At 64.5% G+C, this 115343-nt stretch carries 100 protein-coding genes and 2 pseudogenes (2 of these 102 running past the window's edge); 64 read left to right on the top strand and 38 right to left on the bottom strand.

All coding sequences use genetic code 11. The annotated features are described in order from the left end of the window. Both PSO31014_RS01395 and PSO31014_RS01390 read right to left on the bottom strand, forming a co-directional pair. On the bottom strand, positions 1-653 hold the 5' portion of the coding sequence (locus PSO31014_RS01395) for an efflux RND transporter permease subunit (protein ID WP_246176184.1). It extends 2548 nt beyond the left edge of the window; 653 of the gene's 3201 nt are visible here — the first part of the coding sequence; it begins with the start codon at positions 651-653; its stop codon lies off the left edge, out of view. Next, positions 650-1861 (bottom strand): efflux RND transporter periplasmic adaptor subunit, encoded by a 1212-nt coding sequence (locus tag PSO31014_RS01390; protein ID WP_150549963.1) that lies wholly within the window; start codon positions 1859-1861, stop codon positions 650-652. Before PSO31014_RS01390 ends, PSO31014_RS01395 begins: the two co-directional genes overlap by 4 nt. Positions 1862-2250: 389 nt before the next feature. Between PSO31014_RS01390 and phbB the strand changes: the two genes are divergently transcribed. Together phbB and PSO31014_RS01380 are read left to right on the top strand one after the other, a co-directional pair. Then, positions 2251-2994, top strand: a complete 744-nt coding sequence (gene phbB / locus PSO31014_RS01385) for an acetoacetyl-CoA reductase (protein ID WP_150549962.1) — start codon at positions 2251-2253, stop codon at positions 2992-2994. A 41-nt stretch (positions 2995-3035) separates the two neighbouring features. Beyond that, positions 3036-3626, top strand: a complete 591-nt coding sequence (locus PSO31014_RS01380) for a hypothetical protein (protein WP_150549961.1) — start codon at positions 3036-3038, stop codon at positions 3624-3626. Here the strand turns inward: PSO31014_RS01380 and PSO31014_RS01375 are convergent. Next, positions 3608-5605 carry a PHA/PHB synthase family protein gene (locus tag PSO31014_RS01375; protein ID WP_246176183.1) on the bottom strand — a complete coding sequence of 666 codons (1998 nt, stop codon included), beginning with the start codon at positions 5603-5605 and terminating at the stop codon, positions 3608-3610. The two genes, PSO31014_RS01380 and PSO31014_RS01375, sit on opposite strands and share 19 nt — an antisense overlap. 203 nt (positions 5606-5808) lie before the next feature. Further along, a complete protein-coding gene (locus PSO31014_RS01370) occupies positions 5809-6516 on the bottom strand; it encodes a phosphatase PAP2 family protein (protein WP_246176182.1) in 708 nt (235 codons plus the stop codon). 393 nt (positions 6517-6909) lie between these two features. On the opposite strand from PSO31014_RS01370, the gene PSO31014_RS01365 reads away from it, so the two are divergent. The 5 genes and pseudogenes from PSO31014_RS01365 to PSO31014_RS22545 all read left to right on the top strand — a co-directional run. Then, positions 6910-7626 (top strand): M23 family metallopeptidase, encoded by a 717-nt coding sequence (locus tag PSO31014_RS01365; RefSeq protein ID WP_174976336.1) that lies wholly within the window; start codon positions 6910-6912, stop codon positions 7624-7626. Between the two features lie 329 nt (positions 7627-7955). Next, on the top strand, positions 7956-8153 hold the full coding sequence (locus PSO31014_RS22555; RefSeq protein WP_246176181.1) for a hypothetical protein: 198 nt from the start codon (positions 7956-7958) through the stop codon (positions 8151-8153). After that, entirely contained in the window at positions 8140-8943 is an 804-nt protein-coding gene (locus PSO31014_RS22550) for an anti-sigma factor family protein (RefSeq protein WP_246176180.1), read from the top strand. The genes PSO31014_RS22555 and PSO31014_RS22550 overlap by 14 nt, the downstream gene beginning before the upstream one ends. 39 nt (positions 8944-8982) lie before the next feature. Beyond that, positions 8983-9789 (top strand): trans-aconitate 2-methyltransferase, encoded by an 807-nt coding sequence (gene tam, locus PSO31014_RS01350; RefSeq protein ID WP_174976335.1) that lies wholly within the window; start codon positions 8983-8985, stop codon positions 9787-9789. A gap of 97 nt (positions 9790-9886) precedes the next feature. Continuing rightward, positions 9887-10738: pseudogene (locus PSO31014_RS22545) on the top strand (helix-turn-helix transcriptional regulator); the annotation flags it as partial. Here the strand turns inward: PSO31014_RS22545 and PSO31014_RS01340 are convergent. Continuing rightward, positions 10699-11940, bottom strand: a complete 1242-nt coding sequence (locus PSO31014_RS01340; RefSeq protein ID WP_150549956.1) for a YbfB/YjiJ family MFS transporter — start codon at positions 11938-11940, stop codon at positions 10699-10701. The pseudogene PSO31014_RS22545 and the gene PSO31014_RS01340 overlap by 40 nt on opposite strands. A gap of 203 nt (positions 11941-12143) precedes the next feature. Beyond that, positions 12144-13070, bottom strand: a complete 927-nt coding sequence (locus PSO31014_RS01335; protein ID WP_150549955.1) for a LysR family transcriptional regulator — start codon at positions 13068-13070, stop codon at positions 12144-12146. A 122-nt stretch (positions 13071-13192) separates the two neighbouring features. Between PSO31014_RS01335 and PSO31014_RS01330 the strand changes: the two genes are divergently transcribed. Then, positions 13193-13864 (top strand): glutathione S-transferase, encoded by a 672-nt coding sequence (locus PSO31014_RS01330; RefSeq protein ID WP_150549954.1) that lies wholly within the window; start codon positions 13193-13195, stop codon positions 13862-13864. 229 nt (positions 13865-14093) lie between these two features. After that, entirely contained in the window at positions 14094-15755 is a 1662-nt protein-coding gene (locus tag PSO31014_RS01325) for a methyl-accepting chemotaxis protein (protein ID WP_150549953.1), read from the top strand. 36 nt (positions 15756-15791) lie between these two features. On the opposite strand, the gene dapA is transcribed toward PSO31014_RS01325, so the two are convergent. Beyond that, entirely contained in the window at positions 15792-16745 is a 954-nt protein-coding gene (gene dapA, locus PSO31014_RS01320; RefSeq protein WP_150549952.1) for a 4-hydroxy-tetrahydrodipicolinate synthase, read from the bottom strand. Positions 16746-17372: 627 nt separating this feature from the next. Between dapA and PSO31014_RS01315 the strand changes: the two genes are divergently transcribed. Beyond that, on the top strand, positions 17373-17621 hold the full coding sequence (locus PSO31014_RS01315; RefSeq protein WP_150549951.1) for a hypothetical protein: 249 nt from the start codon (positions 17373-17375) through the stop codon (positions 17619-17621). 122 nt (positions 17622-17743) lie between these two features. Beyond that, positions 17744-19144 (top strand): sensor domain-containing protein, encoded by a 1401-nt coding sequence (locus PSO31014_RS01310; protein WP_150549950.1) that lies wholly within the window; start codon positions 17744-17746, stop codon positions 19142-19144. A 36-nt stretch (positions 19145-19180) separates the two neighbouring features. Here PSO31014_RS01310 and PSO31014_RS01305 read toward each other — a convergent pair whose 3' ends face one another. Both PSO31014_RS01305 and PSO31014_RS01300 read right to left on the bottom strand, forming a co-directional pair. Next, positions 19181-19966, bottom strand: a complete 786-nt coding sequence (locus PSO31014_RS01305) for an FRG domain-containing protein (protein WP_150549949.1) — start codon at positions 19964-19966, stop codon at positions 19181-19183. 161 nt (positions 19967-20127) lie between these two features. Next, a complete protein-coding gene (locus PSO31014_RS01300; RefSeq protein WP_246176179.1) occupies positions 20128-21045 on the bottom strand; it encodes a helix-turn-helix transcriptional regulator in 918 nt (305 codons plus the stop codon). A gap of 220 nt (positions 21046-21265) precedes the next feature. Here PSO31014_RS01300 and PSO31014_RS01295 point away from each other — a divergent pair, with 220 nt between their 5' ends. The 5 genes from PSO31014_RS01295 to PSO31014_RS01275 all read left to right on the top strand — a co-directional run bounded on the left by PSO31014_RS01295 (position 21266) and on the right by PSO31014_RS01275 (position 27085). Next, a complete protein-coding gene (locus PSO31014_RS01295) occupies positions 21266-22024 on the top strand; it encodes a crotonase/enoyl-CoA hydratase family protein (RefSeq protein ID WP_150549948.1) in 759 nt (252 codons plus the stop codon). Positions 22025-22044: 20 nt separating this feature from the next. After that, on the top strand, positions 22045-22983 hold the full coding sequence (locus PSO31014_RS01290; RefSeq protein ID WP_174976334.1) for a 3-hydroxyacyl-CoA dehydrogenase NAD-binding domain-containing protein: 939 nt from the start codon (positions 22045-22047) through the stop codon (positions 22981-22983). Between the two features lie 99 nt (positions 22984-23082). Continuing rightward, positions 23083-24003, top strand: a complete 921-nt coding sequence (locus PSO31014_RS01285; protein ID WP_150549946.1) for a beta-keto acid cleavage family enzyme — start codon at positions 23083-23085, stop codon at positions 24001-24003. A 62-nt stretch (positions 24004-24065) separates the two neighbouring features. Then, positions 24066-25247 carry an ABC transporter substrate-binding protein gene (locus PSO31014_RS01280; protein ID WP_150549945.1) on the top strand — a complete coding sequence of 394 codons (1182 nt, stop codon included), beginning with the start codon at positions 24066-24068 and terminating at the stop codon, positions 25245-25247. Next, a complete protein-coding gene (locus PSO31014_RS01275; protein ID WP_150549944.1) occupies positions 25232-27085 on the top strand; it encodes a feruloyl-CoA synthase in 1854 nt (617 codons plus the stop codon). The genes PSO31014_RS01280 and PSO31014_RS01275 overlap by 16 nt, the downstream gene beginning before the upstream one ends. 12 nt (positions 27086-27097) lie before the next feature. On the opposite strand, the gene PSO31014_RS01270 is transcribed toward PSO31014_RS01275, so the two are convergent. After that, complete coding sequence (locus PSO31014_RS01270) at positions 27098-28135, bottom strand: NAD-dependent epimerase/dehydratase family protein (RefSeq protein WP_150549943.1); 1038 nt, start codon at positions 28133-28135, stop codon at positions 27098-27100. A gap of 96 nt (positions 28136-28231) precedes the next feature. Here PSO31014_RS01270 and PSO31014_RS01265 point away from each other — a divergent pair, with 96 nt between their 5' ends. From PSO31014_RS01265 to PSO31014_RS01225, 9 genes are all read left to right on the top strand, one after another. Beyond that, complete coding sequence (locus PSO31014_RS01265) at positions 28232-29122, top strand: LysR family transcriptional regulator (RefSeq protein ID WP_150549942.1); 891 nt, start codon at positions 28232-28234, stop codon at positions 29120-29122. A gap of 95 nt (positions 29123-29217) precedes the next feature. Then, positions 29218-29949 (top strand): alpha/beta hydrolase, encoded by a 732-nt coding sequence (locus PSO31014_RS01260; protein WP_150549941.1) that lies wholly within the window; start codon positions 29218-29220, stop codon positions 29947-29949. A 61-nt stretch (positions 29950-30010) separates the two neighbouring features. Further along, on the top strand, positions 30011-31636 hold the full coding sequence (locus PSO31014_RS01255) for an AAA family ATPase (protein ID WP_150549940.1): 1626 nt from the start codon (positions 30011-30013) through the stop codon (positions 31634-31636). Positions 31637-31833: 197 nt separating this feature from the next. Then, a complete protein-coding gene (locus PSO31014_RS01250) occupies positions 31834-32991 on the top strand; it encodes a sensor histidine kinase (protein WP_150549939.1) in 1158 nt (385 codons plus the stop codon). Beyond that, positions 32988-33635, top strand: coding sequence for a response regulator transcription factor (locus tag PSO31014_RS01245; protein WP_150550396.1), 648 nt, complete (start codon positions 32988-32990; stop codon positions 33633-33635). Before PSO31014_RS01250 ends, PSO31014_RS01245 begins: the two co-directional genes overlap by 4 nt. A 256-nt stretch (positions 33636-33891) precedes the next feature. Continuing rightward, on the top strand, positions 33892-35160 hold the full coding sequence (locus tag PSO31014_RS01240; RefSeq protein ID WP_150549938.1) for an amidohydrolase family protein: 1269 nt from the start codon (positions 33892-33894) through the stop codon (positions 35158-35160). A 31-nt stretch (positions 35161-35191) separates the two neighbouring features. Next, positions 35192-35728, top strand: a complete 537-nt coding sequence (locus PSO31014_RS01235) for a DUF1097 domain-containing protein (RefSeq protein ID WP_150549937.1) — start codon at positions 35192-35194, stop codon at positions 35726-35728. 368 nt (positions 35729-36096) lie between these two features. Then, positions 36097-37647 (top strand): gamma-glutamyltransferase family protein, encoded by a 1551-nt coding sequence (locus PSO31014_RS01230; RefSeq protein WP_425494838.1) that lies wholly within the window; start codon positions 36097-36099, stop codon positions 37645-37647. A 59-nt stretch (positions 37648-37706) separates the two neighbouring features. Then, entirely contained in the window at positions 37707-38594 is an 888-nt protein-coding gene (locus PSO31014_RS01225) for a LysR substrate-binding domain-containing protein (protein WP_150549936.1), read from the top strand. 124 nt (positions 38595-38718) lie between these two features. Here the strand turns inward: PSO31014_RS01225 and PSO31014_RS01220 are convergent, their stop codons facing one another. Beyond that, positions 38719-39558, bottom strand: coding sequence for a bifunctional allantoicase/(S)-ureidoglycine aminohydrolase (locus tag PSO31014_RS01220; protein ID WP_150549935.1), 840 nt, complete (start codon positions 39556-39558; stop codon positions 38719-38721). On the opposite strand from PSO31014_RS01220, the gene PSO31014_RS22285 reads away from it, so the two are divergent. Beyond that, a complete protein-coding gene (locus PSO31014_RS22285) occupies positions 39557-39694 on the top strand; it encodes a hypothetical protein (protein WP_174976333.1) in 138 nt (45 codons plus the stop codon). The two genes, PSO31014_RS01220 and PSO31014_RS22285, sit on opposite strands and share 2 nt — an antisense overlap. An 11-nt stretch (positions 39695-39705) precedes the next feature. Here the strand turns inward: PSO31014_RS22285 and PSO31014_RS01215 are convergent, their stop codons facing one another. The 3 genes from PSO31014_RS01215 to PSO31014_RS01205 form a co-directional block, all read right to left on the bottom strand. Continuing rightward, positions 39706-40230, bottom strand: a complete 525-nt coding sequence (locus PSO31014_RS01215) for an AidA/PixA family protein (protein WP_150549934.1) — start codon at positions 40228-40230, stop codon at positions 39706-39708. Positions 40231-40309: 79 nt separating this feature from the next. After that, positions 40310-40813, bottom strand: a complete 504-nt coding sequence (locus PSO31014_RS01210) for an inclusion body family protein (RefSeq protein ID WP_150549933.1) — start codon at positions 40811-40813, stop codon at positions 40310-40312. A gap of 347 nt (positions 40814-41160) precedes the next feature. Then, on the bottom strand, positions 41161-41814 hold the full coding sequence (locus PSO31014_RS01205) for a GntR family transcriptional regulator (RefSeq protein WP_150549932.1): 654 nt from the start codon (positions 41812-41814) through the stop codon (positions 41161-41163). Between the two features lie 252 nt (positions 41815-42066). On the opposite strand from PSO31014_RS01205, the gene PSO31014_RS01200 reads away from it, so the two are divergent. The 3 genes from PSO31014_RS01200 to PSO31014_RS01190 all read left to right on the top strand — a co-directional run bounded on the left by PSO31014_RS01200 (position 42067) and on the right by PSO31014_RS01190 (position 45750). After that, positions 42067-42534, top strand: a complete 468-nt coding sequence (locus tag PSO31014_RS01200) for a VOC family protein (RefSeq protein WP_246176178.1) — start codon at positions 42067-42069, stop codon at positions 42532-42534. Between the two features lie 276 nt (positions 42535-42810). Then, positions 42811-43860 (top strand): porin, encoded by a 1050-nt coding sequence (locus PSO31014_RS01195; protein ID WP_150549930.1) that lies wholly within the window; start codon positions 42811-42813, stop codon positions 43858-43860. Between the two features lie 87 nt (positions 43861-43947). Further along, complete coding sequence (locus PSO31014_RS01190) at positions 43948-45750, top strand: LVIVD repeat-containing protein (RefSeq protein ID WP_150549929.1); 1803 nt, start codon at positions 43948-43950, stop codon at positions 45748-45750. A gap of 135 nt (positions 45751-45885) precedes the next feature. Here PSO31014_RS01190 and PSO31014_RS01185 read toward each other — a convergent pair whose 3' ends face one another. Beyond that, a complete protein-coding gene (locus PSO31014_RS01185) occupies positions 45886-46881 on the bottom strand; it encodes a 2-hydroxyacid dehydrogenase (RefSeq protein WP_150549928.1) in 996 nt (331 codons plus the stop codon). Positions 46882-47028: 147 nt separating this feature from the next. On the opposite strand from PSO31014_RS01185, the gene PSO31014_RS01180 reads away from it, so the two are divergent. The 9 genes from PSO31014_RS01180 (at position 47029) to PSO31014_RS01140 (ending at position 56098) form a co-directional block, all read left to right on the top strand. Beyond that, positions 47029-47985: a fumarylacetoacetate hydrolase family protein gene (locus tag PSO31014_RS01180; protein WP_150549927.1), complete on the top strand. Its 957-nt coding sequence runs from the start codon at positions 47029-47031 to the stop codon at positions 47983-47985. 37 nt (positions 47986-48022) lie between these two features. Further along, the gene (locus PSO31014_RS01175) at positions 48023-49084 is read left to right on the top strand and encodes an ABC transporter substrate-binding protein (protein ID WP_150549926.1); all 1062 of its coding nucleotides are present in this window, start codon (positions 48023-48025) and stop codon (positions 49082-49084) included. A 34-nt stretch (positions 49085-49118) separates the two neighbouring features. Next, complete coding sequence (locus PSO31014_RS01170) at positions 49119-49676, top strand: VOC family protein (protein ID WP_150549925.1); 558 nt, start codon at positions 49119-49121, stop codon at positions 49674-49676. Between the two features lie 28 nt (positions 49677-49704). After that, positions 49705-50448 (top strand): ABC transporter permease, encoded by a 744-nt coding sequence (locus PSO31014_RS01165; protein ID WP_150549924.1) that lies wholly within the window; start codon positions 49705-49707, stop codon positions 50446-50448. Beyond that, positions 50445-51308: an ABC transporter ATP-binding protein gene (locus PSO31014_RS01160; protein ID WP_150549923.1), complete on the top strand. Its 864-nt coding sequence runs from the start codon at positions 50445-50447 to the stop codon at positions 51306-51308. The genes PSO31014_RS01165 and PSO31014_RS01160 overlap by 4 nt, the downstream gene beginning before the upstream one ends. Next, the gene (locus tag PSO31014_RS01155) at positions 51308-52252 is read left to right on the top strand and encodes an alpha/beta hydrolase (RefSeq protein WP_150549922.1); all 945 of its coding nucleotides are present in this window, start codon (positions 51308-51310) and stop codon (positions 52250-52252) included. Before PSO31014_RS01160 ends, PSO31014_RS01155 begins: the two co-directional genes overlap by 1 nt. A 144-nt stretch (positions 52253-52396) precedes the next feature. Continuing rightward, positions 52397-53302 carry a dihydrodipicolinate synthase family protein gene (locus PSO31014_RS01150; protein WP_150549921.1) on the top strand — a complete coding sequence of 302 codons (906 nt, stop codon included), beginning with the start codon at positions 52397-52399 and terminating at the stop codon, positions 53300-53302. Between the two features lie 81 nt (positions 53303-53383). Next, a complete protein-coding gene (locus tag PSO31014_RS01145) occupies positions 53384-54670 on the top strand; it encodes a porin (RefSeq protein ID WP_174976332.1) in 1287 nt (428 codons plus the stop codon). A 30-nt stretch (positions 54671-54700) separates the two neighbouring features. Further along, complete coding sequence (locus PSO31014_RS01140) at positions 54701-56098, top strand: amino acid permease (RefSeq protein WP_150549919.1); 1398 nt, start codon at positions 54701-54703, stop codon at positions 56096-56098. A 25-nt stretch (positions 56099-56123) separates the two neighbouring features. Here PSO31014_RS01140 and PSO31014_RS01135 read toward each other — a convergent pair whose 3' ends face one another. From PSO31014_RS01135 to PSO31014_RS01070, 14 genes are all read right to left on the bottom strand, one after another. Beyond that, complete coding sequence (locus tag PSO31014_RS01135) at positions 56124-57452, bottom strand: NAD(P)/FAD-dependent oxidoreductase (protein ID WP_150549918.1); 1329 nt, start codon at positions 57450-57452, stop codon at positions 56124-56126. 32 nt (positions 57453-57484) lie between these two features. Continuing rightward, positions 57485-58252: an ABC transporter ATP-binding protein gene (locus PSO31014_RS01130; protein ID WP_150550394.1), complete on the bottom strand. Its 768-nt coding sequence runs from the start codon at positions 58250-58252 to the stop codon at positions 57485-57487. A 71-nt stretch (positions 58253-58323) separates the two neighbouring features. Further along, positions 58324-59091 carry an ABC transporter permease gene (locus PSO31014_RS01125; protein WP_425494831.1) on the bottom strand — a complete coding sequence of 256 codons (768 nt, stop codon included), beginning with the start codon at positions 59089-59091 and terminating at the stop codon, positions 58324-58326. Between the two features lie 71 nt (positions 59092-59162). Next, entirely contained in the window at positions 59163-60167 is a 1005-nt protein-coding gene (locus PSO31014_RS01120; protein WP_150549916.1) for an ABC transporter substrate-binding protein, read from the bottom strand. A gap of 111 nt (positions 60168-60278) precedes the next feature. Next, the gene (locus PSO31014_RS01115) at positions 60279-61241 is read right to left on the bottom strand and encodes a LysR family transcriptional regulator (RefSeq protein WP_150549915.1); all 963 of its coding nucleotides are present in this window, start codon (positions 61239-61241) and stop codon (positions 60279-60281) included. Between the two features lie 469 nt (positions 61242-61710). Next, complete coding sequence (hutG, locus tag PSO31014_RS01110; protein WP_150549914.1) at positions 61711-62673, bottom strand: formimidoylglutamase; 963 nt, start codon at positions 62671-62673, stop codon at positions 61711-61713. 26 nt (positions 62674-62699) lie between these two features. Then, the gene (gene hutI / locus PSO31014_RS01105; RefSeq protein ID WP_150549913.1) at positions 62700-63917 is read right to left on the bottom strand and encodes an imidazolonepropionase; all 1218 of its coding nucleotides are present in this window, start codon (positions 63915-63917) and stop codon (positions 62700-62702) included. A 7-nt stretch (positions 63918-63924) separates the two neighbouring features. After that, positions 63925-65304, bottom strand: coding sequence for an amino acid permease (locus PSO31014_RS01100; RefSeq protein WP_150549912.1), 1380 nt, complete (start codon positions 65302-65304; stop codon positions 63925-63927). Between the two features lie 141 nt (positions 65305-65445). After that, positions 65446-66987, bottom strand: coding sequence for a histidine ammonia-lyase (gene hutH / locus PSO31014_RS01095; protein ID WP_150549911.1), 1542 nt, complete (start codon positions 66985-66987; stop codon positions 65446-65448). A 42-nt stretch (positions 66988-67029) separates the two neighbouring features. Further along, positions 67030-68709 (bottom strand): urocanate hydratase, encoded by a 1680-nt coding sequence (gene hutU / locus PSO31014_RS01090; protein WP_150549910.1) that lies wholly within the window; start codon positions 68707-68709, stop codon positions 67030-67032. 162 nt (positions 68710-68871) lie between these two features. Continuing rightward, the gene (gene hutC, locus PSO31014_RS01085) at positions 68872-69627 is read right to left on the bottom strand and encodes a histidine utilization transcriptional repressor HutC (protein WP_150549909.1); all 756 of its coding nucleotides are present in this window, start codon (positions 69625-69627) and stop codon (positions 68872-68874) included. Positions 69628-69792: 165 nt separating this feature from the next. After that, on the bottom strand, positions 69793-70956 hold the full coding sequence (locus PSO31014_RS01080; RefSeq protein WP_425494830.1) for a DSD1 family PLP-dependent enzyme: 1164 nt from the start codon (positions 70954-70956) through the stop codon (positions 69793-69795). Positions 70957-71164: 208 nt separating this feature from the next. Next, positions 71165-72442, bottom strand: a complete 1278-nt coding sequence (locus tag PSO31014_RS01075) for an MFS transporter (protein WP_150550392.1) — start codon at positions 72440-72442, stop codon at positions 71165-71167. Positions 72443-72521: 79 nt separating this feature from the next. Then, positions 72522-73496: a LysR family transcriptional regulator gene (locus tag PSO31014_RS01070; RefSeq protein WP_150549908.1), complete on the bottom strand. Its 975-nt coding sequence runs from the start codon at positions 73494-73496 to the stop codon at positions 72522-72524. Between the two features lie 145 nt (positions 73497-73641). On the opposite strand from PSO31014_RS01070, the gene PSO31014_RS01065 reads away from it, so the two are divergent. Together PSO31014_RS01065 and PSO31014_RS01060 are read left to right on the top strand one after the other, a co-directional pair. Beyond that, positions 73642-74376 (top strand): SDR family NAD(P)-dependent oxidoreductase, encoded by a 735-nt coding sequence (locus PSO31014_RS01065; RefSeq protein ID WP_150549907.1) that lies wholly within the window; start codon positions 73642-73644, stop codon positions 74374-74376. A gap of 81 nt (positions 74377-74457) precedes the next feature. Next, the gene (locus tag PSO31014_RS01060) at positions 74458-74667 is read left to right on the top strand and encodes a tautomerase family protein (RefSeq protein ID WP_150549906.1); all 210 of its coding nucleotides are present in this window, start codon (positions 74458-74460) and stop codon (positions 74665-74667) included. A 69-nt stretch (positions 74668-74736) separates the two neighbouring features. On the opposite strand, the gene PSO31014_RS01055 is transcribed toward PSO31014_RS01060, so the two are convergent. Next, positions 74737-76929, bottom strand: a complete 2193-nt coding sequence (locus PSO31014_RS01055) for a TonB-dependent receptor (protein WP_150549905.1) — start codon at positions 76927-76929, stop codon at positions 74737-74739. Between the two features lie 307 nt (positions 76930-77236). Continuing rightward, entirely contained in the window at positions 77237-78538 is a 1302-nt protein-coding gene (locus tag PSO31014_RS01050; RefSeq protein ID WP_150549904.1) for an aspartate aminotransferase family protein, read from the bottom strand. A gap of 93 nt (positions 78539-78631) precedes the next feature. Here PSO31014_RS01050 and PSO31014_RS01045 point away from each other — a divergent pair, with 93 nt between their 5' ends. After that, positions 78632-79522 (top strand): LysR family transcriptional regulator, encoded by an 891-nt coding sequence (locus tag PSO31014_RS01045; RefSeq protein WP_150549903.1) that lies wholly within the window; start codon positions 78632-78634, stop codon positions 79520-79522. Between the two features lie 185 nt (positions 79523-79707). Continuing rightward, on the top strand, positions 79708-79836 hold the full coding sequence (locus PSO31014_RS22800) for a hypothetical protein (protein WP_017232138.1): 129 nt from the start codon (positions 79708-79710) through the stop codon (positions 79834-79836). Here PSO31014_RS22800 and PSO31014_RS01040 read toward each other — a convergent pair. After that, positions 79820-80494, bottom strand: a complete 675-nt coding sequence (locus PSO31014_RS01040) for a C39 family peptidase (protein WP_174976330.1) — start codon at positions 80492-80494, stop codon at positions 79820-79822. The two genes, PSO31014_RS22800 and PSO31014_RS01040, sit on opposite strands and share 17 nt — an antisense overlap. Positions 80495-80864: 370 nt before the next feature. Between PSO31014_RS01040 and epsC the strand changes: the two genes are divergently transcribed. Further along, the gene (epsC, locus tag PSO31014_RS01035) at positions 80865-81806 is read left to right on the top strand and encodes a serine O-acetyltransferase EpsC (protein WP_150550391.1); all 942 of its coding nucleotides are present in this window, start codon (positions 80865-80867) and stop codon (positions 81804-81806) included. Positions 81807-81868: 62 nt separating this feature from the next. Here epsC and chrA read toward each other — a convergent pair whose 3' ends face one another. Further along, the gene (gene chrA / locus PSO31014_RS01030; protein ID WP_174976364.1) at positions 81869-83104 is read right to left on the bottom strand and encodes a chromate efflux transporter; all 1236 of its coding nucleotides are present in this window, start codon (positions 83102-83104) and stop codon (positions 81869-81871) included. Between the two features lie 358 nt (positions 83105-83462). Between chrA and PSO31014_RS01025 the strand changes: the two genes are divergently transcribed. The 13 genes from PSO31014_RS01025 to PSO31014_RS00965 all read left to right on the top strand — a co-directional run bounded on the left by PSO31014_RS01025 (position 83463) and on the right by PSO31014_RS00965 (position 103404). Beyond that, positions 83463-86768, top strand: a complete 3306-nt coding sequence (locus PSO31014_RS01025; protein WP_150549901.1) for a deaminase domain-containing protein — start codon at positions 83463-83465, stop codon at positions 86766-86768. 166 nt (positions 86769-86934) lie between these two features. Then, positions 86935-88674 carry an ATP-binding cassette domain-containing protein gene (locus tag PSO31014_RS01020; protein ID WP_150549900.1) on the top strand — a complete coding sequence of 580 codons (1740 nt, stop codon included), beginning with the start codon at positions 86935-86937 and terminating at the stop codon, positions 88672-88674. Positions 88675-88992: 318 nt separating this feature from the next. Further along, positions 88993-92754 (top strand): nitrate reductase subunit alpha, encoded by a 3762-nt coding sequence (locus PSO31014_RS01015; RefSeq protein ID WP_150549899.1) that lies wholly within the window; start codon positions 88993-88995, stop codon positions 92752-92754. After that, positions 92751-94277 carry a nitrate reductase subunit beta gene (gene narH, locus PSO31014_RS01010; protein WP_150549898.1) on the top strand — a complete coding sequence of 509 codons (1527 nt, stop codon included), beginning with the start codon at positions 92751-92753 and terminating at the stop codon, positions 94275-94277. Before PSO31014_RS01015 ends, narH begins: the two co-directional genes overlap by 4 nt. A gap of 1 nt (position 94278) precedes the next feature. Then, positions 94279-95004, top strand: a complete 726-nt coding sequence (gene narJ, locus PSO31014_RS01005; protein WP_150549897.1) for a nitrate reductase molybdenum cofactor assembly chaperone — start codon at positions 94279-94281, stop codon at positions 95002-95004. A 24-nt stretch (positions 95005-95028) separates the two neighbouring features. Next, complete coding sequence (gene narI, locus PSO31014_RS01000; RefSeq protein ID WP_150549896.1) at positions 95029-95712, top strand: respiratory nitrate reductase subunit gamma; 684 nt, start codon at positions 95029-95031, stop codon at positions 95710-95712. An 83-nt stretch (positions 95713-95795) separates the two neighbouring features. Then, entirely contained in the window at positions 95796-96599 is an 804-nt protein-coding gene (locus PSO31014_RS00995) for a peptidylprolyl isomerase (RefSeq protein ID WP_150549895.1), read from the top strand. 10 nt (positions 96600-96609) lie between these two features. After that, positions 96610-97878: an MFS transporter gene (locus PSO31014_RS00990; protein WP_246176177.1), complete on the top strand. Its 1269-nt coding sequence runs from the start codon at positions 96610-96612 to the stop codon at positions 97876-97878. 82 nt (positions 97879-97960) lie between these two features. Next, positions 97961-98872: a LysR family transcriptional regulator gene (locus PSO31014_RS00985; protein ID WP_150549894.1), complete on the top strand. Its 912-nt coding sequence runs from the start codon at positions 97961-97963 to the stop codon at positions 98870-98872. Between the two features lie 187 nt (positions 98873-99059). Beyond that, on the top strand, positions 99060-100202 hold the full coding sequence (locus tag PSO31014_RS00980) for a porin (protein WP_174976329.1): 1143 nt from the start codon (positions 99060-99062) through the stop codon (positions 100200-100202). A 25-nt stretch (positions 100203-100227) separates the two neighbouring features. Next, positions 100228-101598, top strand: a complete 1371-nt coding sequence (locus tag PSO31014_RS00975; RefSeq protein ID WP_150549892.1) for an MFS transporter — start codon at positions 100228-100230, stop codon at positions 101596-101598. Between the two features lie 38 nt (positions 101599-101636). After that, the gene (locus PSO31014_RS00970; protein ID WP_150549891.1) at positions 101637-102317 is read left to right on the top strand and encodes a DUF4286 family protein; all 681 of its coding nucleotides are present in this window, start codon (positions 101637-101639) and stop codon (positions 102315-102317) included. 58 nt (positions 102318-102375) lie between these two features. Beyond that, positions 102376-103404: a zinc-dependent alcohol dehydrogenase gene (locus PSO31014_RS00965; protein WP_150549890.1), complete on the top strand. Its 1029-nt coding sequence runs from the start codon at positions 102376-102378 to the stop codon at positions 103402-103404. Positions 103405-103460: 56 nt separating this feature from the next. On the opposite strand, the gene PSO31014_RS00960 is transcribed toward PSO31014_RS00965, so the two are convergent. Together PSO31014_RS00960 and PSO31014_RS00955 are read right to left on the bottom strand one after the other, a co-directional pair. Further along, a complete protein-coding gene (locus PSO31014_RS00960) occupies positions 103461-103760 on the bottom strand; it encodes a DUF1488 family protein (protein WP_017234428.1) in 300 nt (99 codons plus the stop codon). Beyond that, positions 103750-105204 (bottom strand): MBL fold metallo-hydrolase RNA specificity domain-containing protein, encoded by a 1455-nt coding sequence (locus PSO31014_RS00955; protein ID WP_150549889.1) that lies wholly within the window; start codon positions 105202-105204, stop codon positions 103750-103752. The genes PSO31014_RS00960 and PSO31014_RS00955 overlap by 11 nt, the downstream gene beginning before the upstream one ends. Before the next feature lie 285 nt (positions 105205-105489). Here PSO31014_RS00955 and PSO31014_RS00950 point away from each other — a divergent pair, with 285 nt between their 5' ends. The 6 genes and pseudogenes from PSO31014_RS00950 to PSO31014_RS00930 all read left to right on the top strand — a co-directional run bounded on the left by PSO31014_RS00950 (position 105490) and on the right by PSO31014_RS00930 (position 109240). Further along, positions 105490-105993, top strand: coding sequence for a universal stress protein (locus PSO31014_RS00950; RefSeq protein ID WP_150549888.1), 504 nt, complete (start codon positions 105490-105492; stop codon positions 105991-105993). A gap of 4 nt (positions 105994-105997) precedes the next feature. Beyond that, positions 105998-106465, top strand: a complete 468-nt coding sequence (locus PSO31014_RS00945; protein WP_150549887.1) for a universal stress protein — start codon at positions 105998-106000, stop codon at positions 106463-106465. 161 nt (positions 106466-106626) lie between these two features. Beyond that, the gene (locus PSO31014_RS00940; protein WP_150549886.1) at positions 106627-107271 is read left to right on the top strand and encodes a response regulator; all 645 of its coding nucleotides are present in this window, start codon (positions 106627-106629) and stop codon (positions 107269-107271) included. A 31-nt stretch (positions 107272-107302) separates the two neighbouring features. Next, positions 107303-107803, top strand: a pseudogene (locus PSO31014_RS22900) (cyclic nucleotide-binding domain-containing protein); the annotation flags it as partial. Between the two features lie 75 nt (positions 107804-107878). Then, on the top strand, positions 107879-108211 hold the full coding sequence (locus PSO31014_RS22895; protein WP_425494837.1) for a helix-turn-helix domain-containing protein: 333 nt from the start codon (positions 107879-107881) through the stop codon (positions 108209-108211). 36 nt (positions 108212-108247) lie between these two features. Next, positions 108248-109240, top strand: a complete 993-nt coding sequence (locus PSO31014_RS00930; protein ID WP_150549884.1) for a zinc-dependent alcohol dehydrogenase family protein — start codon at positions 108248-108250, stop codon at positions 109238-109240. A 6-nt stretch (positions 109241-109246) separates the two neighbouring features. Here PSO31014_RS00930 and PSO31014_RS00925 read toward each other — a convergent pair whose 3' ends face one another. Beyond that, entirely contained in the window at positions 109247-110908 is a 1662-nt protein-coding gene (locus tag PSO31014_RS00925) for a PAS domain-containing sensor histidine kinase (RefSeq protein ID WP_174976328.1), read from the bottom strand. Between the two features lie 551 nt (positions 110909-111459). On the opposite strand from PSO31014_RS00925, the gene PSO31014_RS00920 reads away from it, so the two are divergent. Both PSO31014_RS00920 and PSO31014_RS00915 read left to right on the top strand, forming a co-directional pair. Next, entirely contained in the window at positions 111460-112302 is an 843-nt protein-coding gene (locus PSO31014_RS00920) for a universal stress protein (protein WP_150549882.1), read from the top strand. A gap of 24 nt (positions 112303-112326) precedes the next feature. Then, a complete protein-coding gene (locus PSO31014_RS00915) occupies positions 112327-113361 on the top strand; it encodes a zinc-dependent alcohol dehydrogenase family protein (protein WP_150549881.1) in 1035 nt (344 codons plus the stop codon). A gap of 55 nt (positions 113362-113416) precedes the next feature. On the opposite strand, the gene PSO31014_RS00910 is transcribed toward PSO31014_RS00915, so the two are convergent. Together PSO31014_RS00910 and PSO31014_RS00905 are read right to left on the bottom strand one after the other, a co-directional pair. Next, entirely contained in the window at positions 113417-114325 is a 909-nt protein-coding gene (locus PSO31014_RS00910; protein ID WP_150549880.1) for a ribose-phosphate diphosphokinase, read from the bottom strand. Then, a protein-coding gene (locus PSO31014_RS00905) for a thymidine phosphorylase family protein (RefSeq protein WP_150549879.1) crosses the window boundary here: on the bottom strand, positions 114322-115343 show its 3' portion. It continues 583 nt past the right edge of the window; 1022 of the gene's 1605 nt are visible here — the last part of the coding sequence; the start codon falls outside the window, past its right edge — the gene reads right to left on this strand; its stop codon occupies positions 114322-114324. The genes PSO31014_RS00910 and PSO31014_RS00905 overlap by 4 nt, the downstream gene beginning before the upstream one ends.

Raw genomic sequence — 115343 nt, 5'->3', positions numbered from 1 at the left:
ACATAGATGCGCTGCTCCTGGTCGCCGAAGTAGTCGACCTTCGCCACGCCAGGCACGCGCAGCAGCACGGTGCGTAACGAGTCGGCGTAATCGCGCAACTGGGCGGGACCGAAGCCGTCGCCCTGGAGCGTGAAGATGTGCGTGTAGACGTCGCCGAATTCATCGTTGAAAAACGGTCCTTGCACGCCCTGCGGCAAGGTGTATGCGATGTCACCGACTTTCTTGCGCACCTGGTACCACTCTTCCGGCACGTCGCTCGCGGGCGCCGAATCCTTCATCGAAAAAAACAGCAGCGACTCGCCAGGGCGTGAATAGCTGCGTTGGAAGTCGATCGCCGGCATCTCCTGGAGCTTGCGCGCGATCCGGTCGGTGACCTGCTCCTGCACCTGTTTGGCGGTCGCGCCCGGCCAGTACGTGCGGATGACCATCACGCGGAACGTGAAGGGCGGATCTTCCGATTGCGCGAGGCGCGAGTAGGCCAGAATGCCGAAGATCGTGGCCATCGCGATCAGGAAGATCACGAGTGCGCGATGCCGCAGGGCCCACGCGGAGAGGTTGAAGCGGCCCTCCTCGTGACGATAGTCCTTGGGTGCGGAGGGCGGCGTGGCAGAGGATGCCACGGGCGCGGGCGGCTTACCGTCCTGCGGGCTCATGACGCGAAGTCCTCGGGGTGCAGCGGCGCAATCACGCGAACCTTCTCGCCGGCGGTGACGGTGTGCGCGCCTTGCCAGACGATGCGCTCGCCGGGTTGAATGCCGCCCGCGACGGTGACGGTGCGCTCGCCGTAGCGAACGATCTTCACACGCCGCAGCACCAATGTGTCGTCGGCCTTGACGACCCACACCGCGGGTTGATCGCCCTCGTGGAAGAGCGCGGTCGACGGCAGTGTGATGGGCGGGCCGTCCGCGAGCGGGGTGGCGGCAGGCACGCCGGACGCCATTGCGACGGGCGTGGCCGATGTCGTCGACGATGCCACGGGTGGGGCGGCCGGCGGCGCGAAGGGTTGTGCGAACGCAACGTTGGCCGTCATGCCGAGTTTGACGTCCGGGCCAGGCGCGAGCAGCGAGAGCTTGGCGCGGTATGTGCGACTCATGGGATCGGCCGCCGGCGCGATTTCACGCACACGCGCCTGCCATGTCTTGCCCGGCACGGCGGGCAGCGAGACGGTCGTCATCTGCCCGACGCGCAGCGCGCCGAGCGCGACTTCGGGCACGTCGGTAATCACGTCGACCTCGCCGGTCCATGCCAACTGGTACACCGGCTGACCGGCGCTGACGTTCTGCCCCGTATCGGCCTGCTCGGCGGTGATGACGCCGTCGCGATCGGCCTTGAGGCTGCCGTAGTTCAACTGATCGCCGGCCAGTGCGGCCTGCTGCGTCGCCTGATTGCGCTGAGCGAGCGCGCTTGCGTAGGCATTCTCTGATTGTTCCAACTGCGCCGGAGCGATGAGGTTCTCGCGGGCTTGCGCGCGGTCACGGGTGACGGTTTGCGTCGCGTAATCGAGTTGGTGCTGCGCGGCGTCGAGCTGAGCACGAGCACTGGCGGCCTGCTTCGAGAGATCGCCCGGATCGAGCCGGGCGACGATCTGGCCCGCCTTGACGGCGTCGCCGAGTCGCACGTTGCGCTCGATGATCTGGCCCGCGACACGGAACGAGAGCGGCGTGACGTAGCGCGCCTCGATTTGTGCCGGTAACGACACGACGGGTGCGTGCTCGGCGACCTTGGCCGCCACGGCCACGACCGGGCGCGGGGGGGCCTCCGGGGGGGCTTTGCGCGAACAGGCGCTCAAAATCGCGGCAATGGCCGTGATGGCGACGGCCAGGGCAAGGCGGCGTGGTGCGATGTCGGACAGAAGGGGCATCGTGCGCTCGTAACTCACAAAGTGAGACATCGGGATTAAATCTACGGGCGATGATATATGGATTGCCGACGGGGTGCAACGGCGTTGCGCACGACTTTCTGCCGCCCCGTGACTATCGACGGGGAGCGTGTCATTGGATTGTTGTCGGCAAGCCGGGAAAGGCCAACCGCCGAATTAATTTGGAGTACGATGCCTAGCGAGTACGCGCTGCAACCACCGCGGACATCGGTGATGTCTTCGCGCGCACGGCGCCGCACGGGCGTCCGACTTTGACCAAGGTCAAGCGAAGGGCACGCGCGGGCATCGCGCGCGGCGGCAAGCTGGGGGTTCGCGGCTATGCTGGAGGTATCTGACGTTTCGCGATTGATGCTCACCGGAGATGGATAGCCATGACAACACGCATCGCTTTGGTTACAGGCGGTATGGGCGGTTTGGGTGAGGCCATCAGCCTGCGCCTGGCCGATGCCGGGTATCGGGTTGCGGTCACTTGTTCGCCCCAGAATCACGATTGCGAAGGGTGGGTCGAGCGCATGCGCGCCGCTGGCCGCGAGTTCGCCGCCTACCGTGTCGACGTCGCCGATTTTGCGTCGTGCGAGGCGTGCGCGAAAGCCGTCGAATCCGATACCGGTCCGGTGGACATCCTGATCAATAACGCGGGAATCACGCGCGACGCGACGATGCGCAAGATGACGTCCGAAAACTGGCAATTGGTATTGCGCACGAATCTGGATAGCGTATTCAACATGACCCGGCCGGTCTTCGGTGGCATGGTCGCGCGCGGCTGGGGCCGCATTATCAACATCTCGTCGGTCAATGGCAGCCGTGGGGCGTTTGGACAAGCGAACTACGCGGCGGCGAAGGCCGGCATGCATGGGTTCACCAAGTCGCTGGCGCTGGAGGTCGCCAAGGCCGGGGTGACCGTCAACACGATCTCGCCGGGATATCTCGCCACGAAGATGGTCACGGCCGTTCCGGCCGATGTGCTCGAATCGCGCATCATTCCGCAGATTCCGGTCGGCCGACTGGGGCGGCCCGATGAGGTGGCCGCCCTGGTGGCCTTCCTTGCCTCGGACGACGCGGGCTTCATCACCGGCAGCAACCTTGCCATCAACGGTGGCATGCATATGGAGTGACTTGCAGCGACGCTGCCTACTACATACTCAGGAGAGTCACGATGTCAAAGGAAACGAATCCGGCACTCACGATGGTCAAACTCGGCACCGCGAGCGCGCTGGGCGCCTACGGCATTCTGCTGGAAGCGGCGCAACACATGCACCAATTGCAGGCAGAGCGCGACACCGAATTGCTCAAGGCCCATGCCGACGCCGCGAAGTCGCTCGGCGGCGCCAAGGACTTCAATGGGCTCTTGACCGCGCACTTGCAGATGCTCAACGGTCAGCTCGCGCAACAGAACGAATTCTGGCGCGAGTGGCTGGCGGTGTGCGCGAACAATCAACTGCTCTGGACCGAGCATTTGCGCAAGACGGGCGAAGAATTGCAGCACGGCATGGCGGGTGCGATGACGCTGCCCGATTTGATGGGGGCGGGCACCATGCCCGGAGACGCCGCCAAGGCCGCCGAAGTGCCGTTGCAGAAGTGGTTCCAGGCATTCAACGACGCCACACTGGGCACGATGGACGCCTGGCGGCGCTTGTCGACGCAGGCGGCACAGGCCACCGAGGCGGCCGTCTCCCAACAGTCGCCGCTCAACGGCCGCGTACCGCCCAAGCGCGGCGGGGCTCCGGCTCAACGCTCGAGCACGTAAGCGCCGGGCGCATCACATAGCGAGTGCGCCGGTGGCCAGGCGGCGGCGACGGATTTTTCGCTGCCGTGGGCCAGCAGCCACGCCTGCCATGCTGGCCACCAGGAGCTTGGCTTGGCGGGCGTAGTGCCGAACCATTCGTCGGGATCGCGATACGCGGCGCCCGCCGTGCGCGTGGCGACGCGATGGTGACTGGTCGGATGTCCCGGCTCACAAACGATACCCACGTTGTGCCCGCCCGAGACGAGCGCAAACGTCAGATCGCCGTTGTAGAGCAGATGCATCTTGTAGACCGAGCGCCACGGGGAAATGTGATCGCGTTCGGTCGCCACCACGAACATCGGCACGCGAATATCCGATAGCGCGACCGGTAGTCCGCCCACCTTCAGTGTGCCCGTCGCCAGCGCATTGTTCAGATACAGCTCGCGCAGGCACTGACTGTGCAGCCGCGCGGGTATCCGTGTGGTGTCGGCATTCCACACCGTGAAGTCGGTCGTTTGCGCCGGTTTACCGAGCAGGTAGTCGTGCATGAGTCGCGACCAGATCAGATCGCGCGAATTGAGCAACTGAAACGTCCCCGCGAGCTGCTCGCCGCTGATGAATCCCTGGCGCCACATCATCGCTTCAAGATACGCCACCTGGCTGGCGTCGATAAATAGTCCCAGTTCGCCTGGCTCGCTGAAGTCGGATTGCGCGGCCAGCAGCGTCACGCTGGCGAGCAGGTCGCTTCCTGCCGCACCGCCTTTCGAACGTCCGTCGCCGCCTCGGTTATCGCGACTGATCTCGCTTCCGTCTTCACCGCCGGTCGGGTTTCCGCGCGCAAGCGTGGCCGCCGCGATGGCGAGCAGCGTGCCGCCCAGGCAGTAGCCGCAGGCATGCACGGGCACGTTGTCCGTCAGGCGATGCACCTCCCGCAGGGCGGTCAGCAGTCCGGCGTTCAGGTAGTCGTCCAGCCCACGGTCATGAGCCTTCGACCCGGCGTTGTGCCACGACATCATGAAGACGTTATGGCCTTGCGCCACCAAATAGCGCACAAGCGAATGCTGCGCTTCCAAGTCGAGGATGTAGTACTTCAGCAGCCACGACGGCACGATAAGAATCGGTTCGCGCCACGTCTGCGCCTGCGCCGGGGCGTAGTGAAGCAACTCGAAATACGCGTTGCGAAAGACGACCTTGCCGGGCGTCGCGGCGATATCGTGGCCGACGCAGAATGCTTTGCACGCCTCTGGCCCCGCCCCCGGCGCATGGCCCGCCGCCATATCGCGCAGGTCGGACCACCAGCGTTGCGCACCACTGACAAGGTTTTGCCCATGCGTGTCGCGCACGGCGTTGATGACTTCCGGATTCAGGAACCAGACGTTGCTTGGCGCGAACACGTCGAGCCATTGCCTCGCCATGAAGCGCACCACGTCGCGGTGATGCCGGTCGACACCCGGAATTTCGCCCGTCATCGTGTCGACGAAATCCTGCGTTCGCAGGAAACGTTCACGCCACCAGGCAAACGGGAGCTGACCCCACAGTGGGTCGCGAAAGCGCCGGTCGGCGACGGGCGGGCCGCCGGCCTTCGCCCGATCACTGGCCGTCGGCTTGTCGATGGCGGCGAAAGCCTTGAAGACGTTGAGCTGATGCCCGGGCGCCGTCACGGCGTGCATGGCCCAGTCGGCCCAGGCGAGCGCCACCGCTGCGGGCGAGACATTGCCGGTAAACCGCGCGGTCGCCGCCATCGCGGCGCGGTCGAGGCTGTCTGTAAACGAGGCGGCTGGCGACGGAAATGCCACCTCGGGCGTATCCGCGGGCGCAGACGAGCTTCCCGCCGTGGTCGAGACAGGGCTCGCTGCGGCGGCGGGCACCGGGCCCGGTGGCGTCGCACGGCGCGTCGGCGGGTTCGCGGCTTTGGGCGCGCCGCGCGAGCGCGATGCGGAGGACGACTGGGACGATGGGGACACCGGCGCGTCGGAGGTCTTGGCAGTGCGAGCGGGCATGACGGACTCCGTTCTACCTCGCCACGCTCGTGCGAACGCGCGCCGCAGACGACGAAGCGAGGAGGATGCAATGGGCAACGCCCCCGGTGCCGCGACGTCAATACGTCACGGGGCGTTTCAGCAAATATATCGCAGACGTCGTACCCCTACCGTGATCTGCGACAAATTGCGCGCAGACACTGGCGCCGCGCCCGTGAGGCGGTTCATCGCGCCTGGGCTGGCGTCGGCGTATCGGGCGAGGTGGCGGGTATCGCCGGCAAGGGTCGCGAGGGCCGCAGGGTCGACGGCGGCGTGGGCTTTCGTGCGTGCCAGCTGATGCGACGGAACGGGTGCTCGCGACCGGACAGCGTGAGCGCAACGTGAGTGATCCAGCGCTGCGTCGGCACGCGCTCGCCGTGCAGCCACATCACGAGAATGAACAGGCTGGCCGCCATCGGCAGGGTTTTGAGATTGGGCGTGGCGTCGCGACGCGTGTGCCAGGCAAAGGCTGCGCAAATGGCGAAGCCCACGACACAGCCGGCCACCGTCTCCGAAATCGAGTGCGCCGACAGGGCGACGCGCGACGCCCCGACGGCCACGCTACCCGCCGTGGCGGCGGCCATGCCGAGCACGCGCCACGGCCACTTGAAGTGACGCACAAGCAACCATGCAATGACCGGGTACACGGTGGCGGCAAGCATCGTATGGCCGCTCACGCCGGTGAAATCGAGTTCGCGGACCCCGAGCCCCCAGCCGAGGAACATGACCTTGGAGGCCGCGACGACAAGCGCACCGGCCGCAAACAGCGCGACCCAGGTGAATGCCATACGCCACGCACGGGCCGAGAGCAACCAGAGGGTGAGGGCGGCGGCGGCGGGCACCGTCACGGCGGCACCGCCGAAATTGGTAATCGTGATCCAGAAGCTAGACATGACTGGCAAATGAAGGCCCGAGGGCGGAGGGCCTCGGGCGAAAGCGCTATCTTACGCGCGCGACGCTGGGGAGAACAAATGCTGGCCCGGCATTGCACGGATGCAAGGCGCGGAACGGGGGCTTGCGTTGGGCATGCCCCCAAATGACGCCATTTAACGGGGGTTTGATGGATGTTTTGCGTATTTTCCCGTCAATTATCGCCGTGATGCCCCGTAGACTGCGTCGTTTTCGAACAGGTTTCTCGAGCGATGTCTTTCTCTTCTCCTTCCTCCAAGCGCAGGTGCGCCGCGTTGGACGGCGGCGCGCAAGGCCTGCGGGGGCAAGGCGAAGGCCGCCGCTCTCGCTGGCGCGCGGCGTGCGTCTGGCTGTGCATGGCGGTGCCGGCGGCTGCCATGGCCGAAACTGGCGGCATGGCCGACACATTGCGCCTGCACCCGCGTCTGACCCCGTCGTTTTCCTTCTCGCCGACGACGCCGAGCGCGTCGGCCGACGCATCGTCGCCGCACTTGAGCGTGGCGTTGCCGCAATCCGTCTGCGGCAAGGTAACGCCGCTGTATGCCATGCCCCTGACGGTGCAGGCGTCGAAGCCGCTCGTCATGCCGGTGACCTATTCGCGCGTTTCGTCGGATTTCGGCACGCGCTCCCACCCGGTGCGGCGCGTGAAGCATCGGCACAACGGCATCGATCTCGTGGCGCCTTCGGGCACGCCGGTGCGCGCGGTGGCGCACGGCGTGGTGAAGTCCATCGGCTTCGAGCGCCGGGGGTTCGGGCGTTACATCGTGATCGCGCATCGGCACGATAGCGAGACGATCTACGCCCACTTGTCCGCCACGGCGCGCGGGCTGCGCGTCGGCGAGACGGTGGCGGCGGGCCGCGTCATCGGTGCGGTCGGCAAGACGGGTATGGTCACGGGCCCGCACCTGCATTTCGAACTGCGCCGCCAAGGTGTGCCAGCCGATCCGCGTCCGTTGCTGCGTCGCACGGCCAAGATGAGCGAATCGCCGGCGGGCACAGGCCGCCCTTGCCAGAGTGTGCTCAATGGCGTGCCATCGTGGCATCTCCATGGGGGGGCCGGGGTGGCCACTCGATGGCAGTACTCGCCGCTCTGAAGGGGCGCGTCATAATCGACTGCCCAGGGCGACCCGTCGCGGCGCATGTCGCGTCGCCGGGCCCTCGCAGGCGACGTTAATCATCTCGCGTGCGTTTGCGTTGGGCGCGCTCGATACCAACGGCACGTTCTCATTCATGTTCGACAAACCGGTGACGTATCCCTACTACTGCGCGATTCATCCGCATATGACCGGAGTGATCCTCGTGAAGTCATCGCGAAATCATCGTGGGGAAAGGCAGATGTGATTCAATGAGGCCATTGACGTCGTATTGGCGACAACAGACCGATTCACCCGGGCACCGCGTTGCCCGCACTGGGGAGACTCCTGTGGCCGACGCTGAAAAAGCCGGCGCGCCTGCGTCGGAACGATTCGATGTACTGGCCTTGCCGCACCTCGATGCGACGTACACCCTCGCGCGCTGGCTGACGGAGTGGCGTCGCCGCGACGGTGCGGCGCAGATCGCACGTCTGACACGTCTGCCGCTCGAGGGCACCATGCGGGGAGGGCTCGATGAACAAGCCTGACGACCCCAACGATAGGACGCCGGGGACGAGTGCCGGCGAAACGCCTGTCGCTGGCGAAGCCACTCCGCTCGGCAAGCCGTTGCGCGACGACGTGGTGCTCGCCGAACGTCAAGTGCGCTTGGCGGCGGAGCCTGCCACGGCAGCGCCTGCGCAGGCAGCGAAGCCCGGGGCGGACCCGACGAATCCAGTCCATCCGGGCCTGCCTCCGACGCCGCCGCCGGATCGACCGGCGGAACTGGCGTGGGGGCCGAGCCTTGCGCCTTGGTTGTTCGGCGGCGCCGGTGGCGCGATCCTCGGCGGGCTCGCGGTTGCGATGGCGCTGCTGGTGGCGCGTCCGCCCGCGACGCCGCAGGGGATCGAGGAACCGGCTGTCATGGGCCTGCAACCGCAGGAGATCGTGGCAAGCCATGTGCGTGCGCTGCTCTCGCAACATCCGATTGACGTGGTCTCAACCGATCAGCACACCGTCAAGCCGTGGTTCAACGGACGCATCGATTACGCGCCGCCCGTCACCGATCTGTCGGCCAAGGGGTTCCCGCTGGAAGGCGGACGCGTCGACTACGTTGGCGGACGCACGGTGGCCGTGCTCGTCTACCGCACGGACAAGCATCCGATCGATGTCTACGTGTTTCCGGCGCGCGACATGGGCGCGGCGGCGCCGACGATCACGGGGTCCGATGGCTATGCCATCGCGCGCTGGCGGCGCGGCGGCATGACGTACTGGGCGATCACCGATGCCGAGCCGCCACATCTGCGCGTGTTTGTGGAGGCGTTGCAGGCGGCGACCTGATATCGTAAGACGCTTGCCCGATTCCCCATGGAGAGCGTCATGTCGAAAGCCCCCTCGTCGAATGCCCCGGTGAATCTTGCGTGGCAGGCCGAACAATACGTCAAGTTCGAAGACGAGCGCACGCGTCCCGTGCGCGAGCTCGTGGCGGCCATTCCGCCCCTTGCGAATCGCGGGGTGGCACGCGTCGTCGATATCGGCTGCGGCCCCGGCAACTCGACCGAGGTGCTCGCCGCCCGTTACGTTCGCGCCGACGTGCTCGGGCTCGATAGTTCGCAGGACATGGTCGACGCGGCGCGTGCGCGACTGCCGCAATACCGCTTTGACTTGGCCGACATCGCGACATGGACCGATGGTCCGTTCGACGTGATTCTCGCCAACGCCGTGCTGCAATGGTTGCCGGATCATGAGGCGCTGTATCCGCGCCTGGTCGGTTGTCTTGCGCCCGGTGGTTCGCTGGCCGTGCAGATGCCTGACAATCTCGACGAGCCCGCGCACCGGCTGATGCGGGAAGTGGCGGCCGATCCGCGTTGGGCCGCAACGCTCAGAGGGGTGGAGCGTACGGCGCGCCACACGGCGACGTTCTACTACCTGCTGCTTCGCGCGCTGTGCTCGCGCGTCGACATCTGGCGCACGACGTACTACCACCCGCTCGCGGGCGGGGCACCGGCGGTCGTCGAGTGGTTCAAGGGCAGTGCGTTGCGGCCGTTCCTCGCGAAGCTCGACGATGCTTCGCGAGCGGCGTTTCTGACGCGCTACACCGACGAGATCGCCAAGGCGTATCCGGCGCTGGCCGACGGTACGGTATTGCTGCCGTTTCCAAGGCTCTTCGTGGTGGCGACGCGTTGATGGACGGGATAGGCTGAGGTCGCCGCGCGCAGGGGGGCGCGGGCAGGCGAGATGCGCGCTCGGCAAACGGTTTGACGACCAGTGTAAAGTGACGTAAATGAACGTCCTGTCCCCGCCGATTCAGCCGTTTCGCAACGCCCCCCACTACTGGCGCTCGTCGCTGGTTCCTGGTGGCGATATGGTCACCGCTGAGTACAACGACCATACCTTCGCACCCCATTGGCACGATGCATATACGTTCGCGTGCATCGTGGAAGGGGCCGAGCGCTACGCTTACCGGGGCGGCGAGCATGTGGCGGACGCCGGATCCGTGGCCGTCATCCACCCAGGCGAAGTGCATACCGGCGCGCGCGAAACCGATTTCGGGTGGCGTTATCGCGTGTTTTACCTGCCGGTCGGCTTCGTGCAAGGCGTACAGCGTCAGGTGACGCGTCCGTTGGCGGGGCTGACGACGCCGGGCGACGCGCATCCCTGGTTTGGCGAGCAGGTCATCCGCGACACGCAGGCGATGCATCGGCTGACGGCGGCGCACCGTCTGCTTCAGGCCGGCGCCGACCCGTTGCTGGCGGAAAGTGTACTGATCGAGGCCGTGTCGTTCATGCTGGCGCGCCATGCGCAGGCGCGGGTGCCGGACACGCCGTTATATCGCGATGCGGTGCGCGTCGAGACCATGAAGGCGCGGCTCTCGGCCGATCTCACCGAGCCGTTGTCGCTGACGGCGTTGGCCGAAGCGGTCGACCTGTCGCCGTTTCACGCCGCGCGGCTATTCTCGCGGGAAACTGGCCTGGCGCCGCATGCCTGGCGCAATCAGTTGCGTCTGGTGCGGGCCTTGCCCGCGTTGCGCGCCGGCGCGCCAGCGACCGACGTTGCCGTCGCGCAAGGCTTCAACGATCTGTCCCACTTCACCCGCTACTTCCGGCGAGCGTTCGGCGTGTCGCCCGGAAAGTGGAGCGCCAGGCGAGCGGAGGCCACGTTGACGAGCAGCCCGATCGCCATCGCGGCGCCGCCTACCATGAACAGCAGCAAATAGTTGCCCGACGTGGCGGCGAACAGGAACGATAGGCCGTAGGCGGCACCTGCCTGCAACGTCGCGAAGCTGGTCGTGGCAGTGCTCCAGGCGGCTTTTTGTCCGCCAGGATGATGGACGAGTAGTTCGTTCACGCGTCCGAGCACCAGCGGCACGATGCCCGGGGTGAAGGCGCCCATGACCACGCTGGAGACCATCAGGGCGGGCAAGCCGAGGCCGAGCACCGGCAGCAGCACCGCACACAACTGCGCAACGTAAGCGACACGCAAGGCCCGCGCAAAGCCGATCCGGTCGGCGAGGTGCCCTGCAAAAAGCGGACCGACGATCGCCCCGAGTCCGTACAACACCCAATAGTTTGCTCCGGCGTCTAGTCCCTTGCCCAGCCCGCGCGCGACATAGTCGACGAGGAAAATCATGTGCGGCACCAACGCGACGGCATTTAGCGCGTATTCGATGTAGAGCGAGCGCAGCGCCACCGGACTGGTGGGTGGGCGCCTGATATGAGCGGGGGCGCTGGCGGCCGTTGCCATGGGGGCGCCGTCGGGCCAACCGCGCCACGCCACCGCCGTGAGCACGAGCGAAAGTACGCCGAGGCCGCTCCACGTTTCGGCGAGGCCGTCGCGCAACAAGAGCGGCACGAGCGTGCCCGACGCGGCGATGCCCAGTCCGAGGCCGGCGAAGATTGCGCCGCTCACGATGCCGCGCCGTGAGGGGGGCACGTGCGCCAGCACCGACGGTGCTGCCGTCACCATCAGTACGCCACCCGCAAACCCCGAGGCGAAGCGCCATCCGAAAAACCAGACGAACGAGAGGGGCCACGCGCAAGCAAAGAAGGCGAATACGGCGACCAGCATCATCGTTCGCACGAGGGTCACGCTCGACGCGTGGCGCGCCAGCACGCGGGCGCCCAAGGCGCCGGCCAGATAGCCGCCGAGATTGGCCGCGCCAAGATAGGCGGCGGTCGCGGGCGCGAACCAGTGCGCACCGATGATCGCGGGCAAGAGCGCGGTGTAGGCGAAACGGGCAAAGCCAATGCCGATGAGACTGGCGCAGGCGGCCGACAGCGTGGCGCGCCAGGCGTTGAAGGTGGCGGTGGTTGGGCTGCCAAGGGCGGCGTGGGACATGAGGACTCCGGAAGCACCGGCTTCGCCCCGACGTCGGTCGGTGCGAGGCGTCACGGCAACGGACTCAGTCTAGGCGGTGGCGGCGCGCCGGGGAACGGTCATGTCTTGGAAGTCATTCTTCCGCGCGGCGTAACAATGTTGGAATGGCGGAATGGCGGAATGGCGGGGCGGCAGGACGCCGCTTCATCGGCACTGCCCATCCCTTATGCCTGGCTCGCCAGCTTGTGTACCCGTGCGAAATGCTTGCGCAGACGCGGCACCGCGAAGTCGACGAAGGCGCGCACCTTGGGCACGGCCAACCGTCCTTGCGGTGTGATGACGTGAACCGGCATGGGCGGGTGTTCGTAGTCCTGCAAGACGATGTGCAGCGTGCCGTGCGCCAATTCGTCGACGATGTGATAGGTCAACATTCGCGCCACGCCGTGTCCTGCGACGACCGAGGCAATCGCGGCCCGGATCGAATTGACGACCAGTCGCGGCGTGAACTGTACGACCTGTGGCACGGAACCGCGTCCCGTGGCGGGGAAGCGCCACGAGTCGATGCCGAAGTACGTCATGGACACGATTTGCTGCTTCGACAGATCGGCGAGGGACTCGATAGGATCGTGGGACGCCAGATAGGCGGGAGCGGCGGCAATGATTCGCCGAACCTCGCCCACGTGCGTGGCCACGAGCGAGGAGTCGGGCAGGTGGGCCACGCGCATCGCGACGTCGATGCCCTCGTCGATCAGGCTCACGGGCAGGTCGCTCAATTGCAGGCGGACGACGACTTCCGGATAGCGTTCGATGAAGGCGTCCACGATCTCGCGCATGAATGTTTCTCCGGCGGCGAGCGGCGCGGAGACGGTGAGCAGGCCGCGTGGCGCCGAGCGTTCGCCGGCGGCGATCACGTCGGCTTCGTCCAGATCGAGCAGGATGCGTCGGCAGGCAGCGGCATAGCGCTCGCCTGCAACGCTCAGCTTGACCGCACGTGTCGTGCGATGGAGCAGGGCCGTACCCGTATGCGCTTCGAGATAGCCGATGGCACGACTTACCGCCGCGGCAGAGCGCCCGAGGCGCCGGGCTGCACCGGCGAGGCTTCCTTCGTCGACGATCGCGACGAAGACTTTCATGGCATCGATTCGGTCCATGAGGGATGAAAGAGAGGGAGAGGGCGCAGGGTCGATTCCGGATCGGCCGATGGACAAGATTACCCTTAAACCCGGCGTTGCGGCGACAATGGCGAGCGGACGTCCCGCCGGAGCCAGACCCTATGCTGACGGTTCACCATTTGAACAACTCGCGCTCGCAGCGCGTGCTGTGGATGCTCGAAGAGCTGGGCATTCCCTACGACCTGCGTCGATATGCGCGCGACCCGAAGACGATGCTCGCGCCGCCGGCACTGCGCGAGGTGCATCCGCTCGGCAAGTCGCCGGTCGTGACCGACGGCGAACTGACGCTCGCCGAGTCGGGCGCCATCATCGAGTATCTCGCCGATCGCGACGAACTCGGGCGACTGGCCCCGCCGCGAGGCACACCGGAGCGGCTGCGTTGGACCTACTGGTTGCACTACGCCGAGGGGTCGGCCATGCCGCCTTTGCTGCTCAAGCTCGTCGCCCTGCGCATCGCGAGCGCGCCCATGCCGTTCTTCGCTCGCCCCATTGCCCGCAAGATCAGCGACACGCTGCAGTCGAGCTTCGTCGATCCGCAACTGCGCCTGCACTTCGACTACGTGAACGACGCGCTCACGAAGACCGGCTGGTTCGTCGGCGATCGCTTCAGCGCAGCGGACATCCAGATGAGTTTCCCGCTCGAAGCCGCGAGCGCGCGCGGCAACGCGCAGGGGCGCTGGCCCGCGATCACCGATTTTCTGCAACGCATTCATGCGCGTGATGCGTATCAGCGCGCTCTGGCGCGTGGCGGACCCTATCAGTTGCCAGGCTGACAGGCGTCGTTTGCGCCGTTTTGGTGCGGATATCCCTCGATGGCGGCCTGTCTGAACGGCACAGACGGAAGATTCGGCGAATTTGTCGCGCAGAGGCTCAAGTTTCGTCAAATGCACTCGTTATACCTCCACAGAGGTACAGAGAGAGTCACTGGCCTGCCAGGCTTGCCGGCGGCGGGCTGAAGTCACGACAACACCGCAGGACGATTCGCTTAACGCGCGCAAGGCAATGTTCAAGAACCTCAGTATCAGCAAGCGGCTCGCCGCCGCCTTTTCCGTCAATGTATTCATGCTGTTGGTCGTGGCCGTGGTGGCGGTGACGAAAATGGCGACGATGGATACGAATACCCAGCTCATCGTCTCCGACCTGAACACCAAGATTCTTGAATTTCATGGCCTGAAGGATCGCGCGGCGCACGTTGCCGTACTCCTGCGCGATATCGTGATGTCCGAAGACAACACACAACTCGATGCCCGTCTGGCCAAGATCGACGAGATGCGCCAGACCAACAACAAGAGCATCGCGGGCATGGCGACGATCTTTTATACCGACAAGGGCAAGGCGCTCTACCGCACGCTGGCCGATACGAACGCGGACTATGGAAAGCAGCTCGACGTGGTCGTGGCACTGGTTCGCAGCGGCAACTTTGCGCAAGCCAAGACCGAACTGATGGGGCCGCTGCAGAAGGCGCAGGTGGCGTATTTCGCCCCCCTCGACGGTTTGATGGAGGTCGGCAAGGTGGTCAGCGCGAAGGAGGCGGCCGATGCGACCGCCGCATATGGATCCGCCCGCCTGTGGCTGCTCGCCACGATGCTCGCGTCGGTCGTGCTGTCCGTGCTGTCGGCGGTGGCGATTACGCGCTCGGTCACGCGCCCGGTGCGTGCGGCGGTGGCAGGGGCCTCGGCGCTCGCGCGTGGCGACCTGACGCATCGCGTCAATGCCGAGCGTGCCGACGAAATCGGCCAGATGGCGAGTGCGCTCGACACAGCCGTTGAACAACTCAGCCATCTCGTGCGCAATATCCAGGGCGCGTCGGGAGCGATCGACAACGCGGCGCGCGAAATCGCGCAGGGCAACACCGACCTGTCGCAACGCACCGAAGAGCAGGCTGCCTCGCTCGAAGAGACGGCGTCGTCGATGGAAGAACTGACGTCGACCGTGCGTCAGAATGTCGAACATGCGATGGAGGCGCGACGCCTGTCGCACGAAGCGACCGGGGTGGCGGATGCCGGGGCGCAGAGCGTACGTGCGGTCGTCGAGACGATGCAGGCGATGGCCAGCGCGTCGGCGCGCATGAGCGACATGATCAAGGCTATCGAAGGCATTGCCTTCCAGACGAATATTCTCGCGCTCAATGCGGCGGTGGAAGCGGCACGCGCTGGAGAGCAGGGTCGTGGCTTCGCGGTGGTGGCCGGCGAAGTGCGCACGCTAGCCCAGCGCTCCGCAGGCACCGCCAAGGACATTCGCGAATTGATTGCGGCATCGGTGCAGCAGGTCGAAGATGGCACATCGCGCGTGGAAGTCGCGGGCCGTACCATGGACCAGATCGTCGTGTCGGTGCGGCGCGTGAGCGAGCTGATCGCCGAGATCGCCGCCGCAAGCGACGACCAGGCGCGCGGCATCGAGCAGGTGGGGCAAGCCGTCACGCAGATGGATCAGGTCACGCAGCAGAACGCCGCCCTCGTGGAACAAGCCGCGGCGGCGGCCGACCACCTGCGTCAGCAGGCCGCCGAACTGGTCAGCGAGACTGCGAAGTTCCGCGTTGAACGCGACGGCAGCACACACCCGGGCATGACGCCGCGTACGCCGACATTGGCGTTGACAGGCCCACTGCCGTCCCGCGGCGAGCGCGGCACGACGGCGCCAGGACGACAGCGCGCGGCGGCCTGACGTCCGCTGTTCCACCCCCTCGCCTTCTATCTCGCCTCAGGCGGCATTAGCCGCCTTCGCGCCGAACGCGGCGTCGATGGCGGCAACGGCCGCGACCAACTGCTGGGTCAGCGCAGGCGATGCGCTTGTCATCGGCGCACGCAGCACATCGGCGATCAGGCCTTCATGTGCGAGCCAAGCCTTGACCGGGCCGGGATTCGCCTCGGCAAACATGAGCCGCACCATTGGCATGAGCGCATGGAACAGCACGCGCGCCACATCCAGCTGCTGCGCTTGCACCGCGCGATACAAGGCCACGAAATGCGCCGGCCGACAGTGCGACGTTGCAATGATCGCGCCATGGCCGCCCATCGCGAGCGTGGACAGCAATTGATGGTCCTCACCTGCCAGCACCGATAGGCGTCCGTCGGCGATGAGTGTCTGCGTGGTGTGGGCGTTGCCCGCGCAATCCTTGATGCCGCGAATATTGTCGTGACCCGCGAGCGTGAGCAGCGTCTCCAGCGTCAGGGTTGTGCCCGTACGATACGGAATGTCGTACAGCACCACCGGCGCACGCGAACGATCCGCCAGTGTCTGAAACCAGTCGAGGAGCCCCGCCTGTGCGGGCCGGATGTAATACGGTGCAGGTGTCAGCACACCCGCCAGGGGCAGGGCGTTGAGGGCGTTCAGGCGCGCCAGCGTGTGACCCAGGTGATTGCCGGCGAGCCCAGCGATCACCGGCAGGTCGCCAGCCTCGGTCAGCACGGTGTCGAGCACGGCGAGCTGTTCGGCGTCGTCAAGGGCTGCCGCCTCACCCGTCGTACCGCACACGACAAGGCCGGCGATGCCCGAACGACGATAGTGCGCGACCAATCGACGCAATGCCGCGTGATCGACCGGCGTGTCGGCGGCATCTCTGGTGAAAGGCGTGACGAGTGGCACCCAAATGCCGCGAAAGAGCGGGGAGCGCGATGAAGCGGGCGACTGGGGTTGCGATTGCGTGACTTGCATAAGTGTCTCCCTGGACGTTACGAACGAAACGGAACGAACGTGCGTCGACCGGTATGAAAACCGTTCAGCGGGGCGACGGGCAAAGGCAGGCGCGTGGGAAACTTCGAGGCAGGCGCGCCGGGTGAGGCTGGGCGGCGCAAGGTGCGGGACTGCCGGGTCCACGTAGCTGTTCCGTCGCTCAACTGACGGAACAGTACGCTCCGGTCAGTTGAGCGACTGTTTTTTGCTTTTGACGAACGCCCCCGGCTGTCCCATCGGGACAATGCGCATACACGGCGAGAAGGGGATGAGGAAATTCGTCATGCGCAGACTCTATCCGCTATACGCAGGCGGCGTCAAGCGCATCGATCGGTGGCGGCGCAACGCGGCAAGGCTATGTCGGTCGCCCCGGTATCATTGCGACGCGATTTAAAACCGTCCTTTAATTCGAGATCCAATGTTTCAATAAAAATTCGACGTTCAGTATTCGCTTGATCGCCGTGAACGCCCCGTGGTACGACCGCCACGAGGGCACTTTCGCGGTTGCCAATTTGAACCCTTCAAGTGACAATCTCGTTCACGCCCCGGAAACGAAAAAAATACTAATGAACACTTGGGGCGGGAAAAACCGAACAGTACTGAGACAAGATGGCAGCCAAAGTCGGGAAGTATTCGCGTGACGGGGTGACGTATTACGAGATTCGGGGCCCCTTGCCCGACGGTACCCGTTACGAGGACCGGGTGGGGTTCAGCGAGCGCGAGTTGGCATTCCGGTGTCACGTGGCGGCGAGAATCAAGCTGCTACGTAGCGAATATGAGATTGCGTGCCGGAACGTGCGGGCAGAATGCGCGGCGAATATCGCAGCGCCGGGCTGGCTAAAGCAACTGATTTTTTGAGGAGCGCGGGATCGTAGTGCGGCGGGGAAGCGATCGCAAGTATTGCGTCGTCAAGGTGACGAAATATTCACATATTGAGATTGCCTTATACTACGCGGAGGCTTCGTGTCCGTTCGATATACATGGAATTTGTAACAAAAGACGTCTTGGCAAGCTGTATGGCGTTGCTGCTCGACGCCGTGTTTCTTGTCGACAAGGCTGGCGTTCTCGTCTATGTGAGTCCGGCTTGCGAGCGCATTCTCGGTTACTCCCCTGAGGAATTGCTGGGGCGCTCGATGATCGACTTCGTCGTGAAGGAGGATCGCGAGCGCACGATTGAAGAATCGAAGCTCGTGATGGCAGGACATCCCCGGATCGGTTTCGAGAATCGCTATATTCACAAGGACGGTCATTTCGTCCATATCATGTGGTCCGCCCGTTGGTCCGAAGACCATGAACTTCGCATTGGCGTGGCACGCGATGTGTCGGCCAAGAAGCAGGCCGAAGCGCTGCAGCGCGCCACCTACTCGATTTCCGAAGCGGCCCACGACGCCGCCGATATTCGCTCCCTGTGCAAGGCCGTCCACGACACACTGTCCAAGCTGTTCCCCATCGATGCGATTGTCGTGGCCACCTGCGACGCGGACCTGATGGCGTGGGAGAAGGCGTATCAATATCGCGACAGCGCCGACGTCCCCTTGCTCGACTGGCCGCAGGCGAGGGGCCTCTCGACGCAGGCTGCGCAAGCGCAACAAACGCTATGGCACCGGATCGAAGCGGTCCCCATCGACGGCGCGGGGCAATCGATTTCCCACGTGCGTGCCGAACCGTTCGTGCCAGACGCGCTCGTCAAGCCCGGCGCGCAGGCGCTGGCGGTTTTGCCGATGCACACGGCGCGGCGCGCCGTGGGCACCCTCATGCTGTACGGCCCGGCCAGCGCGCTGCAGGCGGAGTCCGCACAGCGGCTGCTTTCGTTCGTTTGCGACCAGACTGCGTTGGCCATCGAGCGAAAGCAACTGATCGACGATCTCTACAAGGCGGCGCGATTCGATGAACTGACCGGACTGCCGAACCGCCGCACGTTTGGCGAGTTCGCGAGCGAGGCCGTGCGCCGTGCACAGCGCACCAACGGGAAGCTGGCGCTCCTGTTCGCCGATATCGACGGTTTCAAGGGGGTCAACGACAGCCTGGGGCACGCGGTCGGCGACTTGTTGCTCAAGGAGATTGGTCAGCGCATGAAGGCGGGGGTGACGGGATGCGGCTTCGTGGCGCGTCACTCGGGCGACGAGTTCGTCGCCATTGTCCAGGACGCGGAGGTCGTCGAGCGGATCGACGTCGCAGTCACGCGTCTGCGCGCCGAGATCGAGCAGGTCATCTCCGTCAACGATGCCAGCCTGAGCGTGCGCGTGAGTGTGGGCGTGGCAGTGTTCCCCGACGACGGCGAATCGATGAGCGAACTCATCCGCGTGGCCGATCAGCGTATGTATGCCAACAAGTCCGCGCGTAAATCCGGCGGGGCCAGTTTCTTGCAGCGTTTGATCTGACGCGTAACGTTTCGGCACGCACCCACCCCGGGGCCTTCATCCCAAGGTCTGCGTCGGCCAGATCATTTCGATTTCAATGGCAATCGAGCGTGCGAGACCGTCGAGATCCGGAAACAGCGATGCGTTCGTGACGTTCATCCGATAAAGCCATTTCATCGCGTCCGCGCGCAGCGCCAACGGCAGCACGATCTTGCGCAGCAGCGGTTCGTCACTCTCATAGCCATCGAGAATGCGGTGCATCGGTCGGTCGATCACGCCCGGCACCACGAAGGTGCCGGATTGTGCGATCAGTCGACCGTCCATTTCTTCCGGCTCGCCGAACCAGACCACCTCGTTGTCGTTGCCGAGGAAGTACTTCTCCATGTTCCCCTTGACGCGCGGATCGATCGTATCGCGGGTGAGCCACGGTGCATGACGCGGACGAGCACGGTCGTCGTACAGCGCGGGGGTGTTGAGCGCGAAAATGGCCGAATCGCTCGTGGCGCGCTCCAGCGCGAAGAACGCGGCGACGAAGGGCGATTTCGTGAAATCGAGCAAACGGGTCGGCGCGCCATGGTGCTGCATCAGCCCAAGACAGCGCAGATCGTCGTGCAGCAAGTCGGGCCAGGGCACATGGTTGTGCGCCTTGCGCCGGAAGATGCGGATGGCACGCGCCTCACGGCTGCGCCACTGTTCCTTGTCCGACACATAGGCGTGCAGATACCGCGAGAGCGAGCTTTGCAGATGCCAGCGTGCGTCCTGCTGCCCGCGAAAGGCCCAGCCTTCGAAGCGGGAGGATAGTTCCATGAAATCCTTCCAGCTCTCGACGACGGTGGTGTCCATAGTGAGCGAAATCCTTGAGTTGGCGTGCGGCGCCGACGTGCCGCCGATCGAGCACGTCACGGCAGCGCGAGCGATGCATGGCGTCGGCCACTATAGTACGGTGTCTGTGACAGCTCAAGCGCGCGGCATGCGAATGCGGCTTTCACCCGTTTGGGGACCGCTCACGCAGCGCGGGCAGGCGACAGGTCGCGCGTGAGTGCCGAGAGCGCGGCGTCGGGCGTGATGTCCGACGTATCGAGCGTAACGTCGGCTAGCCGGTAGAGCGACTCGCGCGCATCGAGCATGCGATGGATGTGATCGAGCGCCTCGTTGCGCAGCGCCTCGGTGGCAATGCGCGCGTCGTTTTGCTGCATCACGCGCTGGAAGTGAATCTCTGGGCGGGCGCGCAGCCACACGGTGCGAAATGCGCGGAGCACGCGCTCGTAGGTTGGCGCTTCCGAGACAATCCCGCCGCCGGTGGCGAGGACGACATGGTCGTGCTCCGCAATGATCCGCTCGATGCACTGCCGTTCGATGCGCCGCATCGCGGCCTGTCCGTAAAGCGTGATGACTTCGCCGATGGCGATGCCCGCCTCGCGCTCGACCTCCCTGTCCAGCTCGATGAAGGGAGCGCCGATGGCCTGTGCCAACGCCGGGCCAAGCGTTGACTTGCCCGCGCCGCGCAAGCCGATGAGGGCAATGCGTTGCCCTGTGCGGCGCGCGTCGGCCGCGACCGGCACGACAATCTGCCGACGCAGGCGCGCGAGCGTTTCCAGCGGTTGCTGACGGAGATACTCGACGAGGATGAGCAGATCGCCATCGTAAGCGGCGCGCTCGGCCACGAGCGCCTCCACGCGCACGTTCAGCGCATCGGCAAGCTTGTGCAGGACGGCCAGCGAGACGTTGCCGGTGCCGGCTTCCACGCGAGCGAGATACGGGAGGGACACCCCTGATTGCATGGCGAGCTGCTTGCGCGTCATGCCCCGCTGCGCGCGCAACGTGCGCACCTGCCGAGCCAGCGACGCCAGAGGTGACGACGCCCCCGCCTCGGCGTCATCGGCCGGATCCAGGGTGTGGCGGTTGGCAGGCGGTTTAGGCATTGGGCGGAATGGGAATGCAAGGCTTGTGCGTAAATATACTATGAGATACCCGTCGTGTGACCGACGTCATCCCTTCTCGGCGCCTGGTCGTCGGATAATCGTGCATTAAATTGCCTGAAGACAGGTTTATCCCTGTTAACCCTGAACTGCATTGCACCATCCGCGCAAAGGGGAAAATATCTTATAAGATACTTTTCATCTTATGGAGCGACTGCAGACGATGACTTATCCCCACTTGCGCATGCGCGTCGACGACGGCATCGCTTTCGTGACGCTGGATCGCGCAGACAAGCGCAATGCGCTCAACGATGCTGCCATCGACTCGCTCGACGCCGCATTTCGCGATTTCGACGACCGCGTACGCGCCGTTGTGCTGAGCGGCGCGGGAGAGCACTTCTGCGCCGGGCTGGATCTGTCGGAGAACAGTGCGCGGGACCCCATCGACGTGCTGCGGGTTTCGCAACGCTGGCACAAGGTGTTCCACGAGATCCAATTCAGCGGGCGCCCCGTGGTCGCGGTGCTTCACGGCGCCGTGATCGGCGGGGGGCTGGAACTGGCCCTTGCCGCGCATGTGCGCGTCGTCGAGCGAAGCGCATTCTTTCAGTTGCCCGAGGGCAAGCGCGGCCTCTTCGTGGGCGGCGGGGCGTCGGTACGTGTGGCGCGCATTCTCGGGCCGGACCGCATGACGGAAATGATGCTCACGGGCCGTCGTTACGATGCCGTCGACGGTGAACGCCTGGGTCTGGGGCATTATTTGACGGAAGCGGGCGAGGGACTGGCGCTCGCGACGCAACTGGCCCACGAGACTGCGGCCAATAGCCCACTGTCGAACTGGGCGACGATTCACGCGCTCTCGCGCATTCACGATATGTCCATGGCCGACGGGTTGTTTACCGAGTCGGTCACGAGCGCGTTGATGCTCGCGACGCCAGAGGCACGCGAACGCATGGAACGCTTTTTGGGCCGGACGGCACGTTAGTCGTTCCACCCCCCCTCCCTATGGAGACGAATGTGAAATACGACAACATCGAACAGATCGCCGTCATCGGCACGGGTGTCATCGGTGCCAGTTGGGCGGCTTACTTCCTGGCGCGCGGTCTGCGCGTGAGTGCCTGGGATCCGGCGCCGGGCGCCCGCGCGCGCTTGCGTGAGGCAATCGATGCGCATTGGCCCACGCTGATCCGGATCGGCCTCACGGCGGGTGCCTCGCGCGATGCGCTGACGTTTCACGACACGCTCGACGCCGCGCTCGCCGGCGCCGACTTCGTGCAGGAGAGCGGTCCCGAGCGCGAGGACCTCAAGCAAGACCTTTTTCGCAAGATGGACGCGGCCTTGCCGTCGTCCGTCGTCATCGCATCGAGTTCTTCGGGACTGCTGATGAGCCGTGTGCAGTCGGTATGCACGCATCCTGAGCGCGTGGTGCTTGGGCATCCGTTCAATCCGCCGCATCTGATTCCGCTGGTCGAAGTCATTGGCGGCGAGCGGTCGTCGCAGGCCGCCATCGACACCGCCATGCAGTTCTACCGCGCCATCGGCAAACGTGCAATCCATGTGAAGAAGGAGGTCAAGGGGCACATCGCGAATCGGCTGCAGGCGGCGCTTTGGCGGGAGGCGATACATCTGGTCGACACCGGCGTGGCTTCGGTGGCCGACATCGATGACGCGATCGCCTACGGTCCGGGCTTGCGCTGGGCGGCCTTCGGTCCGTTCGTGAACCTGCAGTTGTCGGGCGGTGCGGGCGGTATCGCCCACATGCTGGAGCATCTCGGCCCGCCGATCGAATCGTGGTGGGCGGATCTCGGCGAGCCGGTGTTGACGGACGACCTCAAGGCGCGCATCGCCGCCGGCGTCGACGCCGAACTGGCCGGCCGCGGCAATGCGGAACTCGAAGCACAGCGCGATGCGGTCATTCTCGGCATTCTCGCGGGCAAGGCTTAGTCGACGCGGGCGCGGGCATCCTCGGACACACCGCCCGCGCCCCAACTTCAACGATCTATCCATTCGACGCCCCGCACTCCGGGACGCAAGGACATTGGCATGAGCAAACCGAAAGTCATCGTGACCATCGCGCCGACGGGCGGCATGGCGTACAAATCGCAGAATCCCCACCTGCCCACGCAGCCCGACGAGATCGCGCGCGACGTCTACGACTGCTACAACGCGGGCGCGAGCGTCGTGGCGATCCATGCGCGCCGTCCCGGCGACGATGGCGCCACGTGCAACCCGGCCATCTACCGCGACATCAACCGCCGCATTCGCGACAAATGCGACATCGTGATCAACAACTCGACGGGCGGCGGTGTGCACGGCGACATGATCGGCCAGGCCGACAATGGCTACTGGGAAATCCTCTGGGAAGAGCGGTTGAAGGGCATGGATGCCGGTGCCGAGATGTGCACGCTCGACGCCACCACGATCATCGCGAGTTTCGGTGGCCGGGAACTGCTCATGCATACGTCGCCGGAGCGCTCGAAACATCTCGCCATCGAGATGAAGAAGCGCGGTATCAAGCCCGAATGGGAGGTTTTCAGCCCGACCCACATCGTGCAGGACCTCGCTACGCTCACTGCTGCGGGCTTCGACGACGAACCCTTCTTCGTGAACCTGGTGCTCGGTGTGCATCGGGGATTTCAGAACGCCATGCCATACACGCCGCGCGTGTTGCAGTCGATGGTTGATCTGCTGCCCAAGGGAAGCATTTTCTGCGTGAGCGGCATCGGTCCCGCGCAACTGCCGTCGGCCATGAATTCGCTGCTGCTGGGCGGGCACGTCCGCGTGGGCCTCGAAGACAACCTGTATTACGAACAGGGGGTGCCGGCAACGAACCAGCAACTGACCGAGCGCGTGGTGCGGCTCGTGCGCGAGATGGGTTACGAGCCGGCGACACCGGCCGAAGCCCGCGACATCATGGGCCTACCTCGCAATCGCGAAATGCTGCCGGAGTTCGCGGTGCGTTGATTCCGGCGCGGGCGTGGCATGGGGCATGGCCCCAAATACAAAAAGACAAGGAGACATGTCACATGGCGGCAAAGAGGTTCACTCACCGTTTCGCATTCTCGCGCGCCGCGCTTGGCGCAATGGCCTTCTGCGCGGCGGCGCTGTGCGTCGCGCCGCCCGCGGACGCACAACCGCCCGGCGTCACTATCGGTGTGACGCTCTCGTCCACGGGGCCTGGTGCATCGCTTGGCATTCCGGAGAAGCAGGCCATCGGCATGCTCCCGCCCACGCTCGGAGGCGTGCCCGCGCGTTATATCGTCCTCGACGACGCGACCGACCCGACCACGGCAACCAAGAACGCGCGCCGCATGGCGACGGAGGACAAGGTCGACGCCATCATCGGCTCATCGACGACGCCGGCGTGTCTGGCGGTGGCGGCGGTCGCGGCCGATACGCGCACACCGCAGTTGGGGCTTTGCCCGTTCGTGCCGAGTGCGACCCAGATGCGCTACGTCTTCTCGCTGCCGCAGTCGGTCGCCGTCATGGCCGATGCGGTGCTCGACGACATGAAAGCGCACCACGTCAAGACGCTCGGCTTCATCGGATTTTCCGATTCTTACGGAGAGGCGTGGCTCAAGGACATTCAGGCACGCGCGGCTGCACGGCAGATTCAGGTCGCGCCGGTCGAGCGCTATGCCCGCAATGACCAGTCGGTGACCGCACAGGCCCTCAAGGTGATGTCGGCCAACGTCGACGCCGTGATCGTCGCGGCCAGCGGCACGCCGGGGGCCTTGCCGATGAACACGTTGCGCGAGCGCGGCTACAAGGGGCGTATCTACCAGACGCACGGCGTCGCCAACAACGACTTCCTGCGTGTCGGAGGCAAGTCTGCCGAGGGCGTGATTCTGCCGGTAGGCAACATTCTCGTGGCCGAGCAACTGCGCGCGGACCACCCCGGGCGCGCCGTGGCCGTGGACTTCGTCAAGCGTTACGAGGCGCAATACGGGGCGGGTTCGCGCAATCTGTTTGCCGGCTATGCCTACGATGCTTATCTGGTGCTCGACCGTGCGGTGGCCGTGGCGGCCAAGCAGGCGCAACCCGGCACGCAGGCGTTTCGCGACGCCTTGGTCGCGGCCATTGAGCAGACCCGTGGTTTGGCGGCAACCCACGGGATGATCAACGTCAATGCACAGGACCATTCGGCGTATGGCGAAGATGGTCGCGTGCTCGTTACGGTGAAAGGCGGCAAGTGGACGATCGAGTGAACGCCGCCGCGGCCGGTGCGCGCCGCTTGGCCCGGCCCGATATCGAGCGCGAGACGCGTGCCGACGGCAGCTTCGTGATTCGCTCACGGACTCCGCTGGGCGAATTCGCGCGCAGCCCGGCCGACTGGCTCGTGCAATGGGCCGCACGCACCCCCGATGCGGTGTTCCTCGCGCAGCGGCATGCGCCCGGGGCGGGCGATCGCTGGCGTCGGGTGACGTATCGCGATGCACTGACCATGGCGCGCGGCGTCGGGCAGGCGTTGCTCGACCTCGACGTGCCGCGAGATCGACCGGTCGTGATCCTGTCCGACAATAGCGTCAACCACGCACTGCTGGTACTCGGCGCGATGATGGCGGGGCGTCAGACGGCCGTTGTGTCGTCGGCCTATTCGCGCGTGGCGAAGGACATGGGCAAGCTGCACGGCATCCTGGCGCGTCTCGACCCGGCGCTCGTCTACGTGGAAGATGGCGACGCCTATGCGCGCGCGCTGGCGGGTGCGCCCATTCGATGTCCGATCGTCGCGACCGACTGCAAGCGGGCAGACTGGCTGTCGTTCGAGACGCTCGCCGCCACGGCGGCATCGCCCGCTCTGGACGCGGCGTTTGCCAAGGTGCTCTCGGAAGACACCGCCAAGTTGCTGCTGACCTCCGGCTCCACGGGAAAGCCGAAGATCGTCGTCAACACGCACCGGATGCTCGCCGCGAATCAGCAGATGATCGCGCAATGCTGGCATTTCATCGACGAGGCGGCACCGGTGGTGGTCGATTGGCTGCCGTGGAGCCATACGTTCGGGGCGAATCACAACTTCCATATGGTGCTGCGCAACGGCGGTGCGTTCTATGTCGATGACGGCCGCCCCGTGCCTGAGTTGATCGGGCGCTCCGTCGAGAATCTTTGTGATGTGTCGCCCACGCTGCACTTCAATGTGCCCAAGGGCTTCGAGGCGCTCGCGCCGTTTCTGGAAGCGGACGACGCGTTCGCCGCGCGCTTCTTCGGTCGCCTTCAAGCGCTGTTTTACGCGGCGGCGAGCCTGCCGCCGGCGGTATGGCAGCGGTTCGAACGACTGGCGTCGAGGCATTGCGATACATTGCCGTTCTTCACGTCAGCGTGGGGGGCAACGGAGACGTCGCCACTGATCACCAGCGTGCATTTCCCGATTCCGGGCGCTGGCAATATTGGCGTACCGGTGCCGGGCAATGAACTCAAGTTCGTGCCCAGTGGCGACAAGCTGGAGATGCGCGTGCGCGGGCCGTCGGTGTTCGGACGCTATGCGGGCGATCCGGAGGCAACGGCCGCCGCGTTCGACGAGGAGGGGTTCTATCGGACCGGAGACGCGGGCCGTCTGTGCGATCCGGACGATCCGGGGGCGGGCGTGATATTCGACGGTCGCGTCTCGGAAGATTTCAAGCTGACGAGCGGGACATGGGTGTCGGTCGGTGCGTTGCGTTTGCGTGCCGTGAGTGCGCTGGCACCGTACGCGTCGGATGTGGTGATCGCGGGGCACGACCGTGACGAGATCGGATTGCTGATCTTCCCGAGCCCCGCAATGCGCGCCAAGGTGCCATCGGACGACGCGCTGCACGAGGGCAAGGCCATGGCGCTGCACGACGATGTCCGGGCATGGGTGGCAGGCGCGCTCGCACAACTGGCACAGGACGCGGGCAGTTCGCAGCGTGCCGCTCGCGCGGTGATCCTGGCGGCGCCGCCGTCGCTCGAGCAAGGCGAGATCACCGACAAGGGCTACGTCAATCAGCGCGCCGTGCTGACCTTGCGCGCCGACGACGTGGCTCGCCTTTACTCGGACTGCCGGTCGGTCATTCGGTTGCCGGTGCCTTGACCTTGACACGCGTTACCGCGCCCCGGAGGTCGGACGTGCCGCTGGCGTGCTGTCCGAAGGCGCGCCGCCGGGCAAACATCCGAGTCCCTCCAGCGTAGCGCTCAGCGCGACGTCCAGCGGCGTGTGCGGCTCGTGCCCGAGCGTCGCCACGAGTCGCGTGTTATCCATGCGCACCGGCTGCTGCCACAGGTAGCGCATTTCACGCAGCTCGCGAAGGGTCGTGACGAAGGGCGATGCCATCCACACGAGCCACCACGGGAATCGACGGCGTTTGACGTCGACACCGTGTCGCGCCATGACGCGAGTGATCGCGGCCGCCATCTGGGTACCGTCGGCGTCCCAATGTCCGGCCATATGGAAGGTGGCGAAGGCGTCGAGCGTACGACGACGCTCGATGAGCATGACCATGGCGCGGCCCACGTCGGGCAGATAGGACCATTGATGACCCACGCCGCGTGCGTTGGGCACCTGGACGACGCGCGCGATCCGACCCGGCTTCACCAGCCCTTGTCCAAACCAGCTATTGCGTGATTGCGCACCGAAAAAATCTCCGGCGCGCACGATGATCGTCTGCACGCCGTGCTGGCTCGCGTCGCGCAGACGAGCTTCCATCGTCGCGCGGATGCGGCCCTTGCGTGTGCGCGGCCGCTGCGCGGCGTCATCGCGCAGGACCGGGAATGTCTCGGGGCCGTAGTTGTAGACCGTGCCCGGCAGGACAATGGTGGCGCCATGCATCGTGGCGGCCGCAAGCGTGTTGTCGAGCATCGGCAACACTTGCGTGTCCCAGTGGCGATAGCCGGGCGGGTTGACGGCATGCACGATCACCTCGCAGTCGCGTGCCGCCGTGAGGACGTCGCCGGTCTGCATGGCGTCGCCGTCGAGCCACTCGATGCCGGCGGACGATGCAGCGGCACGCGGCGCACCGCCGCGACGCAACGCGCGCACATGCCAGCCGGCGGCGAGCAACTGACGCGCGACTTCGCCGCCGATGCCACCGGTCGCCCCGAGGACCAGCGCGCGAGAGACTTTGTGTGGGGACCCGTAGTGCATGATGCCGCTCCTTGAATGTTGTCGGTGACGCCATTTTCCGCGCGAGGCAATTCAATTAAAATTACCTAAAACCATCTACCAGCTATACATTTTTGTATGATGACGCCACTGAACTGGGATCTCTGCCGGACGTTTCTCGCTGTGCTGACCGAGGGCTCGCTCTCCGGCGCGGCGCGTGCGTTGGGCATTACGCAGCCGACGGTCGGCCGTCATATCGCCTCGCTGGAGGCGGTGCTGGGGCAAACGCTCTTCACGCGTTCGCAGACCGGCTTGCTGCCCACCGATGCGGCGGCATCGCTACGGCCCCATGCGCAGGCGATGCAACACACCGCGCAGGCCTTCGAGCGGGCGGCGGCAAGCAAAGGGGAGGGGGCGAACGGCGTCGTGCGCCTCTCGGCGAGCGAGGTCGTGGGCGTGGAGGTGCTGCCACCGATCCTGAGCGCGCTGCGACGCGCGCACCCGCACCTCGTCATCGAACTGGTACCGACTAACCGCATTCAGGATCTGCTGCATCGCGAGGTCGATATTGCCGTGCGAATGGCGCCGCCACAGCAGGACGCGCTGATGGCGCGTCGCGTCGGAAACATCGACGTCGGCTTGCATGCGCGCGACGATTACCTGGCGCACTACGGCGTGCCGACGTCGCTGGCCGATCTCGCGCATCACACGATGATCGGCTTCGATCAGATGACGCCGTTCATCCGTGAGGCCACACGGGGCATGCCCGTGTGGGCACGCGATAGCTTTGCGTTTCGCGCCGACAGCGACCTGGCGCAATTGGCCATGATCCGGGCTGGCTACGGCATCGGTGCGTGTCAGGTGCCGCTGGCGCAACAAGATGCCCGGCTCGTGCGCGTGCTGCCCGATGCCTTTCGCTTCTCACTGCAAACGTGGGTCACGATGCACGAAGACTTGCGTCAAAGTCCGCGCTGCAAAGTGACCTTCGACGCGCTCGTGGCGGGATTGGCTGCCTATATGGCCGAATAAGGTGGCTGTCCAAAGGCATATCGGATGTCGGCGGAGATCTTTGTTGATATACAATATATCAATAACATCAACGATCACGAGACAATCTCCTCGCCATGTTCGCCCCTTCGTTGTTCGGACGGATGTCACCGGACGTCCTGACGTCCGCCTCTCCCGACGTTTGCGCAGCGGTGCCTGCGCAAACGTCATCCTGCGCGGCCTTGCCGTCCCACTGGCCTCCCGGACGTCACTCGCTTGGGTTGAGTGAGCTGCGCGACGCAGTGCTTTACGTGCCGCCCGATCTCCCCACGGACACCGCCGTTCCGCTGTTTGTGATGTTTCATGGCGCCGGTGGTTTTCCGGAGAAGGTGTTGCCGTTCATCGAGGCGCATGCGCAGCATCACAAGTTTCTCGTGCTCGCACCGCATTCGACCTTTCCGACGTGGGACATCGTGATCGGCGGCAACGGCCCCGATCTCGAGCGTCTTCAGTCGGGGCTGCGCGAGGTCGCCAGCCGGTATCGCATCGACACAAGGCGTGTGGCGTTCGCGGGCTTTTCCGACGGGGCGAGTTACGCCTTGTCCATCGGGGTGACGAACGGCGACATCGCGACCCACGTGATCGCATTCTCGGGCGGCTTCATGTCCATCTTCGTTCAGGAAGGGCAGCCCCGCGTCTTCATCGCGCACGGACGCGCCGACGAACAACTGCCCATTGAGACAAGCGGCCGCCAAAACGCCAGCAAGCTCGCGGCGGCGGGCTACGACGTGCAGTTCGTTGAATTCGACGGCCGGCACATCATCGAGCCGGACGTCGTGGCGCGTGCCATCGACTTCTTCCTCGCCTGACACGCGCCTTGCCACGGGGCAACGTACGCACGGGCCATACGCCTTACGGGGAGTGCCGTTCATGGATTTCGAAATTCCCGAGTCATTGATTCATCCGCTGCTGCAACTGATCGGCACCGATTCAACGCTGGGCAAACAGTTGACGGCCTACGGCGTGTGTCGCGGCAACCTGCGAGTGTCGAGCCACTGGTTCGACGCCAAGTCGCTCAATACGCTCTACGTGCTGTGCAAGACGCAGAACGAACGGGCGCTGATGTTCCAGATGCTCGCGCTCGACAACGTCTTCAATGCCCCGCAGGCGCGAGTGATCCCAAGTCTGGACAAGCTGGTGCCAGGCCTCGTCGCCTATCTCGCCCGCGACGTCATCGACGGCTGGTTGTATCAACGTCACCGTGACGGCGCGTTGCTGCCGTGGCTCGTGCGCCGCTTGCGCTACGTGGAGCCGGAGCAGGGATCGCCTTATGTCGTCATGGACATGCTGGCGAACACGATGCAGTCGGCCAATTCCAATCTGACGGAGCATCGCCTGCGCCGCTCGGGTATGACCACGTCGCTCGTTTTCACGCGCGACGACATCGCCAATCGCACCATTCCCGAGCTGCTCGCCGAGTTCGGCTTCTACAAGGAGTGCGCCGAGTTCAAGCGCGAATACGAACAGCATGCGCAGCGGTTCCTGCGCGTGCAACGTGCCTTCGGCGCGCAATTCGTACTGCGCCGCGCGGCGTTTTCCGTCGATGCAAAGGGCGCGACCGAGTTGATTCGCGTGGTGGACGGCGCAGCAGCGAAGTGCGTGAACGACGAAGAGCGCCTGGAGCGCAATTTCGAGATGGCGTGCGATGCGGACTTCTGGCGCAACGCCGAGGTGGCGCAAGGGTTCGAGACCATTCCGCTGCATTGCTATGTGCACGTGTTCCACCTGGACTGGCACCGCAACCTCTGGGTGCACGTGCAGAACATGACCGAGTATGAATATCAGCCGGGGCTGCGCGACAAGCTCGTGCTGCCGGCGCATCATCACGACCTGATCGACATCCTGACATCGAACATGGATGTGATGATGCCGGACTTCGTGCCGGGCAAATCGGGCGGTGCGACCATCCTTTGCCAGGGTGCCCCGGGACTCGGCAAGACCCTCACGGCGGAGATCTACTCCGAAGTTGTCGGCAAGCCGCTTTACCGTGTGCATTCGGGGCAACTGGGGACGACGGCGGCGTCGGTGGGGGCCACGCTCATGAGTATTTTGCGTCGGGCCATGCGCTGGAATGCCATCCTGCTGCTCGATGAGGCCGACGTGTACATCCGCCGACGCGATAACGACCTTGAGCACAATGCCATCGTCGCGGAGTTCCTGCGTTCGCTGGAGTACTTCCATGGTCTGTTGTTCATGACGACCAACCGGAGCGGCGACGTCGACGACGCCATTTTGTCCCGCTGCATCGCCACGATCCATTACGAGACACCATCGCCGTCGCATGCGCGCCGGCTCTGGCGCATGCAGGCCGATCAGGTCGGCGCGCCGCTCGACGAAGCCCTGATCGAGTCGCTCGCGAGCCGTTACCCGAACGCGAGCGGACGCGACATCAAGGAACTGATGAAGCTGGCGAGCCGCTATTGCAAGGTCAAGGGCACGCCATTCACGGAAGATGTGTTCCGGCTGTGCGGGCTGTTCCGGGGTTATGAGGCGTGAGTTGTCGGGCCTGCGTCAGCCCCGCAGCATGGCGATATGCGGGAAAACTAGAGGCGCGCCCAGGCGCCGGTCTGGCTATATTGGGGGCGGACCGGCACCGACGTCACGGCGTGCTGTCGATGGGGCGAGCGCCCCGTTCGTGAGCGCGTGACGTCGCCGCGCCGCTGCGGCAGTCCGATGCCAGCCAAGGAGACGAAGTGGAGACGCATGGAGAGCTGCACCGGGCGATTCTGAACAACATTCCGGACCAAGCCTGGCTCAAGGACACCGAGTCGCGCTACATCCTTGTCAACGACGCTTTCCTGGTGGCTTGCGGCCGCACGGAGGCCGAGATCATCGGCAACACGCCCGACAAGGTCTGGTCTTCCGAATGGGGGAAGGTCTATCTCGCCACCGACAAAGCGGTCGTCGCGAGTGGCGAGCGTCGTCGCTACGAAGAGAGCCGGCCGGGGGGCGATGGCACGCCACGCTGGTTCGATACCGTCAAGATGCCGGTTCGCGATGCGGCCGGCCATATCGTGGGCACCGTTGGCATCTCGCGCGATATCACCGACCGCAAGCGCTCCGAAACGGCATTGCTCGACTCGCGCGCGCAACTGCGTCAGCTCTCCGCTTATCTGCAAACGGTGCGAGAAGCCGAACGCACGCGCCTCTCGCGCGAACTTCACGACGAACTCGGGCAATGGCTGGGGGGGCTTCGCCTGGGCCTGAGCTACCTGGACACGCAACCCGGTACTTCGCCAGCCGATCAGTCCGCCCACATCCAGATGCTCAAGGACCTGGTCGACGAGACCATCGACGCGGTGCATCGCATTGCGGCCGACCTTCGGCCCGCGGTGCTCGACGAGCTGGGCCTGCACGCGGCGCTGGAGTGGCTGACCGAATCGTTCGCGCAACGGCATGGGTTGCGGTGCGAACTGGACATGCCGGAAGCCGTGACCACGCGTCTCGACAGCGAATGCAGCACGGCGATCTTCCGTATCGTGCAGGAGTCGCTCACGAATGCCAGCCGACATGGTCAGCCGTCGCAGGTGCGTGTGGCGCTCGAACTGCGCGACGGCGTTTGTTACGTGAGCATTGCGGACGATGGCCGGGGCATGGACACTACACGGGCCGGGGACGGTCAGCGCCTCGGTCTGATGGGCATGCGCGAACGCGCGCTGATGCTGGGCGGCGCGTTCGAGATCGAAAGCGCCCCGGGACAGGGAACGCGCGTGCGGGTGAGAATTCCTGCGCGCGCACCTGCGGCAGGGTTGACCGACGATGATGCCGCCAACGCGATGAACGCAACGAGCCCGGCGACCCCATCGAACCTCACGGACCTAATGAACGTAACGAACGAGAGGGAGTGGTGATGCGAGTCATGATTGCCGACGACCACGCGATCATTCGCGATGGGCTGAAAAAGATCATCTCGATGGCACCCGACATGTGCGTGGTGTCGGAAGCCGTGGACGGCGCGGATGTCCTCAACCGGCTTCGCCTGACGACCGTGGACGTGCTGCTGCTCGATATGTCGATGCCCGGCAAGAGCGGCATCGCGCTCATCGCGCAGATCAAGGCAACGTATCCGGCGCTCCCCATACTCGTGCTGAGCATGTACCGCGAATCGCAATACGCGGTGCAGGCCATTCGCGCCGGGGCCGCCGGCTACCTCACCAAGAACGCCGAGTCGGAACAGTTGATGAGCGCCATCCGGCGCGTGGCGCGCGGCGGCACGGTGGTCTCGCCCCTGGTCGCGGACAAGCTCGTGCGCCAGTTGCGGCTACCGGCCGAGGCGTTGCCGCACACCGGGCTGACGGCCCGCGAATTCCAGATCTTCCAGATGCTGGTCGAGGGCCATGGCATCAACGAGATCGCACGCTGCCTGTCGCTCTCGGCCAAGACCGTGAGTACGCACAAGGCCAATATCCTCACCAAGATGGACATTCCGTCGACGGCGGGACTCGTGCTCTACGCCATCGAACACGGCTTGATCGTCGCCGGCACCGACGCCTGATCCCACACGCGACCCACGCCCCCAACGCGCCCGACATTCCCGACGCGATCATCGTCCGCACGCGTCCCCCCTCGGTTTCGCTTGCTGCACTGCGTCTAGGGAAATTCTTAGGCGAAAACCAGCAAATCCCGATGCCCCGCCCGCGGGCACTCCCCTAATCTTGCTTCAAGCCCCGAAGGCGGGGCACCGACTCACTGCCACCCGGCCGGCGCTTGCCAGCATTTCATTCAACCCTGAGACGTAAGGAGACCGCACCATGCATGTGGACCTGCTGATCAAACACGTGTGCGTGCGCGACGATGCGCCGCTCGTGGACATCGCCATCAAAGACGGACGCATCGCTGCGATGGAGCCCGACATCGACGCCAGCGCGACCGAGGAGATCGACGCGCAAGGCCGCGCGGCGATTCCCGGGCTTATCGAGGCGCACCTGCACCTGGACAAGGCACTGCTGCATCGCCGTCTGCCCGCACGCTTCGGCACGCTCGACGAGGCCATCCGCGTGACCGGCATTCTCAAGAGCCGGCAGGAGCGCGAGGACGTACTCGATCGCTCGCGTCAGGTGCTCGACATGGCGATCAAGAACGGCACCGTCGCCGTTCGCGCCCATCCGGACGTCGATCTGATTCAAGGGCTGATCGGCGTCGAGACGCTGCTCACGCTCAAGGACGAATACCAGAGCTTGCTCGATCTGCAGATCGTGGCGTTCCCGCAGGAGGGCATTCTCAAGTCGGCGGGCACCTACGAGCTGATGATCGACGCGCTGCGCATGGGGGCGGATGTGGTCGGCGGATGCCCCTACAACGAGCTGAACTGGGAAGACACCAAGCGCCACATCGACATCGTGTTCGAGCTGGCGCAGCGCTTCGACGCGCCCATCGACATGCATGCGGACTTTGCCGACGACACCAGCGATCAGCGTTTCGCGGCCATCTCGTACATCGCGCAACGCACGATCGACACCGGCTATCAGGGCCGGGTCTCTTTGGGGCACGTCACAAGCCTGGGTGCGCTCGACAACGACGAACTCGCGCCCGTGATCGAACAGATCCGTCTTGCCGGCATCAGCATCGTCACGCTGCCCGCAACCGATCTCTACCTGGGCGGGCGCAAGGACGTACAGAACCCGCGGCGCGGTCTCACGCCCGTGAAGGCGTTGCATGCCGCAGGGGTCAACGTGGCGTATTCGTCCAACAACGTGCGCAACGCCTTCACGCCGTTCGGCAAGGCCGACATGTTGCAGATCGGCAATCTGCTCGCGCACGTGGCGCAATTCGGCGTGCCGGAGCACCAGCAGGCGATTCTGGACATGGGCACGCATAACGCCGCGCGCGCCATCGGACTCTCGCACGACTACGGCATCGCCGTGGGCAAACAAGCCGATCTCATCATTCTCGACACGTTCAAGGTGGCCGATGCGCTGCTCGACATCCCGCCACGCCTGTGGGTGGTCAAACGCGGCCGGATCACGGTCGTGACGCAGCATCACTGCGAGATTCACCGGCATTCCTGTTGTTGCGCGTAATGCAGTTCTCATCACACTCAAGGAGACACTCATGAAGAAGCTGCCTGCGGAAGTCGTTGCCTCGTTACTGGCCGTGACCACCATCCCGATCGCGATGCTGCCGCTGCATTTGCCGCCCTGGGCGATCTTTATCAGTTGGGCCGCCACCTTTGCCATGGGGGGGCCCACGTTGGTGAACCTCAAACGGATCTGGGCGACGCTGCCGGTGGGCGCGTGCTTCGCATGCCTCATCGTGCTGGGGTTCAAGCAAGCGGGAAGCCAGTTCAGTGGCAACACGCTCGTGCTGGCGGAGATGGTGGTCCTGTTCGTCGGCAACGGTTCGATGATGGCGCTGGCCCGCGTGTTCCCGGCACTGAACTTCATTCCGGGCATGTTCTTCGGGTTCGCGACTTACTTCGCCACGCTGTTCGGCGGTTTCGGCCCGGTGGCGCAGGATCCGTTGGCGGCACTGGGGGCAGCCGTCGCCATGAACGCCCTCGGCCCGGTCTACGCCTGGGTGAAGGAACGCTTCTCGGCCCCGGAAGCGACGCATCAGCGCCGCTGGAAGGGATGGAAGGCCGAAGTCTGACGCAAGCCTGCCCGCTTCGCACATCAAGCCGGGGCGGCGGCGGCACGGTGCGAGCCGGTTCCGGCTCGACGCACGGATGGGATCGGGGCGAAGCGTCTGCCGGTGTCGGGCGCGCTTCGTCTTCCAATGACATTGTTTGGGGAGACGGCATGACGTTCGCACAAGACATGGCCGATGGGCTGACCACGACACCTCCGGTCGCGACTGGCGACACCGCCGGCAGCACCACGCGGCGAAAATTCCTGTGGGGCACGGCCGCATTGGCCGGTAGCGCGGTGCTGCCCGCGCCGGCGGCCGACGCCGCCCAAGCCGCCCACAGCGACGCGCGAGCCGACGCCGGCCCGCGTCTTGCGCAATCGACACGTGGGATGGTCACCAGCCCGCACGCGCTGGCCAGCGAGGCGGGACTCGAAGTGCTTCGCGCGGGCGGCAACGCCATTGAAGCCGCGATTGCCATCGGCGCGGTGCTGAGCGTGACGTATCCTCACTTCACCGGTCTGGGCGGCGACGCCTTCATGGTGATCAGCGACCGCGAAGGCAACGTGCGTACGCTCTCGGGCATCGGACAAGCCGCCGCACACGTGCCGGCCTACCGCGGCGCCATCCCCGTGCGCGGTCCGGGGGCGGCGCTGACCACGGCCGCGACCGTGGCGATCTGGGACAAGGCATTCGACCTCAGTCGCCAGCAATGGGGGGGACAACAGGCGTGGTCGTCGCTGTTCTCACGCGCCACCGAATATGCGGCAAACGGCTTCCCGGTCACCCCGTCGCAACACTTCTGGCAAACATTGCGCGCGGACGAATTGCAGGGTTGGGAAGGCTTCGCCTCGGTCTTCATGCCGAACGGCCGCATTCCGCAGGCGGGCGAGCGCTTTCATCAGCCGGCACTGGCGCGCAGTCTCGATCGCATTGCCACCCATGGCGGGCGCGAGTTCTACGAAGGCGATCTGGCCGGGCGCATCGCGGCAGGCCTCAAGCAGGCCGGCTCGCCGCTGCGCGCCGGCGACCTGTCACGGGCGCAGGCGCGCGAGGAAGTGCCGCTGCGCGTGGCCTATCGTGACGGCGAGCTGCTCGGGCTGCGTCCGCCGACGCAGGGCGTGACAACGCTGGAGATCATGGGCATTCTCGATCGCTTCGATCTGAAGTCGATGCCCGAGGGCAGCGCCGACTACTACCACGTGCTGGTCGAGGCGGTGAAGCGCGCATTCATCGACCGCAATCGCTATGTAGCCGACCCCGATTTCGTCGATGTGCCGGTCGATCGCCTGCTGGCGAGCGCCCACCTTGACGCGCATGCCCGCAGCATTCGCATGGATCGCGCCATGCCGTGGCCGCATGTGTTCAAGACTGGCGACACGGTGTACATCGGCGCAGCGGACAGTCAGGGCAACTGCGTGAGCATGCTGCAGACGGTCTACTTCGATTGGGGCAGCGGTGTGGTGCTGGGCGACACGGGGGTGCTGTGGCACAACCGGGGCGCGTCGTTCAGTCTCGACGCAAGGAGTCCGAACGTGCTGCACGGTGGCAAGCGCCCGTTCCATACGCTCAATCCGGGCATGTATCTGAAGCAGGGGCGCCCGCAACTGCTTTACGGTACACAGGGTGCCGACGGGCAACCGCAGACGCTGGCCGCGGTGCTCACCCGCCTGATCGATTACGAGATGGATCCGCTTACCGCGCTGGGACGGCCGCGCTTCCTGCTCGGCAAGACCTTCTCCGACAGCCGCGATGCCCTCAAGCTCGAACAGGATGCCGGTGCCGATGTGTTCGCGGCGCTGGCCGCGCGTGGGCACGAGATGAGCGAGCTGCCGCCGCAGAGTCAGTTGGCGGGCCATCCCGGTGCGATTCGCATCGGTGCCCACGGGCAGATGAGCGGCGCCCACGATCCTCGCAGCGATGGTCGGGCACTGGGGCTTTGACGCTCGGTTGTTGCGCGTGATACAAGTGCTGCCATCCATCGACAACGTAAATACTTCACATGGCTGGCAGTGCAAAATCGAATCGCCCGCTCTTCGATCTGGATCTGCTGCGCTCGATCATCACGGTGGCGGATTGCGGCAGCTTCACGGCAGCGGCCGCGCGTCTGCATTCGACGCAATCCACCGTGAGCCAAAAGGTGCGGCGTCTCGAAGACCTGGTCGGGCACAAGTTGCTCGAACGCGGCAATCGCGACGTCCATGCCACCGACGCGGGCGAGCGGTTGCTCGGTCATGCGCGTCAGATGCTCGCGCTCAACGACCAGATGTTCGAGGCGCTCTCCGGGGCCGTGGTCGTGACGGTGCGGCTGGGCGTGCCGGAGGATTTCGCGACCGGCGCCACGACGCAGGTGCTCGCGCGTTTCAATCGGCAGTATCCGCAGGTCAAGCTCGAAGTCACGAGTGGCCTGAGCCGCGATTTGTTCGCGAGCTATGATCGCGGCGAACTCGATCTCGTGCTGGTCAAGCAGCGTCGCGGCAGTCGCGAATCGGTGGCGAGCCGCCCCGAGAAACTGGCGTGGATCGACAGCGCGGCGCATCCGTCGTTCGGATGCGATCCGGTGCCGCTCGTGACGTTTCCTGCGCGCGGGTTGTATCGCGACGACATGATTCAGGCGCTTGAGGCGATGGGACGCGACTGGCGGATCAGTTTCACCAGTTCCAGCCTGACCGGCATTCAGGGGGCGGTGGCTGACGGGATGGGAATCAGTCTGGTGCCGCCGCGCGCCGTGCTGCCGCGGCATGCGGTGCTTGGCCGCGCGCAGGGGCTACCGGTCATCGACGCCTTCGAGCTGGCGATCTTTCACCGACCGACGGCGGACGCCATGGTAATGGCGCTCGCCAAAGTGCTCGTCGGAATGCTCGCGACGAAGCCGCGCGCGCCGACGTGAGCGACGTGCGCGGGGAATGCGTGCGGGGATGCGCGCCAAGGGGCGCGCAGCGCAACGCAGACACTGACTTCGGCGCTTGCTCCGGCACCTGTTTCAGCGCTTGTTTCCGTGCTTGTCTCGACGCTTACTTCGGCTGTGCGCCCAGCGTCAGGTTCATGTGGCGGTTGACGTCCTTGTACAGCAGGTAGCGGAACGGGCCGGGGCCACCGGCATAGCACGCCTGCGGGCAGAAGGCGCGCAGCCACATGAAGTCACCGGCTTCGACTTCCACCCAATCCTGATTCAGGCGATAAACGGCCTTGCCTTCGAGCACGTACAGGCCGTGTTCCATGACGTGGGTTTCCGCGAACGGGATCACGCCGCCGGGCTGGAACGTCACGATGTTCACATGCATGTCGTGGCGCATGTCCTGGATGTCGACGAAGCGCGTCGTCACCCATCGGCCGTCGGTGCCTGGCATCGGAATCGGCTCGACGTCCTGCTCGTTCTTCACGAACGGCTCAGGGGCCAGAAAACCTGCCACGGCTTGATAGTGCTTGCGAATCCAATGGAAGCGGGCGGTGCCCTGGCTGTGGTTGCGCACTTGCCAGTCGGTCGCCGGCGGCAGGAACGCGTAGCCGCCCGGGGTGAGGCGGTTCGCCTTGCCCTGGATCGTCACCGTGATTTCCCCTTCGACGACGAACAGCACGCCCTCGGCGTTTTCATCCTGCTCGGGTTGGTCGCTGCCGCCCCCCGCACCGACTTCCATGATGTATTGCGCAAACGTCTCGGCGAAGCCCGAGAGCGGACGGGCCAGCACCCACAGGCGCGTGTTGTCCCAGAACGGCAGATGGCTCGTGACGATGTCGCGCATCACGCCCTTGGGAATGACGGCGTACGCTTCGGTGAACATGGCGCGGTCGGTGAGCAGTTCCGTTTGGCCCGGATGCCCGCCCTGCGGCGCGAAATACGTGGTCTTCGACATGATTGATGGCTCCTGTGTCGTTCTGATCGCGGAGTTTCGTGGGGGCGAAACCATCGGGAAAGATGCACAAGATAGCGAACCGGCCATCCATCGACAAATTAAATATCAAAATGCGTGGCATTCGTTTTTTGAATGAATCACAGACGCTTAGGGCACAACCACGCGCATTGGCCAGCGAAAGCGGCCGAGCACATTGGCATCGCGGTCCGTGACGATGGCCTCGATCGCCAGCGCTGCCGTGCCGCTGCCCACGACATCGGCTTGCCAAAAGGCATCCGGGGCGTCGCGCGCGACGGCGATCTGCGGCGAACTCGACTGCGGCGCGTAGCGCGTGGCGTGCTCATGCCAATGCAACCGCAAGCCGCTGAGCGTTATCTCGTCGTCAAGGCAGAGCTGGAGCATCACGGCATGTTCGCCTCGCATGGCGAGTGGCGTCCAGCGCAGCCGCAACCTGTCGCCGGTGCGAACGTCGACAGGCCATTGCGCGGCATTGACACCGGTAAGCGCAGCGCTATCCGCGGCCAGTCCATAGCAACAGTCGGCGTCAACGCTCACGGGCGCGTCGACCGCGTCGGGGTGCCGGTCGAGCAGCGTCACGGTATCGATGACAAGCAGAACATCGGCGATCGCACGGCGGTCGCCATTGCCGTCGGAGGCGTTTGCGTCGGACATGAGGATTCCTTGCCGTGGGTCGAGGTGGCCGCGATCGGGCGCCCGGGCTGGCGCGTCGTGGATCGCGGCGCGGCGTTCGTCAGTGATTGCGAATGGTGATGAACGGATCCCACTGGTAGCAGCCGCACAGATTGCCGCTGCGATCGAGGATCATGAACTGGAAGTGGTAGGTGACGCGGCCGGTCTTGAGCGTTTCGCACGACCAGAAGTAGTTCGAGCACGTCTGCTTTTTCGGATGAGTCGGGTCGGGCGGATTCGGCACGGGGATCGTGACCTCGGCTTCCCGTGGAGAGGGCGGGGAGATCAGGTCGTTGCCCTGATTGCCGATGAACTTGTAGAAGATGCACGATTGCTCGAAGCCGAGCGAGAGCGAGGATTCGCGCCACCGGATGACGTCGCCGACGGTCGCCGCAACGTCCAGCTCGCCGCCCGCCTGCCCACTCACCACATTACCCTGCGCCACGATCATGAAGACGTGCTTGAAGTCGATGAGCGGGGGATTCGCCATGCTGGAGTTCTTGCCGTACCGGTCGACGATCGTCTTGGTGTCGATGCTGACCAGCACATCGGTGATTTGCGACATGTGTTTCTCCACGAAAGGCTGCATTGGATGCCGTCCATCGGACGGTGGCGGTCTCGAAGCCAGCGGCCTGCCGGCCGCGCGTGAAACGCGGGAATGCGCTTCACCGATGGAGCCTAGAAACGGCGGTGGCAAGATTCAACCTCGCGAGGGCTGCGCTTTATGAGTGACGGCCGCGCGCAAAGCGGCGTGGCGACTCGCGTTGCGCGGACGGGCACGGCCATACCAATCGGGAAATTGGAGCAATGCACCCAGAAAGACCCATGCGTGCATGGGGGGCGTCACCGTCAGGAAGGTATCGGTCGGCCGCGTGAAGGGGGCCGACCTGAACAGACGAGCGGGGGAGGCGCTTACGTCAGCTTGCGGCTGTGTTGCAGGCGTTCGAGCACATGAATGCTCAGCCGTGCGGTGTGGCTGCGCATGGCGTTATAAGCGGCTTCGGCGTCGGCCGCGAGCACGGCCTCGACGACGCGCTCGTGCTCGTCGAACGACACGGCGAAGCGTTCTTCGACATCGGATTGCGCCGCGCGGAAGGGTGCCAGACGTTCGCGATGACTGTCGATCAGCGCCATCAACGTCTTGTTCTGCGTGCCCGCGCTCAGCAACTGATGGAACTCGCGGTTGAGCGCGAGATAGCCGGCTTCGTCGCCCGCATCCATGCACTGCTTGCTCTGCATGTGAATCATCTCGAGCTGCTTCTTTTGCATCGCGCTCATGCGCTGGGCGCTCAGGCGGCAGCACAGGGCGTCGAGTTCGCACATCGCTTCGAGCATGTCGGACAGATCGTCGACGCTGATGCTCGCCACCACGCCGCCCTTGTGCGGGGTGAGTTCAATGAGACCGCGTGCATTGAGTTCGCGCAGCGCTTCGCGAATGGGCGTGCGCGACGCCTTGAAGCGCTCGGCCAGCGCGACTTCCTCCAGCTTCTGTCCCGGCGGCAGGCGTCCGTCGATGATCTCGCCGGTCAACACCCGGCAGATTCGTGCGGCAATGGTTTCAGCCATGCTTGTCTATCTCGCTCCGTGGCGGCGTCTTTTCGACCCGATTGTATACATGAGGATTATACGGGTATTTTTCCTGGCGATTATGTCTGGCTGTGCGACCCGGGCCCCGCTCGTCGATGTAATGTGCGATGGGTTGGTCTTCATGCATCCAAAAATACGTTTTTGAATGCAATTCACTGAGATAGTATACATGTGCGCTGATCGGACGTTCCGGCGCGCGCTGACATCTCAATTCACAGGAGACCTCTCATCATGGCCAAACTGCGCCACATTGCGCTTTCCGTACCCGATCCGTGGGCGGCGGCGGAGTTCTACATGCAGGCATTCGATTTCAAGAAAGTAGGCGAGACGGACTCGTCGCTCGCCCGAGGCGTCTATCTGTCGGACGGCGTCATCAACCTGGCGTTGCTCAACTACAAGAACGACGAAGCCGCAGGCGATCGCGGCCGCGAGTATGTGGGGCTGCATCACATCGGCATCTGGGTCGAGGATGTCGAGGCCACGCGCACGAAGATCGAAGCTGCCGGGGGCCGCTACTACATGGGCGAAGTGCCGGTGAAGAGCAACATCTTTTATGAAGTGAAGTTCTTCGATCCGAATGGCGTGATCTTCGATGTCACTGCCCACGGCTGGGGCGGTGCGTCGAAGGACGGCACGGGCAAGGACAACGCGCCGGCGCTGCGTCACGAAGGGCTGCAAGCCGATCGCACGGGGCTCTGATACCGCGCCGTTCTCGCTCGGCGCCAGGGTTCGCAACACCTGCCTCTGCCCGCCGGACGCCACGCGCCGGCGGCGGTCGGCGACCAGCGCTCATGGGCCAGTGGCCATCCGGGGTAACCCGCTATAAAAAAATCGACCGTTTGTATAAACAAATAGCGGTAGAAATTCAATTTCTTTGCTATGTATAATCATTCGACTGATTGTATACATGCAGCGAGGGCGGCAGACACCCGGTCAGGGGCGCCGCGACAAAAACGAAGAAACTCAGGAGACAGCATGAAGAAGCGAGTGTTGTGTGCATTGTTGCTGGGCGCAATGCAGGGCGGTGCGTACGCGCAATCGACCGGGGGCGTGACGCTTTCGGGGTACGTGGACCTGAACGTCGAGCAGTTGTGGGGATCGGGGGCCAATGGCGGCAAGGTCTCGCGAGTCTCGAGCGGCGGGCTGAACAACTCTCGCTTCAATCTGAGCGGGTACGAGGACCTGGGGGGTGGCAACCGCGCATTCTTCACGTATGAGCCCATGTTCTCGGCCGCGAACGGCACGCAATCGGCGCAGGCGCGCCAGTCGTTCGTCGGCCTGAAGGGGGCGTGGGGCGAAGTGTCGCTCGGCCGTCAGTTCACGCCGTCGTACTGGATTGCCGGTTACGCCGATCCGAGCTGGGCGGCGGACTTCAGTATGGTCAACAACATGGAGTTCTTCTACGCGTCGTATCGCGTCGACAACGCCATTCAGTACAACACGCCACGCTGGCATGGGCTGATGGGCCGCTTCATGGCCACGACCGGTGTAGGCGACGGCACGCGCTCGGGCCGCTTCTACTCTGCCGCCCTCGATTACCGCAACGGCGGCATTTTCCTGGGTGCCGTCAGCGAACTGCAATACACGCGCGACATCTACTCGTCGAGCCAGATCCACTCGTCGCGCGACAACTACTTCGCGGCGACCTACAAGTTCGGCAGTGTGGAGCCGACGCTGATCTATCACACGTACAACGGCTACTACGCCTATCCGCCGTATGTCGCGTTCAACGTGCGCGGCTGGGACATTCAGGCCGGCGTCAGGTATGCGTTGACCGACCGTCATCGCTTCTACGCGAGTTTTGTCCACCGTCAGGATGACGACAACAAGACGCTCTCGAACGGCAACGGCTTCGTGATCGGCTACATGTACGGCCTGTCCAAACGCACCACGCTTTACGCGACGTATGCCCGCGTGCAGCACAGCAACAACACGCTGGTGCATTACCCGGTGACCTTCCAGGTCACGCCGACGGGCACGCAGAACCCATCGGGCGTGCAGTTCGGCATCCGCCACGCGTTCTGATTCAGGCGCGTTCCGATCGGTGACATCACACCGCCAGCGGCTGCCTGACGCGCTGGCGAGAAGATTTTTGAGACGAAGGAGGAAGACATGTTTCGCAAGCCCAAACTCGGCGTTTCGTTGACCGCGACGGCATTGCTCGCGGCGCTCACGATGACGCTCGCGGCCCACGCGTCGGCACCGGACAGCGCGCCGGCGGCGCCCGCTGCCACGCCGACGGACGCACAGCCCACCGGTACGCCCGGTATGCCGAACGTCAAGGATCCGTACCTGGCGGGATGGTTGCGCCTCACGCCGGATCGCGAGCCCAAGCCGCTTAAGGCGGGCGTCGATTACGGCATGGATCCGGCAACAGGCAAATTCATCTGGCCGAAGGCCACACCGGAAGTGCACGCCGGTCAGCGCTTTCCCGGCGAACTGACGACGTGGGACAAGAAAAGCTACACGAAGAACGTGAAAGTCCTGGCGTTCTACCCGGGCGTCAATTCGCCGTTCCACGCATGGAACAACATCGCCGACTTCAACGGCAAGCGCTACCTCTATATTCACGATCGCGACTACCTGCGCATCATGGACGTGACCGATCCCGCGCATGGCAAGGTGGTGTATTCGACCGGCGGCGTGTGGGGCCCGAAGGGATCGAGCGAGAAGTTCGATCCGAACAACGTGCACGGCTATCTGGGCGGTGCCACCATCGTGTGGAACAAGACGCTGCGCAAGCCGATTCTCGTGGCGTCGTTCGAAATCGGCCGTTACGGCCTGATGACCGACAAGTCGAAGCAACCGGACAAGGTGGCCGCGCAACGCCACTACAACTCGCTCAAGGGCTTCAAGGTCTTCGAGATGGATGGGCCGCTGCCGTCGGATTGGAAGCTCATCGCCACGCGTACCACCGACTACCAGCACCCGGACGCGCCGGTCGGACAGCAGCAGGGCTCGGGCTCGCTCGATTCGCCGGAGTTCTACGGCGGCAAGTACATGATTCTCTCGTCGGCGCCGGACGACAGCTACGCACTCACCGAGTACCCGAACTATCTCTACTCGCCGGGCTACCAGGTGTGGGATATGTCGGATCCGGCCAATCCGAAGTTCGTCTCGCAGATCTCGGTGCCGGGGCAGATTCTCGGCAATGCGGCGCACGAACAGGCCTATTTGCAGAATCCGCGCGCGGGCAATCGCACGTCCTGGATGGGCTCGCGCATGCCGATCTTCCTGCCCAAGCCGCTGGAGCAGGGCGGCAAGGTGGGTTTCGGCGCGATGGGCGGTCTGGGGCTGTGGTCGTTCGACTTGTCCGATCCCGCGCATCCGAAGGTGCTGGGCAACGTGAACACGGCGCCGAGCTTCGCGGGCACCGAGTACGACAACGCGGACGTGAGCCAGTACGAACGCACGGGGTACGTGCTGACCAGCGGCTACCCGATGAATCGCGACTGCTATGAGCCGTACAAGGACATCTTCGTGGTCGATGCACGCAACCCGGCCAAGATGAAGGTCGCGGCGAAGCTGCCCGAGCCCGACGTCCCCGAAGGCGCGCCGTTCACCAGCTTCTGCCAGCGCGGCGGCAACTTCGGTCCGAAGCGTTCGAATTCGATCGGCCAGCCGGGCGCCTGGCGCCAGGGCATCGTGCCGTACTCGTTCTACAACGCGGGGGTGCAGATATTCGACGTGAAGGATCCGGCCAAGCCGCGCATTGCGGGCTACTTCGTGCCGGGGCTGGCCGACGAGTCCGAGCTGCCCGTCTACACGCTGGGCAAGGGGGTGCTCGCGATGTACACCGAGTACGACCGCAACATCATGTGGGCCTTCACCGAGAACGGCGCTTATGCCCTGTCGAGCCCGTTGCTCGGCAAGCCGGTGATGGGCGCACCGGCGAAACCCTGGCCGGCAAGGTAAGTACAGCGTCGAGGCGGCACGACACGTCGTGCCGTCAGCGCTCACGACTTCACAGGGCCTCCAAAGCGTGAAGTGTTGAGGCGGGCAACCTCCGAAGGTCTCCTGGTTGCCCGCTTCTTTTTTCACTTGAACGCGTTATCGCGCGACATGCCGCGCCACCGCATTGACGGGGGACGCCAGCGGCGCGCCCGCGAGATGGGCGTGAAGGCTGGCGAGCAGCGCGTCGATCTGTGCGTGCAAGGCGGCCGGCGAACGTCCCGAGACATGCGGCGTCAGCACAACGTTCTCCAGCATGCGCAATGCCGACGGCACCTCCGGTTCGTGCTCGAACACGTCGAGCGCGGCACCTGCAATCACGCCGTCGCAAAGGGCTTCGATCAGGGCCACGGTATCGACGACGCTGCCGCGCGACACGTTCACGAGAAAGCCGTCGGCGCCGAGCCGCGCCAGCACGTCGGCGTTCACGAGGTGATGTGTTGCTGCACCGCCCGGGCAGGCGAGCACGAGAAAGTCGCTGGCGTCGGCCAGGGCGCCGACGTCAGCGACATGGTGCCAGCGGCAGTCGCGGCGTGCTGTGCGCGTGTGATAGCGGATGGACATGCCGAAGCCTTCGGCGCGCGTCGCAATCGCGTGACCGATGTGACCCAGGCCGACCACGCCGAGTCGCGCGCCATGCAGCGTCGGGCGCGCCGCGCGGTGATTCGCCCAGCCGCCGGCCTTCACGGCGCGGTCGAGTGTGATGAGGCCGCGTGCGGTGGCGAGCATGAGGGCGAGGGCGTGATCGGCGACGGTCTCGCCATTGGTGTTGGGTGCATGCGCGACGGCGATGCCACGCGCGGAGGCGGCGGCAACGTCGATGTTCTCGTAGCCCGCCCCGAAGGCGCAGACGAGTTCGAGCTGCGGTAGCGCGTCCATCTGCGCGGCCGTGAGGCCTGTCGTGCCATTGGTGAGCACGAAGCGAACGTTGGACGCATTGGACATGAGGCGGATGGCATCGGCCCGATGGACCGCCTCGCAGCCGGCGTCGATCTCATGCGGACGCAGGCCCGCGGCGATGAGTCGGGCGCGGGCGATCGGCGCAAGCGGAATGAGGGAGAGGAGTGGCGAAGCATCGGTCATGGAGGTCTTCATCGTGAGGATCGTTTGGATAGGAAAATAAAATACAAATCATTTGCTATGTATACATATGCTATGTATTGTATCTTCGCATGGCAACCAAAAAAACGACCGATGCGCAACGCGTGAGTCGGTCCCCTGAGGGAAGACAAGGAGGAAGGTGTGACCTGGTTTGGACTTGCAACTTATGAATCGTTGGCGCCGGGCGCCATTGCCGCGCGGCGTACGGCGCTCGTGCAACATGGGCATCTGTACGATCTGGAAGCCGTGCTGCGCCACATGGGCACGGACGTTGACGATGCGGTGCTGGCGGCGCACGATCTGACGGCGCTGCTCTCGGACTGGTATGTGCACGGCGAAGCGATCAACGCCGCCGTGCGCCGTGCGCTGGACGCGGGCGTGCCGGCGAAGGTCGGCGCGCTGGCGAGCGACGCCTATCGCCTGTGCGTGCCCTATCAGCCGGGCCGCATCTTTGCGACGGCCTCGAACTATTACGAGCACGCGGCCGAAATGGGTACGAAGCTCGCGCCGCGCAGCGAGAGTTCGCCGTACATGTTCATGAAGGCGGAGACGAGCGTGACGGCAACCGGCACGGACGTGGTGCTGCCGCCGCATGCGCAGCGCGTGGACTGGGAGGTCGAGCTGGCGGTGGTTATCGGCCGTCCGGGACGGCACATTGCGGTGGCGCAGGCGCATGAATGGATCGCGGGCTACACGGTCATCAACGATGTCAGCGCGCGCGACCTGAACCGCCGCACCGACTATCCGTTCACGCACGACTGGTTTCGCGGCAAGAGTTTCGATACCTTCGCCCCTCTGGGGCCGTGGTTTGTGCCGCGCGAGGTGATTCTCGATCCCCAGCAACTGCGCATGACGCTGTCGGTGAATGGCGAAATGATGCAAGACGACACGACGTCGGGAATGATCTTCAATATTGCGGAGCAGATCGCCTACCTGTCCGACATTCTCACGCTCAAGCCGGGCGATCTGATTGCCACGGGCACGCCGACCGGTGTGGGCATGGGACGTGGCGTCTATCTCAAGGCCGGCGACGTGATGGTGGCGGGCATCGAGGGCATTGGCGCCATCGAGAACCGCGTCGTGGCGGAGCAAAGATAACAACGGTCGCTCAGGTAGCGGCCAGGAGGAGGCGGCAATGGAGCAGTGGCAGTGGGCAAGGCGGTGGTGGACGGTGCTTGCGTGTGCCGGATCGATCGGCGCAATGGGCGCGATGGGGGCGATCGGCACGGTGGGTGCGATCGGGGCGGGCGCGCTGTGGCCGACGCCGGCCGTCGCGCAGGAGAAGGTCAAGTTCAACCTCTCGTGGTTGCCGCAGGGCAGTACCGGGGGTGTGCTCGTCGCCATTCACCAGGGCTTCTACCGCGAGGCAGGCCTGGAGGTATCCGCGGTCGTTGGCCACGGCGGGCAGCGCACCGTCAATGAAGTCGATCAGGGCCTGTTCGAATTCGGCTATGGCGATCCGATCAGCGTGATGCTCAACCGCGCGCAGGGCGGCAGGACAAAGATGGTCGGTGCGATCAACGCGGTCTGGCCGGGCGCGATCTGCTACCTCGTCAAACCGGGGCGAACCCTTGCGAAGCCCGCGGATCTCAAGGGCTTGTCGATGGGCGGTGGCGGGGCGTCGCCGTTACAGAACATCGTGCCGGCCTGGCTCAAGGCCAATGGCTTGCCGCCAACGGCGATCAAGCTGTTGCGGCTCGACCCGTCGACGATCAATCCGTCGTTCCTGCAAGGTCGCGTGGATCTGACCGAATGCTGGGAAGGCGCGAACCTGCCGGTGCTCAAGTCGCTCGCGGCGAAGCAGGGACGGGAGATCGGCTCGCTGCGCTACCGCGACTTCGGGCTCGACATGGTCGGCAACGGCATCGTCACGACCGAGACGATGATTGCGAAGAAGCCTGACGTGGTGCGTCGCTTCGTGCAGGCCACCTATCGCGGCTATGCGTGGATGCGCGAGCATCCGGAGGCGTCGGCGGGTGTGATCGTGTCGCAGTACCCCATGCTCGACAAACAGGTCATGGTCGAACAGATTCGGCAGATCGGCGTGCTGGAGACCGACCGCGAGACGCAGGGGCACAAGCCGGGTTGGCTGCCGGTGCCGCGCATGGAGGCGACCGCGAAGTTCGTGCGCGACGCCTTCAACCTGCCTCCCACGCTGAGGGCCACCGACATCTATACCAATCAGTTCGTCGAATGACGGTCGCTGAATCGCTGCAATGCAAGGAATCGAGATGACAAGCCTCAAACCCAAGCTCAACCCGAAGCGCCTTGGCCACCTGGTGTTGGTGGTGCGTGATATCCAGAAGTCGGCGAAGTTCTACACCGAAGTGCTCGGATTGACCGTCTCCGACTGGATTGGCGACCAGATGGTGTTCCTGCGCGCGGGCACCGACCACCACGATCTGGCGCTCTCGCAGATTCCGAAGGATTCGCCGGACATCGACGATCTGCCGCGTTACGGCCGTCCCGGCATGGAGCACTTCTCCTACCTCGTCGACAGTGTCGAGGAGATGGAGCAAGCCGTGGCGGTGCTGCGTGCGCATGACGTCGAGATCGTGCGTGGGATCGGGCGTCACGGGCCGGGGGCGAATTATTTCCTCGTGTTCAAAGACCCGGATGGCAACAACGTCGAGTTGTATTGCGAAATGACGCAGATCGACGACGACCACCCGTACGAAGCGAAGGTGTGGGAGCGCTCTATCGAGAGCTTCGACCGGTTCCGCTTCGAACGCTTCGTCGTGCCGCCCCCGCCGGGCATGGTGAAGGACAAGTCGGGCGGCAAGCCCTAGCCACCCGAGATTCCGGAGGAGACATCGAATGAAACGCATCGCACAGACGATCGTATTTTGGGGCGTGCTGCTCGCCCTGTGGGAATTGGCCGTGACGTACTTCAAGGTGCAGTCGTACCTGATGCCGCCGCCGTCGGCGATTTTTCGTGCGGCCTGGGAAGTGCATCCGCAAATGCTGGACGACACCTGGGTCACCACGGTCGAAGTGCTGACCGGCTTCGTGGCGGCGGTGGCAGGCGGACTGGTGATTGGCGTTGTCATCAGCTACAGCGCGTTTGCACGTCGTACGCTGTATCCGCTCGTCACCGCATTGCAGAGCATGCCGAAGATTGCGCTCGCGCCGCTGATGATCGTGTGGTTCGGGTATGGGTTTGCGTCGAAGCTCGCATCGACCTTCCTGTTCGCGTTCTTCCCCGTGGTCGTGGCGACGATGGGCGGACTCGCCAGTGTCGCGCGCAACCTCGACGAGCATTTCCGTGCGCTGGGCGCCAGCCCGTGGGACACCTTCTGGCGCCTGTACCTGCCGGCGGCGCTGCCCGCGTTCGCCGATGGCCTGAAGATCGCCATGCCGCTCGCAGTGATCGGCGCCATCGTCGGCGAGTTCATCGGCTCGGAAGCGGGGCTGGGGCATCTGATCGTGTTCGCGTCGGCGGCGGCGCGCACCGACGTGATGTTCGCGGCCATTCTCATGGTGACGCTGCTGGCGGTCGTGCTTTACTGGGTCATCGAGCGACTGGCCCGCTTTGTCTGGTGGCGAGGGATCAACGTATGACGACCATGACGAATACGGTGACGCCGTTCCCGACGTCGCCGCGCCCGACCAGCGACACGGAAGCGGCCCCGGCGGACGCGGCGCACGTGCAGGACGCGATGATCGAAGTGCGCCACATCGACAAGACCTTTGCCGCCAAGCAGCGCAAGGCCGCGCCGGTGAAGATTCTCGACGACGTATCGCTCTCGATTGCGGATCGCGAGTTCGTGTCGATTCTCGGCGCGAGCGGTTGCGGCAAGAGCACGCTGCTGCGCATCGTTGCCGGCCTCGTGCCGCACGACGGCGGCGAGGTGCGTGTGACGGGCCAGCGCGTGACGCGGCCGGTGCCCGAGATCGGCGTGGTGTTCCAGACCAGCAACATGCTGCCGTGGCTCACGGTGCGGCAAAACCTGCTGCTCGGCACGCGCCTGCGCAAGATTCCGAAAGCCAAGAGCGAGCCGCGTGTGGCGACGTTGCTGGAAATGCTGGGGCTTGCCCAGTTTGCCGATCATCATCCGCACGAGTTGTCCGGCGGCATGCGCCAGCGCGCGTCGATCGGCCAGATCCTGGCGCTCGAACCGAAAGTGCTGCTCATGGACGAGCCGTTCGGCGCGCTCGACGCCCTCACGCGCGACAACCTGAACGTCGAACTGCTGCGCATCTGGCAGGAGCACCGGCAAACGGTGTTGCTCGTCACGCACAGCATCGAGGAGGCGGTGTTCCTGTCGGATCGCGTGATCGTGATGTCGGCGCGTCCGGGCAAGGTCCAGCAGGAAGTCGTGATCGATCTGCCGCGTCCGCGCTCGCCGCAGACGATCAAGCAGCACCCGCGTTACGCCGGGTATGTTGCGCAGCTCTCGCAATTGATGGGGGTCTATTGATGACCGGGCAAGCCATGGCGGCGACGGCAGACGGGTGGGCGCGCGCGCGCGCACGGATGCGCGCGCTCGGGCCGCGCTGGGCCGACGATATCGCTGCCGGACGGCGCCTCGTGCTGGAGACCTACACGCCGCTGCTCGCGCAGGCGTCGACCGACGCGTACACCGTCGTGCGTGATCTGGCGTATGGCCCGCATGCGCGGCATCGGCTTGACGTCTATCGGCCGGCATCGCGTTTGCCCGGGCCTGCGCCGGTCGTCATCTTCGTGCATGGCGGTGGGTTCGTTCGCGGCGACATGAACGCCAACGCGCAGATCTACGGCAACGTGCCCCGGTACTTCGCGCGTCACGGTTGCGTGGCGGTCAACGTGGAGTATCGGCTCGCGCCCGAGGCGCCGTTCCCGGGCGGCGCGCAGGACGTGGGCGCAGCGGTGCGCTGGGTGCGCGAGCATATCGGTGAGTATGCGGGCGAGGGTGGGGCCGACGTGAGGCGAATGCTGCTGATCGGGCATTCGGCCGGCGGCTCGCACGTGGCCAGCTATCTGTGCGACCCGCGGGTGCGGCCGGCGCAGCCCGAGGTGGCGGGGACCGTGCTCATCAGCGCGCGATTGCGTGCGGACGTGTTGCCCGATAATCCGAACGCGCCCGGTGTGGTGGCGTATTACGGCGACGTGCCTGCGTGCCACGAGGCCAATGCGCCGATGGCACATGCCGACGCCATGCCCGTACCGGCGATGACCGTCGTGGCGGAGTTCGAGAATCCCCATCTCGACACCTACGCGCTCGAGTTCTGTCACCGGCTGGCCCAGCGCGACGCCCGCGCGCCGCGCTGGCTACAGGTGCGCGACCACAACCATACGTCGGTGGTCGCGCATCTCGATTCCGGCGACGAGTCGCTCGGTCGCGAAATCCTGCAATTCCTGCACGACATCGACCCATCGCCCTGATGCGGTCCGCGCCTGCCTGCGTCGTTGAGCGATTGCGCCGTTGATCCGTTGAGCCGTTGATCGAATCAGCGGCGGATCAGCGGAAAATCGGCGGCTCTCGGCACAGGCAGCGCCGTTCATCCCTCCCTCCCTTTAGGAACTGTCATGGTCGATCACGAATTGACCGGGGCGTTTGCGCCCGTCGTCACGCCGTTTCAGGCGGATATGACGCCGGATGCCCCCCGTTTTCTCGCGCATTGCGAATGGTTGCTCTCGCACGACGTGGGCCTGGCCCCGTTTGGCACGAACAGCGAAGCGAATTCTCTCGACACCCGCGAACGCATGGCGTTGCTCGATCATCTGGTCGACAACGGCCTTGACGTGCGGCGCATGCTGCCTGGCACCGGCTGCTGCTCGTTGCCCGAGACCGTCACGCTCACGCGGCACGCGGTCGAGCGTGGCTGTGCGGGGGTGCTCATGCTGCCGCCGTTCTTCTACAAAGGCGTCACCGACGACGGCTTGTACGAGTATTACGCGCGCGTGATCGAACAGGTGAACGATGCGCGTTTGCGGCTGTACCTCTATCACATCCCGGCGCTCTCGGGCGTGCCCATCACACTGCCGGTGATCGAGCGGCTCAGGCGCGACTTCCCGCAGACGGTGGCGGGCATCAAGGACAGCTCGGGTGACTGGAATCATCTGAGTGCGATGCTCGACGCCTTCCCTGGCTTCGGCATCTTCCCGGCATCGGAGTCGCTCGTGTCGCGTGCGTCGGCCAAGGGTGCGAAGGGCTGCATTTCCGCGACGGTCAATATCAATGCCCCCGTGATCGGGCGGTTGTGCCGCGAGTGGGCGGACGATACCGGTGCGGCGCTTCAGGCACAGGCCGACGCTGTTCGCGGCATCGTGCAATCGTTCCCGATGATTCCGGCGCTTAAGGCGGTGCTGGCCTCGCATCGCGACGATCCGGCGTGGGCGCGCGTGCGCGCGCCGCTTGCGCAACTGACGAGCGATCAACACGCGCGGCTGCACGCGCAGTTGGCCGCTTGCGGTTTCACGTTGGCAGGGTAAGCGGACATGCGCGGCACGTTGCGGTATCGAGGGTCACGTCGCGGCTGGCCGTGTGCTGGGGCCACGCGGCAGCGGACAGGGATGGCAGGCACGACGCTGGCGACGGCATGGGGCCTTGCGTTGGCGCTGGGTCTGGGCACTTGCGAGGTGTCGCATGCTCAGGTGCAAGTCTATGGCCACCTCACGCCGATGACCGATTGGGTCAGCGTGAGCGGGCGTCAGGCGAGCGCGTCTGCGCCGCGTCCGACCCAGGCGCCGTCGGGGGCGATCAATGTGCCGACGGCGAGCGGCGCGCGCATGCTGTCGAGCATTTCTTACTTCGGCATGCGCGGCAAGGAAGATCTTGGCGACGGGTATGCCGCGATCTGGCAGATCGAGACACCTGTCGCGCTCGACGGCAAATCCACCGGCACGATCGCGGGACGCAATACGAATGTGGGCCTGACCGGGCCGTTCGGCACGGCGTTTCTGGGCAACTGGGACACGCCGTATCAATGGTCGACGCTCGCGGTCGGCTCGCCGGTGCGCAATCCATACACCGGCGACCTGAGCACGATCCTGAGCAATCCCGGTTTCAACGTGCCGAACACGACGACGCAATCCGGGCGCGTGGGCAGTGCGGTCGATGCCACGTTCAACCGGCGGCAGGGCAATAGCCTTCAGTACTGGACACCGGCGTGGGCCGGGCTGCAACTGCGATTCTCGTACTCGCCGTCGAACACCAAGGTCGTTACGCCTGCGGGTGAGATTTCGCCGCAGGTGTTCGGGGCGGGACTGGAGTACCTGAACGGCCCGCTGCGCGTGCGTTATGCGTACGCGCTTCACAAAGACTACTTCGGGCTGGCATGGCTTGGTGCGCCGTCGTCGGCCAATCCGTCCAATGCCGGATCGCGCGCCACGGGATCGCGTGACGACGCGCACAAGGTGCTTATCGTCTTCACGTACGCGCAAACCAAGTGGGTTGCGGGCTGGGACCGGCTGACCTACCGCACCAACGACGGCACCGCCGGCAATCTCAACCGCTACCGGCGCGACGCGTTCTACGCCATGGTCCAGCACTGGTTTGGCGGTGGCCGACATTCGGTCTGGCTCGGTGGCGGCTATGCGATGAACGGCGCGTGTTCACGTACGGGCGGCGTGTCGTGCAGTACCGACGGGCTTGGCGCGACGCAGCTCAATCTCGGCTACCGCTACGACTTTTCACGGCGCACCGACGTGTACGTCGCGTACTACCAGGTCATCAATCGCGCTTGGGGCCGCTACGGCGTCTCGCCGCGTCCGACGTTCAGCGCGGGCGCGACTGGCGGCAGCGCACCGCCGGGCGCGCGCTACAGAGGCATCGGCGTCGGCATCGAACACAGCTTTTAAACACAACCATCCGATTCACAGGAGACGAAATTGAAGACGACACAAGCGGGCTTCGACAGCATTGTCGAGCGAGAAAAGGGGCTGCATCGCGGCCTGAGCAGCGGGCAATTGTCGATGATTGCGATTGGCGGTGCGATTGGCACGGGCCTCTTTCTGGGCAGTGCGTTCGCCATCGGCTTTGCCGGGCCGAGCGTGCTGGTGAGCTATGCGATTGGCGGCCTGATTGCGCTGCTGCTGATGGGGTGTTTGGCGGAGATGACCGTGGCGCACCCGACCTCCGGGTCGTTCGGCGCCTATGCGGAGCACTATATCGGGCCGCTGGCGGGGTTTCTGGTGCGTTACGGCTATTGGTCGTCGATCGTGTTCGCGGTCGGCACCGAGGTGACGGCCATTGCCGTCTACATGAAATACTGGTTTCCGGCGGTGCCGGGGTGGTACTGGATCGTCGGCTTCTCTGCCGGCCTGATCGGCATCAACGCGGCGAGCGTGAAGGTGTTCGGCGCGGTCGAGTATGGATTTTCGATGCTCAAGATCGCGGCCATTGTCGTGTTCCTGATGCTCGGGGCCTATGTGGTGTTTCGGGCGCCGGTGGACAGCGGCATCGGATTGGCCAACTACACGTCGCACGGCGGATTCTTCCCGAAGGGGGGATGGGGGACGTGGGTCGCGGTGATCGTGTCGATCTTCAGCTACCTGAGCATCGAGATGATTGCCGTGGCCGCTGGCGAGGCGCAGGATCCGCAGCGGGCGATCACGCGCGCCTTCCGGGCGACGATGTTCCGTCTGGTGTTCTTCTATCTGCTCACGCTCGCGCTGACGCTTGCCATCGTGCCGTGGAACGCGGCGGGTGAAGACGGCAGTCCGTTCGTCAAGGTGATGGCCGCGACGCATATCCCGGGCGCGGCGGGGGTGATCAACCTGGTGATTCTGGTAGCCGCGCTCTCCGCGATGAACAGTCAGCTCTACATCACCACGCGCATGATGTTCAGCCTGTCGCGGGCCGGGTACGCGCCGCGCCGGTTCGGCGAGGTGAGCCGCAACGGCGTACCGGTCGCGGCGCTCATGCTCTCGACCATCGGCATCGGGCTGGCGGTCGCGCTCAACGTGTTCGTGCCGCAGGCGTCGTTCACGCTAATGATGTCCGTGTCGATGTTCGGTGCGATGTTCACGTGGCTGATGATCTTCGTCACGCACCTGTACTTCCGCCGTGCACACGAGGCAGCGTCGCTGAGCTTTCGCATGTGGGGTTATCCGTATGCGAGTCTGGCGGGCGCGCTGCTCATGCTGGCGACACTCGTGACCACCTATTTCACCAACGAATTCCGCCTGACCCTGGTCTACGGCGTGCCGTTTGTCGTGGCGTTGTCGGTGATCTATGCGGTCTGGTATCGCCGGCATGCGGACGTGGCGGCGGCGCAGACGCAATAAGCCGCGCTCGCCGTTGCGTGTCGGCCTATCGTTCCCTTCCGGCCCGATGCTTCTGATAGTGAATCGCCGACAGGATCGCCACGCGTCGGATCGGCTCGGGCGGCAGCCACGTCGGCCGCTCGAAGCCCAGCGCATCGGCCAGCTCGGGCGACTGCTGGCCGCAGGCCATCTCACCGAGCAGCTTGCCGAACATGCTGCCCTTGAGCACCCCCGCGCCGTTGCAGCCGAGCGAGGCGAACAGGTCCTTGCGGATCTCGCCGAAGTAGAGCGCACCATTGCGAGTGAGCGCCGTCACACCGCCCCACACATAGTCGAACCGATGCGCGTTCATCTGTGGATAACGGCGGCGATACGCGTCGGTGAGCATGGCGCTCACGTCGGCCATCGGACGTTCCTTCTCATACGAATAGGCGCTGCGTACGACAAACCGGCCGCCGAGGGTTTTGCGCAGTGTCGTGCCGAGCCGGTTGGCCGGAATCACGCCCCATTCGCGCGCTGGGCCGAGCTTGGCCAACTCGTCGGCCGATAGCACCTGCGTCATGGCCGCATACGTGTAGATCGTGAAGACGCGGTCGCGCGCCAACCCGAGCTTGCGCGCGAAGCCGTTGTTCGCAACGATCACCTGCGCGGCGCTCAATTGCGCACTCGCCGTCGTCACGGTGAAGGGACCGGTGCCGTCGAGCGATGTGACAGGCTCGTTCTCCCAGAGGCGCACGTTCGCCGGCAGGCTATCGGCCAGTCCGCGCACCAGCGCGGCGGGCTGTACGAAGACATTGTTGTCCGAGTGATAGCCGTAGCCGTAATAGTCGGTGCCGATCTCGCTTTGCAGGGCATCGCGAGACAGTTCGCGGTAAGTTACCCCCCATTCGCGATATTGCGCGAGCGTGTCGCGCAGGCGCTGCTCGCCATCGGGCGTGGCGGCCGCGTGGTACTTCCCGACCGGGTTCCAGTCGCAATCGATGCCGTGCGCGGTAACCAGTTCATGCAGCCACTGAAGGCCGATGTCATACAGCCGGATCTGCTTGCGCGCAACCTCCACGGGGCTGCCGTGCCCGCCCATGCCGGTGTTGTGCGGCAGGTTGATGAGAAATCCCGAATTGCGGCCGGCGGAGCCATTGCCGACAGTGGTGGCGTCGATCACAAGCACCGACGCCTCGGGGCGCAACTCCGCCACGCGCCGTGCGGCGGCCAGTCCGGTAAAGCCCGCGCCGATGACAATCACGTCGAAGGTGCGTGCCGCGGGCGGCCGCGTGTGAGGCATGCGGGCCGGCAGCAGGGCATTCCAGCCGGCCCCCGCCTGATAAGCGGGGAAAGTGTCCCGCGCATCGCGGGAGAGCGTGACTTGATTGGACATGGTGATAAAGAAGCGGTGGCGCTTGCCGAGCCTTATGCCGCCTGGCTTTCCAGGCTGCGCATGACTTCGGTTTGCACGGTGTTCCAGATTTGCGATTTGAGTTCGTTGTAGCGCGGCGAGAGTTGAACCTGCGCGTCGCGTGGCATCGGCAGATCGTTCGGCAGGTCGCAGGCCACGCGCCCCGGTCGCGCGCTCATGATCACCATGCGCGTCGAGAGCATCAGGGCTTCGTCGATCGAGTGCGTGATGAAGACGATGGTCTTGCCGCTCTTCTGATAGATCTGGAGCAACTCCTCCTGCAACACCTGACGCGTCATCGCGTCGAGGGCGGCGAACGGCTCGTCGAGCAGAATCACGTCCGGGTCGTTCGCAAGCACGCGGGCGATCGACACACGTTGGCGCATGCCGCCCGAGAGCGCCTTCGGATAGCGATCCTCGAAGCCCTTGAGGCCGACCATCTCAATGTAGCGTCGCGCCGTGGCGTAGCGGGTCGCCTTGTCAATGCCCTTCATCTTCAGGCCGAACGCCACGTTATCGAGCACGCTCAGCCACGGGAACAGCGCGTACTGTTGGAAAACCATGCCGCAATGCGGGTCGATGCCCTTGACCTCGCGGCCGTTCACGAGGATGCGCCCGGTTGTCGGGGCATCGAAGCCCGTGATCAGGTTCAGCAGCGTCGACTTGCCGCAGCCCGATGCCCCGAGCAACACCACGAACTCGCCGCGTGCAATATTCATGTCCACACGCTCGAGCGCCTGAAAGTCGTCGTAACGTTTCGATACGCCATCGACGGCGATCATCGTCTGCGCGTTGCTTTCGGTTCCGGCGGTGGTCGTATGCGCAGCGCCGGCGTGGGAATCAACTCTATCGTTCATGCCTGCCACCTCAACACCTTGCGCTCGATGGCGCGAAAGACAACATCCGTCACCAGCACGGTGACACTGATCATGACCATGCCGAGCACGACCACTTCCGTCTGGAAGAACTCCTTGCCGTTCATGATGAGGAAGCCCAGGCCCTCACGTGCGGCGACCAGCTCGGCGGAGATCACGCACGTCCACGACAGGCCGAGAATGATCTTCATACCGCTGATAATCTGCGGCAGACTCGCGGGCAGGATCACCTCTCGCATGACTTGCGCGTTGCTTGCCCCCAGGTTCTTCGCGGCGCGAATCAGCAGCGGGTCGACGTTGCGCGTGGCTTCGATGACATAGACGAGCGCCGGGGCGAATGTCCCCATGAACACGATGCTGTACTTCTGCGTCTCGGAGATGCCGAACCACAACAACGAGAGCGGAATCCAGCTCATCGACGGCAGCGGTCGGAGGAACGACAGGATAGGGTCGAACGCCGCACGCGCGTAGCTCGACGTGCCGAGCACGATCCCCAGCGGAATGGCCACGGCGGTGGCGGCGATGAAGCCCATCATCACGCGGCGCGTGGAGGCGAGCACGTTGGCGAGTAGCGTACCGTCGGACAGCATCGATACGATACGTGCCCCGACGGCCGACGGTGGCGGCAGGAACAGGGGATCGACGATCCCGGTTCGGCAAGCCGCTTCCCATGCGAGCAGGAACACGACAACGGACACAAATCCCACCCCCAGCAACGTGGCGCGGGACGGTTGACGATGATTCACAATCAGACTCCTCGAGCGTGCGCCGACACCGTGTTAAGTCGACACCGGCGCACTGATCCAGCCGGGGAAAATTACAGATACGACGTGTTGATCCATTGGCGCACGGCCGGCGCCTTGTCGATCTGCTTGTACGTGACGAGCATTTCCGCCAGGCGTTGCAGGCCGTCGACATAGCTGCCGGGCGACTTGAGCAATTGCGTTTGCTGCGCAAGGCCGTACCACTCAGCGCCCTTGACCGTCTCGATCTGGTCGAGCGCCGACATGCCGGTCAGCGGGATCAGCGAGCGCGCGGCGTCGTCCGGCTTGTCGTGCAGCATCTGGCACGCATCGAAATACACTTTGAGGTATTTGCGAACCACGTCGGCGTTCTTCTCGGCCCAGGCATTGCGCACGATGAGCACATCGGGGCCCGGCGTGACGTGATACTTCTTATAGAGCGAAAACTGCGTATCGTCGGCCAGCAGCTTCATGCCGGACATCGCGCGAATGCGGTTGAACTGCGGCGTCCACGCGGCGGCGGCATCAATCTGTCCCGATTGAATGGCGCCGGGCAACTCGGGGGCCGGCACATTGAGCACCGTAACGTCGTTCGACAGACCCGCCGTGCCCAGCAGATCAAGCACGAGCAAGTGAGCGCTCGAAGCAAACGTGACGCCCAGCTTCTTGCCCTTGAGGTCCTGCAACGAATTCACGCCCTCACGCACGAACAGTCCCTCGACGCGGCCGAAGCTCTCCGGCACTGCAACGATGGAAAAATGCCTCGAGCCGCGGGCCATCAGCGCGAGCGCCGAGACGATGCCCGTACAGGCGATATCGATGCCGCCCGAGAGCACGGCGCTCATGCGGGCCGACGACGTGCCGAACGACTGCCATTGCTGGTCAATGCCGGCGCTGGCGAGCGCCCCCGACTTCATGGCGAGGTAGGCCGGGTAGTGGCCCAGCCATGCCGAACCGCCATACTGAACCGGGGTCGCGTTCGCCGCGCGGGCGATACCCGGGAGGGACAGACTGCCGGCGGCAGCGGCGGCCGACAGGGCGGCACCGGTGTGAAGAAAGTTGCGTCGTGACAGGTTCATGCGTGTCTCCTTGGTAGGTTATGTGTTATTCGCGTTGAACGATGGGCGCGCTTCAGGTGAAATTCATCTGGCCCGGCGCCCGGGGCGGTGGTTGACAATCGTTGGCCAGGCTCAGCAAAGCGCCAGCCGTTCCCCGAGCCAGGGCATGACACGTCGCAGTTCCGGAAACGCTTCCTGCGCGAGGGCCATTCGGCCGGCCAGAAAGCACTGCGAGGCCATCTCCGAGACTTCGCCCTCGCGCGATACCTGATAGATGGTGCGAGACAGGGCGGGGCCCGGCAGTGGCAGTGCGGCCACGTGCGGCAGCGACGCACGGCCCTGCAACACGCACAGCGGCGTGGCAATCGTGAAGCCGAGGTCGGCGGCGACCATCGACATCACGACATCCGACGTATCGATTTCGAGATGCATGCGAGGCGAATGGCCGGTGCGGCGCAAGTGTCGTTCGATCACGGCGCCGAAGTGCGAACGGCCCGAAAAGCGAATCAGGGGCAGCGTGCGGATCAGTTCGCTCAAATCGGCCTGTGCGAGATCGGCCTCGCGGGCTTTGGGCACGACGACGATGAACGGCTCCGTGAAGATCGGGCGGCGCACGAGGCGCTCCATGTCATGCATCGGATCGCTTGTCACGATCAGATCGAGCTGGCGGGCGAGCAACGCCTGCGCGTGGCCGTTGGCAAGGCCCGACCAGAGTAGCAACTCGCTGGTGCTGTCAGACATCTGCCGTACGATGGACGGGCCAACCGTCGCGGCGAAGGAATCGATCATGCCCACGCGCACCGCGGCACGGCTGGCGACGTCGGCGTCCTGCACCTGAGCGATAAGGCGGTCCATGTCGTCCACAATTTGACGCGCATGGCGTGAGAGCGCGAGTCCGGCGGGGGTGAGCTTGAGTGGGCGGCGTGACCGATCGAGCACGCGCGTGCCGACTGTCTGTTCGATTTGGGCGATGGCTTGGGAGATGGCAGATTGCGTGACGCCCAGGGCATCGGCGGCGATGGAGAGACTGCCTGCCGACGCGACGGCCTCGAAAATCCGAAGTGATCTGACGTCGAGGTCTGCGCGCTTTTTCATCGGCGTGTCTCCGGTTCGGGCGGCGCGTCTCAGTGGGCGGAAATGGCCTTTCTGGCGCGTCGCGATGAATCGATATAAGAATTTTTAAGAATTGTAGGGATTGAGGGCCATAAAACAAAATCAACATAAGAAAAACTAATACTTTGTATTAGGGCGAGGGAATTTGGGGCAAGAGGTGGCGACGGGCGCGCGACGTTCGTCTCGGTCTGTGAAAGCGGGGGCATCAGACGGAGGAGGTATCGGAGGAGGGCGTGGGGCGAGGCGGTGCGGGGAGGTGGTGAGGGGCGGTGAGAGAGACGGACCGGGGCCCCTTTCTGCAGCGAGTTGGGTTTATGTCTGAGAGGCGGAAAGGGGCCCCGGTCCGTCTGACTGTGGGAGCGTGAAGCGGGTGAGGCGTGTGAAGCGCGTGAAACGGACGCGGCGCCACCGGGATGCCCCCCGACGTATCGGGGGCCGGATGGGGCAGACGTTAGAGCAGACGATAAGCGAGGCGGGCGGCGACGCGAGCCCCTGCGCCTTGCGGGTCAAAGCGCGGGTTGTATTCGGCCAGGTCGGCCACGCGCAGTTTGCCTGATCGGCGTACGTGCGTGACGATAGCTTCGACAACAGACACTGGCACGCCATACGCGGCGGGGGCGGATACCCCCGGCATGACTGGCGCCGGAAGCACATCGAGATCGATCGTCAGATAGACATGTGAGACGTCGGCAATCAACGCGTCAATCTGTGCGAGACGCGCTTCCAGATGCCGCTCTTGCATTTCGGTGTCTTCCACGTGGATCACGTTCAATTCGCGCGCGCGGTCGAACAGCGATGCAGTGTTGCTCAACCGGCTGACACCCAGACACGCATAGTCGAATGGAAGTCCAGCCGCTTCGCAGGCCTGCGCGATCTGATCGAACGGCGTGCCCGACGTGCCTGGACGCGCCGTGCGCAGATCGAAGTGGGCGTCGAGATTCAGGATCAACACGCGCGAGCGGTCGCCTGTCGCGTCGAGATGCGCGCGCAGTCCTTGCCACGTGCCCCAAGCGATCTCGTGACCGCCGCCCAGCACCACCGGTTGCGCCCCGGCATCGAGCTCATGGCGTACCGCGTCGGCCAGTGCTGCTTGTGCCGCTTCGAGGTCATCGCCGTCACAAGCGATATCACCGGCGTCGAACAGGCACGCGATGTCGTGGGCGGGCAGGTTCGCCAGCGCCCGACGGATCGCTTGCGGACCCTCACCGGCGCCCACGCGTCCTTGATTGCGTTTGACGCCCGCATCGCAGGCAAAGCCGAGCAGCACGGGCGCGCCGCCCACCGCCGCGTCAGTGCGCGAATCGATCTCGCGCACGACGTTGAACAGCCGGCGCGTGTCGCCGCGCTCGCCGGAATCCGTGCGTCCGCGCCAGACCGGGGGATCGCCGGGCACCGATTGCAAATGACTCGCCATGAAAGTCTCCTGTGCGCCGTGCGAGATCAAACCGAAGCCAGGTCGCGCCACTCGCCGTGGCGTACGGTCCGAGACGGCAACTCGCCGCCCAGCCAGTAGGCGAGTTCCGCGGGTCGATCGATTTCCCACGCCACGAAGTCCGCCGTCTTCCCGGCTTCGAGAGTGCCGTGCGTGCCGAGCATGCCCAAGGCTTTGGCCGCATTGCGCGTGACGCCCGCCAACGCTTCTTCCGGCGTCAAACCGAACAGCGTGCAGGCCATGTTGAGCATCAAGCGTAGCGAGAGCGCGGGCGACGTGCCCGGGTTCAGATCCGACGCCACCGCGATGTCGACGCCGTGGCGGCGAAGCAGATCCACCGGTGGGCGACGCGTCTCCTGCAACATGTGGAACGCGCCCGGCAGCAGGACGGCAACCGTGCCCGCACGTCCCATTGCGGCGGCGTCGTCGGCGCTCATATACTCCAGATGATCTGCCGACAATGCCCCCATCTCGGCGGCAAGACTTGCGCCGCCGAGCGGGGAGAGTTGCTCGGCGTGGAGCTTCACCGGCAGCTTCAGCTTCTGTGCGCGCAGCAGCACCCGCATCACCTGCGACGGTGAGAAGGCGATGGTCTCGCAGAACGCATCGACCGCATCGACCAGATGCTCCTCCGCGAGCTTGGGCAGGATGTCATTGCAGACGTAATTCACATACTCGTCCGCCTTGCCCGCGAATTCCGAAGGCACCGTGTGCGCAGCCAGGCACGTGGTCTTCACCGTGACCGGCAACGCCTCGCCGAGCCGACGCGCCACGCGCAGCATCTTGCGCTCGCTGTTCAGATCGAGGCCATAACCCGACTTGATCTCGACCGTGGTGACGCCCTCGCGCATCAAGGCAAGCAACCGTTTGCGCGCCGATTCGAAGAGCGCATCCTCGGTGGCGTCGCGTGTGTGCCGCACCGTGTGCTTGATGCCGCCGCCGGCGGCGGAGATGTCCGCGTAGCTCACCCCCTGCAATCGTTGCTCGAATTCAAGACTGCGGTTGCCACCGAACACCAGGTGCGTATGGCAATCGATCAGGCCCGGCGTGACCCACGCCCCTTGCAGATCGACGCACGCGTCGGTGCCCGAGGCCGAGCGCTCGCTGCGCGCGCCGACCCACTCGATATGCTTGCCGCATGTGACGATCGCGGCATCTTCGATGGCGTGGTAACGGCCATCGCGCATCGTCGCGACGTGACAGTGTTTCCAGTAGGTCCGTTTCATGAGAGGCTCATTCCAGGGTCATTGGGCCGCGCACCTGCGCTTCCTTGGGTTTCACGCCGAACTGATAGGCCACCGACATCAGTACGATCCAGCCGGCGCCGACATACAACGCGACACGGGTGTCCTCCATGTAGCCGAGCACCCCGATCACGAACAGCATGAACGCGATGGCCAGCGCCGGGCCGACCGGCCACAGCGGCACCTTGAACTTGAGCGCGGCGACTTCCGCCGCCGACAGACGACGGCGCATCGCCACCTGAGAGAGCAGAATCATCAGCCACACCCACACGGTGGCAAACGTCGCAATGGACGCGATGATCAGGAACACGCCTTCCGGGATCAGGTAGTTGAGCACCACGCCGCCGAGCAGCGCGGCCGTCATCACCAGCACCGTGACCCATGGCACCCCATGGCGAGACATTGCCGAGAACGCGGCAGGCGCCTGACCGTGTTCGGCCATGCCGAACATCATGCGGCCCGCGCCGAAAATATTGCTGTTGATGGCGGAGATGGCGGCGGAAATCACGATCACATTGAGGACGGCGGCGGCGGACTTGATGCCCAGCCCCGAAAAGATCTGCACGAACGGACTGCCCTGGCTGCCAATGCCGGTCCACGGGAAGATCGCCATGAGCACACACATCGTCAACACGTAGAACAGCAGAATGCGCATCGGCACGGCGTTGATGGCGCGCGGGATCACGGTTTCCGGATTCTTGGCCTCCCCGCCGGTAATGCCGATGATCTCGATGCCGCCGTAGGCGAACATCACCACGGCCAGCGACGCCACGAGTCCGCCCCAGCCATTGGGCAGGAAACCGCCGTGCGACCAGAGATTGCTTACCGCAGGGGCATGCTCGCTATGGAGTTGCACACCCGCAAACAGAATCACACCGCCACCCACGATCATCGCGACGATGGCGAGAATCTTCACCAGCGCCAGCCAGAATTCCATCTCCCCGTACACCTTCACGTTGCACAGGTTGAGCCCGCAGATCAGCATCACGATGCCAAGCACCCAGATCCATTGCGGCACGTCCGGGAACCAGAATCCCATATAGATGCCGAACGCGGTCACGTCCGCCAGACAGACGATGACCATCTCCAGAATGTAGGTCCAGCCCGTGAGAAACCCGGCCAGGGGGCCAAGGTTGTCGCTCGCATAGCGGCCGAACGAGCCGGAGACGGGCTGGCGCACGACCATCTCGCCCAGCGCGCGCATCACCATGTACACGGCGGCGCCGCCCAGAATATAGGCCAGGATTACGGCCGGACCGGCCAGTTGGATGGCGGACGCCGAGCCGTAGAACAGGCCCGTGCCGATGGCGGAGCCGAGCGCCAGAAAGCGGATGTGCCGCGCGCTCAGATTGCGTTGCAGGTTTTTCAAGCTGTCTCCTGAATGCGTGATGAGCCAGCCCGCGATCGCGGGCGGCAAGGGAATGTGGGGGGACGGGTAACCCTGTCCCCAACCGCCGGTGGCGCGAATCGCAGTTCGCTTCGCCCCGGCGGGGGAAGAGGCCTGTGCGATTTAGATGACTGGTGCGGTAGGCAACGTGCCTGACGGCACCAGCGCACTGAGCTGGCGCTGGGCGATCAAAGCGCTTGCGCCCTCGATGTCGGGCGCAAAATAGCGGTCCTTATCGTAGAACGGAACCGACTGGCGCAGGAGCGCGCGGGCGCGCTCAAGTGCCGGGGTCGACTTGACCCCCTCGCGGAAGTCCAGCCCCTGGCAGGCGCCAAGCCATTCGATCGCGATAATCCCCTTGACGTTATCGGCCATCTCCCAAAGCCGCTTGCCGGCGTTGGGGGCCATCGACACATGATCTTCCTGGTTGGCCGAGGTCGGCAGACTGTCGACACTGGCCGGATGCGCCAACGCCTTGTTCTCGGAGGCGAGTGCGGCAGCCGTCACCTGCGCGATCATGAAACCGGAGTTCACGCCGCCGTTGGCCACGAGAAACGCGGGCAATTGCGACATGTGCTTGTCCATCATCAGGGAGATGCGACGCTCGCTCAGCGCGCCGATTTCGGCCAGCGCCAGCGCGAGGTTGTCCGCCGCCATGGCGACCGGCTCGGCGTGGAAGTTGCCGCCGGAGATCACGTCGCCCTGTTCCCAGAACACGAGCGGGTTGTCCGACACCGCATTCGCTTCGACGGCGAGCACCTCGGCCGCCTGACGGATCTGCGTGAGACACGCGCCCATGACTTGCGGCTGGCAGCGCAGCGAGTAGGGGTCTTGCACCTTTTCGCAGTGCGCGTGGGACTCACCCACCTCGCTCGTCTCGCCCAGCAGATGACGGTACAGCGCTGCCGCATCGATCTGGCCACGCTGGCCGCGCGCGGCGTGAATGCGGGCGTCGAACGGGGCGCGCGAGCCGAGCATGGCTTCGACCGTCAGGGCGCCGCAAACACTGGCGGCCGCGTACATGTCCTCTGCCTCGAAAAGACCACGCAGCGCATAGGCCGTCGAGACTTGCGTGCCGTTGAGCAGCGCCAGGCCTTCCTTGGCAGCGAGCGTGAGCGGTTCGAGTCCGGCCACGGCGAGGGCTTCGCGGGCGCTGATCCACTGACCGCGATAACGTGCCTGACCTTCGCCCAGCAACAGCAGCGACATGTGGGCGAGCGGGGCGAGATCGCCGGAGGCGCCGACCGAGCCCTTGAGCGGGATGCACGGGTAGACCTCGGCGTTCACCAGCGTGATGAGCGCATCGATGACCTTGCGGCGAATCCCCGAATAGCCGCGCGCCAGACTGTTGATCTTGAGCACCATGATGAGACGCACGAGCGCGTCATCAAGCGGTGCGCCCACGCCGGCGGCATGCGAGAGCACGAGTGAGCGTTGCAGGTTCTCGAGATCGTCTTTGGCGATGCGCGTCGTGGCGAGCAAACCGAAGCCGGTGTTGATGCCATAAGCCGTGCGGCCTTCGGCGACGATGTTTTCCACGCAGGCCACGCTCTGGTCGATGGCCGCGTAGGCGGTCTCGTCGAGCGTGAGAGTGGTCGGGTGTTGAAAGACGTCGCGCAGTTGCGCGAGCGTGAGCGCGCCGGGCGTCACAAACAGGTGTGCCATGGACGGATTTCCTTGATTCGACAGTTTTTTGGAGTATCTCGCTTACTTCGCGTCGCCCAGCATGGGCAGGTTCAGGCCATGCTCGCGCGCGCAGTCGACGGCGATGTCATAGCCCGCATCGGCGTGGCGCATGACGCCCGTCGCCGGATCGTTGTTCAGTACACGGGCGATGCGCGCGGCCGCCGCGTCGGTGCCGTCGCACACGATCACCACGCCCGAATGCTGCGAGAAGCCCATGCCGACGCCGCCACCGTGATGCAACGACACCCAGGTCGCGCCGCTCGCCGTGTTGAGCAGGGCGTTGAGCAGCGGCCAGTCGGAGACAGCGTCCGAGCCGTCGCGCATGGCTTCCGTTTCGCGGTTGGGGCTGGCGACCGATCCCGAGTCCAGGTGGTCGCGGCCGATCACGACCGGTGCCGAGAGTTCACCCGAGCGTACCATTTCATTGAAGGCCAGTCCGAGCTTCGCGCGCAAGCCCAGCCCGACCCAGCAGATCCGCGCGGGCAGGCCCTGGAAGCTGATGCGCTCACGCGCCATGTCGAGCCAGCGGTGCAGGTGCGCGTCGTCGGGAATCAACGCCTTGACCTTCGCGTCGGTCTTGTAGATATCTTGCGGATCGCCCGACAGCGCCACCCAGCGGAACGGCCCGACGCCACGGCAGAATAGCGGACGGATATAGGCGGGTACGAAGCCGGGGAAATCGAAGGCGTTCTCGACGCCTTCCTCCTCGGCCATTTGACGGATGTTGTTGCCGTAGTCGAACGTCGGCACGCCCATCGCCTGGAAGTCGAGCATGGCCTTGACGTGGACCGCCATCGACTGCTTGGCGGCCTTGACGACTTCGGCGGGCTTCGTGCGGGCGCGTTCGCGGTAGTCGTCCCAGGTCCAGCCGATCGGCAGATAGCCGTTGAGCGGATCGTGGGCGCTGGTCTGGTCGGTGACCATGTCCGGACGCACGCCACGGCGCACCAGTTCCGGCAGAATTTCGGCCGCATTGCCGCACAGGGCAATCGACACGGCCTGACCAGCGGCGGTGTATTTGGCGATGCGCGCGAGCGCGTCGTCGAGATCCTTGGCTTGCTCGTCGACGTAGCGCGTGCGCAAACGGAAGTCGATGCTGGTCTGCTGGCACTCGATGTTCAGCGAGCAGGCGCCGGCCAGCGTGGCAGCCAGCGGCTGCGCGCCGCCCATGCCGCCCAGGCCGGCGGTGAGCACCCAGCGGCCCTTCAGATTGCCATCGTAATGCTGGCGACCGGCTTCGACAAACGTCTCGTAAGTGCCTTGCACGATGCCCTGGCTGCCGATATAGATCCACGAACCGGCGGTCATCTGGCCGTACATGGCCAACCCCTTGGCGTCGAGTTCGTTGAAATGCTCCCAGGTCGCCCAGTGCGGTACCAGATTCGAGTTGGCGATGAGCACGCGCGGCGCGTCGGCATGCGTCTTGAAAACGCCCACCGGCTTGCCCGACTGCACGAGCATCGTCTCGTCGTCACCCAGCGTCTTGAGCGTTTCGACGATCTTGTCGTAGCACTCCCAGTTGCGGGCGGCGCGGCCGATGCCGCCGTACACAACGAGCGCGTTCGGGTTCTCGGCGACGTCCGGGTCCAGGTTGTTCATGAGCATGCGCAGCGGGGCTTCGGTAAGCCAGCTACGGGCATTGAGCTGCGTGCCGCGCGGGGCGCGGATCGTGACATCGCGGTATCGGGTGACTTGGCTCACAACGTGTTCCTCTAATTCGGAGCGGAGAATGACTTGTACAGTATTGTATATACAAGTTGTCGTGAACTAGGGTTTTTACGTACTTTAGTGAGCCAAGGGGACGGCCGGGCCTGACGCGCCGGCGCTGGCTTATCGGTGCCTGATCGTTGGCTTGCCGCGGGCTTATTCAGGCGCGCCGAAGCGGCCTTCGAGGCGGTGGCGAGAACCGGGGTGCAGCAGCCGGGCAACGGAGACCACGCGCTTGCCCGTCCACGTGCGCCGACGGATCAGCAGGCACGGTTCGGTGCGCGCAATGTTAAGTAGTTGCGCTTCCTCGGGCGTGGCCGTCACGGCTTCCACGACATGCTCGCCCGACGTGAGCGGCGAGAGCCGCTGCAGATAGGCGTTGGGCGTCAGTTGGGTGAAGTCTTGTTCGAGGTAGTGTGGCGCGAGCGTGGGATTGACGCAGCGATCCTCGATCTGCACCGGCACGTTGTCCTGGTAGTGAACGATCACCGAATGGAACAGCGTTTCGCGCTCCTGCAGGTCCATCGCGAGCGCGCGTTCGGGGCCAGCGAGTTCTTCGCGCAGCAGCTTCACTTCGGCGCGATGGCGATGGCCATGCTCGGCGATCTCGTCCGCGATATTGTTGACGGCCAGCAGCGGGGAGTGCGATTTCGGCTCGGCCACGAACGTGCCGACGCCCTGCATGCGTAGGAGGCGTCCCTCGGCGGTGAGTTCTCGCAGCGCGCGATTGACCGTCATGCGACTCACGCCCGAGAACTCGACCAACTCGTTTTCTGAGGGTATGCGGTGATGCGGCGGCCAGGCGCCACTGTCGATCTGACGGCAAATGAACTGCTTGAGCTGCAGATAGCGCGGTGCCGGCCCTTGTTCGTTGAGCGTTTCGACAGTCGGTTGGGCGGATTGACGTGGCACCTTGATGGCTTCTCCGGTCACTGACGTGCGGGTGGGAAAGCCTGAAGCATAAGCCAATCGCTCGCTGCGGAGGAGAAAAAACGCGACCCGCTGGGCACGGCATCGATCAAGGCAAGGCCGCGCGAAAGCGGCGCCGAGGCCCGCCGCGCAGCGAGACGAATTCGCTTACCAGCCGTGCAATCTCGACCATACCGCCAGCGCGCGATCTGGGGCGATGGCGTGGTATTCGGGGAATTGCGCCCCGGTGGCACAGGCGTGATTCGGCAGGATGCGCAACAGGGTGCCGATAGGGAATTGCGCGACGATGTCGGGGTCCGGCGCGCCTTCGCGCGACAGAATGCCGTGTTCCTGATTGGCGCCGCTCAACTGATACCCAGGGAGGAGGCTGCCGTCGATGCGGCAAACCTGTCCGTAGCCGAAATCGCGTTTCTGTTTTTGTGTGCCGCGGTCGCGGCTCATGGCCATCCAGCCGGCATCGACAATGGCCCAACCCTTCTCGGGCTGATGCCCGATCACGGTCGTGAGCACGCTCAACGCCAGTTCGTCGGTCGTGCACACGCCGATGTTATGCATGACGAGATCGAAGAACACGTACACGCCCGCGCGCACTTCGGTAACGCCATCGAGATGCGTTGCGGCGAGGGCGGTGGGCGTCGAGCCGACGCTGACCACCGGGCACGGCAGTCCGGCATCGCGCAAACGGGTGGCGGCGCGCACGCAGCCGGCGCGCTCCTGTTCCGCGATGGCGGCGAGCGCTTCGGGCGTGTCGACGTCATAGCTCGAGCCCGCGTGGGTCATGACGCCGCCCAGCGTCGCACCGCCCTCATGCAGCACGCGCGCCACGTCGAGCAGCGCATCGTCTTCTGGCGCGATGCCCGAGCGATGCCCGTCGGTATCGATCTCGATCCACACGTCGAACGTCTCTCCAAATTCAGCGCCGAATGCCGCGATGGCCTGCGCGGATACGATGCTGTCCGTGAGAATCTTCAGGTCGCAACCGCGGCGTCGCAACGCGAGGGCGGCCGGCAGCTTGCTCGCGACCATCCCGACGGCGTAAAGGATGTCGGTGATGCCATCGTCGAAGAAGCGGGCGGCTTCCTTGAGGGTGGAGACGGTGATGCCCGCAGCGCCCGCGTCGATCTGCGCGCGTGCCACTTCCACGCACTTGCTGGTCTTGACGTGGGGACGAAAGCGCACGCCCAGCGCGTCCATACGGGACTGCATCCGGCGAATGTTGTGCTGCATGCGCGGCACGTCGATCACGGCGGCCGGCGTGTCGAGCATCGGCAACGAGGACGAGGGGAGGGGCGGCTTTGCGGTCATGGTCATCGGTCTCGGGCAGGGGACGGGCGTGGGCCGCCGGCGTCGCAAATGCGGCGGATGGCAGTGCGCCCGCGTGGTGCGACACCGTCGTCAAAGGCGTCAGTGTAGGCAGGGGCGGCGGCCTCGTGGTTAACTGACGCAACATCAGACATTAAGCCCAGGTGAATGATCCAGATCGAGGATATGCGTCGGGTCGCGTGTGAGCGTCGCGCCGTCAGGCGAGTCGATGGGCGCGTTCGGCAGTTCGGGTTCGCGCGACGTTCGCCAACAGACTGCAGGCAAGGAGCAACACTGCCGTCATGAAAAATACCGACGGTAGCCCGAACGCGACGGCAATCTGGCCGCCGACGACGGGCCCGATCACCTGGCCGCTGAATTGTGCCGACTGAAGGTAGCCGAGCATCTTGCCGGTATTGCGCTCGCCGACCGAGTGACGGGCGAGTTTGCCGATGGCGGGCAGCAGTCCCGCGAGCGTCATGCCCATGAGCACACGCAGCGCGGCCAATTGCCACCATGTGGTGACAAACGCTTGCGGCGCCATGACCAGTGCCGTCGCGACAAGGCAGCCGACGATAACGCGCCAACTCCCGACACGATCCGCGAGCGCACCCAAGCGGGCTGCGGTGAGCATGCTGCCCAGCGCGGAGCTGGCCATGACGACGCCGGCGACGCGCGTGAGGTGCGCGCTGTCGACGCCCAATTGCGCGATGTAGACGGTAATGATCGGTTCGATGGACATGTTCGCCAGCAATACCATCATGGCCGTGGCCAGAATGGCCGCGATGCTGCCGGCGTGCGGCGAGGGATCGTTGGTCGGCGTTACCGATGGGGCGTGGCGTTTTCCGTCGCGCGACGCATCGAAGTCTTCGCGAACCCCGAAGATCGTGAGCAGCGCCGTGACCGCAATCATCGCACCGCCGGCGAAGAAGGTGCCACGAATTCCGAGCAACGGTGGCAGCAATCCGCCGACCAGCGGCCCGACCAGGCTGCCCGCGAGGGCGCCCGTCGACAGCACACCCAGTGCCCAACCCGCGCGTTCACGCGGCGCCTGTGTGCCCACCATCACCGTCGACGCCGACGCATAACCACCGACCAGGCCAGCAATCAGACGCAGCCCCACGAGTTGGTAGACATTGTGCGCGACGCCGATGAGCGACATTACGATGGCCATGCCGACGGCCGCGCGGATGAGCATCGGCTTGCGGCCGAAACGGTCCGCGAGATGGCCCCAGAGGGGCGCCGTGACGGCGGTGCCGAGAAACGTCGCACTGAACGCTACGCCCGACCATTGAATGACGGCCGACGCCGATGCAACGCCAAGCTGGTGGACGTAGAGCGGCAGGAATGGCAGCAACATGCTCAAGCTGACCAACGTAGTAAACGATCCGAACACGGCGATAGTCAGATTACGGCGCCAGTACCGAACGTTGCGCTGAGCATAACTGGCGCCATCGGCTACGTGGGCGGCATCGGCCGAGGCGAATTGGGACACGTCGACGGGGGGCTTCACAGGAACCTCAGCATTGCGCAAGGAATTGGCGTGCAACCGTGGGAGCGGGCTACGACCGAGTCTAGTCCGAGCGCCGGGGGGCGGGAATGGCCGCCGCGCGGAAGTCAGTGTTGCGAGGCGCGGACGAATGCCCCAACGTTTGCAGCAAGAATTCGACGAAGACCCGGGCGCGAGACGGCAGCGTCTTGCTGTGGGGGTACATCAGACTCACCGGGCGCGAGCGTCCCCCATAAGCGGCCAGCACCTCGACCAGACGCGCGGCGGCCAGATCTTCCTCAACGATGAAGCGGTAAGTCTGGAACAGCCCGGCACCGGCCTTCGCGAGTGTGACGCCCGAGAGCACGTCGTCGCTGCAACGAAAGTTGCCGTTCACGGCACGCTCGATCTCGCGGCCCGCCTCGCGGAACAGCCACGGTATCGCTCGCCCCGTGCTCGGCAGGTCAAATTCGATGCAGTCGTGCTCGGCCAAGTCGTCAAGGGTTCGCGGTGTTCCCACGCGATTCAGGTAATCCGGGTGGGCGACGACCACGAGTGCGGCGTCTTCGAGCGGGCGCGCCACCATACTCGACTCGGGCTGGGCGCGAAAGCGGATGGCGAAGTCGAAGCGCTCCTCATGAAGGTCGACGTTGCGGTTGCTCACATGCACGTGCACCTTGATGCGCGGATATTGCGCCTGGAACGCGGGCAGCAGCGGCAGCAGTCGATAGTGCGCGTAGGTCGTCGGCACACTGACACGCAGGGTGCCGGATGGCTGCGACTGGGCACCTGAAACACGGTGCTCAGCTTCGGAGAGCATGCCAAGGGCGGATCGGCATTCGTCGTAGTACGTGCTACCGCTTTCGGTCAGACGGATGCGCCTTGTCGAGCGAACAAAGAGACGTACCCCGAGGCGTTGCTCGAGCCGGGCGATCGACCGGCTGACAGCGGCCGGCGTCACCCCCGCCAGGTTCGCGGCCGCCGTGAAGCTGCCCGCTTCGGCTGCCAGGCAGAACAACTCGATGCTGCCGAGCAGGATGTCGCCGAATTGCCTCTGCATATCGATTCATTACATCATGTAAAAAGACAAGTGTATCCATATGTGTTTTTCGCGTCTTCATTCACGAATAGAGTGGTGCTCAACCCGCGGGGCGTATGGATGATCCGCCGTCCCGGCAGGCCACTTCAAGTTGAGGATGGACATCATGAACAATTCGGAACGCACGGCCATTATCACGGGTGCCTCAAGTGGCATCGGACTCGGGTTGGCGGAAGCTTTCCTGAAGGAGGGTTTCAACGTCGTAGGGACTGGGCGCAGTAGCGCGCGGCTCGACGCGGCGCGCACGGCGCTGGGGGTGGGCGAGCGATTCCTGCCGGTCGTAGGCGATGTTGGCGACCCCAAGGTGGCCGAAGCGGCCTTCGCGCGCGCCATTGAGGCGTTCGGTCACGTCGATGTGCTCGTCAATAACGCGGGCATCTTCACGGCGAAGCCGTTTGTGGATTTCACGCCGGACGAGATCGACGAGCAGATCGCCACGAATTTGAAGGGCGCGTTGTACTTCTCACAAGCCGCGGCGCGCCACATGAGCGAGCGCCATCGTGGCGCGATCGTCAACGTGACCGCGTCGATCGCGTTGCAGGCGCATTCGAGTGTTCCTGCCTTGATGGCGGCCGCGCTCAAGGGGGGGCTCAATCAGGCGACGCGCGCACTGGCGCTGGAGCTGGCGCCCTACGGTGTAACGGTCAACGCCGTAGCCCCCGGGGTCGTGGACACGCCGATGCATGCCCCTGAAACGCACGACGCGCTGGGACAGATGCATCCGCTCGGACGCATTGCTGACGTGTCGGACATCGCGCGGGCGGTGCAGTACCTCGTGCAGAGCGAATATGTGACGGGGACGATTCTTCCGGTGGACGGCGGTTTCAGCGCCGGACGCTGATCGACACGGCGCTTCGCCTTCGTTGTTCATGGCACAGCGGTTCGGTGAATTCACCGGCCGCGACATCTTGAGGAGTCAATCATGCCGTTCGTCAGCATTCGTATCACTCGGGAAGGGAATACCGCCGAGCAGAAAGCACAGGTGATCCGTGAAGTCACCGAGACCCTGGAGCGCGTGTTGCACAAGCCGCCGCACCTCACGCACATCGTGATCGAGGAGATCGACACGGACAACTGGGGCTATGCGGGACAAACCACGACGGTCATTCGACAACTGCCGCCCGATGCGTGAGTGCTGTCGTAACGGGGCGGGCTACGCAACGCGCCGCCGCCCGGGCGGCGGGCAGCGGCGCGGGCGTCATCAGAACGGCTTGGACATGGCCAGATAGAACGTGCGACGAGGTCCGAACTGCGGCGCCCCCACGCCGATGCCGGTGCCGTCGCGGAGCTCGTAGACGCGGTCGAAGAGGTTGATGACCGAGAGCTTCACGTTGACGCGGCCGAGCCCCGGCATGTCTACCTTTTGCCCGACACCGAGGTTGATCTGGAGGTACGCCGGCAGGTGCTCCGCGTTGGCGAACCCGCTGCGCAGGCCAGAGCCGAAGAGCGCGTCGGCCGAGAGCAGTGTCGGCCCCCACTGATACGATACGCCGGCCGACGCCGTCACTTGCTGGTCGTGATCCAGATGCACCCAATGGCTGTTGATGTAGGCCAGTTCGTCGGCGTCGAAGTTGAATTGGCCTGTTTCAATGCCTTGCCCCATCGCGCGCGAGAGGGCCACGTTCAGATACGCGCCGACGTTGCCCTGACGATAGTTGAGTGTGCCTTCCACTCCGTAGATGCGGCCTTTGTTGTAGTTGAACGTGGAATAGATCAGCGCGTTGCCGAATTGCCCTTCGTCCTGCAGATGGCGCACGCGGCGGTAGTAGGCGTCGAGGCCGACGGTGATCGACGACGTCAACTGATGCGAGATGCCGAGATCGAAGTAGTCGGAGCGCTCGGCAAGCGCTGCGGTGTTCGCGTCGGATGGCAGCGCGTTGGTGGTGTTGAGGAATTTCGAGACCGAGGTCGTATCGATTTTCTCGGTGGCCGGCGGCGTGAAGTACCGGGCGTAGCCCGCATGAACCCGGGTGCGGCTTGTCAAGTCGTAGGTCAGGCCCAGTCGGGGCGATAGCTGCCCCTCGTTGGTGACGGTGTTGACGTGATCGTAGCGCGCGCCGTAGTTGACGGTGAGGCGATCGGTGGCCTTCCATTCGTCCTGCAGATACATGCCATAGGTGGTGCCGCGCGCGCTGGCGTTGTCGACAATGGTCAGCGGGGTGCCGCTCGTCTGCTGGCCGTCCACTGCGGGAAACACGCTCGACGTATTGTTCACGCCGAACTGTTCTTGCTGCAAGAACAGACCAAAACGCAATGTGTGTCGATCGGTGAGCTTGTAGCTGCTGTCGGCTTGCAAGCCGTAGGCTTCGTTGCGCCGTGCGATATTGGACGCAACCCCGTTGTAGGCGAGATCGCCGATGGGATCGGGCGTGTAATCGACGCGGCTCGTACGGTGGAACAGCGAGATCTGCGTGTCGAGCTTCGACGACAGATGGCTCTGCCACGACAGCACCTGGAAATCGGTGCGTTCCTGTTGATGGGCATTAAGACTTGCCGAATCGGGAATCGCGCCGTTGTCGAGCGTATACGCGGGTGCAACGCCCGGCAGGTTCGGGATCTCGAAGCGGTTGTTGGCCGTGCCGAAGATGAAGGAGACGCGGTTATCGGCATTGAGCAGATACGACATCATGCCGAACGCGTTCGTCTGATTCGTGTGGTCGTGAATCGCGTTGCGATCCCCTGTCGGATTCTCGATGCCCATGTCGTTGGCGGACACACGGGTGCTGAAGTAGTAGCTTAGCGCCCCCTTGGTCCCGTAGAGCTGTGTGTTGGCCTGGCGCTCGGCATGACTGCCGAACACGACACCGACTTCGCCCCCGAAGGCCTTGGGGGGCTCGCCGGTGTCATCTTCCAGGCCGGGGGAGCCTTTGGTTCGGATGTCGACGATGCCCGCTGTCCTATACCCGAACTGCGCGGGGAGCGCGCCGGTGATCAGGTTGATTTGCGACGCGATGCGCGCGTCGATCGCTTGTCCGAAGCCGCTGATGGCCTCCGGAATGATCACGCCGTCAATGCGGTATTGCAGATTGGCGTGGTCGCCGCGCACGTGCAACTGACCATACGAGTCCTGCACTACGCCCGGCGCCTGCAGCATGACTTGATTGAGCGGGGTATTCGCGCCGAGCGGCTGCGTCTGGATATCTGTCTGGTCGAAGTTGTAGACGGAACTACCGGTCTCGGGTGAGAGCGCGTTGCGGGCTGCGTCGAGGCGCTTGGCCGAGACGGTCGTGGCCGCTAGCGAGGCGTTTGTGTTGCCCGTAGGCGCGGCGTCGGTGACCGTGGGTGGCGAAGCGGTTTGCGCGAATACGTGGGGGGCCAATGCGCAAGCTGCCGCTGCGGCGAGGGCGTGACGGGTGAGTGCGCCGAAGCGCGGACGTGTGGGGCTGGCAAGCATGCCGATCCTCAATGTGCTTTGGGTGTGGATGCCGTTCGCCCCGCACGCACACGCGAACGCGGACGCGCCGGTTGCGGCGACGGCGAATGTTTTGATTCAGACGGGCAACGCGTGGCGGGAATGATATATGCAACTCAATTGCATTGCAACTGAGTTGCAAATTATGACGCAACTGCGGGGGCTTCGCCAAATGCGCGAATCTGGATGCGAGAGGAAACGAAGGGGCGGGAGGGGGGGGAGCTATCGGGGGGGAGGGCTTAGGTGGCGTGGCGTTGGCCACGCGGACCCTAGTGCGGGATGACGGGCGTTACAGTGAGTGTTCGATGGCCTGACTGAGCAACGCCAGCCCGAGGTCGATCTCGTCTTCGCTGACGGTCAGCGGCGGGGCGATGCGGAACACGCCGCCCATGCCCGGCAGTTGCACGATGTTCATGCTCAGGCCGAGATTCATGCACTCGCGTGTGATCTTCGCGCCGAGTCCGTCAGCCGGCGCTTTGGTGCGACGATCCTTGACGATTTCCATGCCGAGCAGCAGGCCGCGTCCACGCACATCGCCCACGCATTCGAAGCGCTCCATCAGCCCCAGCAATCCGTTGCGCAAACGTTCGCCCATGACATTGGCGCGCGCGACAAGCCCATCGCGCGCGACGACGTCGAGTACGCGTAAGCCAACGGCTGCAGGCAGCGGGTCGGAGACGTGCGTGGTGTAGAAGAGGTAGCCACGTTCGTGGGCGCGCTCCTCGATCTCGGCGGACGTTACGATGGCGGCGAGCGGTAGGCCTGCGCCGAGGGTTTTCGAGAGTGTGAGGATGTCGGGGGTGACGCCGTCGCGCTCGAACGCGAACATTGTGCCGGTGCGGCCGACGCCGGTTTGCGCTTCATCGAGAATCAGCAGCATGCCGCGCTCATCGCATTTGCGCTTGAGGGCCGCCAGATATCCCGGCGGCAGCTCGATGATGCCTCCGGAGCTGAGGATCGGTTCTGCAATGAAGGCCGCGAGGTTGCCGCTGGACTGGCGATCGATCAGGTCGAACGCGTAGTCCAGTTCGGCGAGGTAGTCGTACTGACCGGCCGGGCCGAAGCGGGGACGGTAGGTCAACGGTGCGGGAATTGCAAACGAACCGACCGCGGCCGGCCCGACGCCTCTGCGTCCCGCGCTGTAGGTCGCTGCGGCGGCGCCACCGGTCATGCCATGCCACGATTGGGCGAACCCGACGATTTCGAATTTCCCGGTGACCAGCTTGGCCATGCGAATGGCGGCTTCGTTCGATTCGGCGCCGGTGCTCAGCAGCATGACCCGGTCGAGGCCCTCGGGGGTGATGTCGGCGAGCCGTCTGGCGAGATCGACCACTGGCCGGGAGAGCATGCCGCTGAACAGGTGGTCGAGGGTACCGATGGACTCGGTGACGACGGCGACGATGTCGGGATGGCAATGGCCCAGCACGGCGCTCATCTGTCCGGAGGTGAAGTCGAGAATGGCGCGGCCGTCGGCGTCGTAGACAAAGCTGCCTTGCGCCCGCTCGATGATCATCGGTTCGAAGGTGCCGCCGTAACGGATCAGATGTTGCCGGGCGTTGCGCCAGAAGTCGGCGTCTTGGTTCTTGGACATGCAGGTGTCTCCGATGGGCAACGGCGATGGGGCGGGGCATTTACCGCTTGCAGTCTAGGCAGCGCTCTGATTTCATGGAAGCGAATAGTGCTAATGGAAGATAGAAGCGAGCCTAATATCTTGAGCCTGTCCCTGGAAATCGATTTGCTGCGTTCGTTCGTTGCCATTGCGCAGGCGGGTTCGCTCAGCCGTGCGGCGCAGCGCATCGCACGAACGCAGTCGGCGCTGAGTCAGCAGATGAAGCGTCTGGAAGCGATCGTCGATCAGCCGTTGTTGCAGCGCACGGGGCGCGGTGTGGTGTTGACGAGCCCTGGCGAGCGTTTGCTGGGGCATGCCCAGCGGATTTTGCGGGCGCACGACGAGGCGATGGCGGAGATGTCGGGCCGGGGGTTGAGCGGCACGATTCGATTCGGGTGTCCGGACGATTACGCCGCGGCGTTTTTGCCCCATCTGTTGCGCGAGTTTGCGGTGGCGCATCCGCATGCGTTGGTGGAGGTGATTTGCGAGCCAACACCGCGCTTGATGGAGCAGCTGTCGCGTCACACGTTGGATCTGGCGCTGATTTCGTTGCCGGACGGGGTGGACGATGAGCGCGTCATCCGACGGGAATCGTTGGTCTGGATCGGGAATCCGGGTCTGGAGGCGGTGCTTTCGAATCCCGACGTGGCGTTGCCGCTGGCGTTGTCCGACCCGGATACGCTGGATCATATGGCGGCATGCGAGGCGTTGACGCGCGCGGGCAGGGCGTACCGCATTGCCTATGCGAGCAGCAATCTGGCGGGATTGACGGCGCTGGCTCGCTCGGGGCAGGCGTTCGCGGTGATGACGCAAACGGCGGTGCCCGCAGATTTACGTATTGTTACAGGTGATACGTTGCCGCCATTGCCGTCGGTCGGGATTACGGTAAAGTTCGATCGCGCGCGTCCGACTCACTTGAGCGTCGCTTTTGCCGATCACATCCGGCGGACGCTGGCGGTGTTGTAGGGCAGGGACGTGGGGCTTTCATGTTTGCCCCCGGTTCAGGTGAATTTGAAGCACAATTGCGCATCGTTTTGAGGCGAGGGCAGTCGCTTCCCCGCTCATCAACAAGAAGCCGGGTTCCGGGCCCTGGGAGGCTCCGAGGGTGGCCGGAAACTCGTGGTTATTACGTTTTTTGCATCGAGGTCGATATGTTGGCGCGTATTTTGGCGGTTTTCCTGGTGGTCGGTTCGCTGCTTTCGTTGGCAGGCTGCAATACGGTCGACGGCGTCGGGCAGGATATTTCAGGCGCGGCGCGCACCGTCAAGCGGGCCCTGTAAGCAGCTGGTCCGGGCGAGGCGGGACGTTTGCGCCTTCGCCAAAATTGATCAGCAGGCCGCGTCCAGCATGAAAGCGCTCCGCGTGATCGATTGCAAGGTTGGCGTCGCATTGGAACGGCGGTATGCCGGACGGATTGTGAAACCAGATGTGGCCGGCGTCCGCCCCATGAATCAGCACCAGATGCCCGCCGCGTCGATGGTTCGGTTGCCGGGGTGTGGCAATCTCGGGACTCACCGACGCCATGATCATGCAAGTGGGCGAGATCTCGCGCGTCACCGATGCTAGTGGCGCGCCCTCATAGATGCGGGCATTCAACCGATACCGCGAACGAATCCATCGGCAAAATGGGCGGTATATCAGTCCTTTGACGGAATCTTCTCCGTCTATCTCATAGACGCCGTGATCGATCGCCTCGCCAAGCATGCGCTTTCGATTTTCATGCGCAATCCCTAGAAAATCGAGAATCGACTCAAGGCATGCGATGCCGCATACCCTTCGGCTCCAGAATCGATACGCTGATTCATCCCGGAATCCCGTGTTTCTCCAAGCAGGGTCGTCGCACGGATCCATGCATCCACTTCTTATCTCTCGGTTCAACGCCGGATCGCCCCACTGCGATCTGTAGGGAACGTTGAGGTGTCGAAATTGGCGCTTCATACCTGGCATCTCCGGTTCTTCCCACGCGACGTACGCAACGATCGTCTGCCATTCGGCGCCTCCGTCCGCCTCTTTGGCGCGTTTTGACGCTCTCCACACCTGCCCCCCAGACGGACCGGGGCCCCTTTCCGCCTCTCAAACATAAACCCAACTCGCTGCAGAAAGGGGCCCCGGTCCGTCTCCCCTCCACGCCCCCAGTCCCTCCACCCAACGACCCAAGCCCGGCACCGCCCAAATAAACCACTTCGCCACTGATGCTTTGGAAACCCGTTATCCTTCTTTGGTTGACGCGCTTTCGGGCGCCCCCGTTTCTTTCGCTTTCCGCCGACGACACCGTCCCCGGCACCCGCTTTTCAGGAGTTCCCCCCTCGTGGCCGCTTTCGATATCGACGACATCGTCTCCTCCCTGCACTCGGCTCGCCTGCGCTGGCGCGACGGCCAACGCCGCCTCCTCGAATCCGGTGGACGCGATCTGCCCTCCCGTGAACACCTCGCCGATATCATCGGCGCCCTCAAAGGCGTGCTCTTTCCCATGCGCCTCGGCCCGCCAGACCTGCACCAGCAAGGCGAGAACTATTTCGTCGGTCACACACTGACCAGCGTGCTCAACGGTCTCGCCGAACAAGCCCGCATGGAATGGCGCCATAAAGCCCGCCACGACGCCAACCTCACGCCCGCACGCATCGAGGAACGCGCCCACGCCACCATCCAGCAATTCGCCCAACGCCTCCCGGCTATCCGCGAATTGCTCGACCGTGACGTGCTCGCCGCCTATCAAGGCGATCCGGCCGCCGGCAGCGTCGACGAGGTGCTGATCTGCTACCCAGGCATTCACGCGATGATTCACCACCGCGTCGCCCACGAACTCTATCGACTGGAATTGCCCCTGCTCGCCCGTATCATCGCCGAGCAAGCCCATTCGGAAACAGGGATCGATATTCACCCAGGCGCCCAAATCGGTGCCGGCTTCTTCATCGATCACGGGACAGGGGTGGTCATCGGGGAAACCGCGATTCTCGGCGAGCGCGTGCGCGTCTACCAAGCCGTCACGCTCGGCGCCAAGCGCTTCCCGGCCGACGACGACGGCAATCCGCGCAAAGGCCTACCGCGTCACCCGATCGTGGAAGACAACGTGGTCATTTACGCCGGTGCAACGATCCTCGGTCGCGTCACTATCGGACAAGGCTCGGTGATCGGCGGCAACGTCTGGCTCACGCAAGACGTCCCGCCGTTCAGCAACATCACGCAAGCAAGATCGCGCACGGAGGCCGGCTCGCCCCCGGTGTCCGGCTGCGATAACGAATCGACCTGATGCATCCCGCCTGGCCCACGCCGCGCACGGATCGGTCAGGCGGAATTCAACATCGAGGCCCGTCAGGCCAGCCCCGCCGCGCCGGCGACAGCGCATAGCGCAACCACGGCAAGCGGCGGCGCTTTCCACCGCGTCAACAGCACGAACGCAATCGCGGCCACCGCGAAATCGGCGGCGCCGTGCACCGCGCTCGTCCACACCGGGGAGTACAACGCCGAGGCCAATATGCCCACGACGGCCGCATTCACCCCGGCAAGCATGGCCGCCGTCGACGCACGCTCACGCAGCGCCTGCCAATGCGGCAGCGCAGCCACGACGAGCAGCAGCCCGGGAAGAAAGATCGCCGCCGTCGCAAGCACGGCCCCAAGCCACGGATGCAGCGGCCCCCCCGAGCGCCACCCAAGGTAGGTCGCGAACGTGAAGAGCGGGCCCGGCACCGCCTGCGCCGCACCATACCCGGCCAGGAAGTCGCCGTTCGACACCCATCCCGTCGCCACGGTCTGCGCCTGAAGCAGCGGCAGCACGACATGGCCGCCGCCGAACACCAACGCGCCGGATCGGTAGAAGCCGTCGAATATGGCCACGGACCGCTCGTCGGTGAGATGGCGCAGGAACGGCAACCCAGCCAGCAGCACGCAGAAGAGGATCAGCGCCACAGCGCCCGCTGTACGTGAGATTCGGAATCGCGCTGGCCAGGGCAACGGCGGTGCCGCCATCGCGTGGCCCGAGCGCAGCAGCATAACGCCAAGCCCCGCGCCCAGCACGATCACGATGAGCTGCGCAAACTGGGTGGTCGTCAACGCGAGCACTGTCATGGCGGCCAACGCGATCCCCGCGCGGCGCGTGTCGGGACATAGCCGTCTCGCCATGTCCCATACGGCCTGCGCCACGACGGCCACCGCCACCAGCTTCAAGCCATGCAGCACGCCATCGCCGACCGGACCGCCCAGGTGCGGCGCCACGACGGCAAACACGAGAAGCAGCAGCACCGACGGCAGCGTGAACCCGCACCACGCGGCGATGCCGCCCAGCCATCCGGCCCGCTGAAGGCCGATGGAAAACCCAACCTGGCTGCTCGCCGGTCCGGGCAGAAACTGACACAACCCGACCAGATCGATGAAGCTCGCGTCGTCGAGCCAGCGACGCCGCTCCACGAATTCGCGACGAAAGTAACCGATGTGGGCGACCGGTCCGCCGAAGCTGGTCAGGCCCAACAGGAGAAACGCGCGCAGCACTTCCAGGGCGGCGCGCGCATGCGTCGTGGCGGGACCCGGGACGGTCTCGATGTCGGTTTTCAAGGGTTCCAACTCACGTTATCCAGCAACACAAAGTTCGCCATCATAGCGCTGACGCGGTGACCTCAGCATGACGTCGGCATGACGCGAGCCCACTGGGGGCATCGCAAGCTTACGCCACGCCAGCCGTAGACGCTGTCGGTCAGCGTCGTGCATGGCAGGACCGCCATTCTCGGCACGGACGGCGATTTCCGAATTTCTCCCTAGCGGCGGTGACAGCGGTGAAGACTGCCACAATCGCCGGTTCGTTTCAGCAATCGCATCTCCGCGGGCCGCGTTAGCGTTCTCCCCCTCGCTGCGGATGTTGTCCTTCGCAATCTCGCGATGGCACAACGCCGCTGAATTCACGGAGAAACGCTGAATGACTCGATTGCATTACGCGATGCCGCACCACGCGCATCGACCGGCCGCCAATGCACACCATCCAAGACGGGGCATCGCTCGCCCCGCATTCGTCGACGACTGGCGGGCCGGTCTGTCGGTGCCCCGTCGTCGCGCTGTCCAGACGCAGACGCCCCTGCGTTCGGCCCCGCAACCACTGCGGGCCGAACCCGTCGCTCGCGCAGCGGTAGGCGCAACGCGCAGCGAGACCCCCAATGCGGCCTTCGCGCTGGGCTTGCTCGCGGTGGTCTGTACGACAGGCGTGGCGGTCGCGGCCGTCGCCCCGGGGGCATCGGTTGCCGGGCCACGGTCGATCAGCCGCAGAGACGTTCGTATCGAACCGGGTCCAACCATGGCATCGATAGCGTTGCCGCATTCTGACGCGGTGTCCGGCATTCACGCATTGCTGCGCGTGTGGCCCTACCGCCCCGACGGCGGTGGCGTGATGGCGCAGTGCCTGCCGGCACCGCACGCCAGATCGCTCGGTCGCCCGCCGGCGCCGGCCGACAGCCGCGAGGCCCTCAGAGCGGGGCTGGAAGCGTACCGAGGCGATATCCAGTGCGCCATCGTCGCGCTGATCCGGGAATCTGTCGCCGCGTCGGACGCGCAAACGCGTGCGGCATTTGCCGATGCCGAGGTCCTGCGCCCAACCCGCAAGTCGATGATCGTCGAGCGCGCGGGGCGGTCGGGTTCGCCGCCGAGGCGGATCGCCTACGAGGCCTCTCACGCGATTTCGCTGCACTTGAGGGCCGAGGACGGCATCTGGCGCGAGTTTGCGCTCTCGCTCGCGCACGACGCCCCCGCGCTCATCACACCGTTGCATAACCTCGGTTCGTCAGGCGGCATGGGTGAGAGAGGCCTCGCCGAAACCTATGGGCCGCTGTTCTGGGGCGAGCGCTGGTCGTCGATCGAGTCTCGGATCGGGGAAGGTGACAAGGTGCGGTTCGTGCAGGCCATCGCGGGCGCCACTGTTTCGGCGGGGTGGCCGCATGCCGATTCGTCGGTCCTGGATTCGCCGGACATGGAGGAAATCGCCGAGCTGCTGATCGACACCGTTGTGAAGCGTGCCCCTCGCGATCGCCGCCGGGTGTCGGACGCGCATGTCGAGGCCCGCTCGCGTCGGCACGCCGCAGCCGACGTCCGCGGACCTGCCACATTGGCCTCTCGCCTGACGATGTCCGGGCTTGAATGTCTGGCCGCCATGGTGCGCGCCGATACGCTCCATCAGGACGCCATCGCGTTGCTCCAGCACCTTTGGCCGGACAAGCCCATGGAAGCCTCCACTCAGGCTACGCCGACGCAATCCCTGTTGCCTCGCTTCATCAAGCATGAGCCGTTCGACGGTCCCCTGGGCCGAGGCGTGCAATGGTCGTTGCCGCCGAACGTCTACGTGGAATACCTCCCGGACCTGACGCAGAACGGCGTGAAGGTGTTCGACATCGATGGCGTGCTGTACGGCGCGACGGTGGCGCACACGCGCAAACACGCTTCCGACCTCCGGCCCCTTGACGACATCCGTCGCGAGCGCGGTCCGGAGGCGCTGTGCCGCATCTCGCGCGGCACGGGGATCGATATCGACGGCATGTGTCTCGAATGCCACTCAGAGCGCACGGATGAGGTCATGGTCACGGAGCAGGGCGCAACTCTGACGCAGCATCAGGCGTTGGACGCGTCGCCGCTCGTGCGCCTGCGTGTCGCCGTTTATTCCCGTTCGTTCCGCGCGGAGGATGGCAGCCATGCGTTCTTTGCCTTTGGGCGCGTGGGGCGTTTGGACGAGCTTGGCGTGCCACACGTCTCGCCGGACTCGCCACTCGTTGATCCGTCCGTGTATACGCCGGAACTGGACGGCGAATTGTCCTTCTATGAGCAGTCGACGACGGAGGGGCCGGTCGGGGGGCGTCGTGTGCGCCTGACCCTCGGCGACATGCGCATCGCTGCCCCGTTCGGGACCTATTGGGCGAATGACGGCGCGTTGCACGGCGTGGTGCAACTGTCGCGCGACGTCTACTACCGCTTCAGGTTGCCCGAAAGCGACGAAGCCGAATCGACGCGTCAGGTGCGTTTGCACTTGCGCTCGGCGAAGCATCGCGACATTCGCGCGTACCGCAGGGCGCAACACCATCGTGCGACAGGCGAAAACGCGACGGTGTTGCCAACGATTGCCTACGGCGACGCACGCACATTTCTGCAGTTGTATCTCAAGCTCTGGCAGCAGGCGCCGTCGCCGGCAGACGTCTGGCGCGGGCTCGAAGACATTTCACTGTCTGTGATCGAGGCGCGCCAGGCGATTCGAGACCTGACGCTGGCCATCGAACACCGGGTGAGCGCCTCCAGAACGCCGCCGGCGTCGCCGGGCGCCAGCGGATTCTCGCCGCCGGCAGGGGTCGATGCGTCGCTGATGCCGATGTTCAATCGCCTGTGGAGCCACTGGCAGCACTATCCGGCACAAGCGGACGCGTTCATCAATGCGATCGCGAGAGACTTCGTCTCGCGTCCCGCCCCACTGGCCGTATGGGCACAGTTGCCGTTCGTCGGCGACGTGGAAACGACGCGCGAAGTGTTGTCGATATTCGAGACGCTGTTTCCCGGCATGTCGGGGATGCAGGCACTGGTGGGCGGTACGGCGCGCGCGGCACGCGATGTCGGCGACCGGATGCGCGAGGTTTCGGGCAACGCGAATATCGCGGTGGCGGAAGTCACGCTCGTCGACGGCACGAGAACGATCTACTATTGCCTGTCGGGGCTTCAGCGCACCAGACTGCGCACAAACACGCCGAGTGTACGCATCGTGGACGCGGGCCGGGCGTATGCACGGCGAGACCATAACGTCATCGCTCAACGCCGCAAGGCGGCCCGCACGGGGCAGGACGTCATTTTCACCGAGCCACCCGAACTGCGTCTGGCAATGGCCGATGCGGACCTGCCAACGATCAACGCCGCCACGGGCGAGTCACAGTCTCGTACGCTCGACACCGAGCGGATGATTCTGGCGCAGATCTATGCGGATCATCCGCTGGGCGAAAACGTCGTTCGCTCGATCGTCCTGTGCTCGCGTCTGCCGTTTTGCGACTCGTGCGCCGTCAATCTCGCCATGGTCCCGTATCACTATCCCGACGCCGAGTTGCGCTTCTACTATATGGCCCCATCGCCGCGCGATCGCCGAACACGACCCGACGTCACGCCGGCGCCCTTTGCGATGACGGCGTCGGCCGCGGCGGCCGGGCAGGCGAGAACCCACGCACACGCGCGCGATCCGGACGATCGGCACGCGCATTCCAGCCTCTAAGCGCGACGTCGGATCGATTTTCCAATATATTGACCGCTCTCGACGTCGCTTTTGGCGGCACTTCCGGCACCCCTTCCGGCGCCTGACGACTTCCCGGTTCGCCGTCCGCCCATCGAGGGGCTTGCGGACTGGGGGCTGAGCCTAACGGCAAAGGAACGATGCACGCATGACGGCGCCTGACGCTCCAGCACAAGCGCCCGCCATCGGGTTGGGCGGCGCGGCGCGAGATCTCTACCGTGCGCTCTGGCGTCATGCCCACGGCGCGCGACTGCATTTGCTCGGCGCCGCCGGGCTGTTGTCGGCCGCACAGTTGTTGCGTCTGACCATGCCGTGGCTGGCGGCACAGGCAATTAATGCGCTGCAACAAGGCGACATGACGACGGCGGGCCGCTGGATCGTCTATCTGGTCGGTGTCTATCTGGTGTCGTGGCTGCTCCACGGGCCGGGCCGGATCCTGGAGCGCAACGTCGGGGTTCGCGTGCGTGTGCGGCTGGCCGATCAACTGTATGCACGGATCGCCACCGCACCGCTCGCATGGCGCGATGGCCGCCACTCAGGCGAGTTGCAGCACCGCGTCGTGCAATCCAGTCGCGCGCTGTCCGACTTTGCCCAGAATCAATTCGGCTATCTGCAAAGCGCCTTCAATTTTGTCGGGCCGCTGGTGGCGCTCGCATTGCTGTCTCGCACTAGCGGTGTGATTGCTGTGACGGGCTATGTCGTCGTGGCGCTCATCATCCTGCGTTTCGACCGTGTGCTGATGCAACTCGCGCGCGCCGAGAACGACGCCGAACGACGCTACGCCGCCGCGCTGCTCGACTTTGTCGGTAATGCGGGCACGGTGATCGGTCTGCGCCTGCAGGCAGCGTCTCGCAAAGTGCTGGGGCGTCGCATGGAGACGGTGATGGCACCGCTGCGTCGCGCCGTCGTGGTGAACGAGGCGAAATGGTTCGCTGTCGATATTCTCGGCATGGGGCTGACTTGGATCCTGGTCGTCGTCTACGTGTTGCAGTCGCGCCAGCCGGGGCAGGCGGTGTTGCTTGGCACGGTATTCATGATCTACCAATATGCACAGCAGGCGGCGACGGTGGTTGGCTCGATGGCGTCGAACTTCCAGAGCTTCGCCCGCATGCACACGGATTACGGCAGCGCCGCGCCGATCTGGGCGGCGCCGGGCGATCCCGAAACGATCGTCCCCGCTGTCGCGCCTGATGCGCCGTGGGCGACGCTGACACTGCGCGGCGTGTCGTGGCATTACGCCGACGACACGCGTGGCGGACTTCATAGCGTCGACCTCATGCTCCGGCGCGGCACCCGCGTGGCGCTCGTCGGCCCGAGTGGCGGCGGCAAGAGCACGCTGTTGCGCACGCTCGCCGGTCTCTATCTCCCGCAGCACGGTCAATTGCTGCGCGACGGGGCGGCAACGCCGTGGGCCGATCTGCGCACGCTGGCCACGCTGATCCCGCAGGAAGCCGAGGTGTTCGAGGCGAGCGTGGAGGAGAACCTGACGTTCGGGGAACCGGCCGACGCGTCTTCCGTGCAGGCGGCCGTGCATGCAGGGGCATTCGATGACGTCCTCCAGCATCTTCCCGATGGCTTGGCCAGCACGCTCAACGAGCGCGGCGGCAACCTCTCGGGCGGTCAGCGACAACGGCTCGCGCTCGCGCGGGGCGCGCTGGCAGCGCAAGGGAGTTCGCTATTGCTGCTCGATGAACCGACCAGTGCGCTCGACCCGTTGGCCGAGGCACGGGTATTCGATCGCCTGTATGAAGCGTTCCCGAACGCCTGCATCGTCGCGTCGGTGCACCGGCCGAGTCTGCTGGATCGATTCGACACTGTCGTGGTGATGGACGGGGGACGTGTTGTCGACGCCGGCCCGCGCAACGAGGTGCTGGCCCGACGGACCTAGCTCGATCCGCCATATAAAGCAGGATATAGCGGTGCGCCCGCCCGCGTGGACCGGCAATGCCAAGCAGAAACCGAGCGCTGCTTATATAGCACTACAAGAAATATCGACGGGTGTTGAGCCAGCGCAAACGTTCTGTGCGACGCACTTTACATGACGCAGGCGAAGGGGAATAATCGCCCCGTATTCGAAGACCCGACTGCGCAGTCGTTGCCTTAAGCCGGCGGGAATCGCCCCCCCAACACTTCGGAATCGTGTGGCGTTCCCGCTTTCGCTCGCCTGTCGGCGCTGTCATGCGCCGGCTCATGCAAGGGAAACGCCATGAGTCATTTCGTTGACCGTCTTCGTTTTTTCACGTCTTCACGTCCCCAGTTCTCCGAAGGGCACGGCGCCACGACCGACGAAGATCGCAACTGGGAAGACGCTTACCGTCAACGCTGGCAATTCGACAAGATCGTGCGCTCGACGCACGGGGTCAATTGCACCGGGTCCTGCTCCTGGAAGGTGTATGTCAAAGGGGGCATCGTCACCTGGGAAACGCAGCAGACCGATTACCCCCGCACACGCCCCGACATGCCGAACCATGAGCCCCGCGGCTGCTCGCGCGGCGCATCGTACTCCTGGTATCTCTACAGCGCCAATCGTCTTAAGTATCCCCTCGTGCGCAGCGCACTCGTGTCGCGCTGGCGCGAAGCGCGCCAGTCGCTCGCGCCTGTCGAGGCATGGGCCGCCATCGTGGAGAACGAAGCGTCACGGCGTGCCTATCAGGCCCGTCGCGGTCTAGGTGGCTTTGTGCGTGCGTCGTGGGACGAGGTCAACGAGATCGTTGCCGCCGCCAATGTCTACACGGTCAAGCGCTATGGCCCGGATCGCGTCACCGGCTTTTCGCCGATTCCGGCGATGTCGATGGTGTCGTATGCCGCGGGCGCGCGTTATCTGTCGCTGATCGGCGGCGTCTGCCTGAGCTTCTACGACTGGTACTGCGATCTGCCGCCGGCCTCGCCGCAAACGTGGGGCGAGCAGACGGACGTGCCCGAATCGGCCGACTGGTACAACTCGACGTTCATTGTGATGTGGGGCTCGAACGTGCCGCAGACGCGCACGCCGGACGCGCACTTCATGACCGAGGTGCGCTACAAGGGCACCAAGATCGTGTCGATTTTCCCCGACTATGCGGAAGGGGCGAAGTTCGGTGACCTGTGGCTGCATCCGAAGCAGGGCACCGATGCCGCGCTGGCGCTCGCCATGGGACATGTGATCCTCAACGAGTTCCATCTGGCCGGCAAGAGCGATTACTTCATCGACTACTGCCGACGCTTCACGGACATGCCGTGTCTCGTGCGAATGGTCAAACAGGGCGACGGCTACGTGCCGGAGCGCCAACTGCGCGCGGCCGACTTCGACGGCGCGCTGGGCCAACCGCACAACGCCGACTGGAAGACGGTCGTGATCGATGAGCTGAGCGGTGATTTCGTCGCGCCGGTCGGCTCGATCGGTTATCGCTGGGCACAGGGCGACGACGCCAACCAGGGGAAGTGGAACCTGCGCGAAGAGGGCCCCGACGGCAAGGCCATCCAGCCGTGCCTCACGCTGGTGAAGGGCCACGACGAGGTCGTGCCCGTGCTCTTTCCCTATTTCGGCAACCAGCCGCACGCGCATTTCACCTGCACGTCGCACGCGTCGGTGCAGCGCCGCAATGTCGGTGTGCGCCGCATCCAGACCACCGAAGGCGAAGTGCTGGTCGCGACCGTCTATGATCTGTTCATCGCGAACTATGGGCTTGATCAGGGCTTGGGGGGCGAGCACATCGCCCATACCTACGACGACGATGTGCCCTACACCCCGGCGTGGCAGGAAGCGATCACCGGCGTCAAGCGGGAAGACGTGATTTCGGTGGCCCGCCAGTTCGCCGAGAACGCGCACAAGACGCAGGGCAAGTCGATGGTCATCATCGGGGCCGGCATCAATCACTGGTTCCACATGGATATGTCGTACCGCGCGATCATCAATATGCTGGTGATGTGCGGATGCATCGGGAAATCCGGCGGCGGCTGGTCGCACTATGTCGGCCAGGAAAAGCTCCGCCCGCAAACGGGCTGGACGCCGCTGGCGTTTGGGCTCGACTGGCACCGCCCGCCGCGCCAGATGAACGCGACCTCGTACTTCTATGCGCACACGGACCAGTGGCGTTACGACAACAGCGATCCGTCGGGTCTGCTCTCGCCGCTGGCGGACAAGACCCCGTTCCACGGACGACCCATCGATTACAACGTGCGCGCCGAGCGCATGGGCTGGCTGCCGACGGCGCCTCAACTGCAAACCAATCCGCTCGACGTCGGCCGCTCGCTGCCCGACCCGTCGAAGGCCGGGCAGTATGTGGCGAACGCCCTCAAGGACGGCACGCTGCGCATGGCGTGTACCGACCCGGATCACCCCGACAACTTCCCGCGCAATCTGTTCGTGTGGCGCTCGAATCTGCTCGGGTCGTCAGGCAAGGGCCACGAGTACTTCCTGAAGCACCTGCTGGGCACCACGCACGGCGTGCAGGGCGAAGACATCGGCAAGAGCCACGGCGCGCGTCCGGAAGAAGTCAAATGGCGCGACGAAGCGCCCAAGGGGAAACTTGATCTGCTCGTGACGCTGGACTTCCGGATGTCCACCACGTGCATGTACTCCGACATCGTGCTGCCCACCGCCACGTGGTACGAGAAGGACGATCTGAACACGTCCGACATGCATCCGTTCATTCACCCGCTTTCGGCCGCCGTCGATCCGGCGTGGCAGGCGCGCAGCGACTGGGATATCTTCAAGGGCATCGCGAAGCGCTTCTCCGAACTGTGCGACGGCCATCTCGGCAACGAGACGGACGTGGTGCTCGCGCCCATCGCCCACGATGCCCCCGGCGAACTCGCGCAACCGTACGAGGTGAAGGACTGGGGCGCCGGGCAATGCGACCCGGTGCCGGGCAAGACCGCGCAAGGCGTGGTCGTGGTCAAGCGCGACTATCCGAACACCTACCGGAAATTCACCTCGCTCGGCCCGTTGATGGATTCGCTCGGCAACGGCGGCAAGGGCATTCAGTGGGAGACGCACGAGGAGATCGACCTGCTCGGGCAGCTCAACTACAAGGTCTCGGAGGCCGGGGTGTCGAACGGCAGGCCGCGCATCGAGTCGGCGCTCGACGCCGCCGAGGTCATTCTCACGCTTGCGCCCGAGACCAACGGCGAGGTGGCCGTGAGGGCGTGGCAGGCACTCACGAAAGTGACTGGGCTGTCACACAAGCATCTTGCCGAAGCCCGCGCCGACGAGAAGATCCGCTTCCGCGATATTCAGGCGCAACCGCGCAAGATCATTTCGTCGCCCACCTGGAGCGGGATCGAGTCGGAGCACGTGTCGTACAACGCCGGTTACGTCAACGTCCACGAACTGGTGCCATGGCGCACGTTGAGCGGACGTCAGCAGCTCTATCAGGACCATCCGTGGATGCGGGCGTTCGGCGAGTCGCTGTGCGTCTACAAGCCGCCCATCGACACGGGCAGCTATGCGCACATGCTCGGCCAGCGCAGCAACGGCAACCCCGAAAAGGTGCTCAACTTCCTCACGCCGCACCAGAAGTGGGGCATCCACAGCACCTACACCGACAACTTGCTGATGCTGACGATGTCGCGCGGCGGACCGATCGTGTGGATGTCGGAGGCCGATGCGCGCTCGCTGGACATCGTCGACAACGACTGGATCGAGTGCTTCAACGCGAACGGCGCGTTGTGCGCCCGTGCCGTGGTCAGTCAGCGGATTCCGAGCGGGGCCGTGATGATGTACCACGCACAGGAGAAGATCGTGAATACGCCGGGCTCGGAGATCACCGGCACGCGCGGCGGCATTCACAATTCGGTCACGCGCATCAGCGTCAAGCCGACGCATATGATCGGCGGGTACGCCCAGCTTTCGTACGGCTTCAACTACTACGGCACCGTTGGCTCGAACCGTGACGAGTTCCTGGTAGTGCGCAAGATGAATCGTATCGACTGGCTCGACGATACCGCCGACCAGGTGCTCGTGCCCCCGACCGGAGAACGCCAATGAAAGTGCGCGCGCAGATTGCCATGGTGCTCAATCTGGACAAGTGCATCGGCTGCCATACCTGTTCGATTACGTGCAAGAACGTCTGGACGAGCCGCGAGGGCATGGAATATGCCTGGTTCAACAACGTCGAGACCAAGCCGGGCATCGGCTATCCGAAAGACTGGGAGAACCAGAAGCGCTGGCGCGGCGGCTGGACGCGCAAGGCCAACGGTAAGCTCGAACCGCTGCAGGGCGGCAAGCTCAAGCTGCTCGCCAGTATCTTCGCCAATCCGCATCTGCCGGAGATCGACGATTACTACGAGCCGTTCACATTCGACTACGGGCATCTGCAAACGGCCTCGGATGCGAAAGCCATGCCGGTGGCACGTCCACGCTCGCTGGTCACCGGCGAACGCATGGAGAAGATCGAGTGGGGACCGAACTGGGAAGAGATTCTCGGCGGCGAGTTCGCCAAACGCTCGCAGGACTACAACTTCGAAGCGGTGCAGAAGGACATCTACGGCCAGTTCGAGAACACCTTCATGATGTACCTGCCACGCCTGTGCGAACACTGCCTGAACCCGGCGTGTGTGGCATCGTGCCCGTCGGGCTCGATCTACAAGCGCGAGGAGGACGGCATCGTGCTCGTCGATCAGGACAAGTGCCGTGGCTGGCGCATGTGCGTGTCGGGCTGCCCGTACAAGAAGATCTACTACAACTGGCACAGCGGCAAGGCCGAGAAGTGCATCTTCTGCTACCCGCGCATCGAAGCGGGGCAGCCGACTGTCTGCTCGGAGACGTGCGTGGGCCGCATTCGCTATCTCGGTGTGCTGCTCTATGACGCGGACCGCATCAGCGAGGCGGCCGGCGTCGCCGACGAGAAAGACCTGTACGCGTCGCAGTTGTCGGTCTTTCTGGACCCTAACGATCCGGCGGTGATCGCGCAGGCAAGGCTCGACGGCGTGCCTGACGCGTGGATCGAAGGCGCCAAGGCGTCGCCCGTCTACAAGATGGCGGTCGACTGGCGCATCGCGTTCCCGTTGCACCCGGAATATCGCACGCTGCCGATGGTCTGGTATGTGCCGCCGCTCTCGCCGATCAACGCCGCGGCCAACAGCGGCGATCTCGGCATGAACGGCGCGCTGCCCGACGTGGAGTCGCTGCGCATTCCGCTGCGCTATCTCGCGAACTTGCTGACCGCCGGCGACGAAGCCCCGGTGAAGCTGGCCCTTGAGCGTCTGCTCGCCATGCGCGCGTTCATGCGCGCACGGCACGTCGATGGCGTGCAGGCGGACGACGTGCTGGCGCAAGCGGGCCTGTCCGTCGCTCAGGTCGAGTCCATGTACCGGTATCTGGCGATTGCCAACTACGAAGACCGGTTCGTGATTCCGACTGCCCATCGCGAATACGCCGAGAACACGTTCGACATGCATGGCGAATGCGGCTTCTCGTTCGGCAACGGATGCTCGTCGGGAAACGACACCGGCAACCTGTTCAACCCGGTCAAGAAGAACAAGCGGACCATTCCAATTCAGGAGATTTGAGATGTCCGCCTCCGATACTCCCTTCGGCTTGCAATGCCGCCTGCTCAGCGCATTGCTGCATTACCCGGACGACGAGGTGGCCCTCGCGTTGCCCGAGATCGAGCAGACGTTGCTGGGCAGTCCACCCATTGGTGGCGCCGCGCGGCGTGAGCTTGACGCGTTCTTTGCCTACTGGCGCGAGCGTGATCTGCTCACGTTGCAGGAGAACTACGTGGCGCAGTTCGACCGTGGCCGCGTGACGTCCCTCTACCTGTTCGAGCACGTCTACGGCGAGTCGCGCGATCGCGGGCAAGCGATGGTCGACCTCATGCAGACGTACGAGCGCAGCGGCATCTACCTGGCACCTGGCGAGTTACCCGACTATCTGCCCGCGTTTCTCGAGTACGTCGGGGTCCTGCCGGAATCGGAAGGCTTGGCGCGTCTCAAGGATATCGAACATCTCTTGCAGGCCATCGATGTCGGGCTCTCCAAACGCGGATCGCCCTATGCCGGACTCACGCGCGCGCTGCTCTGGCTGAGCGGTACGACCACGGTGCAACGCGAGACGCAGCCGCCGCCCGAACACGTCGACGACGCCTCGCATATTCCCCGTGCGGCGGACTACGACGCCATCGACGCCAGCTATCAGGATGCCCCGGTGCGCTTCGTGGGCGCGGGGCATCCGAGCGGGCAGGGTAATACCGTCGGTGAACCGATTCAGTTCCATGCGCGCCGTCCTGGGCGCTGAGTTCGGAAAGCAAGGAGTGTGACCATGCAAGCTTTCTTTCATCAGTTTCTGTTTGGCATCTATCCGTACATTTGCCTGACGGTGCTGCTCATCGGCAGCCTGATCCGCTTCGACCGCGAGCAGTATTCGTGGAAGAGCGATTCGTCGCAATTGCTCAAGCACGGCATGCTGCGCCTGGGCAGCAATATGTTTCACTGGGGCGTGCTGGTCGTCGTGGCCGGGCATTTCGCCGGGTTTCTGGCGCCACACTGGCTCGTTTCGCCGTTCCTGAACGCGTCGCAGCACCAGTTGATCGCGATGGTCGGTGGCGGGGCCGCGGGCGTGGTCGCCATCATTGGCCTGACGATCCTCATCGCCCGTCGCATCGGCACGCCGCGCGTGCGCGCCACGAGCCGCACGTGGGACATCGTCATCGTGTTCATGCTCTGGATTCAACTCGCGCTCGGACTCGGCACGGTGTTGCTCTCCATGCGGCACATGGACGGCGCGATGTTCGAGCAACTGACCGATTACGTGAAAGGCGTCGTAACATTCCAGCCGGGCGTGGCGACCTTGCTTGAAGGGGTGCCACTGACCTATCGCGCGCATATCGCGCTCGGCTTCACGATCTTCCTGGTGTCGCCCTTCACGCGCATGGTGCACATCTGGAGCGGTCTGGCGTCCGTGGTCTATCTGATCCGCCCGTATCAATTGGTGCGCAAGCGCTGAGGCGCGGCGTTATTGATTGCCCCCAAACGTCGATAAGCGTCGATAGACGTCGAATAACGTCTCTACGGCCAAGGACCCTCAACATGCAAACCTTGTTGGCAGACGCCCGCGCGCCGCTGCGCGTGAACGGTGTCGAGATTCCTGCGAGCGCCATCGACGAGGCCGCGGCAGAACTTGCCGACGCGCCGATCGCCGGCGCCGATCCGACGGCCGACGCCGAGGCGATGGCCCGCTACGCGCTAGCGATCCGCGAGTTGTTGCGCCAGCGTGCCGTCGAGCTGGGGCTGCCCATCGACGCCGACCGGCCCGATGCGATGGCCGATGCGGTGTTCGCGAAGGAAGTCGCGACGCCCGTGGCCACCGCCGAGGAATCGCGTCGCTATTACGAGCAGCATCGTGATCGCTTCACCAGCGGCGAACTGGTGCACGCGAGCCATATCCTGTTCGGTGTGACCGGACGGGCACCGCTCGCGCTGGTGCGCGGCAAGGCGGAAGAGACGCTCAACGCGATCCTGCAAGCGCCCGACCAGTTTGAAACGATGGCGGCGGAGCGGTCGAACTGTCCGTCCGCGCAGGTGGGCGGGAGTCTTGGCCAGCTCGAGCGCACGAGCTGCGTGCCGGAGTTCGCGCAAGGCATTTTCGGTTCGGACGAGATCGGCGTTCTGCCGCGGCTGATCAAAACCCGCTTCGGCTTTCATCTGGTTCGGATCGATCACCGGGTGCCGGGTGCGCTGATTCCGTTCGAGGCCGTTCAGGACGACATCGCCATGATGCTCACGGAGCAGGTGCGCCTGCGCGCCACGCGTCAGTACGTGCAACTGCTGGCCGCGCAAGCCGACTTGGAAGGCGTGACATTTGCGAGCGCCGACGGGCCGCTTGTGCAATAAGGGAGAGGGGATGGATACCGCACGCGTTGCTGCATCGCCATCGGTTGCCGGCAATCTGCCCGCGCCGGGCGCCAAGGCGTACTCGGTGTTGTTCGCGAGTACGTTCGCGTTTCTCGTTTGTTTCGTGGTCTGGATGATGTTCGGCGTGCTGGGCATCCAGTTGCGCGAAGACCTTGGCCTGAACAGCACGGAATTCGGTTTGCTCACGGCGACACCGGTGCTGACCGGCGCGGTGATGCGCCTGCCGCTCGGCATCTGGACGGACCGCTTTGGCGGGCGCCTCGTGATGACCGTGTTGCTGGTGACGTGCGCGATTCCCGTGTATGTCGTCAGCTACGCGACGCAGTTGTGGCAATTCCTCGTCATCGGGCTATTTCTTGGGTGCGTGGGCGCGTCGTTCGCTGTGGGTACCCCCTATGTCGCTCGCTTCTTCCCGCCGGCCAGGCGCGGATTCGCGATGGGTTTTTTCGGGGCGGGCACGGCAGGGGCGGCCGTCAACCTGTTCATCACGCCGAGCTTGGAGGCGGCGTACGGCTGGCGTGCGGTCCCACGCATCTATGCGGTCGTGCTGCTCGTCACGGCAGTGATCTTCTGGCTGGCGTCCGCGCCAGACCCGGGCGCGGGGAAGAAGGGCGGATCGATTCTGGCGTCGTTCAAGGTTCTGAGCAATGCGCGCGTATGGCGGCTGTGCCAGTACTACTCGATTACCTTCGGCGGTTTCACGGCGTTGTCGCTGTGGATTCCCCAGTATCTCAAGGCCGAATACGGCATGACGGTGGTGATGGCCTCGGCGGTGGCGGCAGGTTTTTCGCTGCCCGGCTCGGTGCTGCGCGCGGTCGGCGGCGTGCTCGCCGACAAGTTCGGCGCGCACGCGGTCACGTGGTGGTGCCTGTGGGTGGCTTGGATCTGCCTGTTCCTGCTGTCGTATCCGAAGACCGATTTCGTCATCTACACGATTCAGGGCCCGCAAACGTTCCACATCAGCGTGTCCGTGGTGGGATTCGTGCTGCTCGCGTTCGTGCTGGGCGCCGTGTTCGCGTTCGGGATGGCCTCGACGTTCAAATACGTGGCGGACGAGTTTCCCGAGAATATGGGCGTGGTGACCGGTATCGTGGGGTTGGCCGGTGGCTTGGGCGGGTTCCTGCTGCCGATCCTGTTCGGCGCGCTGCTCGACATCGTCAAGATTCGCTCAAGTTGTTTCATGCTCCTTTATGGCGTCGTGTGGGTCTCGCTGATCCTGATTTATATCGCTGAAGTGCGACGCGCGCGGGTGATGTAGTCGCGCCGGGGCAGCGTTCGTGGGCGACGGGAGCGGCTATCTATACAATTCACCTCCATAAGAAGATGAGAGGTATGGAGCGATGGATAGTGTAGAGAACGTGCGAGCGTTCCTCGCGGTGGCCGACATGGGCAGCTTTACCGCAGCTGCGCGCAGGCTCGACGTGTCGGCGCCGGTGGTGACCAAGCGGGTCGGTGCGCTGGAAAAAGAGCTCAAGGTGCTGCTTTTTCAGCGCACCACGCGCAGCCTCACGCTGACGGCCTCGGGGCGCGACATGATGGGTGCCGCGCGCGACTTCCTGGCCGCCTACGAGCGCCTGTCCGAACGCGCCGTGGTCGATGAACGCTCGCTCGGCGGGCGTTTGCGCGTCAAGGCGCCTGCATCGTTCACTAACCACTTCCTCGGCAGGCTGCTGAACGCATTCTTCCTTTCTCATCCCAAAGCCAGCATCGAGCTGCAACTGGCGAACCGCGCCGTCGACCCCGTGCTCGAGAACTTCGATTTCGTGATCACCGGCCTGCCCGTGACCTACGAGGGCGTCGAAGAATTCCCCCTGTGTCCGTTCAAGCGCCACGTCTACGCGTCGCCCGATTATCTGGCGCGCCATGGCACCCCCGAGCATCCGTCCGACTTGCCCGGCCACCGCTGCCTGCTCTACTCGTATCAGAACACCGTGCGCACGTGGACGTTTACCGACGCGCGTGCCGGCGACATCCAGGTCACTGTCGACGGCGGCTTCGCGACCAACGACATCGACGCCATGCACAATGCCTGCGTCGACGGCATGGGCGTGGCGATCCTGCCGCGCTATCGGGCGCGCGACAGCGTTCTGGCTGGCAGCCTGGTGCAGATCCTTCCAGGGTTCGGACTGCCAGACTACTGGATCAAGGTGTTGCGTCCAGCGAACCATCACAACCCCAAACTGTTCCATGCGCTGCTGGATTTCCTCGTCGAAGGACTGTCGAGGCTGAAGGCGCAAGGGACCGACCTGTGAGCCTCGCCGCCGCGTCGCTTGCCTTGCCCTGAGGGCGCTGCGCGATTATTTCCAAATCGCGTGTTCTGAACTTCCACTCCGCTGCTATGTCTGCGCGCCCCGTTCGGCCATGATCTGGCCGTCCGGTGTACGGCATGCCCGATGCCCGGCGCCATCCGACAAAAAATAAGAGATACAGGAGACAACCTTGAAGCACTGGATCGCTTGTCTGCCGCTCGCGGCATGCTCGCTGAGCGCGTTTGCGCAAAGCAACGTCACACTCTACGGCGCGGTCGACGCCGCTATGACCTACGTGAACAACACTGGCGGCAGCGCCGCCTGGCAGGCCGCCAGTGGCGGGCGCGCTGGCGACAAGTTCGGCTTGCGGGGTGTCGAAAACCTTGGGGGTGGTCTGTCGGCCATCTTCACGCTCGAAGCCGGCTTCAACATCATGAACGGCACCGCGCAACCGGCCAACACGTTGTTCGGACGTCAGGCCTTCGTCGGCCTGTCCGACGCGCGACTCGGTACGCTGACCATCGGTCATCAGTACTCGATGACAAACGACTACTTCGTACCGCTGTCCACCTCGTTCATGTTTGCCGGGGGACTTGGGGCGACGTTGGGCGACATCGACGGCTCGTGGAATTACAACAAGATCAATAACGTCGTCAAATACGAGAGCCAGACCTACGATGGTCTGAAATTCAGCACGATGGTCTCGTTCGGGAATGCGGCGGGCGATTTTGCCAAAGACCGGACGTACGGCGCCGGCGCCTCGTACACGAACGGTGGCCTGTTGATCAGCGGTGCGTACATGAACATGCGCACCCCCGGCACGTCGATCTTCGGCGCGGCGAGTGCGGCACAGCCGGGTGCCGCCTATAGCAACCCGGTCACCAACCCGATCTTCCAGAACTACGTCACGGCCACGAGCCAGCAGGTCGTCGGCGGTGGGGCGAAATACACGTGGGGTCGTTCGCAGGTCTCGGCCATGTACGAGAACGTGCGCTTTCTCGACATCGTGCGCACTGCAGCCAACCCATCGGCACCGCCCGACGCCGTCTTCAACAACTATCAGATCAACTACGGCTACAACCTCTCGGCGAACACAATGGCTGGCGTGGGTTATCAGTACAGCTTCGCGCCGGGCGGACATTATCAGTCCGTCGAAGGCGGGGCCGCCTACAATTTCTCCAAGACCACCTACATTTACGGAATTCTCGTCTGGCAGCACGCGAGCGGGCGCGATTCAACGGGCAAGGCCGCCGTGGCCGACATCTTCGGGTTGAACGCGTCGACAACCCCCAACCAATTGGCCGTGCGCGTTGGATTGCGCAAGCTGTTCTGACCATATCGACGGGACCTGAACTCGCATGCCAAACACTACTCACCTCCCCAACGCCCATTCGGCGCTCGATCTTCAGTCGTTCCTCGATGGACGCCGAATGTCGCGGCTGCAGTGGCGCGTTGTCGCCCTGTGCTTTCTGATTGTCGCCATTGACGGCATCGACATCGGACTGGCGGCTTACATCGCGCCTTCCGTGCGGCGCGAATGGGGCCTTTCGGTGGCGCAACTCTCACCGATCTTCCTGTCGGCGCTGCTCGGCATGATGGCCGGCTCGCTGGTGTTCGGACCGCTGGCGGACCGGCGCGGTCGCCGGTTCGTGCTGCTCGCGTCGGTCGCCACCTTCGGCCTGGCGACGTTGGCGACACTGTTCGCAACGAACGTTACCGAACTGTCGATCCTGCGCTTCGTCGCCGGCGCGGGCATCGGGGGAGCTTCGCCTGCCGCCGTCACGCTCACGGCCGAGTACGCGTCGGGCAAGCGCAAGCTGTCCATCATCACCCTGATGATGTGCGGCAACTCGATGGGGTCCGCCTTCGGCGGCGTGGTGGCCTCGCAGATCATCGAGCGGCACGGCTGGCATGCCATGGTGCTCGTGGGTGGGGTGTTGCCGCTGTTGTTGTTGCCGGTCTTGTGGGCGCTGCTGCCCGAGTCAATGCGTTTTCTCGCGCTGCGCCGCCCGCATGAGCGGGAGCGCCTCCGCGCGCTTGGACGCCGAATCGCGCCCAATGACGTGACGTTGCAGACGACCTTCGTCGCCCTCGAGACGAAGCCGAGCCGCTCGCCGGTGCGCGAGTTGCTGGTGGCGCCTTATGCGCGCGGCACGTTGCTGTTGTGGGCGGCCTTCTTCATGGGACTGTCGGTGCTGTACTTGATGGCAAGCTGGCTGCCGACCATCATCACCAACGCCGGTGGCTCCATGCGCAACGCGGCACTCATCACCGCGCTGTGGTCTATCGGCGGTACGACCGGCGGGTTGCTGCTGGGACGCGTCATGGACAGCGCCAAGCCGACACGCGTGCTGGGCGTGGCCTATGCCGTGGCCTTCGTCACCGTGATTTGTGTCGGCCAGACATTCGGCAAAGTTGCCGTGCTAGCGCCGCTCGTGTACCTGGCGGGTGTCTGCATCAGTGGCACGCAGGTTGGCCTCAACGGCCTTGCGGCGACGTATTACCCAACGGCGAACCGCGCCACGGGCGTGGCCTGGGCGACGGGCATCGGTCGCTTCGGCTCGATGCTGGGCTCCAGCATCGGCGGTGTATTGCTCGGCTCAGGCATGGCGTACCCCGTGCTGTTCCTGATCGTCGGTATTCCCGCCTTGCTTGCCGCCTGCTGCATGTTTGCGATGCCACCGCTGCGGCGCGAGCCGGTACCGGTGCTGACGCCCGTAACGCGCTGAACGCGCTGCCCCTTTATCGACATCTGGACAAACGACTCATGGTATTTCCCGGCCCGGCGTTTCTGGCGCTCTGGAATGACGTTGCGCCCCAGCATGCGCAGGAATACAACCGCTGGCACATGCGCGAGCATGTGCCGGAACGCGTCGGCATCGACGGCTTCATCGAAGGGCGACGCTACCGGCACGCTGCGTCGGGGCAACGGGAATATTTCACCGCCTATGGCGTGACGGCTCCCGAAGTCTTCGAGTCGCAAGCCTATCTGAACGTGATCGATGCGCCGACACCGTGGTCTGCCAATATGCGCGACACGCTGACCCACGTTCTGCGGGCGCCGTGCCGCACACTCGGCTCGGCGGGAAGCGGCACCGGAGGGGCGCTCGCGTGCGTCCGAATTCGCGCCGTGGCACCGGCGGCACCCGCCGTAGCCGAGTTGACGACCGCCTGCGCCGCGCTCGACGGCGCGGTCGCCGCCCACCTGGGCGCGGTCTTCGCGGCGCAGCCGAGTGCGTTCGCTCGCTGGACGGCGTCTGAGATGCCTACGCACGTCCTGCTCGTCGAGACGGAAGACCTGCAGGCTGCAGGCACCTTGAGCGCGGCGATTCGTGCCTTGGTGAACGACGCGCTGTCGGTCTCGGCGCCTCCCACCGCCGACGTGTATTCACTGATTTTCGCGATTGGTCACGCAGATGTCGACGACTCGCTACGCCGCGCCCGCTGACGCGCCGTCGGCAATGGCAATGGCAATGGCAATGAACGATGATTTCCGGAGTTCCTCTATGAAAGCCCTGCAAAAAGCGACCGCCGCCTTCGGTCTTGAGTGGCGCGATGTTCCCGAACCCGAACAGCCAAGCGCGCAAGAGGTCATTGTCGACGTGACCGCCGCTGGAATCTGCGGCAGCGACGTTCACATCTACGACTGGTCGGGTGGCTACGATTTCCTGCGAGGCGCGTTCCCGGTGACGCTCGGCCACGAATTCGCGGGCCGCGTCGCAACGCTCGGTGCCGACGTCCACACGCTGCGCGTCGGCGATGCCGTCTTCGTCATCCCCTCTGTCGAATGCGGCGTCTGCGAGCACTGCGTCGCCGGTCGCCTCGATGATTGCCGCGACCGTCGGGGCATCGGCATGCTGCGCGACGGTGCCTTTGCGCCGCGCGTACGGGTGCCGGCCGCCAATTGCCTGACGTTCCCGGCGGAGATGGATGCGGGTGTCGCATCGCTCGCGGAGCCCTTGTCCATTGGGCTGTCGGCGGTCAAGACGGCGGAAGTGAGTGCAGGTGAGCGCGTGCTGGTGATGGGCCCCGGGACGATCGGTCAGGCGATCGCGGTGCTGGCGAAGGCCCGCGGCGCACAGGTGGCGATCGTCGGACATAACGACGCCGAGCGCCTCGCAACGGCGCGCGCGCTCGGCATCGACGCGACACTGGATCTCGACGGTGCGCAAGAAGGCGCCATGCGCGCGATGTTGGGCGGCAGCGAATACGACGTCGTGATCGAAGCGACGGGGGTCGGCGCGGCGGTGCAGGCCGGGCTCGATGTGCTGCGTCCGTCGGGCATATTTGTCGTGTGCGGGATTCACGGCAAGCCCATCAGCTTCGACGGCGCGAAGCTGGTACGGATGCGCCATCAGATTCGTGGGACCTACCGTGCGTCACGCGCGACCTGGCAAGAGGTGCGCGACTTCCTTATCGCGAATCATGCCTCGCTGGCACCGATGGTCACGCACCGGCTACCGCTCGCGCAAGCGGTCGAGGGATTCGAGATGGCGCGCCGGAAGATCGGATCCAAGATCGTGCTCGTTCCCTGACGCAGGGCGGCCTGAGTGCGCGACGTCGTCGCGCGTGCGACCGTGATTCGGGCACGCTAGCCATCCCGAGACGGCGGACACTCCATGCCCCAGCGGAAATGGCCGCTGCGCAACAAGACCGGCGCGCCGAGGCAGAGTCCGAGGTAGCGCTCGGTCATTTTCTCGATGGCCGGTCGATTCGCTCGGAATGCGGCCATCAGATCGTCGACGTTGCACGATTTCGCGCCAAAGTGATCCTCCAGCGCCTCGGCGGAGATGGCACACAATACACGCTTGTGGTTAAGATCGGCCGCGAACTCGATCGTCAGGTCGTCGCCGTTATAGGCCGGCGCGACGTGCGGAAACTCAATCTTCATGACCCAACTCCTCGGATGCGCGCGGGCTGCGATGGCGATCGTCGGACGCGCCGGTCGCGGCGGGTGTGTGGCCAGGAATGGCTTCGTCTCCCTCCAGGTAAGCCTGTTCCATCGGTTCCACGACATGGCAAGGCCAGCCGAGGCGCTCCGCAATCCGCCGGCGAAGGCTATCGGACGCGGCCGGCTCGCCATGATTGAGAAAGATGTGCCGGACCGGTTTGTCGAATTTCGAAAGCCAGGCGAGCGTCTCCTGGTAGTCGGCGTGAGCGGACAGCGTGTCGAGTTGCACGACTTCGGCGCCCACGTGAACGTACTCGCCAAAAATCTTGACTTCGCCGCCGCCGACCAGGGTCGCGCCGCGGGTGCCGGGCGCCTGGAAGCCAGTAAAGAGCACGGTGTTGCGCCAGTCGCCTGCCATCGCCTTGAGGTGGTGCAGCACGCGCCCCCCGGTGGCCATGCCGCTGCCCGCAATGATGACCAGGGGGACGGCGCGGGTATCGAGCCATTTCGACTGCTCGACACCGGTGACGAACGTCGCCGCGCCGCACATCTCCGCGCATTCGACATGATTCAAGCGATGATCGGTCTGATGGGCCGAGTAAGTCTTCGTGACGTTGATCGCCATGGGGCTGTCGAGATAGACCGGCACGTCCGGAATGCCACCGGACGCCTTCTGCTTCGCAATCCAGTAAAGCAGGCTCTGCACACGACCAACGGCAAACGCCGGCACGATCACGGTGCCCCCCCGGGCGAACGTTCGGTTCAGAATTTCCGCCAGTTGCGCGCCGGGATCGGTCCGGTCGTGCAGCCGATCCCCATACGTCGACTCCAACACCAGGAAATCCGGTGACTCGGGGACTGCCGGGGGCAGCATGATCGGATCGTCCTGCCGTCCCAGATCGCCTGAAAACAGCAACTTCCGGGTACCGACATTGAACTGCGCCATCGCCGCGCCCAGAATATGGCCGGCATGCCAGAAGTGCAGCGTGATCTCGGGGGACACTTGAAACGGCGCATCAAATGGCAGCGGCTTGAGCAGCGCGATCGCACGGTGTGCGTCTTCAGCGGTGAACAGCGGGAGCGCAGGCTGGTGCTTCGACTTTCCGTGACGGTTCACGAACGCCGCCTGTTCCTCCTCGAGTCGCGCACTGTCGAGCAGCAGAATCTCACATAAATCGCGGGTGGCGGACGTGCAATAGACCGGACCTTTGTAACCGTACCGCGCGAGCACAGGCAGGTAGCCGCTGTGGTCGATATGGGCGTGCGTGAGTACCACGGCGTCGAGTCGCTCGACGTCGAACGCGGGCGCCGCCCAGTTGCGAGCGCGCAAATTCTTCACACCCTGAAAGGCGCCGCAGTCGATCAGAACTTGCCTGCCGGCGGCCGAAAGCAGGGTCTTGGAACCGGTCACGGTGCCGGCGGCCCCCAAGAAGCGCAACTGCATGAACACACCTCGCACATTGGCCGGGCGGCAACACGGCGCCCGGTATTGGCAGAATAGTCCTCCGGCGCCGGATCCTCCTCCGACGTGGCCGTGGACGTTGATGTGTATCAAGGACCGTGTTCGCGTTCGCTCACCGTTCGCTTAACTGCCGCTACCGTGTAATCGTCACGATGGCAGACGGTTGACTCGGCCCGCGCGCGAACCTCGCTGCTACCGCGTTTTTCGCGCTCGCTGTTCCCCGACCTGTCGTCGAGTTCACCGGTTGACGCTACTGAGGACGACGCAATGTCTCATCGAATACTACTTGCCACGGACGGTAGCGAGACGTCTTGGCGCGCCTTGCATGAAGCCATCCGATTCGCGATGCCCGACGACGTCGTTCGGGCAGTAAATGTGATCGACGACCCTTTCGCCCACTATCAGGCCGCGTTCGCTTCCCATATCGATCTCGAAGCGGTCCGCGACGCCTTGATTTCCGAGAACCAGCAGACGTTGAGCGATACCTACAAGACGCTGCGTGAAGAAGGGATCCAGGCCGACACACGCTCCATCGATCTGCGCGCATGGGGCGGCACGATTGCCGACGCCATCATTCGGGAAGCCGAGCGGTGGCATGCCGATCTCCTGGTGCTCGGCACGCACGGACGCAAGGGCGTGCGGCGGCTCTTGATGGGCAGCGTTGCCGAGCAAGTGCTTCGGCAAACGCATCGGCCGGTCATGTTGGTGACCGGGCCCGCCCCATCGCCGCAGGGCCCGTCCACGGCCGCAACCGACGCCGAGCAGGGGTGAGATCATGTTGAAACGCATTCTGGTCGCCATCGACGGCAGCCCCACGTCGGATAAGGCTTTTGATTATGCGCTGGCGCTCGCCAAGGCGCGCAACGCTCACCTGCATGTCGTGTTTGTCGTGGACATTCCAGTGGCCTACGTAGCCGATGCCGATCCGTTTCCGTTTATCGAAGCGATGCGGCTGCAGGGCAAAGCGATTCGCGATACGGCCACCCAGCGGCTCAAGGGGGACGGCGTTGACGGTGACGTAGAGATCCGGGAACTCCTGCCGCTCGGGGGCGATGTCGCGCACCAGATCAACGTGGCGGCCGACGAAGACCAGGCCGATGTGATCGTCATCGGCACGCACGGCCGGCGCGGTGTTCAACGTCTGGCGTTGGGGAGTGTGGCGGAGAACTGCGCGAGACAGGCGCAGCGCCCTGTCATCCTCATTCCGCCGACGGCGGCCGAGGCGGGCAATGCGGTGTCGTGAGACTTCGGTCGCGCCTGGCGAGGTCGCACGGGCATGGCGCGAGGCAATGTGCGCAAACGAGCCGAGCGTGTAAAATCGGCCGGACGGATGTGCGATCTCATACACCCGCGTATCGCGAAGGCGATACCTCCAAATGCACAAAGCGACGCAGAGGCCGGCGCATGACTCGCATCATCGTAGCGGACGATCACACGCTGGTAAGGGCCGGGTTGCAGCGCATCCTGGCCGGCAGCGAGAACCTCGAGATCGTAGGCGAGGCCGCGAATGGCGCGCAGGCGATGGCGCTGCTTGAGCAGACGCCCTGTGATGTGCTTCTGCTGGATCTCTCGATGCCCGGACGCAGCGGCATCGACCTGATCGTGCAGATCAAGGCATCATTTCCGCGCCTGGCGATTCTGGTGCTCACCATGCACGGCGAAGAACAGTACGCCGTGCGTGCCCTCAAAGCGGGAGCCGCCGGTTATATGACGAAGGAAAGCGCACCGTCAGAGTTAGTGCTGGCCGTCAGGAAAGTCGTTGCCGGCGGCGTTTATCTGAGCCTGGCGATGGCCGAGCGGATCGCACAGGACCTGGCAAGCGCCGCTGGTGACACGCCGGGCTACCGGCGCCTGTCCGACCGGGAATTCGACGTGTTCCTGATGCTGGCCCGGGGTCTGAGCGTGAGCGATATCGGCAATACCTTGTGCGTGAGCGCCAAGACCGTGAGCACCTACAAGGCTCGCGTGCTGCAGAAGCTTGACCTCAGGAGCCAGACCGATCTGGTCCATTACGCGATCAAGCACAATTTGTTACGGGACAGCCTCTGACCGCGCGGTTTTACAGCGCGGTCTGTCAGCCATGGCCTACAGAGCGCCATCACGGCTGACAAAAGATCGCGTCGCGCGCTTATTTTCTTTCCGGTGTCCGTCTCCGATACTGAAGGCGTCGATTGCACAGGCCAGTCCACCGGAGTCCGCCATGTATGCTTCCTTCCGCCCGCTCGATCCCGCCCCCGAGGCCTACCCACAGAGTATTCGCGTGCATCGGGCATTCAACGATATCGATGACGGTGTGCCCCGGTGCAGCACCTGCCTCCTGCGTCAGCTTTGCCTGCCGGAAGGCCTTTCCGATGCATCTGCCCGCGGTCTGGACGGCGTGACCCGGGTGCGTCGTACCGTTCGCCGCGCCGAAGTGCTGTTTCGACCGGGCGACCCTCTCGAGCATCTATACGCCGTGCGTGCGGGCTCGTTCAAAACTGTCATCATGCATCCGGATGGCCGGGAACAAGTCACGGGGTACATGATGGGCGGGGAACTGCTTGGGCTGGGCGCCATCGCCTTTGGCCGGCAGGTGTCGGAAGCGGTGGCGCTGGAGGATAGCCAGGTCTGCGCGATCAAGTTCGCGGATCTGGAAGCCGTTGCAGGACAAGTGCCCATGATCATGCGGCAGATGCATCGGTTGATCGCGGCAGGCATTGTGCGAGAGCAGAACCAGTTATTGCGCCTGGGCACCGCACGCGGCGAAGCCAGGCTGGCCAGCTTTCTGCTCGACGTCTCGGCGCGGCTCGCCGCTCGCGGGTACTCCCCCAGTTCGTTCCTGCTGCGCATGACGCGCGAGGAGATCGGCAGCTACCTCGGTCTGCAGTTGGAAACGGTAAGTCGAATGCTCTCGCGCATGCAGGCGCAGAATACGCTGCGCGTCAGGCAACGCGAAATCACGCTGCTCGATACCAAGCGCCTGGGTGAGATGGCGGCCCTGTCGCATTAGCCGCGTCTCTTTTCCCCGTTTCCTTGGCACGCACGTATGCGAGCAATGCAGATGTCGAAGCGGGACGGCACGCTCACGCTCGTGGATATCCCGATTCCTGTCCCGGGGCCCACGCAGGTCTTGGTGCGCGTGAGCGTGTGCGGCGTGTGTCGCACCGACCTCCATGTGGTGGATGGCGACCTGCCGGACGTGCCCGACACGATCATCCCCGGGCACGAGATTGTCGGGACGGTGGCCGCACTCGGCGCGGAGGTTCGCGGACTGGCGATCGGGAATCGGGTCGGCGTCCCTTGGCTAGGCGAGACATGCGGACACTGCCGGTTTTGCCAGAGTCATCGGGAAAATCTATGCGAGTCCGCACGTTTCACTGGGTATACGCTTAACGGTGGTTATGCGGAATACACGGCGGCCGAAGCCCGCTTCACCTTCAAGTTGCCAGAGCGCTACGACGACGCCACCGCCGCGCCGCTGCTGTGTGCCGGGCTGATCGGCTACCGCTCGCTCGGCATGGCAGGCGATGCACGACGGATCGGCCTGTACGGCTTCGGTGCCGCCGCCCATCTGATTGCCCAGATCGCCCACGCCCAATCGCGGGAAGTCTATGCCTTCACACGCCCCGGCGACGAAGCGGCGATGGCCTTTGCGTTGGCCAACGGGGCTTGCTGGGCGGGCGCGAGCGACGCGCCGGCGCCCAAGCGTCTGGATGCCGCGATCCTCTTTGCCCCGGTCGGCGATCTTGTCCCGCAAGCCCTTGCAGCCGTGGATCGGGGCGGCACCGTCGTGTGCGCAGGCATCCACATGAGTGATATCCCGGCGTTCCCCTACCGCCTGATCTGGGGCGAGCGGCAGGTCAGATCGGTCGCCAATCTGACGAGAGACGACGGGCTGACGTTTCTGGCGCTCGCCGAACGTATTCCGTTGCACGTCACGACGAAAATCTACCCGCTCGAACAGGCGAATGTCGCCTTGAGCGATCTGCGTCGAGGCGCCTTTTCAGGTGCCGCGGTACTCCAGATTCGCGCGCCATAGCCGGATTCAGTCGTCGCGCGAGTGGACCGGTGCCGACGTCTCCAGGGGAATCACGGTGGTGACAACCGTTCCGCCCTCGGATGGGCTGCGGACTTCCAGCGTGCCGCCCAGCAAGCGTGCCCGCTCACGCATGCTGATGAAGCCGAGTGAATCCGATTTCGGGCGCGTTGGCGGCAGACCGCGACCGTTGTCGGAAATTCGAAGCCGGCATTCGCGATCGCATGACAATTCGATGGTGACCGACGTCGCCCTGGCGTGTTTTGCGACGTTGTTGAGAGACTCCTGAACAATCCGGAATAGCGCCGTTGCGACCGGGGCGGGAATCGGGGGCAGACTGTGTGCCTCCGTAAAATCGACGTCCACGCCATACCGGCGTGCAAAATCCCGGGTGTACCACTCGATCGCGGGACCAAGCCCCAAATCATCGAGCATCGGAGGGCGCAGGTCAGCGGCCATTTGGCGCACTGCGGCGACCATACCGTCGATGGATTGCTCGATTCTTTTGACATCGCCGCTGACGGTGGCCTGATCGCCCAAGGCGCGCTTGAGCAGCGCCGTGTCCATTTTCAAGGCGGTGAGCCGTTGGCCCAGGTCATCATGCAACTCCCGGGCGACCCGTAGCTTTTCATCCTCCCGAACCGCTTCGAGGCGTGCATTGAGCTTTTCGAGTTCAGTGCGAGACGTTTGCAGGGCATTCGCAATTTGCCGTTGTTCGGTCACGTCACGCAACACCACTGTATAGAACTTGCCGGCCGCGTCGGCGCTTTGCGAAATCGACGCTTCCATCGGAAACTCCTCGCCGTCCGAGCGCAGTCCCCAGAGCGGCCTGCCTCGCCCCATCAGGCGCTCCGACACGCCGGTCATGCCAAAACGCTCGATATGCTGATGATGTGCATCCCGAAACCGCTCCGGGATGAACCGCGCGAGCGGCTCGCCGATCGCTTCCATGGCGCTGCATCGGAACACGCTTTCCGCCGTCGGATTGAAGATCTGAATCCGTTGCTGATCATCGACGGTGATGATGGCCTCGCGCACGGATTGGATCACGCTGAAAAGGCGGCTTTCGCGGCGTCGCTTGTCCCCCGCGTCGCGTTCGCTGTGCCGTTGCGCGTGACGTCGCGCCAGCAGGGTGAGGGCCCAGGCGAACGTCGTTACTGCGGTCATGAGGAGCCCCAGCCCAAGGGCCCAGTTGGCCACGCCGGCCCCGCGCAGCGAGGCGAATTCATTGGACGCGGTGAAGGTGAGAAACAGCGCAGGTTTTTCCCCGTACGGCAGACTCGCTTGCGTTTGGTAGCCGACGCGGGGGCGGGGCTCGCCGGGCGCCCGAGGGTAGAGGCTGTCGAAGATGGGGATGGGTTGGTTCGCGCCGTCCCGGGTACTTACCGTCAGCGCAATGTCATGGAGAAGCGGCCCGATGGAAACGTGTACGAGCGCGTCGATATCCGCAACGGCGTACGCGCATAACGACGGGCGGCTGGTGTCGGACAGGAAAATCCAATACGCGCGCCCCGTCGTCGGCGATGTCCTCGTGACGAGGTTTCCTGTTGTATTTGTACCACTTGGCAGTGCCATCGAACCGCTCGGACCGAATACGGTGTCGTCGCCGATGGTATAGGCGAAGACACGCTCGATGGTGTCGCCCGTGCGCTGACATCGGGCGAAGCTCACCAGACCGGGCAATCGCTCCGCCACCCGCATGTTTTGCGCATACGCTCCCCAGGCGTTTTCGTCGGGCCGAGGCGCCATCGCCAGCCGGTCGAGTGCGCTATGCAAGGTGTCGCGATAAGCCGAGAGGGCGATCGCGAGCTTGTCCGTCGCGGCCGTCGTGCGCAAGTCGAATCGCGCGTCGACGTTAGCCTGCATGGTGGTGCGTACGGCGACCCAGTTCCATGCCGCAAGCGCGAGGCAGATCGAACACAGCAGGGCGAGGGTGATGCCATCTGACTGCTGCGAAAGCGATTGTATTGCCCCACGAAACGTCAATTTGGCCATGTACGTTGCCCCCTGTCGGTTCTCATGCCGAGGATTCCGTCTTTGTAGCACTGCTGGCGCAATTTTCCCATCCTCGTCAATCCGTAAGGCATCGCGCGTGACAAGCGCAAAACCCCGGACCGCGGACGTAAAAGCGTCGTCGTCAAGTCAGGCCTTGATCCGTGTCAACGGAGGGGGCCCGGCGTCGAACTAGAGTACAAGGTGATCGCCCCCATTGGAGAGTCACCATGACCTACCGGACGCTGCTTGTTCACGTTGATAACAGTCAGCAATCCCGCGCACGCGTCGAGCTTGCCGTGGACTTTGCCTGTCGGCTACCGGCCCACCTGACGGGCATCTACCTGCCGTTCCACATGCCGCTATTTTCCGACGTCACCGATATTGGGGGCATGGGGGTACCGCCGCCGTCGTCGCCGGAGAGCGACGCCAAGCGACTCGAGCAAGCGGAGCAGATGTTCATGGAGATATGTCGCCGTCAGGCCGTCAGTCCCGAATGGCTGGCGCCCCGATTCGACACGATTCGCGAGATGCAAACCCACGCGCGCTATGCGGATCTGGTGATCGTCGGCCAAGAAGACCAACGCGACCCCGAAACGATACCGGCCATGGGATTCGTCGAGTCGGTCGTGCTCGCCGCTGGTCGGCCTGTCCTGATCTTGCCGTATGCGGGCAAGGTACCGCGTGCGTTCAATAACATCCTGGTCGCGTGGGACGGCGGGCGCGAAGCGGCGCGCGCCGCGGCCGACGCCATGCCCTTCTTGCAGGCGGCGAAGACCGTCCATGTGATGCACGTCAGTCGAGGAAGCAAAACGGATGTCCTTGGGCCGATCCCGGGGCTCGATATCGCGATGTTCTTCGCCCGTCATGGCGTCAATGTGCGCGTCACGCCCGAGCGCGGCGCCAACGACATTGCCGTGGGAGAGGATTTGCTCTCCCGTGTGGCCGACATGAGCATTGACCTCATCGTGATGGGGGGCTACGGCCATTCGCGAATGCAGGAATGGGTGCTCGGCGGGGTGACTCGCACGCTACTTGAAACCATGACGGTGCCGGTGCTGATGTCGCACTGACACCACGCGATACGGAGTTCGGATATGAAAGCGCTGGTATTCCACGGTCCACAGCAAATCGCGCTGGAGGACAGACCCATGCCGGAGGTGATCGCGCCAACCGACGCCATCGTCCGCGTTTCCAAGACGACGATATGCGGTACCGATCTGCATATTCTCAAGGGTGACGTGCCGACGGTGGAGCCTGGGAGAATCCTGGGACATGAGGGGGTAGGCGAGGTCGTTCAGACAGGCACCGCCGTGACCGCGTTCAAGCCCGGCGACCGCGTGCTGATTTCGTGCATTTCATCGTGTGGGAAGTGCGAGGCTTGCCGACGTGGCATGTATTCGCATTGCGCGGCCGGTGGCTGGATTCTCGGCAATCGGATCGACGGCACACAAGCCGAATATGTCCGCACGCCACATGCCGACACCAGTCTTTACCATGCGCCTGTGGGCATCGATGACGATGCGCTGGTCATGCTCAGCGATATTCTGCCGACCGGATTCGAGTGCGGCGTGCTCAACGGCAAAGTCAAACCGGGCGACAGTGTGGCGATTGTCGGCGCAGGTCCGATCGGCCTTGCGGCGCTGTTGACCGCGCAGTTCTTCACGCCCGCGCAACTGATCGTTGTCGATCCGGATGCCTCGCGGCTGGAAGTGGCAACGCGACTCGGCGCCACGACGGTGCTGTCTCCCGGGCAAGCCGCCGAGGAGACCATCCGGAACCTGACCGGCGGGCGCGGCGTCGATACAGCTATCGAAGCCGTCGGCGTGCCGGCGACGTTCGAGCTATGCCAGGCGATCGTCGCCGCCGGAGGCGTCATCGCGAATGTCGGGGTGCACGGCAGCAAGGTCGATTTACATCTCGAGTCGCTGTGGGACAGGAACATCAGCATCACGACCCGGTTGGTCGACACGGCGGCGACGCCGATGTTGCTCAAGACCGTGCAATCGGGACGCCTTTCTCCCAGCGTGCTGATCACCCACCACTTCTCGCTTGCCGAAATTCTCGACGCGTACCGGACATTTGGCGACGCCGCGAACACGCATGCGCTAAAGGTCATCATCTCGCCGTGAGGTGCGCGGCGCACGGCACGGCAGCGCGGATGTCTCGTCCGCCTGCCGCCGACGATCATGGCTTTTTCGGAAGTGTATCGAGCAGGTCGTGCAACGCCTCGGCCAGCGCTGGCGTCACATCGATGGCGTTTGACGCGTGCGGCACCGTGTTGGCAGTCACGACCCGGCTGGCGCCAGCGGCAACGAGATCGTCGACGCTGATGCCGTCGAACAGTCCATGAACGGCAATGCAGACCGGGTTGCCGAAGCCGGCGCGAATCAGCGCCTTGACGGTGGCTACCATCGTTTGCCCGCTCGCCAGAATGTCGTCGACGATCACTGCCGTGCGTTTCGCAAACGTCGCTGGCACCTGCAACCGGACACTGACCTTGGCGTCGGCCTCCCGGGTTTTGTGCGCGACGACCGACGGCGCGCCGATGCGCTCGCCGATCTGTGCCACCCACGCTTCGCTTTCGTCGTCCGGCCCCACGATGAGCGGATTTGGCACGTTCGCCGAGATCCACGCGGCCGTGGCGGCGACGGCGTGGGGAGAGCGCACCGGAACGGCGTAGGCCGCCGAGAGCGACGGCAGCCGGTGCAAGTGCGGTTCAATCGTCACCAGGCCATCGATGTGCGGACTGAGCAGCCGGCCAAAGCTGTAGGCGGACACGGATTCGCCCGGATGGAAGCGCGCGTCCTGGCGCAGATAGCACAAGTACGGCGCCACAAGGACGACATTGCGCGCGCCGAGGTCTCGCGCGGTGTCCGCCGCGAAGATCAGCGGCAGTATCTTGGCATCGGGGCGGTGGAGCGAGCAGACCATGACGACCGCCTTCCCGCTCAGCGGCCCTTCGAGCGCCACTCGTTGTTCGCCATCGGGAAATCGATGAATATCCAGGCGCTGCACAGGGCAAGCGAGGGCGTGAGCGAGCGATCGGGCCACGGATTCGTCCCCGGGCATGGAATAGACCACGACATCCTTCATGATTCCCCCACAGCGACGATGGCTGGAAAGCGGCACGCATACTCGTACGCGTACTCGAGTTCTCCTTCGCTTTCCGCATAGATGGTGAACAGGGGCTGTCTCGAAACCACATGGGTTCCGATCGGTGCTTCGAAGACTACCCCAGCCCTCGGCGCGGCCGGCGCGCCCGCCAGCTTTGCCACCCGCGCCAGATGGCGATTGTCGACGGCGGTGACCACGCCACTGTGGCGGGCCGTTACGGCTTTGCTATGCCGCCCGACCAATGGCTCGCGCATGCCGCCCTGGGCCTCGCAGATTCTCTGGAATTGCCGCCACGCCAGCCCACTGGACAGAATGCGGTGCGCACATGCCTGGCCTTCGCCCGGCAGGGCCTTTCCGCCCATTTCCAGGAGTCTGCCCGCGATGTCAACACTCTTGTCGGCGAGATCGACCGGCGCGTTGCTGCGATTTTGCAGCACGGACAAAACGTCGCGCGCCTCCAGACTGGGGCCTATGCCGCGTCCGACCGGCTGGGCGCCCGCACAGACATAGGTCGAAACTTCGAGTCCGAGCGCCCGGCCAATCGTGCGCAGCCGTTCGGAAAACAGGGTGCTGGCGTATTGAGATCGAATCTTGGCGGTCAGGCCGACCGGCACGTCGATCAGCACGTGCGTAGCGCCGACGGCGAGCTTCTTCGACAGGATGGAGGCCATCATCTGCGCTTCGCTGTCCAGATCGAGCGGGCGCTCCACCTGAATCAGAATGTCGTCGGCCGGGCTGAGGCCCGCCGCGCCGCCAAAGACGATACAACCCCCAACGGCGTCGACGACCCGGCGCATCTCGTCGGCACGCAGATCGACCGGGGCCAGCGTTTCCATGGCGTCGGCGGTCCCCGCAGGCGACGTGATCGCGCGAGACGACGTCTTCGGCATAATCAGCCCTTGCGACGACACGATAGCGACCACGATCGGTGTGGTGCGATTGCCTGGCAGGCCACCAATGCTGTGCTTGTCGACGATGCAGTCCGCCTGCCAATGCA

Origin of the sequence: Pandoraea soli (assembly GCF_902459595.1) — a bacterium.
Classification (GTDB): domain Bacteria; phylum Pseudomonadota; class Gammaproteobacteria; order Burkholderiales; family Burkholderiaceae; genus Pandoraea; species Pandoraea cepalis.
Note: the sequence above shows the minus strand (reverse complement) of the source record. Positions and strands in the feature narration are given on the sequence as shown.

Bases quoted from the DNA above. Each gene is read 5' to 3' on its own strand.
- PSO31014_RS01390 (WP_150549963.1), bottom strand. From the start codon at position 1,861: ATGCCCCTTCTGTCCGACATCGCACCACGCCGCCTTGCCCTGGCCGTC.
- phbB (WP_150549962.1), top strand. From the start codon at position 2,251: ATGACAACACGCATCGCTTTGGTTACAGGCGGTATGGGCGGTTTGGGT.
- PSO31014_RS01380 (WP_150549961.1), top strand. From the start codon at position 3,036: ATGTCAAAGGAAACGAATCCGGCACTCACGATGGTCAAACTCGGCACC.
- PSO31014_RS01375 (WP_246176183.1), bottom strand. From the start codon at position 5,605: ATGCCCGCTCGCACTGCCAAGACCTCCGACGCGCCGGTGTCCCCATCG.
- PSO31014_RS01370 (WP_246176182.1), bottom strand. From the start codon at position 6,516: ATGTCTAGCTTCTGGATCACGATTACCAATTTCGGCGGTGCCGCCGTG.
- PSO31014_RS01365 (WP_174976336.1), top strand. From the start codon at position 6,910: ATGGCCGAAACTGGCGGCATGGCCGACACATTGCGCCTGCACCCGCGT.
- PSO31014_RS22550 (WP_246176180.1), top strand. From the start codon at position 8,140: ATGAACAAGCCTGACGACCCCAACGATAGGACGCCGGGGACGAGTGCC.
- tam (WP_174976335.1), top strand. From the start codon at position 8,983: ATGTCGAAAGCCCCCTCGTCGAATGCCCCGGTGAATCTTGCGTGGCAG.
- PSO31014_RS01340 (WP_150549956.1), bottom strand. From the start codon at position 11,940: ATGTCCCACGCCGCCCTTGGCAGCCCAACCACCGCCACCTTCAACGCC.
- PSO31014_RS01335 (WP_150549955.1), bottom strand. From the start codon at position 13,070: ATGGACCGAATCGATGCCATGAAAGTCTTCGTCGCGATCGTCGACGAA.
- PSO31014_RS01330 (WP_150549954.1), top strand. From the start codon at position 13,193: ATGCTGACGGTTCACCATTTGAACAACTCGCGCTCGCAGCGCGTGCTG.
- PSO31014_RS01325 (WP_150549953.1), top strand. From the start codon at position 14,094: ATGTTCAAGAACCTCAGTATCAGCAAGCGGCTCGCCGCCGCCTTTTCC.
- dapA (WP_150549952.1), bottom strand. From the start codon at position 16,745: ATGCAAGTCACGCAATCGCAACCCCAGTCGCCCGCTTCATCGCGCTCC.
- PSO31014_RS01315 (WP_150549951.1), top strand. From the start codon at position 17,373: ATGGCAGCCAAAGTCGGGAAGTATTCGCGTGACGGGGTGACGTATTAC.
- PSO31014_RS01310 (WP_150549950.1), top strand. From the start codon at position 17,744: ATGGAATTTGTAACAAAAGACGTCTTGGCAAGCTGTATGGCGTTGCTG.
- PSO31014_RS01305 (WP_150549949.1), bottom strand. From the start codon at position 19,966: ATGGACACCACCGTCGTCGAGAGCTGGAAGGATTTCATGGAACTATCC.
- PSO31014_RS01300 (WP_246176179.1), bottom strand. From the start codon at position 21,045: ATGCCTAAACCGCCTGCCAACCGCCACACCCTGGATCCGGCCGATGAC.
- PSO31014_RS01295 (WP_150549948.1), top strand. From the start codon at position 21,266: ATGACTTATCCCCACTTGCGCATGCGCGTCGACGACGGCATCGCTTTC.
- PSO31014_RS01290 (WP_174976334.1), top strand. From the start codon at position 22,045: ATGGAGACGAATGTGAAATACGACAACATCGAACAGATCGCCGTCATC.
- PSO31014_RS01285 (WP_150549946.1), top strand. From the start codon at position 23,083: ATGAGCAAACCGAAAGTCATCGTGACCATCGCGCCGACGGGCGGCATG.
- PSO31014_RS01280 (WP_150549945.1), top strand. From the start codon at position 24,066: ATGGCGGCAAAGAGGTTCACTCACCGTTTCGCATTCTCGCGCGCCGCG.
- PSO31014_RS01270 (WP_150549943.1), bottom strand. From the start codon at position 28,135: ATGCACTACGGGTCCCCACACAAAGTCTCTCGCGCGCTGGTCCTCGGG.
- PSO31014_RS01265 (WP_150549942.1), top strand. From the start codon at position 28,232: ATGATGACGCCACTGAACTGGGATCTCTGCCGGACGTTTCTCGCTGTG.
- PSO31014_RS01260 (WP_150549941.1), top strand. From the start codon at position 29,218: ATGTTCGCCCCTTCGTTGTTCGGACGGATGTCACCGGACGTCCTGACG.
- PSO31014_RS01255 (WP_150549940.1), top strand. From the start codon at position 30,011: ATGGATTTCGAAATTCCCGAGTCATTGATTCATCCGCTGCTGCAACTG.
- PSO31014_RS01240 (WP_150549938.1), top strand. From the start codon at position 33,892: ATGCATGTGGACCTGCTGATCAAACACGTGTGCGTGCGCGACGATGCG.
- PSO31014_RS01235 (WP_150549937.1), top strand. From the start codon at position 35,192: ATGAAGAAGCTGCCTGCGGAAGTCGTTGCCTCGTTACTGGCCGTGACC.
- PSO31014_RS01230 (WP_425494838.1), top strand. From the start codon at position 36,097: ATGGTCACCAGCCCGCACGCGCTGGCCAGCGAGGCGGGACTCGAAGTG.
- PSO31014_RS01225 (WP_150549936.1), top strand. From the start codon at position 37,707: ATGGCTGGCAGTGCAAAATCGAATCGCCCGCTCTTCGATCTGGATCTG.
- PSO31014_RS22285 (WP_174976333.1), top strand. From the start codon at position 39,557: ATGATTGATGGCTCCTGTGTCGTTCTGATCGCGGAGTTTCGTGGGGGC.
- PSO31014_RS01220 (WP_150549935.1), bottom strand. From the start codon at position 39,558: ATGTCGAAGACCACGTATTTCGCGCCGCAGGGCGGGCATCCGGGCCAA.
- PSO31014_RS01215 (WP_150549934.1), bottom strand. From the start codon at position 40,230: ATGTCCGACGCAAACGCCTCCGACGGCAATGGCGACCGCCGTGCGATC.
- PSO31014_RS01210 (WP_150549933.1), bottom strand. From the start codon at position 40,813: ATGTCGCAAATCACCGATGTGCTGGTCAGCATCGACACCAAGACGATC.
- PSO31014_RS01205 (WP_150549932.1), bottom strand. From the start codon at position 41,814: ATGGCTGAAACCATTGCCGCACGAATCTGCCGGGTGTTGACCGGCGAG.
- PSO31014_RS01200 (WP_246176178.1), top strand. From the start codon at position 42,067: ATGGCCAAACTGCGCCACATTGCGCTTTCCGTACCCGATCCGTGGGCG.
- PSO31014_RS01195 (WP_150549930.1), top strand. From the start codon at position 42,811: ATGAAGAAGCGAGTGTTGTGTGCATTGTTGCTGGGCGCAATGCAGGGC.
- PSO31014_RS01190 (WP_150549929.1), top strand. From the start codon at position 43,948: ATGTTTCGCAAGCCCAAACTCGGCGTTTCGTTGACCGCGACGGCATTG.
- PSO31014_RS01185 (WP_150549928.1), bottom strand. From the start codon at position 46,881: ATGAAGACCTCCATGACCGATGCTTCGCCACTCCTCTCCCTCATTCCG.
- PSO31014_RS01175 (WP_150549926.1), top strand. From the start codon at position 48,023: ATGGAGCAGTGGCAGTGGGCAAGGCGGTGGTGGACGGTGCTTGCGTGT.
- PSO31014_RS01170 (WP_150549925.1), top strand. From the start codon at position 49,119: ATGACAAGCCTCAAACCCAAGCTCAACCCGAAGCGCCTTGGCCACCTG.
- PSO31014_RS01165 (WP_150549924.1), top strand. From the start codon at position 49,705: ATGAAACGCATCGCACAGACGATCGTATTTTGGGGCGTGCTGCTCGCC.
- PSO31014_RS01160 (WP_150549923.1), top strand. From the start codon at position 50,445: ATGACGACCATGACGAATACGGTGACGCCGTTCCCGACGTCGCCGCGC.
- PSO31014_RS01155 (WP_150549922.1), top strand. From the start codon at position 51,308: ATGACCGGGCAAGCCATGGCGGCGACGGCAGACGGGTGGGCGCGCGCG.
- PSO31014_RS01150 (WP_150549921.1), top strand. From the start codon at position 52,397: ATGGTCGATCACGAATTGACCGGGGCGTTTGCGCCCGTCGTCACGCCG.
- PSO31014_RS01145 (WP_174976332.1), top strand. From the start codon at position 53,384: ATGGCAGGCACGACGCTGGCGACGGCATGGGGCCTTGCGTTGGCGCTG.
- PSO31014_RS01135 (WP_150549918.1), bottom strand. From the start codon at position 57,452: ATGTCCAATCAAGTCACGCTCTCCCGCGATGCGCGGGACACTTTCCCC.
- PSO31014_RS01130 (WP_150550394.1), bottom strand. From the start codon at position 58,252: ATGATCGCCGTCGATGGCGTATCGAAACGTTACGACGACTTTCAGGCG.
- PSO31014_RS01120 (WP_150549916.1), bottom strand. From the start codon at position 60,167: ATGAACCTGTCACGACGCAACTTTCTTCACACCGGTGCCGCCCTGTCG.
- PSO31014_RS01115 (WP_150549915.1), bottom strand. From the start codon at position 61,241: ATGAAAAAGCGCGCAGACCTCGACGTCAGATCACTTCGGATTTTCGAG.
- hutG (WP_150549914.1), bottom strand. From the start codon at position 62,673: ATGGCGAGTCATTTGCAATCGGTGCCCGGCGATCCCCCGGTCTGGCGC.
- hutI (WP_150549913.1), bottom strand. From the start codon at position 63,917: ATGAAACGGACCTACTGGAAACACTGTCACGTCGCGACGATGCGCGAT.
- hutH (WP_150549911.1), bottom strand. From the start codon at position 66,987: ATGGCACACCTGTTTGTGACGCCCGGCGCGCTCACGCTCGCGCAACTG.
- PSO31014_RS01080 (WP_425494830.1), bottom strand. From the start codon at position 70,956: ATGACCATGACCGCAAAGCCGCCCCTCCCCTCGTCCTCGTTGCCGATG.
- PSO31014_RS01070 (WP_150549908.1), bottom strand. From the start codon at position 73,496: ATGCAGAGGCAATTCGGCGACATCCTGCTCGGCAGCATCGAGTTGTTC.
- PSO31014_RS01065 (WP_150549907.1), top strand. From the start codon at position 73,642: ATGAACAATTCGGAACGCACGGCCATTATCACGGGTGCCTCAAGTGGC.
- PSO31014_RS01060 (WP_150549906.1), top strand. From the start codon at position 74,458: ATGCCGTTCGTCAGCATTCGTATCACTCGGGAAGGGAATACCGCCGAG.
- PSO31014_RS01055 (WP_150549905.1), bottom strand. From the start codon at position 76,929: ATGCTTGCCAGCCCCACACGTCCGCGCTTCGGCGCACTCACCCGTCAC.
- PSO31014_RS01050 (WP_150549904.1), bottom strand. From the start codon at position 78,538: ATGTCCAAGAACCAAGACGCCGACTTCTGGCGCAACGCCCGGCAACAT.
- PSO31014_RS01045 (WP_150549903.1), top strand. From the start codon at position 78,632: ATGGAAGATAGAAGCGAGCCTAATATCTTGAGCCTGTCCCTGGAAATC.
- PSO31014_RS22800 (WP_017232138.1), top strand. From the start codon at position 79,708: ATGTTGGCGCGTATTTTGGCGGTTTTCCTGGTGGTCGGTTCGCTGCTT.
- PSO31014_RS01040 (WP_174976330.1), bottom strand. From the start codon at position 80,494: ATGAAGCGCCAATTTCGACACCTCAACGTTCCCTACAGATCGCAGTGG.
- PSO31014_RS01025 (WP_150549901.1), top strand. From the start codon at position 83,463: ATGACTCGATTGCATTACGCGATGCCGCACCACGCGCATCGACCGGCC.
- PSO31014_RS01020 (WP_150549900.1), top strand. From the start codon at position 86,935: ATGACGGCGCCTGACGCTCCAGCACAAGCGCCCGCCATCGGGTTGGGC.
- PSO31014_RS01015 (WP_150549899.1), top strand. From the start codon at position 88,993: ATGAGTCATTTCGTTGACCGTCTTCGTTTTTTCACGTCTTCACGTCCC.
- narH (WP_150549898.1), top strand. From the start codon at position 92,751: ATGAAAGTGCGCGCGCAGATTGCCATGGTGCTCAATCTGGACAAGTGC.
- narJ (WP_150549897.1), top strand. From the start codon at position 94,279: ATGTCCGCCTCCGATACTCCCTTCGGCTTGCAATGCCGCCTGCTCAGC.
- narI (WP_150549896.1), top strand. From the start codon at position 95,029: ATGCAAGCTTTCTTTCATCAGTTTCTGTTTGGCATCTATCCGTACATT.
- PSO31014_RS00995 (WP_150549895.1), top strand. From the start codon at position 95,796: ATGCAAACCTTGTTGGCAGACGCCCGCGCGCCGCTGCGCGTGAACGGT.
- PSO31014_RS00990 (WP_246176177.1), top strand. From the start codon at position 96,610: ATGGATACCGCACGCGTTGCTGCATCGCCATCGGTTGCCGGCAATCTG.
- PSO31014_RS00985 (WP_150549894.1), top strand. From the start codon at position 97,961: ATGGATAGTGTAGAGAACGTGCGAGCGTTCCTCGCGGTGGCCGACATG.
- PSO31014_RS00975 (WP_150549892.1), top strand. From the start codon at position 100,228: ATGCCAAACACTACTCACCTCCCCAACGCCCATTCGGCGCTCGATCTT.
- PSO31014_RS00970 (WP_150549891.1), top strand. From the start codon at position 101,637: ATGGTATTTCCCGGCCCGGCGTTTCTGGCGCTCTGGAATGACGTTGCG.
- PSO31014_RS00965 (WP_150549890.1), top strand. From the start codon at position 102,376: ATGAAAGCCCTGCAAAAAGCGACCGCCGCCTTCGGTCTTGAGTGGCGC.
- PSO31014_RS00960 (WP_017234428.1), bottom strand. From the start codon at position 103,760: ATGAAGATTGAGTTTCCGCACGTCGCGCCGGCCTATAACGGCGACGAC.
- PSO31014_RS00955 (WP_150549889.1), bottom strand. From the start codon at position 105,204: ATGCAGTTGCGCTTCTTGGGGGCCGCCGGCACCGTGACCGGTTCCAAG.
- PSO31014_RS00950 (WP_150549888.1), top strand. From the start codon at position 105,490: ATGTCTCATCGAATACTACTTGCCACGGACGGTAGCGAGACGTCTTGG.
- PSO31014_RS00945 (WP_150549887.1), top strand. From the start codon at position 105,998: ATGTTGAAACGCATTCTGGTCGCCATCGACGGCAGCCCCACGTCGGAT.
- PSO31014_RS00940 (WP_150549886.1), top strand. From the start codon at position 106,627: ATGACTCGCATCATCGTAGCGGACGATCACACGCTGGTAAGGGCCGGG.
- PSO31014_RS22895 (WP_425494837.1), top strand. From the start codon at position 107,879: ATGATCATGCGGCAGATGCATCGGTTGATCGCGGCAGGCATTGTGCGA.
- PSO31014_RS00930 (WP_150549884.1), top strand. From the start codon at position 108,248: ATGCGAGCAATGCAGATGTCGAAGCGGGACGGCACGCTCACGCTCGTG.
- PSO31014_RS00920 (WP_150549882.1), top strand. From the start codon at position 111,460: ATGACCTACCGGACGCTGCTTGTTCACGTTGATAACAGTCAGCAATCC.
- PSO31014_RS00915 (WP_150549881.1), top strand. From the start codon at position 112,327: ATGAAAGCGCTGGTATTCCACGGTCCACAGCAAATCGCGCTGGAGGAC.
- PSO31014_RS00910 (WP_150549880.1), bottom strand. From the start codon at position 114,325: ATGAAGGATGTCGTGGTCTATTCCATGCCCGGGGACGAATCCGTGGCC.